The sequence below is a fragment of the Mycolicibacterium austroafricanum genome (genome assembly GCF_000612725.1).
Lineage (GTDB): Bacteria > Actinomycetota > Actinomycetes > Mycobacteriales > Mycobacteriaceae > Mycobacterium > Mycobacterium austroafricanum.
Genome location: NZ_HG964458.1, coordinates 1 through 114207, shown reverse-complemented (window position 1 = coordinate 114207; position 114207 = coordinate 1). Strand labels below are relative to the sequence as shown.

Here is a 114207-nt window from a genome sequence, read left to right as displayed (position 1 = left end):
GCGGAGGGCCGACTGGGTTGGCGAACCCTGGACTTCGAGCTTGAGGTGCTTCAAACCGGGGACTTTCAGGGCACTCCTGTCATGAACTACAACGACGCCGACGTGCCGTACACCCGCATCCACGAGTTCCGGCACTTCCATCCGGAGCGGGCCTATCCGACGGACAAGACGGTGATCATGCGCGAGTACTCGCGGTTCGCCGAGCACGACGACGAGCCCTACTATCCGATCAACACCGATGCCGACCGCGCGGTGCTCGCCGCCTACCGGGCGCGCGCCAAGGCCGAGACGGCGTCGTCGAAGGTCCTGTTCGGCGGTCGCCTCGGCACCTACCAATACCTGGACATGCACATGGCGATCGCCAGCGCGCTGAACATGTACGACAACACGCTCGCGCCGCATCTGCGCGACGGTGCGCCGCTGGCCGATCCCGAGACAGAAAGCAGTGGATCATGAGTGACATCCCGTCCGGCGCGCTCGACGCCGGGCAGTCACGGGCGGTGAGCCCCCTGGCCCGGATCATCCTGCCGCGGCCGGGCGAGCCGCTCGACGTGCGCAAGCTCTATATAGAGGAATCGGACACCAACGCCAGGCGCGCGCACGCCCCGACCCGTACCACCCTGGAGATCGGCGCCGAATCCGAGGTGTCCTTCGCCACGTACTTCAACGCGTTCCCGGCCAGCTACTGGCGGCGCTGGTCGATCCTGGAGGCGGTGGTACTGCGCGTCGAACTCACCGGCAGCGCCCGCGTCGACATCTACCGCTCCAAGGCCACCGGAGCCAGGATCACGGTCGGCGGCGCCCCGATCGCCAGCAGAAATGTCGAACCGGCGGCTGGGTCCGATGTCGGCGCAAGCGCCTCCGTCGAGTTCGAGATCGACCTCACCCCGTTCGAGGACGGCGGCTGGATCTGGTTCGACATCACCACCGACGCCAAGTCCACGCTGCACCACGCCGGGTGGTACGCCCCGATGCCCGCTCCGGGGCGCGCCAATGTCGCGGTCGGCATCCCCACGTTCAACCGGCCCTCGGACTGCGTCAACGCGCTCGCCGCGCTGACCTCCGACCCGCTGGTCGACGAGGTGATCAGCGCGGTGATCGTCTCCGATCAGGGCACCAACAAGGCCAAGGACCACCCGGGGTTCGAGGCGGCGGCCGCCGCGCTGGGCAGCCGGTTGTCCGTTCACAACCAGCCCAACCTGGGCGGCTCCGGCGGCTACAGCCGCGTCATGTACGAGGCGCTGAAGAACACCGACTGTGAGCAGATCCTGTTCATGGACGACGACATCCGCATCGAGCCCGACTCGATCCTGCGTGCGCTCGCGCTGAACCGGTTCGCCAAGGTCCCGACGCTCGTCGGCGGGCAGATGCTCAACCTGCAGGAGCCCAGCCACCTGCACGTGATGGGCGAGATGGTCGACTCGGCGAACTTCATGTGGACCGGGGCGGTCAACACCGAGTACGACCACAACTTCGCCAAGTATCCGCTCAACGACGAAGAGGAATACCGCAGCCGGCTGCTGCACCGCCGCATCGACGTCGACTACAACGGCTGGTGGATGTGCATGATCCCGCGGCAGGTCGCCGAGGAGCTCGGCCAGCCGCTGCCGCTGTTCATCAAGTGGGACGACGCGGACTACGGGCTGCGTGCCGGTGAGCACGGCTATCCCACCGTCACGCTGCCGGGCGCGGCCATCTGGCACATGGCGTGGAGCGACAAGGACGACGCCATCGACTGGCAGGCGTACTTCCACCTGCGCAACCGGCTGGTGGTGGCGGCTCTGCACTGGGACGGCAAGATCAGCGGGCTGTTGGCCAGCCACCTCAAGGCGACACTCAAACACCTTCTGTGCCTTGAGTATTCGACTGTGGCCATCCAGAACAAGGCGATGGACGACTTCCTGGCCGGCCCCGAGCACATCTTCTCGATTCTGGAATCCGCGCTGCCCGACGTGCGCAGAATGCGCCAGGAGTACCCCGACGCGATGGTGCTGCCGAGCGCGACGGCGCTGCCGGCACCATCGGACAAGCGGTGGCGCAAGAAGGTGAGCATCCCGACGAACCCGGTGTCGATCTCGGCGCGCCTGGCACGCGGTGTGGTGCACCAGCTCAAGCCGCACGACCCGGAGCACCATCGCCGTCCGCAGATCAACGTGGCGACGCAGGACGCCCGGTGGTTCTCGCTGTGCAACGTCGATGGGGTGACGGTGACCACCGCCGACGGCCGCGGTGTCGTCTACCGGCAGCGGGACCGGGAGAAGATGTTCACGCTGCTGCGCGAGTCGGTGAAGCGCCAGGTCCAGTTGGCCCGCAAGTTCAACCGGATGCGCAAGGTGTACCGCGCGGCCCTGCCGACGATGACCAGCACGCAGAAGTGGGAGACCGTGCTCCTCGACGAGTCCAGCCATGGCTGACGCGCCGCGCGGCGAGGACGCCGTGCTGGTGGCCGTGCAGCGCGCGCTGGCCGACCGGCCCGGGGTGCTGGCGGCGGCCAGGGGGCTCTCCCATTTCGGCGAGCACAGCCTCGGGTGGCTGGCGGTCGCCGCGCTCGGCGCAGTCCTGTCCCCGCGCAGGCGCCGTGACTACGTCACCGCGGGCGCGGGCGCGTTGCTGGCCCATGCCGCCGCCGTCGTCATCAAGCGCGTGGTCCGCAGACAGCGGCCGCATCATCCCGCCATCGCCGTCAACGTGGGGACGCCGAGCCGGTTGAGTTTCCCGTCCGCACATGCCACGTCGACCACCGCGGCGGCGGTGCTGCTGGCGCGGCCCACGGGGCTGCCGCTGCCTGCGCTGCTGGTGCCGCCGATGGCGCTGTCGCGGTTGGTGCTCGGGGTGCACTATCCGAGCGACGTGCTCGCCGGTGTGGTGGTCGGGGCGGTCGTGGGGAAAGCAGTCGGCAGCCTGGGGGATACGCTCGCCGACCGGGCAGAAGGGGTGTCGTCCTCATGAGCACATCCGAAGTTCAGCAGGACACCGGGTCAACCGCGGGCCCACCGAAGAACCTCGCCAGCGGAATCATCAAGGCGATTCGCCCGCGCCAGTGGGTGAAGAACCTCCTGGTGCTCGCCGCCCCGATCGCGGCACTCGGCGGCGAGGTCCGGTACGACTACGACGAGATGGCGATCAACATTCTGATCGCGTTCGTCGCCTTCTCGCTGGCTGCCTCGTGCATCTACCTTGTGAACGACTCGCGTGACGTCGAGGCCGACCGTCAGCACCCGACGAAGCGATTCCGGCCGATCGCCGCGGGCGTGGTGCCGGAGTGGCTCGCCTACACGCTCGCGGTGGTTCTGGGTGTCGCCGCGCTGGGCATCTCGCTTCTCGCATCGCCGAGCCTGACCGTGGTCATCGCTGTGTACATCGCCATGCAGCTGGCCTACTGCTTCGGCCTCAAACATCAAGCGGTGCTTGATATCTGCATCGTCTCATCGGCTTACCTGATCCGCGCCATCGCGGGCGGTGCGGCCGCCGGTATCCCGCTGTCGCAGTGGTTCCTGTTGGTGATGACCTTCGGCTCGCTGTTCATGGTCGCCGGAAAGCGGTACGCAGAACTGCAACTCGCCGAGCGCACCGGTGCCAAGATCCGCAAGTCGCTGGAAAGCTACACGGCGTCCTATCTGCGGTTCGTGTGGACGGTGGCCGCCACCGCGATGGTCGTCTGCTACAGCCTGTGGGCCTTTGAACGCGACGGCGCCAACGCCTCCTGGTATGCGGTCACGATCATTCCCATCACCATCGCGATCCTGCGCTACGCCGTCGACGTCGACGGCGGGTTGGCGGGTGAGCCCGAGGAGATCGCGCTGAAGGACCGCGTGCTGCAACTGCTGCTGCTGGCGTGGATCGGGACCATCGGTGCCGCAGTCTTCTTCGGCTGACACGCTCAGCGCGGCGCCGGGCCGGGTGACCGCCGCGAAGGCGGGCCGGCTCGCCCGCTGGCCCGCCATCCCGCACGACATCTCGGTGCGGGTGAGCCTCTGGCTCGGCGTCGCGGTGGTGGCGGGACTGTTCGGGTGGGGCGCGTGGCAGCGCCGCTGGATCGCCGACGACGGCCTGATCGTGCTGCGGACGACCCGGAACATGTTGGCGGGCAACGGTCCCGTCTTCAACGCCGGCGAGCGCGTGGAAGCCAATACGTCCACGGTGTGGTCGTACCTGATGTATCTGGGCGGCCTGGTGGCCGGCCCGGCCCGACTCGAGTACGTGGCGCTGACGCTGGCGCTGGTGCTCAGCGTGCTCGGAGTCGTGCTGGTCATGCTCGGCACCGCCCGGCTCTACGAGCCGACCCTGAAGGGGCGCCGCGCGCTGCTGCTGCCCGCGGGCGCGCTCGTCTACATCGCGGTGCCGCCGGCCCGCGACTTCGCCACTTCCGGACTCGAGAACGGTTTGGTGCTGGCCTACCTGGGTCTGCTGTGGTGGATGATGGTGCGCTGGTCGCAGGGCCTGCGCGGCCGGCCCACGTCACGGTCATTCGACGTGACGTTGGCCGTCGTCGCCGGTCTGTCCGTGTTGGTGCGCCCCGAGCTCGCGCTGATCGGTGGTCTCGCGCTGGTGATGATGCTGATCGCCGTCGACCAGTGGCGCACGCGGGCGCTGATCGTGGTGGCGGGCGGTCTGCTCCCGGTCGGGTACCAGATCTTCCGGATGGGTTACTACGGGCTGCTTTTCCCCGGCACGGCGCTGGCCAAGGACGCCACGGGCGCCAAGTGGGAGCAGGGCCTGGTCTATCTCGCCAACTTCAATCAGCCCTATCTGCTGTGGGCGCCCGCGGTGCTGCTGATCGGGCTGGCCATCATGGTGAGGCTGCTGTGCGGCAGGCCGGCAGGGGTGGACCGCCGTGCCTCCGCAGGCTCCGGCTGGCTGGCCCGCACGGTGCGCAGCCCTTCCGCCGTGGTGCTTTTCATGCTTGTCAGCGGCGCGCTGCAGGCCATCTACTGGATTCGGCAGGGCGGCGACTTCATGCACGGCCGAGTGCTGCTGACGCCGTTGTTCTGCCTGCTGGCACCTGTGTCGGTGGTTCCGCTGATGCTGCCCGACAGCCGCCGGATGGCCCGCGGCGCAGGCTATCTCTACGCGGGTGCCACCAGCGTGCTGTGGCTGGCGGTGGCGGGTTGGGCGCTGTGGGCCGCGAATTCACCGGGCATGGGTGCCGATGCCACCCGGGTGACGTACACCGGCATCGTCGACGAGCGCCGCTTCTACTCCCAGGCCACCGGCCACGCCCACCCCCTGACCGCGGCCGACTACCTGGACTACCCGCGGATGCGCGCGGTGCTCACCGCCATCGAGAACACCCCCGACGGCGCGCTGCTCCTGCCCTCCGGCAACTACGACATGTGGGATGTGGTGCCCGCCTACCCGCCGCCACCGGACGCGCCGCGGGGCTTCGGCAGCGAGTACAACGGGCCGCACACGGTGTTCTTCACCAACCTGGGGATGCTCGGGATGAACGTGGGCCTCGACGTCCGGGTGATCGACCAGATCGGTCTGGCGAATCCGCTTGCGGCACATACGGCCCGGATCGAGGACGGCCGCATCGGCCACGACAAGAACCTCTTTCCGGACTGGGCGGTGGCCGAGGGTCCGTTCTTCAAGGAACCGCCCTACATCCCGACGTATCTCGACGAGGACTGGATCAGGCAGGCTGAGGCCGCGCTGAAATGCCCGGAAACCGAGGCCGTGCTGAACGCGATCCGTGCACCGATGGGGCCGCGGCGTTTTCTGTCCAACCTGCTGAACGCCGCCGAGTTCACCCGATACCGCATCGACAGGGTGCCGATGTACGAGTTGGAGCGGTGCGGGCTGCCGCTGCCCGAGCCGGTGAACCCGCCGTACACCGGTCTTCCTCCGACCGGACCCTGAGCGGCGGGCGGATTTCGTCGGGCCGGCCGCTGGCGATTTGTTGACAGCACCGGTTTTCTGCTTTCGTAACGCTGCAGCCATGTCGGTCAGATAAGGCATGTGAAGGGGTCTGTGAGGGCCTCACACGTCCGCGGCGCCCGCGCTCGCGGAAGAGAGATCACCACAAAGGTGTGGTTGACTACACGGGCAAAGTGGCCGGTTTTCGGGGGCCGCCCCTCAGGGCGGGTGGCCCGCTGCTGCTTTACGACAGATGGGAAATACACAAGCATGAAGCTCGTTGGGGCGCTGCCCAGAGTGATTCGTAGCATGGGCCGTCGGCTCACGGTGGCCGCGCTCGCGGCGATCGTGCTGCCCGGCCTGATCAGCGCGGTGGGTGGCTCGGCGACCGCCGGTGCGTTCTCGCGTCCGGGTCTGCCGGTGGAGTACCTGATGGTGCCCTCCGCCGGGATGGGCCGCGACATCAAAGTCCAGTTCCAGAGCGGTGGCCCGAACGCCCCCGGCGTGTACCTGCTCGACGGTCTGCGCGCGCAGGATGACTTCAGCGGCTGGGACATCAACACGCAGGCGTTCGAGTGGTACCTCGACTCCGGTCTCGCGGTGGTCATGCCCGTCGGCGGCCAGTCCAGCTTCTACAGCGACTGGTACGCCCCGGCGTGCGGCAAGGCGGGTTGCAGCACCTACAAGTGGGAGACCTTCCTGACCCAGGAGCTGCCCGCCTACCTGGCAGCCAACAAGGGCGTGGACCCCAACCGCAACGCGGCCGTCGGGCTGTCGATGGCCGGCTCCGCCGCGCTGACGCTGGCGATCTACCACCCCCAGCAGTTCCAGTACGCCGGCTCGCTGTCCGGCTACCTGAACCTGTCCGAGGGCTGGTGGCCGATGCTGGTCAACATCTCGATGGGTGACGCGGGGGGCTACGACGCCAACGACATGTGGGGTCGCACCGAGGACCCGGACAGCGCCTGGAAGCGCAACGACCCGATGGTGAACATCGCCAAGCTGGTCGCCAACAACACCCGCATCTGGGTGTTCTGCGGCAACGGCAAGCCTGCCGAGGTCAACGGCAACGTTGCGGGCAACAACCTGCCCGCGAAGTTCCTCGAGGGCTTCACGCTGCGCACCAACAAGACCTTCCAGGAGGAGTACCTCGCCGCGGGCGGGAAGAACGGTGTGTTCAACTTCCCCTCGGGCGGCACGCACGACTGGCCTTATTGGGGTCAGCAGCTGCAGCAGATGAAGCCCGACATCCAGCGGGTGCTCGGCGCGGTGCCGCAGCCTTCGGCTCCGGCAGCCCCTGTTGACGCGGTCGCGCCGACCTCGGGCGGCTAGACCCCGGTTCCGACAACGACGAAAAGAATTGACGGCGGTGATCCTCGCGGAGGGTCACCGCCGTCAGTCGTTTTGCCGCCCGGTCGCGTGGGGTGATGTGATTCACTACTGCGGGGGCGGCCCCCGGACCGTGGCGAACAGCGCGAAAGAAGAGGTGGGCAGATGCACGCGATGCTTCGAGCGATCGCAGCTTTGACGGTGGCCGTGGCGGCGGTTCTCGCCCCTGTGACGGCTCCCACCGCCGGCGCCCAGGGCGTCGAGATGCTGATGGTCCCGTCCGCGGCCATGGGTCGGTCGATCCCCGTCGCGTTCCAGGGAGGCGGCCCGCACGCCGTCGTCCTGCTGGATGCGTTCAATGCCGCTCCCGACGTCAGCAACTGGGTGACCGCAGGCAACGCCATGGGGACGCTGTCCGGGCGGGGCATCTCGGTTGCCGCACCGGCCGGCGGCGCGTGGAGCATGTACACCAACTGGGAGCAGGACGGCAGTAAGCAGTGGGAGACGTTCCTGGCCGACGAGCTGCCCAACTGGCTGGCCGCCAACAAGGGTCTGGCCCCCAACGGGCACGCGATCGTCGGTGCCGCGCAGGGCGGCACCGGGGCGCTGACGATGGCGACCTTCCACCCCGACCGTTATCGCTTCGCCGGGTCGCTGTCCGGATTCCTCACCCCGTCGGCGACGGCACTCAACGGCGCGATCACCGCCGGACTTGCCCGCTTCGGCGGCGTCGACACCCGCAACATGTGGGGCCTGCCACAGTTGGGTCGCTGGAAGTGGCACGACCCCGACGTGCACGCCCAGCTGCTGGTGAACAACAACACCCGGCTGTGGATCTACAGTCCGGCGACCACCACGTGCACCGACGTGCCCGCGATGATCGGCTACTGCGATCAGGCGCAGGGCAGCAACCGCACGTTCTACCAGCACTACCGTGGAATCGGCGGGGGCAACGGCCACTTCGACTTCCCGACCTCCGGCAACCACGACTGGGGTTCCTGGAGCGGTCAGCTCGCCGCGATGAGCGGTGAGCTGGTGGCAACGATCGGATAGCGGAGAGCAAGCCCCGCGCCCGGTACCTTGGAGTCGTGCAACACGGTTCACGTTCGGCGATGGCGGGGATGGCGGGGCTGTGTGCGCTGGTCGCCCTCCCGGCCGCCTGGCTGACCGGGTGCTCAGACGGGGACATGCTCGGGGGTATGGGCTCCGAGGTCGAGCCCGCACACGGCCGCCCGACCGCTGCACTGCCCGGCCCGGGCACCGCGGAATCCACGTCCAACGCCCTCGTCGTCAGCCCGCGCCAGCAGGACTATCTCGACGCGCTGCACACCGCCGGTGTCACGCCGTCCAGCGACCTGTCGGCGCTGAGCATCGGCTCCTACGTCTGTCAGGCCCGCGCGGCCCGGCAGACCGACCAGGCGGTGTGGGCGTTCGTCGCGCCGCTGGTGCGTAACGACGTCAGCGGCACCGACGACAGCGAGAGCGCCGATACGCCGTCGGCGGTAGACGTCGACACCGCGACCGCCGACTACATTCGGATCGCGACCGAGCGACTCTGCTGAGCACGAGCAGCACCCACACACGCATGGAGTACAGGAGTACCTGAGCATGGCCAAGACCAACCGGCGGAAACGCCACCGCCTCCTGGCGTTGTTCGCCGCCGGAGCTGTGGGCCTCGTCGTGGTGCTCATCGTTGCGATCGTGGTCGTGGTGCTGCGCAGACCGGATGCGCCGCCGACCGCGGTACCGCCCACCGCGGCACCGCCCACGGGAACGTCCGGGGTGCCGCCCACGTCGAAGCCCCGCCCGGAATTCCAGGATGCGAGCTGCCCCGACGTGCAGCTGATCTCGATCCCCGGCACGTGGGAGTCCTCGGTGCACCTGGACCCGTTCAACCCGGTGCAGTTTCCGATCGCGCTGCTGCTCAACGTCACCAATCCGATCCGGGCCGAGTTCGGCACCGACCGGCTCGAGGTGTTCACCGTCCCGTACACCGCACAGTTCCACAATCCGCTGTCAGCGGACCGGCAGATGTCCTACAACGACAGCCGCGCCGAAGGCACCCGCGCCACGATCAAGGCGATGACGGACATGAACAACCGCTGCCCGCTGACCAGCTATGTGCTGGTCGGGTTCTCGCAGGGCGCGGTGATCGCCGGCGACATCGCCTCCGACATCGGCAACGGCCGCGGCCCGGTGGACCAGGACCTGGTGCTGGGGGTCACGCTGATCGCCGACGGCCGCAGGGAGACCGGGGTCGGCCAGGAGGTCGGACCGAACGCCCCCGGTCAGGGCGCGGAGATCACGCTGCACGAGGTGCCGACGCTGTCGGCGCTCGGTCTCTCGATGACCGGCCCGAGGCCGGGCGGCTTCGGGGCGCTCAACGACCGCACCTACGAGATCTGTGCCCGGGGTGACCTGATCTGCGCGGCACCGGAGTCGGCGTTCAACATCACGGCGCTGCCCAAGACCCTCGAGGTGCTCGCCGGGGGCGCGGGCCAGCCCGTGCATGCGATGTACGCCACGCCGGACTTCTGGAATCTCGACGGTCTCCCTGCGACCGGGTGGACACTGAACTGGGCGCAGGGCCTGATCGAGGGTGCTCCGCAGCCGAAACATGGCTGACCTGTGACCTGATCGATTCGGCGCTTAATTTGGCCAGGGACGCGCAGGTCGCCTAGCATAACCACAGTTTAAGGAAAATCTAAGAGCGGAAGCTGGTGGCTGACGGGTGGGCAGCCTCTTCCCCAGTAGAATCTCCGGGGTTTCGGGACTAGAAATCCCGCTTGATTGGAGTGACGAATGGCCTTCCACAACCCGTTCATCAAGGACGGATTGATCAAATTCCCGGATAACGGGAGCCTGGTCAAGCACGTCGAGCGATGGGCGAAGGTGCGTGGCGACAAGGTGGCCTACCGCTTCCTCGACTTCTCCACCGAACGTGACGGGATCGCACGCGATCTGACGTGGGCAGACTTCGGCGCGCGCAACCGTGCGGTCGCGGCCCGCCTGCAACAGGTCACCGAGCCGGGCGACCGGGTCGCGATCCTGTGCCCGCAGAACCTCGAGTACCTGGTGGCGTTCTTCGGCACGCTCTACTCCGGCCGCATCGCGGTGCCGCTGTTCGACCCGAACGAGCCCGGTCACGTCGGCCGCCTGCACGCAGTGCTCGACAACTGCACCCCGTCGGCGATCCTGACCACCACCGAGGCCGCCGAGGGTGTGCGCAAGTTCTTCCGCACCCGCCCGGCCAACCAGCGTCCGCGTGTCATCGCCGTGGACGCGGTGCCGGTCGAGGTCGGCGCCACCTGGGAGCCGGTCGATGTCACGCACGACACCATCGCCTACCTGCAGTACACGTCCGGCTCCACGCGCATTCCGACAGGTGTGCAGATCACGCACCTGAACCTGGCCACCAACGTCGTCCAGGTGATCGAGGCGCTGCAGGGCGAAGAAGGCGACCGCGGGGTGTCGTGGCTGCCGTTCTTCCATGACATGGGGCTGATCACCGTTCTGCTGCCCACAGTGATCGGGCACTACGTGGAGTTCATGACGCCCGCGGCGTTCGTCCGCCGTCCGGGCCGGTGGATCCGGGCGATGGCGCGCAAGGAGGGTGACACCGGCGGCACCATCTCGGTGGCACCGAATTTCGCGTTCGACCATGCCGCCGCGCGCGGTGTGCCGAAGGACGGCGAGGAGCCGTTGGACCTGTCCAACGTCAAGGCCGTCCTCAACGGCAGCGAGCCGATCTCGGCGGCCACCGTGCGCCGCTTCAACGAGGCGTTCGGACCGTTCGGTTTCCAGCCGCAGGCCATCAAGCCGTCCTACGGGCTGGCCGAGGCCACGCTGTTCGTGTCGACGACCCCGTCCAACGAATCGCCGAAGATCATCTCCGTCGACCGCGACGAGCTCAACGCGCACCGCTTCGTCGAGGTGCCCGACGATTCGCCGAAGGCGGTCGCCCAGGCCGGCGCGGGCAAGGTCGGCGTCGCGGAGTGGGCGGTCATCGTCGACGCCGAGACGGCGTCGGAGCTGCCCGACGGCCAGATCGGTGAGATTTGGATCAGCGGCCAGAACATGGGTACCGGGTACTGGAACAAGCCCGAAGAAACCATCGCCACCTTTCACAACACGCTGAAGTCGCGCACCACGCCGTCGCACGCCCAGGGCGCGACCGACGACGCGACCTGGGTGCGCACCGGTGACTACGGCGCGTACCACGACGGCGAGCTCTACATCACCGGCCGCGTGAAGGACCTGGTGATCATCGACGGCCGTAACCACTATCCGCAGGATCTGGAGTACTCCGCGCAGGAGGCGACCAAGGCGCTGCGGACCGGCTACGTCGCGGCGTTCTCGGTGCCCGCCAACCAGCTTCCCGACGAGGTGTTCGACGACAGTCACGCCGGACTCAAGCGCGACCCCGACGACACCTCCGAGCAGTTGGTGATCGTCGGAGAGCGTGCCCCCGGTGCGCACAAGCTCGACATGGGGCCGATCGCCGACGACATCCGCGCCGCGATCGCGGTCCGCCACGGTGTGACCGTCCGCGATGTGCTGCTGACCCCGGCCGGTGCGATCCCGCGGACCTCCAGCGGCAAGATCGGCCGCCGTGCCTGCCGCTCGGCGTATCTCGACGGCAGCCTGCGCGCCGGCAAGGTGGCCAACGCATTCCCCGATGAAACGGACTAGCGCTCAAAGTTACGGCGGCCGTGCCGGTCGCAACGCGATCGTGAGGGTAAGTGAACATGGCTGAAGCACAAGACGGTTCGAGCAAGGCCGGTCCCGACATGACCGTCGCGGAGATGCGTGAATGGTTGCGAAACTGGGTCGGTAACGCCACCGGCCAGGCGCCGGACTCGATCAACGAGTCCGCACCGCTGGTCGAACTGGGCCTGTCGTCGCGTGACGCGGTCGCAATGGCCAGCGACATCGAGGATCTCACCGGGGTGACACTGACCGCCACGGTGGCATTCCGGCACCCGACCATCGAGTCGCTGGCGACGGTGATCATCGAGGGCGAGCCGGAAGCGGACATCTCGGCGCTCGACGACGAGGACTGGTCCCGTGAGGTCGACGAAGGTGTCGCGAACATCGCGATCGTCGGTGTGGGAACCCGGTTCCCGGGTGACATGAACACCCCGGACGAGATGTGGCAGGCCCTGCTGGAGGCCCGCGACGCGATCACCGATCTGCCCGAGGGCAGGTGGTCGGAATTCCTGAGCGAGCCGCGGATCGCCGAGCGGGTCGCCAAGGCGCGCACCCGGGGCGGGTACCTGTCCGACATCAAGGGCTTCGACGCCGAGTTCTTCGCGCTGTCGAAGATGGAAGCCGACAACATCGATCCGCAGCAGCGGATGGCGCTGGAGCTCACCTGGGAAGCGTTGGAAGACGCCAGGATTCCCGCGTCGAGCCTGCGCGGTGAGAACGTCGGCGTCTACGTCGGCAGCTCCACCAACGACTACAGCTTCCTCGGGGTCGCCGACCCGTCGACCGCGCATCCGTACGCCATCACCGGTACGGCGAGCTCGATCATCGCCAACCGGGTGTCCTACTTCTACGACTTCCGCGGCCCGTCCATGGCCATCGACACCGCCTGCTCGTCGTCGCTGGTGGCCGTGCACGAAGGCGTCAAGGCGCTGCGCTCCGGCGACGCCGACGTGGTGCTCGCCGGCGGCGTCAACGCTCTCGTCACGCCTTTGGTGACAGTCGGTTTCGACGAAGTCGGTGGGGTCCTGGCGCCGGACGGCCGGATCAAGTCGTTCTCCAAGGACGCCGACGGCTATGCCCGTTCCGAGGGCGGCGGCATGCTGGTGCTCAAGCGCCTCGCCGACGCGCGCCGCGACGGTGACCAGATCTACGCCGTGATCGCCGGTGCCGCGATCAACCACGACGGCCGCTCCAACGGCATGCTCGCGCCCAACCCCGACGCGCAGGAAGCAGTGCTGCGCAAGGCATACAAGGACGCCGGCATCAACCCGCGCACCGTCGACTACGTCGAGGCGCACGGCACCGGCACCATCCTCGGCGACCCGATCGAAGCCGACGCGCTGGGTCGCGTCATCGGCCGTGGCCGTGCCGCGGACCGGCCCGCGCTGCTGGGTGCGGTGAAATCCAATGTGGGGCATCTGGAGTCGGCGGCGGGTGCGGCGAGCCTGGCGAAGGTGGCGTTGTCGTTGCAGCGGAACAAGATTCCGCCGTCGATCAACTACAGCGGCCCCAACCCGTACATCGACTTCGACAAGGAACACCTGAAGGTGGCCGACACGGTCACCGACTGGCCCCGCTACAGCGGGCATGCCATCGCCGGTGTGTCCGGCTTCGGGTTCGGCGGCGCGAACGCGCACCTGGTGCTGCGCGAGGTGCTGCCCACCGATCTCGTCGAGCCGGCGCCGGAACCGGACGTCGCCGTGGTCACCCCCGCCAACGACGACGCCAAGGCCGTCTACGTCGGCGGGGTCCGGATGGACGAGTACGGCGAGTTCGTGAGCGATGAGCCGCTTGCGCGAAGAGAATCTGGCTTCGATGAGGACGATGATCGCGGCGACGACGAGTTCTACGGCCGCCTCCCCGAGGAGGAGCCCGAGCTTCCCGGTCTGACCGACGAGGCGCTGCGCCTGCTGGAGGTCGCGCGCGAAGAGCTGGCCGCGGCTGAAGCCGAGAACCCCACGACTCCGATTGTGCCCATTGCGGTTTCGGGGTTCCTGACCTCGCGCAAGCGCGCGACGGCCGCCGAGCTGGCGGACTGGATCGACAGTCCCGAAGGCCGCGCATCCTCGCTGGAGGCGATCGGCCGGTCGCTGTCGCGGCGCAACCACGGCCGCTCCCGCGCGGTGGTGCTTGCCCACGATCACGACGAGGCCGTCAAGGGTCTGCGCTCGATCGCCGAGGGCAAGCCGAACCCGATCGTGATCAGCGCCGACGGCCCGGTCACCAACGGCCCGGTCTGGGTGCTCGCCGGATTCGGTGCGCAGCACCGCAAGATGGCGAAGAGCCTTTATCTGCGCGACCAGACGTTCGCCGAGTGGATCAACAAGGTCGACAGCCTCATCCAGGACGAGCGCGGCCACTCGATCGTCGAGCTCATCCTCGACGACGCCATTGACTACACCGACGAGACCACCGAGCTCCCGATCGAGAAGGTGCAGCTGGTCATCTTCGCGATCCAGGTCGCGCTCGGCGAACTGCTCAAGGCGCACGGCGCGAAACCCGGTGCGCTGATCGGCCAGTCGCTCGGCGAGGCCGCGGCGGCGTACTTCTCCGGCGGTCTTTCGCTGGAGGACGCCACCCGCACCATCTGCTCGCGCTCGCACCTGATGGGCGAGGGCGAGGCGATGCTGTTCGGCGAGTACATCCGGCTGATGGCGCTGGTGGAGTACTCGGCGGAGGAGATCGTATCGGTCTTCGGGGAGGATGAAGCCTTCAACAACCTCGAGGTCTGCGTGTACGCCGCGCCGACCCAGTCGGTGATCGGCGGTCCGCCCGACCAGGTCGACGCGATCATCGCCCGCGCCGAATCGGAGGGCAAGTTCGCCCGCAAGTTCCAGACCAAGGGCGCCAGCCACACTTCGCAGATGGACCCGCTGCTCGGTGAGCTCGCCGCGGAACTGCAAGGCATCGAAGCGCATCCGGTGCAGGTGCCCTACTACTCGACGGTGCACGAGGGCAGCTTGATCCGGGCCGGCTCGGACCCGATCCACGACGTGGACTACTGGAAGAAGGGCCTGCGGCACAGCGTGTACTTCACGCACGGCATCCGCAACGCCGTCGACAACGGGCACACCACGTTCCTGGAACTGGCGCCGAACCCGGTCGCGCTCATGCAGGTCGGCCTGACCACCGCCGCGGCGGGTCTGCATGACGCACAGCTGATCCCGACGCTGGCGCGCAAGCAGGACGAGGTCGACTCGATGACCACGGCGATGGCGCACCTGTACGTGTACGGCCACGATCTGGACATGCGCACGCTGTTCCCGCTGCCGGCCGACCGGCCGGTGGACCCGGCCACCGACTACGCGGACATCCCGCCGACCCGGTTCAAGCGCAAGCCGCACTGGCTGGAGGCGCACTTCACCGGTGACAGCTCGGCCGTCATGCCCGGCAACCATGTCGCCACGCCTGACGGCAGGCACGTGTGGGAGTACCTGCCGAAGGGCGAGACCGATCTGGCGGCCCTGGTGAAAGCGGCTGCGGCCGTGGTTCTTCCGGACGCCAAGCTGACAGCCTCCGAGCAGCGCGCCGTCCCCGGCGAGGGGTCGCGCCTGGTGACCACGTTGACCCGCCATCCCGGCGGAGCCGGCGTGCAGGTGCACGCCCGCATCGAGGAGTCGTTCACGCTCGTCTACGACGCGATCGTCACCAGGGGCGGTCAGCTGACTGCGCTGCCGACCGCTGTCGGCGCGACCACGGTGGCAGAGGTGGCCACGGCTCCCGTCGCGGTCGAGGAGCCCTCGGGAGCCCCGGAATTCGAGGCCGACAACCTGACTGCGGGCGCCAACCTCGGTGCCAGCTTCGCGAAGTGGTCACCCGAGTCCGGCGAGACCATCGGTGAGCGCCTCGGCACCATCGTCGGCGCGGCCATGGGTTACGAGCCCGAGGACCTGCCGTGGGAGGTGCCGCTGATCGAGCTCGGCCTGGATTCACTGATGGCGGTGCGCATCAAGAACCGGGTCGAGTACGACTTCGACCTGCCGCCGATCCAGCTCACCGCCGTGCGCGACGCGAACCTGTACGCCGTCGAGAAGCTGATCGCGTACGCGGTGGAGAACCGCGATCAAGTCGAAGAGCTGGCCGAGACGCAGAAGGGGCAGACCGCCGAGGAGATCGCCGCGGCCCAGGCCGAGTTGATGGGCGGAGCCACGACGGTCGCCGAGCTGGAGGCCAAGCTGGCCGAGGCGGGCCACCCCATCGCGGCCGACAAATCCACCGACGAAGTGGTGACCGCCGCGGGAACCGAAGCGCCTCCGTCCGATGTCGCGGTCCCCGCTCCGCCGTCCGATGTCGCGGTCCCCGCCCCGCCGACCGACCCGTCGGGACCGTCGATTCCGGCCCCGCCGACCGACCCGTCGGGACCGTCAGCGCCCACAGCCGAGCGCTCGTCAGCCGCCGATGGTTCCTCGCGCGAGCGCTCGTCAGCAGCTGATGGCTCCTCGCGCGAGCGCTCGTCAGCAGCTGATGGTTCCTCGCGCGAGCGCTCGTCAGCAGCCGGCCTGGCCGCCAAGGTCCTCACCCAGGAGGCTGTCACCGAGGCGCTCGGCGCCGACGTGCCCCCGCGCGACGCGGCCGAGCGGGTCACGTTCGCCACCTGGGCCATCGTCACCGGCAAGTCGCCGGGTGGCATCTTCAACGAGCTGCCGTCGATCGCCGACGACGTCGCCGAGAAGATCGCCCAACGGCTCTCCGAACGCGCCGAGGGCACCATCACCGCCGAACAGGTCAAGGTCGCCCGCACGATCCAGGACCTGTCCTCGCACGTGCGCGACGAGATGGACGCCGGTGAGCTGGACGGGTTCGTCCGCATCCTGCGGGCCAGGCCGGAGGGCTCCACCCGCGTCCCCGTGTTCGTCTTCCACCCCGCGGGCGGAACCACGGTCGTCTACGAGCCGCTGATGAAGCGGCTGCCGGCCGACACCCCGGTCTACGGCATCGAGCGGGTCGAGGGCTCCATCGAGGAGCGGGCCCGCGAGTACGTACCGAAGCTGATGGAGATCCAGGGCAACGGGCCGTACATCCTCGCCGGCTGGTCACTCGGCGGGGCGCTGGCCTACGCGTGCGCGGTGGGGCTGAAGAGCCAGGGCGCGGACGTCAAGTTCGTCGGCCTGATCGACACCGTGCGCGCCGGCGAGGAGGTGCCGCAGACCAAGGAGGAGATCCGGGCCCGCTGGGACCGTTACGCCCTGTTCGCGCAGCGCACCTTCAACGTGGAGATCCCGGCCATCCCGTACGAGCAGCTCGAGGAACTCGACGACGAGGGCCAGGTGAAGTTCGTCCTCGACGCGGTCAAGGACAGCGGCGTCGACATCCCGGGCGGCATCATCGAGCACCAGCGCACGTCGTATCTGGACAACCGCGCGCTCGACACCGCGGTGATCGAGAACTACGACGGGCACGTCACCCTCTACATGGCCGACCGCTACCACGACGACGCGATCATGTTCGAGCCGCGTTATGCCACCCGCCAACCCGACGGCGGCTGGGGCCGGTTCGTCGCCGATCTGGAAGTGGTGCCGATCGGGGGCGAGCACATTCAGGCGATCGACGAGCCGTACATTGCGAAGGTCGGCGCCCATATGAGCGAGGCGATCAACGCAATTGAGGCGGAGAGCGAGGGCAAGTGACCGAACGGACTACCGCCGAGCTGCTGGCCGAGCTTCGCGAAAAGCTGGAGCTGGCCAAGGAACCCGGTGGCGAGAAGGCCGTTGCCAAGCGGGAGAAGAAGGGCATCCCGAGTGCCCGCGCCCGGATTCATGCGCTGCTCGACCCGGGCAGCTTCCTGGAGATCGGCGCGCTGGCCAAGACCCCCGGCGACCCCGACGCGCTCTACGGCGACGGCGTCGTCACCGGCCACGGCACCATCAACGGGCGGCCGGTCGGCGTGTTCAGCCACGACCAGACGGTGTTCCAGGGCTCGGTCGGGGAGATGTTCGGACGCAAGGTCGCCCGCCTGATGGAGTGGGTCGCCATGGTCGGCTGCCCGATCATCGGCATCAACGACTCCGCGGGCGCCCGCATCCAGGACACCGCGACATCGCTGGCCTGGTACGCCGAGCTGGGCCGCCGCCACGAACTGCTGCGCGGCCTGGTGCCCGAGATCTCGCTGATCTTCGGCAAGTGCGCGGGCGGCGCCGTGTACTCGCCGATCCAGACCGACCTCGTCGTCGCGGTGCGCGACCAGGGCTACATGTTCGTCACCGGTCCCGACGTCATCAAGGACGTCACCGGTGAGGACGTCACGCTCGACGAGCTCGGCGGCGCCGACGCCCAAGCCCGGTACGGCAACATCCACCAGGTCGTGGAATCCGAGGCCGCGGCGTTCCAGTACGTGCGGGACTACCTGAGCTTCCTGCCCGGCAATGCCTTCGACGACGCGCCGATCGTCAACCCGGGCCTGGAGCCCGAGGTGACGCCGCACGATCTCGAACTCGACGCGATCGTGCCGGACGCCGACAACCAGGCCTACGACATGATGGAGATCCTGCTGCGGATCTTCGACGACGGCGACGTGTTCCAGGTCGGTGAGCAGGCCGGTCCGGCGATCATCACCGCGTTCGCCCGCGTGGACGGCCGCCCCGTCGGCATCATCGCCAACCAGCCGATGTACATGTCGGGTGCCATCGACAACGAGGCCTCCGACAAGGCGGCCCGCTTCGTCCGGTTCTGCGACTCGTTCAACACCCCGCTGGTGTTCGTCGTCGACACCCCCGGCTTCATGCCGGGTGTGGAGCAGGAGAAGGGCGGCATCATCAAGCGCGGCGGCCGCTTCCTCAACGCGGTGGTGGAGGCCGACGTCCCCAAGGTGACGATCACGATCCGCAAGTCCTACGGCGGCGCCTACGCGGTGATGGGCTCCAAGCAGCTGACCGCTGACTTCAACTTCGCCTGGCCGACCGCCCGCATCGCGGTGATCGGCGCCGAAGGCGCGGCCCAGCTGCTGGTCAAGCGGTTCCCCGATCCCACCGCCCCCGAGGTGCAGAAGATCCGGGCCGACTTCATCGAGGGCTACAACGCCAACCTGGCCACGCCGTGGATCGCCGCCGAACGCGGCTTCATCGACGGTGTGGTCGAGCCCCACGAAACCAGGCTGCTGCTGCGCAAGTGCATGCACCTGCTGCGCGACAAGCAGATCAACCGTGTGCAGCGTAAGCACGGCCTGACACCGATCTAGGCCGTCAGGTGCGGTTGGATTTCCCGGTGCGGTTGGATGGAGCACGTGTCGACTGATTTCACGGGTTTGAGGAGGGATGCGCCGCTCGGCGATCCCCGGCTGGATTTGTGCGACCTGTACGTGTTCCCTTCGCCGAAGGATCCCGGGCGGACCGCGCTGATCCTGACCGCCAACCCGAACGCCGACGCGTTGCATCCCGACGCCGTCTACCGCATCGCCATCGACAACGACGGCGACCTGCGCAACGACATCGCGTTCAACTTCGTGTTCAGTGACCCATCTGCGGGCCCGTCCGGCCCACGACAGTGGGTGGACGTCTATCTGGCCCTGCAGGCCGAGGCCCGCGTCGACGCCGCGGCCGGGTCGCGGATCTTCGGTGACCGCGAGGTGTCGTTCGACGGGGGACCGCACATCTGGCAGTCGGGTTCGTTCACGTTCTTCGCCGGCGCGCGCAGCGATGCGTCGTTCGCCGACTCCAGGGTCATCGCGATGGCGGTGGAACTGCCGACGGCATACCTGGGCGCGGCTCCCGACGTGCGGATCTGGGCGCGGTGCAGTCTGCTCCGGGACGGCACCTGGGTGCATGCCGACCGGGTCGGCCATCCGTGGGTCAGCGGCTTTTTCGCCAGTGACGACGATCTTGCGGAGTACAGCGCGGGTGAGCCGAACCGCGACCGGGCCCGCTGGATGGGGCACCTCATCGACCTGCTGGCCGACACGGGGGACTACACCCGGGAAGAGGCGATCGAGGCGATCGAGGCGGAGGGCACGCTGCCCGATGTCCTGACGTACAACCCGTCCGCCCCGGTGAGGTATCCGAACGGGCGCACGCTCACCGACGATGTCGCCGACTACCGGTCGAAGTTCCTCACCAACGGGCAGCAGGGGTTGTCCGGCCTGAACACGCCCGACGACCTGCTCCCCGAATTCCCGTACCTTGGCACACCCCGCTGAGCCTGCGCCGTCCGTGCTGGTGGATGTCTACCAGCGTTGCGAAAGGCTACCGCTGGTCGGCGGGTTGTTCACGCGCGGCAGACTCGAAGCCAAGGCCGTACTGTCGCTGATCGTGGCCGCAGTCATCGACGAACTCGATCTCACCGAGATCGTGCGTGAGCGACTGACCGCCGAGGCCATCGAGGCGGTCCTCGCGCGGATCGACCTCGTCACGCTGGCCAACGGGGTGATCGACGGGGTCGACCTGCCGAGGATCATCCGGGAATCGACGACGAGCGTGACCGCGGACGTGATGACGGATGTGCGGTCGCAGGGCGAACGCGCCGACGACGCCGTGTCCGGCTTCGTCGACCGGATGATGGGTCGCAGGCGGGGATTCCGTGAGCGTCCCTGACGCGGCCGACACGCATCGCACCGCTGGAGTGGTCAGCCGCGGCACGGCGGCCGTGCTCGATCTGATCGTGGTCGGGGTGCTGCTGGGGTTGCTCTATGCCGGGCTGGTGTTGAGCAGGCTGGCGCTGAATCCCGGCTCGTTCCGTTTTCCGGCGCTCGACGCGGTGTTCTCCGGGATGGTCGGATTCGTCGCCGCGGTGGTCTACCTGAGCCTGTGCTGGTCGGTGTCGGGGTGCACCGCCGGGGCGGTGGCGATGGGGCTGAAGGTGGTGGGGCGGCGCACCACCCGGTTGAAACCCGTGACGGCGCTGCTGCGCGCCATCGCCTGCGTCGTCTTCCCGCTCGGGTTGGCGTGGGTCGCTGTCGACGCGCAGCGAAGGTCCTTGCAGGACATCGTGTTCGGCAGCCGGGTGGTGTACGTCCGCCCATGACCGCAATCACGGGGAGGTTGAGCGCATGCCGCTGAGCGACGGCGAGGTCATCGCGGGCTACACCATCGTGCGGATGTTGGGTTCGGGGGGCATGGGCGAGGTCTACCTGGCCAAGCACCCCCGGCTACCGCGCTACGACGCACTCAAGGTGCTCTCGACGACGGTGTGCGCCGACAGCGAGTACCGGGAGCGGTTTCACCGGGAGGCCGACATCGCCGCCACACTGTGGCACCCGCACATCGTTGCCGTCCACGACCGCGGCGAGTACGAGGGTCGGCTCTGGATATCGATGGATCACGTCGAGGGAACGGATGCCGCCCGGCTGCTGGCCGAGAGGTACCCCCACGGCATGCCGCCGGCGCTGGTGATCCGGATCGTCACCGCCGTCGGGGAGGCCCTCGACTATGCGCATCAGCGCGGCCTGCTGCACCGCGACGTCAAACCGGCGAACATCCTGATCGCCGATCCCGAGACCGAGAATGAACGGATCATGCTCGCGGACTTCGGGATTGCGCGCAGGGTCGGTGAGGTCAGCACGTTGACCGGCACCAGCATGACGGTCGGGACGGTGGCCTACTCGGCCCCCGAGCAGCTGACCGCCGACGAACACATCGACGGCCGGGCCGACCAGTACGCGCTGGCGGCGACGGCGTTTCAGCTGCTGACCGGGTCCCCGCCGTTCCAGCATTCCAACCCCGCGATCGTCATCAGCCAGCACCTGACCGCCCAGCCACCGTCCATTTCGGTGCACCGCCCCGAATTGTCCTCGCTGGGAATGGCTTTCGAGAAGGCGCTGGCCAAGTCGCCCGCCGACCGATTCGACCGGTGTGTCGATTTCGCGCGAGCGCTGGCCAATCGGAGTGGCACAGAGCTTCCCGGCTCGGCGTTCGACCCGGACGCGACGAGGCACGCCGCCGCACCGACCGGGCCGCGGCACGCCAAAACCGCTGCGGCGCCTAGATCGCGGCGACGCGTCGTGCTGGCGGGGGCCGGGCTGGTGCTGGCGCTGATCGCGGTCGCCGCGGCGGTGTTCCTGGCGCGTTTCGAGCGGGACGTGGGCCGCGGTGAGGCGCGGGCGACCGCTTCGACCACCGCGAGCACCGCGCCCACCGGGTCCGGCAGCGTCACGTTGCCGGTGGTCGTGGTCGGCGCTGACTGCGCCACCCTCGGCGCCGCAGGCGTCACCGAGGCTGGTGACCCGGCCTACTGCGCGCGGCTGGCATCGTCCGGGGCGCCGTTGTGGTCGCTGTATCCCGGTGAGATCCCGCACCCCACAGGAACTTCCGCGCCCGAAGGTGAATCCCAGGGCCCGGACACGCCGGTGCTGGTGTGTATGCAGCAGACCGGACAGAGTCAGGTCGACTGCCACGACGACATCCTGCAGGAGAACACCGACCCGGGCGCCAACGACACCCAGACGCCGGGCTGACGGTCAGTCGATGTCCCCGGCGGTGGCGGCGATGTCGTCGCCGAACCACTTCTCCTTGATCAGGTTGTAGGTGCCGTCCTCGCGCATCCGGAACAGCGCCTGGTTGATCGGCTTACGCAACGGGCTGCCGATGTTGAACACGAAACCCTGGTTCTCCTCCTGGAACACGGGTCCGGCCATGACGGCGACGCCTTCGCCCCGGTGCGCCACGTAGTACCGCAGCACGGGGGAGTCGAAAACCACTGCGTCGTAATTTTCCTCGCGCAGCAGGTGGTAGGACTCTTCGATCGTGTCGGTCTCCGTCGCGGCAATGCCCATCCCGCGCAGGAATTCGGCGGCCGTGGTGTCGGCGACGGTGGCGACCGACTTCTCGTAGAGGTCGGCCGGCCCGGTGATCTTCGCGTCGAGCTTTGCGACGGTGAGCGTGGCGCTGAGGTTGGCGGAGTAGAACGAGATGAACACGATGCCTGCAAAACCCCACAGGATCGCCAGGGACTGGGTGATGGTCTTCGTTGCGGCGGTGCTGTTCTTCCCGACGAGGGATCCGATGCCCCAACTGAAGGACTGGAAGATCCCGGGGAAATACGACCGGGACACGACGGGGTCCTCGTCGCGACGTTCGATCAGCCAGAACACGTGTGCCGGAATGACGCTGACCACGATCGCAGCGCTGAGCCAGATGAGCATGGTGCGGGAGAACAGCAGGTCCAGATAGCCGCCCAGCCCTGGCACCGCGGGCCGTGTGTCGTGCACCGGCACGATGATCTGCAGCCCGCCCTCGAGGGTGGGTTGGGAGAAGTCGAAGTGCTGCTCACGATCGGCGGTGAACGAGATCGCGCCCACCGCGACGTCGGCCCGGTTCTCGGCCACCGCCGCGAGTTGACCTGCCACGTTGTCGGTCCGGACGAACTCGGTGTCCCAGCCCAGTCGCTTTGCGATCTCGTTCCACAGCTCGACGGTGAAACCGGTCAGCTCGCCATTGGTGGTCTCCATGACGAACGGTTCGAGTGGATGGATGGCGACGGCCACCGATTCCGGGCCCGGGTCGGCGTCGGGTTGAGCGGCGGCCGGAGGGGCCAGCAACAACGCTCCGATCAAGACAGTCAGCGCCAGGACGTATCGGTGGACGCCCACGAAGTCCACTCCTCCTTCTTCGGGTGATCTTTTCGCACCCTACCGATTGCGGAGTGTCAGATCTCGGGGAAGCCGAGCCACTGGTCGACCAGGAACGTGTTACCGCGCGCGACGACGGTGGCGCCGCCGCGGCCGGGATAGTGCGCCGGGATCACCGCGGCACGCCGGCGCGAGGCCTCGGTGAAGATCCGGTGGCGAGAACGTGCGGCGGCCACGGGGTCCACATCGAACGCGCACGGATCGTCGGGCCGCGGGATCTGTATCGGACTGTGGGTGAGATCACCGACGAACACCGCGGGCACTCCGGCGTCGAGCCAGACCACCGTCGACCCCGGGGTGTGGCCGGGGGCGGGCCGCAGCCACAGCGAGTCGCTGACCCGGTGATCACCGGAGAACAGCTCCATCTGCGGCTCGACGGGTGAAACGCTGTCGGCGAACACGATTCGCATACCGTCGGCGACGTCGGGATTGTCGGGCGAGAAGTGCCGGTAGTCGAGCTCGGGCATCAGATAACGCGCATTCGGGAATGTCGGCGTCCAGGCTCCGCCCCCGGTGCCTGCGCCGCTCGCGGCGGAAAGCCGGGTGTTCCATCCGACGTGGTCGGTGTGCAGATGGGTGTTGACCACGACGTCGACGTCCTCGGGACTGACCCCGGCGTCGGTGAGGGCCTTCAGGTATGGGGTGTCCAGCTGGTGCAGGGGAGGCATGTGCGGGCGGTTCCGATGGTTGCCCACGCCGGTGTCCACCAGCACGGTCAGCCCGTCAACCCGGATCACCCATGTCTGAATGGCGATCTTCCATTCGTCGGCGCCGCGATCCCAGAACAGCGGTTCCAGCAGGTCAGCGTTGGCCGGCCACGCGGCGGCGGGCGTCTGCCCGAACAACGAGGTCCGCATCTGGGCCCGCACCTCCACCACACGCGACAACGTGGCGCGGCCCAGACGGACCTGACCCGTCACGGCTGGAAGCGCATCGGGCCGGGCGACCACAGCCCCGAATGCGTGGTGTCGCCGAGGTCGATCTCGGCCGGTTGCGCGTCGACGATGGTGTCGAAGCGGCGCAGCGAGCCCCAGTCCTGACCCCAGTCGTTGGACAGGTAGGTCGACATCACCGAGGCTCGCAACAGCAGGTCGGTGATGCCCAGCAGGCCGCCGTTGATGCCGTCCTGCCAGGTGTCGGTGCTCTGCAGCTTGGCGAAATAGTCCGGCGAGATGCGGAATTTCGGGATGTCGGTGACGCCGTTGGCGTGCAGCATGGGCTGCTGGCAGGGGAACGCCAGCCCGACCGCCCAGTCCATCAGCACCGGCTGCTCGGAACCGATGTACTCCTGCACCGATTTCACCTCGGGGACGCGCGGGGGCGTCACGGCGACCCAGTCGCCCCGGCCCAGCGACAGGTCCTCGGCGACCACCCGGACCGCGACCGCGTCGGCCGGGATCTGGGCGCGCGGATAGCGCAGGTTGCGCCAGGACGGCGTGGGGCCGATGTCGAACGGGCTGACCCGGCCCGCCGCGACGGGCGCGCCGTCCGGTCCGCGGGTGGCGTACTCGAGCTCGACGGTCTGGCCGGACGTGTCCGCCTCCGCGACGCTGGTGCCCGAGATCGTCCCCGCCGCGGTGATCACCACGAGGGGGTGCGCGGCGTCGGCGGGCGGCAGCTCGTACCAGGCCGAGGCGAGCCGGCTCTCCTGTTGCGGCCCGGTCGAGTACGTACCGGCGACCGGGACGCGGGCCGGGTCGAGGCCGTACGGCAGGGGCACCGTGGAGCCGTTGACGCCGGGGCGAGACAACTTGATCGGCCGGTTCCAGTCGTAGTCGGTACCGGGCTGTGGGTTGTTCAACCGGATCGCCTCGGCGATGATCCGGTCGGGAACTCCGTTGGGGGAGAAGCCCGCCGGGTCGGTGCCGCCGAGCGGGCCCAGCGGGCCGTACCGACCCGGGATCGGTTGCAGGAAGCCGGCGTTGGAGTCGGGTTCGACGAGCACGTCGTCGGCCAGCCCGCAGCCGCCGGCGAACGCGCGGATGTTGGCCCAGCCGTTGGAGTAGGTGGGGTACTGGCGCACCACGCCGATCGCCATCGACGCCACCATGAACAGCACCATGAATCCGGCGGCGACCGGGATCGGGGCGGCGGTGAGCGCATCGACCACGCGGGAGTCCTGCTTGTTGCGCAGGTGCAGCCAGAACGCCCACAGTGCGGCGACCCCGAACAGCGTGAAGAACACCGCGCTGGCGGTCACCCCGCCCAGTTGCGGCACCGAGTTGTTGTACGGGGCACCGAAGTTGGAGACGTACCACCAGCCGTTCGTCGAGGCGAAGCACAGCGCCAGGATGAACAGCACACCGGCCAGGAAGGCCATCCGGTTGCGTGCCGAGCGCAGCACCACCGGTGACACCAGCACCGTCGCCAGCGCCGCCATCGCGCCGCCCACCGCGGCGAACAGCCCGAAGTGGTGGATCCACTTGGTGGGGGTGAACATCAGGAAGAAGATGGTCGCGAAGATGACGCCCATCAACCGCCAGGCCGGGCCGCGGGCGACACCGGGAACGCGCTTGCGCCGCAACATGATGAACAGCGACGAGAACAGGCACAGCGCGGTGAACAGGAACGCCACCCGCCGGGCGATCGCACCGTCGGTGGTGGGCAGGACCAGGTAGTAGTACCGCAGGTTCTCGGTCCACCACTCCTGGCTGGGGCCGATCGCGGTGCGGATCTTGGTGGCTTCCAGAACCGTCGCCAACGTCTGGTCGGCGAACACCACCGCGAGCACGACGGTGCCCGCGGCCAGCAGCGGCGCGAGCAGCGGCCACAGCCCGACCAGTTGGCGTCGCCGCATCAGGATCCGCAGGATCGGACGGCCGCCGGCGACGAGCGCGGCCACCGCGATCAGCCCGGTCGGCTGGATGCCGAGGGTGAACGCCGCCGTCGTGATGGCCAGCGCCGCGGGGGTGAGCCGGCCCGATGTCACCGCACGCTCGATCAGCACATAGGTGATCAGCGCACCGGTGGCGATCTGGCCTTCGGGGCGCAGGCCGTTGTTGAACGGCATCCACGCCGCCAGCAGCACCAGCCCCGCGGCCCACAGCGCGGCGCGGCTCCCCGACACCGCCGGACCGAGCCGGGGCAGTACCTCGCGGGACAGCAGCAGCCAGCAGACCAGGGCGCAGACAAGGTCGGGGAGCCGCATCCAGATGCTTGCGGTGCTGACCTGCGTCATCAGCGCCAGCAGGTTGTAGTACCAGCCGAAGGGGTCCTCGGGGCTGCCGAACCAGCGGAAGTAGTTCGACATGTAGCCGGCGTGGTCGGCGACCCGCGCCATCTGCAGGATGTAGCCGTCGTCCGAGGAGTTCGCCCCGATGACGTACCAGAGTGCGAACCCGCCGACGACGACACCGTCGACTGCGGTCAGGGTGCGCCAGCGGGTCGGGATGACCCGGTGCATGCGCCGGCCGTCGAGCCGGTCCAGCCGCCACAGTGCCAGCAGTGCGATGACGGTGCTGACGATCGCGAGCAGGATCGCGGCGAGCTTGAGCGCCGTCGGATGGGTGGTGTAGCGGGTGTCGATCGTGGCCGAGAACGACAGGCCCGGCGGGGCGGGCCCGGTCAGGTCGGTGAACACACCCACGATGGCGGGCCGCAGGTTGGGATCGGGGTAGCCGGTGCGCTGCGGTTGTCCGGCGTTGTCGCCGGAAACCTGTGTCAGTCCGACGAATTCGGCGAACGTTCCGTCCAGGTTCGAGGTGATGTCGATGCGCTCACAGCCGGGCCCGGCGACCCGGTCCCGATCGACGCTGGCCACCACGACATTGCGCACGATCACGTCGACCCGGTCGTCGGAGACCGTGACCAGCATCGCGTTCAACGCGGCGTCCCGGCCCTCGGCCGGTGCGGTGCCGAGCAGCAGGCCGCCGTCGGCCGGCATCGACCGGACGACCTCGCACGGCACGGTCGCGGTCAGGCTCACCGGCGCCTGGGAGATCAACGGGGCAGTGACGTTGTCGAGGCGGTTCTGCTGCGGCCAGTTCAGCGTCGCCGTGGTCTGGGTGACCGGCAGCAGCGGGATCGAGACCGCCAGCACGAAGCCGAGCAGGCCGGCGATCGTGGCGACCCAGCGCGCGATCTTCACGTCTCTTGCGTCGATGTTCACGGCTCCTGCCGATGTACCGCTCACGGCTTCGCCCGATGTGCCGCTCACGGCAGTGCCCTGATCGGTCCGCCACGGCTCCAGCCGAACACTCGCGTCGACCCTTCCTCGATCAAGGCGTCGGGCGCCTCGTCTTTCGGCACCACCCGTAGGTACCGCTCCAGCGAACCCCAGTCGCGGTACCAGTCACCGCTGAGATACGTCGGGATCGACTCGGTGCGCAGCAACGCCTGGATGAACAGGAACGGCCCGCCGTCCTGGGCGGCCTGCCACTGGTTCGACGACACGACGATCTGCTTGAAGTTCGGCATGATCCGGTACTCGGGCAGTTCGGCGATCCCGAGGTGCTCGGTGAACGGCCGCTGGCACGGGAAGTTGGCCGCGGTGGCGATGTCCATCAGCACCGGGGTCTGCCTGCCGAGGAAGTCCTGTGCGGTCTGCAGCACCGGCACCCGCGGCGGTGTGAACGCGAACCACTGGTCCTCGGACAGGTTCGGGTCGTCGGCCACGATGCGGGCCACATTGGCCTCCGGCGGCGCCCACTCCAGCGGGAACCGCAGGTTGCGCCACGCCTTCTGGACGAAGATGTCGATCGGCTGCACCTCGCCGAGTTCCTGGTAGGAACCGTCGGGCCGGTGCACACCCCACTGCAGTTTGAGGGACTGGCCGTAGTTGAAGGAGCCGTCCTCGTTGTAGTACCAGATCGCGCCCGCCGCGGCGACGCTCACCAGCGGCCGGTCCGGGGTGCGGGGCGGTAGCTGATACCAGGCCGAGGTGGCCTTCGCGGCGAGGGTGTTCTCGTCGAAACTGCCCATCACCGGCGTGGTGGCCGGGTCGAGCCCGAACGGCAGGAACACTCGGGACCCGTTGACGCCTTCGGGTCCGTAGCCGCCGCCGGTGCCCGCCGCGTAACCGACGCCGATGTTCGGCTTGTCGACGGGGCCGTCGGAGTTGACGGTGCCCGGGTTGGCCGCCACCGGCTCGGCCGGCTCAAGGGTGTCGCTGACGCCGTTGGGGGTGAAGCCCACGGGGTCTTCGCCGCCGAGGGGCCCGTACTCGCCGAAGCGCTGGCCTGGCACCGGGGTCAGCATGCCCGCGTTGGTGTCGGCCTCGACGAGCACCGCGTCGGCCATCGAACAGGAGGCGTCCGACAGACCTGAGCGCAACGCGGAGATGTTCGCCGCGCCGGTGGTGTAGACGGGATAGCGGCCCGCGGTGGCCTTGAGCATCGACCCGAGTTCGAGCACCACCATGATCACGGCGACCACGAGCAGCGGGGTGGACGCCAGCGCCCGGTTGCGCCCGGTGTCGGCGACCTCGGTGTGCCCGGCGTAGTCCATCCGGAAGTGCAGCCAGCCGGCGAGCAGGCCGCACGCGATGGCGAGCACCAGGAAGATCGTGGTCACCGGGTAGCCCACGATGACGGGCTGCTTGTCGAACCACGGCACGCCGTAGTTGCCGACGTAGAACCAGCCGTTGATGCCCGAGGTAGCCCACGCCAGCACGAACAGCAGCGCGGTCACATACAGCGCCAGGTTGCGGCGGCTGTGCAGCCCGACCCGGGCGAACGCGAACGCGGTGATCGCGCCGAGAGCACCCGCGAGGCCGGCGAACACGCCGAACTGCACCGCCCACTTGGTCGGGGTCAGTGTCAGCAGCAGCAGCCCGATCGCGGTCGTGCCCGCCAGCCGCCACACGGGTCCGTTGACGGCGCCGGGCAGGCTGCCGCGGCGCAGCAGCACCATCAGCACGCCGAACAGGCACAGCAGCAGGATCAGCACCGAGAAACGCCGGGTCAGCGACCCGTCGACGCTCTCCTCGACGGTCAGGAAGTAGTACCGCAGGAACTCCTGATACCAGGGGATCGTCGGGCCGACGACGTATTTGATGCGGACCGACTCGGCGACGGTGGCCAGGGTCTGGTCGCGGAAGACGACGACGAACAGCAGCGACGCGGCCGCGGCGAGCGGGGCCAGCTGGGCCGCCAGGCCGTCGACGGGACGCCGCGCGGCGACGATCCGCGTCACCCCGCGGGCACCGACGAGCAGCGGTGCGAGCGCGACCAGGCCCTGCGGGGCCAGCGTCACCGAGAAGACCGCGACCACGATCGCCACGGCGTACGGCCACAGCCTGCGCGTCGCCAGCGCCCGCTCGGTCAAGATCCACGCCGCCACCACACCGAAGGCGATCAGGGGTTCGGGGCGCAGCCCGTTGTTGAACGGCAGCCACGCGGCCAGGAACACCGCCCCGCCGGTCAGCACCGCGACCCGGTTGTCCGCCACCCGCCTGCCCAGCCTCGGCAGCACGCAGCGGCTGACGATCAGCCAGGTCCCGATCGCGGCGGCAGTGGCGGGCAGGCGCAGCCACACACTCGCCGTGCTGATCGACGCCAGCTGGGCCAGCACACTCTGGTACCAGTCGAACGGGGCTTCCGACGCGCCGAAGTAGCGGTAGTAGTTGGTGATGTAGCCGGCTTCCCCGGACACCCGCGCGATGGTGGTGTTGTAGCCGTCGTCGGACGAAAGCGCCCCGACCAGGTGCCAGATCAGCAGGCTGCCGACGACGGCGGCGTCGGTCAACCAGGTCCACAGCCCGGTGCGGCGGCGGCGCCGCAGCTCCCGGGGCATCCGGCGACCCGAGGCCCGGTCCAGCACCGCGAGCGCGACGATCGCCGCGATCACGCACAGCACGCCCAGCACCATCACGGCGAGCTTGACCGTCGTCGGCGTCGTGATGAACCGGGTGTCGACGTCGATGCGGGCGCGCAGGCCGGAATCGGGGCCCGCTTCCAGGTCGGTGAAAACGCCCGCGACCTGCGGACGCTTCTCTGGCTCGAGGGTGCCCGCCGCGCCGGGGATACCGACGAAGTCCGCGCCGACCGCGCCGACACCGGCCCAGATACGCAGCTCGCTGCACGCGCCGGAGTCGACGGCCTCGCGCGGCGCGACCGCGGCGACGGTGTCGCGGAATGCGACGTAGACGACGTCGGCGTTGGCGCGCACGAACAGTCCGTTGCGGCCCGCGTCGATACCGTCGGCCGGGATCGTGGAGAACACCACCCCGTCGTCGCCGGGCAGTGTCGCCACCGCCGGGCACGGGATGGTGACGTCCAGCGCGTGCGGCGCACCCGACACGAGTGGGGCGGTGATGTCGCTGACGAAGCCTTCGGCGTTCACCGATTGCGGCCAGGTGATGGTGGCCGTGGACTGCTTCACCGGAAGCAGGGGCGCCAGCCCGCACAGGAGCATTCCGAGAAGCCCCGCGATGACGGCGACGAGGCGGGCGGACGGGGCAGGCACGAGGCTCGATGGTAGGCGACGTTCCTAGGACGGGAACTTCGGCGTGCCGCGGTGCGACCGAGCTGTTAGCTCAGCCGCAGTGGTGCCGGGCTCCACAACCCGCTGCGCTCCGCCGTGCCGAGATCCAGACGCGCCGGTTCGGCGTTCGGGTAGAACGGCAGCAGCCGCTGCAGCGCGCCCCAGTCGCGGTACCAGGCGTCCTTCAGATACGTCGGCACGGTGACGGGGCGCAGCAGCAGTTCGGTGATGCCGAGCGGACCGCCGCCGAGGTAGTCCATCACCGGGGAGTTGGCCTCGGCGCCGAACCGGTCGGGCAGGATCCGCCACTTCGGCACCTCGATGACGCCGTTGCGGTGGCCGAACGGGCGCTGGCACGGGAAGGCCAGACCGACCAGCCAGTCGAGCAGCACCGGGTCGCTGGACCCGACGACGTCCTGCAGCGTGCGCAGCTCGGGGATGCGGGGCGGCGTGACCGCGATCCAGTGCTCGGGGCTCAGATCGTCGTCGCTGGCGACCAACCGGATCTGGGTGGCCTCGGCAGGGATCGCCGACAGCGGGGTGCGCAGGTTGCGCCAGGCCGGGGCGGCGCCGACGTCGTCGAACCCGGTGCTGCCCGCCGGTTCACCGTCCGGGCCCGCCCACTGCACGAGGACCTCGCCCTGATCGAACCGGCCGGCGGCGGCGACGACGAGCAACGAATCGGAACGGTTCCTGTCGTTCCAGCCCGCGGGCAGCTGGTACCAGGCCGAACGCAGGAACGCAGGCTGCTGGGTTCCGCCGCGCCAGCTGCCGAGCACCGGGGTGCCTGCCGGGTCCAGACCGAACGGCAGCCGGGCGCGCGAGCCGTTGACACCGGCGGCGACGGTGGTGCCGCCCTCCGTCCCGGCTTCGCTGCCGGTGTCGCCGTTGTTGTCGGTGTCGGCGAAATTGTCCGAGCCGGGTTGCTCCATGACCGGGTCCGCCGACAGATCCGAAGGGATCCCGTTGGGGTTGAAGCCTTCTGAGGTCACCTCGCCGAGTGCGTCGCCGACCGGGACCCCGATCGGGGCGAGCATGCCCGCGTTGGTGTCCTGTTCGACCATGACGTCCTCGGCCAGGCCGCACGTCTTGCCGGTCAGGGCCTGCAGGTTGGACCGGCCCACGGTCCAGGCCGGGTACTGGCCGAGCATTGCGGTGGTCAGCGAGACCACCTCGAACACGACCAGCGCCCACGTGGCAATCGCCAACGGCGCCTGAAGGATTCGCTTCCATCGCGGCGGGGTGCCGTCGGGCGGTGGCACGTCACGTCCGGAGAAGTGGAGCCACGCTGCGATCAGCAGGGCCACCACGGACAGCCCGAGCAGCATGGTGGTGAATCCGAACTTCCACTCCGGGAACGAATTCGACCATGGCACGCCGAAGTTGGACACGTACCACCACCCGTTCACGGTGGCGAACGACAACGCCGTCAGGAACAGCACGGCGGCGGTGAAGATGGCGCGGTTGCGTGGTGAGCGCATCGCCGCGGCGGAGACGGCGACGGCGGCCAGCGCTCCGAGGGAACCGGCCAGGCCGGCGAACACCCCGAAGTGGTGGGTCCACTTGGTGGGAGTGAACATCATGGCCAGGAACGAGATGACGGTGATGCCGATGATGCGGCGGCTGGGCCCGGCGGCGGTGCCCGGAATCCGCCCTTTGCGCAGTGTCATCGCGATGGCGACGACGAGCGCGAGCAGCAGCGTGAGGACCGCGAACCGGCGGGCGACCGAGCCGTCGGGGCTGGTGGTGAACAGCCGTGAGTAGCGGATGTGTTCGTCGAACCAGGCCAGGCTGGGGCCGACCGCCGATTTGAAGCTGCTGGCCTGCAGCTCGGCGGCCAGGGTCTGGTCCCGGAAGATCAGGAAGATGGTGACCGTGCCCGCCGCGGCGATCGGGGCCAGCAGCGCCCAATAGCCGAACCGTGAGACATGGGCGGCCACAATGGTTTTCAGCGGGCCGACGGCGACCAGTAGGGCGCCGACGGCGGCGATGCCGGTCGGGCCGGAGAACAGGGTGAGCGCACCGATGATGATCGCGACGGCCACGGGCATCAGCCTGCTGGTCGCGACGCCGCGCTCCACCGAGCACCAGGTCAGCAGGATGCCCAGCGCGATGATCGGTTCGGGCCGCAGGCCGTTGTTCAGCGGCAGCCAGAAGGCCAGGAACAGGCCGGCGGCCGTCCAGGCGGCGGCCCTGCTGTGTTTGACCGCCGAGCCGAGGCGGGGGATGACCTCCCGGCTGATCACCCACCAGCAGGCCAGCCCCATCAGCAGGGTCGGCAGCCGCATCCACACGCTGGCGGTGCTGACCTGGGCCCACACGGCGAGCAGGTCGTAGTACCAGCCGAACGGGGCCTCGGGGGTGCCGAACCAGCGGTAGTAGTTGGCCATGTAGCCGGCGTTCTCGGAGACGCGGGCCATGGTCAGGATGTAGCCGTCGTCGGCGGTGTTCGCGCCGACGAAGTGCCACCAGACCAGGACGGCGGCCACCAGGCCGTCCAGCGCCGACACCGACCACCAGCGGTTGGGCAGGAAACGCTTGTGCCGTCGGCCGTCGGCGCGGTCCAGCACGTGCAGCGCGCACAGGGACACGAGCGTCATCGCGATGCCGACGATCATCGCGAGCAGCTTCGCCCATGTCGGGGACGTGCTGTAGCGGGTGTCGATGGTCGCCGAGAACTCCAGGCCGGGCGGGGCGGGGCCGGACAGGTCGGTGAAGACGCCGACGATCTGCGGGCGGAAGTCGTAGCCGCCGCGCTCACCGCGCAACGGCTCGGTCGGTTCGGTCGCGTCCGCCGGGCCGCCGTCGTCAGGCTGGGCCTGCAGGCCGACGAACTCGCCGGTCACCTTGTCGGCGTGCGCGGTGAACCGCAGCCGCTCGCACGCCGGGCTGAGCACCTGGTCGAGCGGGGCACTGACCACCGGGGTGTTGCGGACGATGACGAGCAGGTCGTTGTTGACGCGCTCGATGAGCAGGCCGCGGTCCACGGCGTTGGGCGCCTGCTTGGGGACCGTCGAAAGCAGCACTGTGCGGCCGGGCCGGTCCAGCCCCGCCGCGGCGCTGCACGGCACGGTGATTTCCAGATCCGTCGCGACGTAGCCGATGAGCGGGGCGTCGACGCTGCGCAGCACGCCGTTCTGCGGCCAGTTCAGTTGTGCGGTGGTCTGGTTGACGGGCAACAGCGGGGTGGCGACGGCCAGCATCGTGCCCAACAGCCCCGCGACGATCGCGATGAGCCGCGAGGTGCGGTGATTGCTGCCGTTCGGCGGCGGCGTCGGCTCCGCGGACCGAACTGGCTGTGGCACCACGGGGCTAGATGGTAGATGGCTTGCGGATGGCCAGCACGAACGGCCCGATGGTGGACACGTCGAAGCGCGGGTCGTCGAACAGCGCGTCGTCGAGGGCGACGTGGTACCGCCGCACGTTCGGCTGGTTCGGATAGACGTCCTCGGCCAGGCGCAGCGTGTAGGTGTCGTTGGCGCCGCGGCGCATCAGGAACACCGACGGCGGCTCCCATGGCATCGCGTCGAGCGCCTCGATGAACTGGTCGGCGTCGGTCAGCATCGACCAGCCCTCGATGGCGCCGGCCCGCTGGTCGAACTGTGCGAGCGGATTGGCGTAGTGCGAGGTGAGTCCCTGGAACCCGTAGTACGGGTAGTAGGACAGGAAGCTGTAGTCGGCGGTGAGCACGACGGTCTCGTTGCGGGGCCGGCCGGTCACCTCCCGGATGCGGGCGTCGACCTCCCGGTAGTACTGCTCGGCGCCGGGCGGTCGCCGGTCGGCGCGCTGGCCGTAGCCGTCGGTGTCGGTGTAGGCGACGACGATGTCGGAGCGCAGCACATCCGGGATGTCCTGGCTGAAGGTGACGGCGCCCAGCACGCCGACGGCGGTGGCCACGGCGACGACCTTGGGCGCGTTGGCCGGCCGGACCCGGGCCGCGGCCGCGCGGGTCACCTCGATGAACCCGAAGGCGCCCGCGGCGGCCAGCAGGATGGTCAGGGTCGGCTGTAGCCGGAACGACAGCAGCGTGGTGCCCACCAGGGTGGTCACCATGGACAGCAGCGACCACGCGTAGACGGCCAGCACGGCGACGGCCAGCGCGCCTGCCCGCGTGGAGCTGCGCGCGTAGATCACCAGCCAGGCGGTGCCGAGCAGACACAGCGCGCCCAGCAGCGTGAACTGCAGCATCGGGAAGGACAGCTCGGCGCCGTCTCTGGGCAGGTAGTGCTGTGCGGTGCCGGTCTCGGCGGGAGTGCCGCGGGCCGCGGCCAGAAGGTAGGGGCCCCAGCCGATCAGCGCGATCAGGCCGGAGATCACCGCGATGGTGAGCAGGCGCAGCAGCGGGTCCCAGTGCCTGCGTGCGGCGGCCAGTAGCACCGCCATCACGGTCAGCGTGAACGCGGCATACGCCAGCAGCAGCGTGTAGAACAGCCCGGTCACGCCCAGGAAGATCCCGGTGCCGACGATCGCCGCCCAACCGCCGCTGCGTCGAATGCCCGGCTCGCCGGGGCGCGTCCTGCCCTTCAGGCCGGACCAGGCCAGCACGAATACCGGCGGCAGCAGCACGGCGATGATCGCGGCGTACGGTTCGGCGGGGGAGTAGGCCAGTGTCGCCGCCGCGGTGGCGGTGGACACCACCAACGCGTACTCGAAGCGGATCATGGCGGCCCACAGCGCGTACGCCAGCACGATGGCGACCGCGATCGAGACGACCGACCAGGGCTTGAACATCTCCCAGGCGGGTGTGCCGGTCAGCGCCGCCAGCCGGCCACCGATCCAGAACCAGCCGGGCGGATAGAACGGCGGCAACCCGATGTAGGTCATGTCGTGCAGGCCGGGCTGGTCGGCGAAGCGCGTCATGTACTCGGTGCGGAACTGCTGGTCCACCGAGATGCCGAACAGATAGAGCTTGGTGGCGCCCAACGGCATCGCGAGCGTGACGACGGCGAACGCGGACAGGAACACCGGCGCACCGAGGCGGGCCAGGACGGTGCGGCCCCTGCGCCAGGCCAGGCCGCTGGCGAGCAGCCCGATCAGGCAGGCGACCTGCCCGACGGTGGTCAGCGCGTGCAGCTGGTTGGACGAGTTGTAGGCGGGCCACTCGACGCGGGCGATCGCGACCAGGCTGACCGTCGCGACCGCCACGGCCACCACCGTCGCAACGAGCATCTGGCCGGCCACTCTCACCGGCGCGGCCAGGGTGTCACCTGCCCTCAATTCCCGGGTCGCTCCGCTCCTGCCCACCGGACTCAGATAGGCAGCTTGCGGAAGATGGGGCGCGGGATGTGGCGCAGCACCATCATCACGAACCTGAACGCGCCGGGCGCCCAGATCAGGTCCTTGCCCTTGTTCGACGCCGTGACCGCAAGCTCCGCGACGTCTTCCTTGTCGACGGTGAAGGGTGCTTCCTTGGCGCCGGTGGCCTTCCAGTGCTCCATCGTCGTCGTCGTGCGCACCTGGCCTGGCCGGATGACCAGGACCCGAACACCGAACTCGCGCAACGCCTCTCCGAGGCCCAGGTAGAAGCCGTCGAGGCCGGCCTTGGTGGAGCCGTAGACGAAGTTGGAGCGACGGACCCGCTCCCCGGCCGCCGAGCTCATCGCGATGATGCGGCCCGAACCCTGCGCGCGCATCTTCTCGCCCAGCAGCACACCGACGGAAACCGCCGCGGTGTAGTTGATTCCGGCGATCTGCACGGCCTTGCGCTGGTTCTGCCAGAGCTCCTCGGCGTCACCGAGCAGGCCGAACGCGACGACCGCGACGTCGACATCGCCGTCACGCCACGCCGTGTCGATCACCTTGGGGTGGTTGTCGGTGTCGAGTGCGTCGAAGTCGATCCAGTCGACGGCCTTGGCGCCCGCGGCGCGCATCTGTTCGACGGCCGCGTCCTTGCGGGGGTGGTCGGGCAGATCGGCCAGCACGATCCGGGCTCGGGCGTTGCGCAGATAGCGCTCTGCGATCGCCAGGGCGATCTCCGAAGTGCCGCCGAGAAGCAGGATCGTCTGCGGGTTACCCGTCGCGTCGAACACCATCTAGAGAAGCTCCAGTCGTCGGGCCATGTCGGAGGCGAACACCCCGTCGGGATCGACCTTGCGGCGCAAGGCGATCCATTCGTCGATCCGCGGATACATGGCGTGGAAGGTCTCGGCGGTGGTGCGGGAATCCTTGGCGGTGTACAGCCGGCCGCCGAACTCGAGCACCCGCTTGTCGAGACCGTTGAGGAACTCGTTGAGCCCAGGGTTGATCTGGAAGTCCACGCAGACGTTCCAGCCGGGGATCGGGAAGCTCAGCGGCGCGTCGTTACCGGGGCCGAAGAGCTTGAACACGTTGAGGAACGAGTAGTGCCCGGAGCGCTGGATGTCGTACATGATGCGCTTGAACTCGTCGACGGCCTCGGTGGGCACCACGAACTGGTACTGGGCGAAACCCACTGAGCCGTAAGCGCGGTTCCAGTCGCCGACCATGTCGAGCGGGTGGTAGAACTGCGTCAGGTTCTGGGCCTTGCCGCGATAGGTCTTGCCCAGCCGGTACCAGACCTCGGTCATCGGGCCGAAGGTGTACTTGTTGCCCAGCCCGTTCGGGAAGATCTCGGGCGCGGTGAAGTATTGCGGCGCATCGAACTTCAACGGGTTCTTCTGCAGTTTCCTGGGCAGCTGGTCGACCGTGGCCAGCGAGCCGCGGGAGATGACCGCCCGGCCCAGTTTCGGTGGGGCGCTGATCGCGTCGAACCAGGCACTGGAATAGGTGTAGTTGTCCTCGGTGCCGTCGCTGTGGAAGGCGATGGTCTCCTCGAGGCCGCTGGTGACGTCGCCGTCGGCGATGAAGTACGCGGTCTCGGTGGGCGTCATCTCGATGGTGGCCCGCAGGATGATGCCGGTCAGCCCGTTGCCGCCGACGGTGGCCCAGAACAGGTCGGCGTCCGGACCGGACGGGGTCAGGGTGCGGACTTCGCCGTCGGCCGTGAGTAGATCCATCGAGCGCACGTGGTTGCCGAAGCTGCCGGCGCTGTGATGGTTCTTGCCGTGGATGTCGCAGGCGATGGCGCCGCCGACCGTGACCTGACGGGTCCCGGGCAGGACGGGCACCCACAGGCCGAGGGGCAGCGCTGCGCGCATCAGCTGGTCGAGGTTGACGCCGCCGTCAACATCGACGAGGTGGCTGTCGGAATCCATCGAGTGGATCCGGTTCAGCACGCTCATGTCGACGACGAGGCCGCCGCCGTTCTGGGCGTTGTCGCCGTACGAACGGCCCAGTCCCCGCGCAATGACACCTCGACCGTCGCCCTTTCCGCTCTCCGCGGCTCGGGCGACGGCCTTGACGATCACCTCGGGATCGGGGGTGGCCAGCACCTGGGCTACCGACGGGGCGGTGCGGCCCCAGCCGGTCAGCCGCCTGGCGGTGGTGGGAAACTCCGTGCTCAACATCGTCACAGAGGGTACCGCTTGAGGCGGAACGGTCAGCGCAGCCGGAAGATGACCGCGCGCTGAACGATGAAATTGATCACCGTCGCGGTGCCCTGCGCGATGACGAACGCCACCGGAACCCGCCACGGCTGGTCCTCGAACTCCATGTAGAAGACGTAGTTGATGCCCACCTGCACGGCGTAGGTGACGGCATAGAGCGCGACCACCGCGATGAACCGGGCCTTGCTCGGCGCTGCCTGGAACGTCCAGCGCCGGTTGATCAGGTAGGCGGTGGTGGTGCCCGCGACGAAGCTGAGGGTCTTGGCGATGTTCACGTGCAGCCCGGCGCCCAGCAGCGCCACGTACAGGCCGAAGTCCACGACCGCGGACAGCCCGCCGGTGACGACGAAACGCCAGATCTGCGTTGTCAGACTCAACTGCGGTGACATCGGGGGCTCGGCCACCCGCGCAGCTTACGAGACGGTGCCGAACCTGCATTCCACGCGGTGATTTCTCGGGCAGGGAGTCACAGACCACTGGCCCTGAGTACGTCGCACAGGGCCGCCACCGCCGCGGAGAACGCGTGTTCGGGCGGTGCGGCGAAGCCGACGATCAGGCCGTCGACGTCGGCGGGGCCGGCCATCGGGTGGCGCATGATCGACAACCCCGACACCGCAAGACCGGACTCCCCCGCCCGGCGCATGACTTCCGGTTCCGCGCCGTCCGGCAACGTAACGAGCAGGTTCACCCCGGCGGCGAGCCCGCCGATCCCGACGTCGAACGGTGACAGTGCGGAGACCAGCACATCCCGGCGCCGCCGGTACCTCATCCGCATGCGCCGGATGTGCCGGTCGTAATGGCCGCCGGCGATGAAGTCGGCCAGTGTCAGCTGGTTGATCGCGTCGACGTAGAACTGCTGGCCGCCCGCCGCGGCCAGCACGGCGTCGATGAGGTTGTCCGGCAACGCCATCCATCCCAGCCGCAGTGTCTGGGACAGGCTCTTGCTCGTCGAACCGAGGTAGGCGACCCGGTCGGGACGCAACGACTGTAGTGCGCCGACCGGTTGCCGGTCGTAGCGGAACTCGCCGTCGTAGTCGTCATCGAGGACGAATCCTCCTGTGCGCTGGGCCCATTCGATCACCGCGGTACGTCGCGAGGAGTGCAGGGGCATTCCCAGCGGGTTGTGGTGCGCCGGGGTGAGCAGTACCGCGGGAACGTCGAGGCCGTCGAGTTCGTCGACGACGGCTCCCCTGTCGTCGACACCGATGGGCACCGTCGACGCGCCCGCGGCCGCGATCGCGTCGCGAAAGACGAACAGCCCGTAACTCTCGACGGCGATCGGGCCTCCCAGCGCCCGGGTCAGAAGCTCCACGGCGTGCCGGACACCCGCGCAGATCACGATCGACTCGGGGGAGGTGCGCACCCCGCGCGCGCGGGCGAGGTATTCCGCCAGAGCCGAACGCAATTCGGGCCTGCCGCGGGGGTCACCCATCCGCAGTGCCTCGGTGGGCGCGCCGCCCAGCGCCCGGCGCGTACTGGCGAGCCACTGGCTTCGCGGGAACTCCGCGACGTCCGGTGAGCCGGGCATCAGGTTGTGCGTGGGGGCGACGCGGACGCCGTGGGGGCGCGGCGGCGTGTGGGCCGGGGTGGTGACGTCGGCGACCCACGTTCCCGCGCCCTGGCGTGAGGCCAGCCAGCCTTCGGCGACCAGTTCGGCGTACGCCTCGGCGACGGTGTTGCGGGCCAGCCCCAGATCCGTGGCAAGGGTGCGGGACGACGGCAGCATCGTGCCTGCGGTCAGCCGGCCCGACCGTGCCGCGTCACGCAGCGCCGAGATCAACGCGTCCTTGGTGCCGCGCGCACCTGGGACGAGGGCGTCGCGCAGGTCGAGATGCAGATCGCGAGTGGCCGAATTGGCCCATGAAGTCACGCAGGAATTGAACCATCTTCGCGGTCCAGTCGGCGCTAGCGTCGAAGACATGACACAGACTCTGACCACCCAGGACCGCCTCAAGATCTACAAGGCATCGCCCGAGCTCTACGACGCGATGATGACGCTCTCCACGGCCGCGGCCAAGGACGTCGACCCCGAGCTGGCGGAGCTCATCAAGATCCGTGCCTCGCAGCTCAACCACTGCGCGTTCTGCCTCGACATGCACACCCGCGACGCCCGCAAAGCCGGCGTCGGCGAACAGAAGCTCGACGTCCTGGCCGCGTGGACCGAGGCGGGGGAGCTGTTCGGCGAGCGGGAACGGGCCGCGCTGGCACTGACCGAGGCCGTCACCGAGCTCGGTCGCGACGGCGTCCCCGACGACGTGTACGCCCGGGCCGCAGCGGTGTTCTCCGACCGGGAACTCGGACAGGTCATCGCGATGGTGGTGACGATCAACGCCTGGAACCGCATCAACGTCGCGGTGCGGATGCCCATACCCCGCCGCTGAACCCCACTCACGCCGAAGCGCCCACGCGGTCGTCTCGGGGATTTCACCGTGCTCTGTGTGATCTCGGTGTGGAGGGGACCTACCGTCGACTCGTGCAGACCCGATCCGGTGCGGACATCGTCGTCGACGGCGACGTCGTCCACAAGCTGCACCGGATCGGGACGAATCCGCGGTACCTGGCGCAGCGCCTGCGCATCGCGCGGGAGTCACCGGCGCTGCTGTCGCCGCTTTCCGTCGTCCCCGAGGCGGTCGGGCCGCGCTGGCGGTCGTCGTGGCCGCGGGTGGACACCGTCGCCCCCGATCCGGAACATGCGCCGTGGGTGGAAGCGGGTGCGCTGCTGGCCGCGCTCCACACCGAACCGGTGACCGCCCGCGCACCCGGACACGGGTGGCCGCAACGGCTTCGGCGCACGGTCGAGCGACTCAGGTCGGAGCGTGGACCGATCCATGCGGCGGCCGTGGCCCTGCCCGCCGTCGTCTGGCGCACAGGGACGCCGGGACGACCGGTGACACTCGTGCACGGTGACTGGCATCTCGGGCAGCTCGGCCGCCGGGGTCCGGCCGCGGCGTGGCAACTCATCGACGTCGACGACGTCGGCGTCGGCGACCCGGCGTGGGACCTGGCGCGGCCCGCGGGATTCTGGGCGGCGGGCCTGATCCCGGACGTCGACTGGCAGACCTTCCTGGAGGCCTACCGTGCCCGTGGGCCGGGCCTGCCACCCGGAGACCCGTGGCGGGTGCTCGAACCGTTCGCGCGCGCAGCAGTCGTCCACGCGGCGGCGACCGGGCTGGCGCACGGCGACACCGACGACACCCAGCAGGCGCTGCTCGACGCGTGTGAGCGAATGCGCTAGCTGGAGAAGAACAGCCGGCCGAAGCCCTGTTTGCGGTAGTGCTTGCTCCCGCGGTGGCCCCAACCCGGCCCGTAGCCGTAGCCGGACTGCGGGGGTGGAGGCGCGGCGGCCTGCATGAACCGGTTCTCCATCTGCGTCAGTGCCTCCAACTCCCCGAAATCCAGGAAGATGCCGCGGCAGGAGTCGCACTGCTCCAGGTGGATACCGTTGCGGTCGTAGGTCTTCATCACGCCCGAGCATTTCGGGCACAACAGGGTGTTCCCCGCGGCCGACGGCGGGGTGGGTGGCTGGTAGGGCGGAATGCTCATACCTGCCCAACGGTCGGCGGGGCCGGGAAGTGCCATTGGACCCTAGGAGATGCACTCCGCGGTGACGACGATGAAAACCATGGATGCGACGACCTCATCTGACACACCGGTCACCGAGCTCACCGAGACCGAGAGCTGGCAACTACTGGGCAGCGTGGCGCTCGGAAGGCTGGTGACCACCGTGAACGGGTGGACCGAGATCTTCCCCGTCAACTTCGTCGTTCAGAACAACACGGTGCTCTTCCGCACCGCGGAGGGCACGAAGTTGCTGACCGCCGCGCTCAACGAGTACGTCCTGTTCGAGGCCGACGACCACAACGTCGCCGAGGGGTGGAGCGTGATACTGAGGGGCAAGGCCAGGCTGCTGGCGACCTCCAACGAGCTCGCCGAGGCCCGCCGTGCCGGGCTCTATCCGTGGATCGCCACCCAGAAGGAGCGCTTCGTGCGCATCACTCCGCAGTCGATGACGGGCCGCCGCTTCGTCTTTGGTCCCGAACCGGACAACGGCAGCGAGCTGGCCACCTGAAGGTCACACCCAGTACGGGACGCGCGCACGGTACTGCCGCATCGCCAGCGCGGCGAAGGTCCACCCGACGACGGTGAGCACCAGCACCACCACCCAGTGACGCAGTTCCTGGTCCGCTCCCAGCAGCGGGGCGCGGACGATGTCCAGGTAGTGCAGCAGCGGGTTGAGCTCGACGACCTTGGCCCAACCCCCGGCACCCTGGGCCTGCAGCGTGGACTCGTTCCAGATGATCGGGGTCATGAAGAACAACAGCTGGACGAGGCTGCCCAGCAGCGGCCCGATGTCGCGGTAGCGCGTGGCCAGGATGCCGAAACACAGTGCGACCCAGACACAGTTCGCCGCGATCAGCCCCAGTGCCGGGATGACCGCCAGGTCGGCCCAGTTCCACGGCTTCGGATAGACGATCGCGATGATCACGAAGATGATGATGTTGTGCGCGAACAGGATCATCTGCCGCCACACCAGCCGGTAGACGTGCACCGACAGCGGCGTCGGCAGCTGCTTGATCAGTCCCTCGTTGGCGATGAACACCTCGGCGCCTTCGAGGATCGAGGCGTTGATCAGGTTCCAGACGATGAGCCCCAGCGTCACGTACGGAAGATGCTCGGACAGTTCCAGTTTGAACAGCATCGAGTACAGGCCGCCCATCGCCACGGCGGTGGTCCCGGTGGCGATCGTGATCCAGAACGGTCCCAGCACCGATCGCCGGTACCGCTGCTTGATGTCCTGCCAACCCAGATGAAGCCACAGCTCGCGCTTGCCGAAGCCGGCGACCAGATCGCCCCACGCCCGTGCGAACGTCCTGGACTGCGCCGCGGCATCCATGATCGTCATCGTCGCCTACCCATCCCGTTGCTCCGCTCGGCCAAACCTCTCGCGTCGACCCAGGCGTCGTAACCGGATCCACTCGCCGAACCCTGCGGGGTCGCGCCGGGAGATCAGGAAGTACCAGCCGAAGCGCAGCCACTCCTGAAGCAGCAGCTTGCGCATGCCCGGCTGGGCCTGCAGGTAGCCGCGGTTGCGGTAGGTGAAGAACCGCTTGGACGCGTTGTCCGGGTACTGGGCGTGCATGCGGCCGCCCAGGATCGGCTTGAATTCCTCTGTGCCGCAGGGGTGCAGGTACACCGCCTGTAGACAGGTGCCGAACGGCAGCCCGGAGCGCAACAGTCGCCGGTGCAGTTCGGTCTCGTCGCCCCGGATGAACAGCCGAAGGTCCGGCACGCCGATCGCCTCGAGTGTCTCTGCACGGAACAGCGCGCCGTTGAACAGGTGCGAGATGCCGGGCATCAGATCCGGAAGTGCGGATTCGACCAGCAGCTCGTCGACCCGACGGCGCCAGGACAGGCCGCGTCGCAGCGGGAAGGCAAGCTTCTCGGGGTGGTCGAGGTTGCAGATCATTGGCGAGACCTCGGCCAGGTGGTGCCGCTCGGCGCACGCCAGCAGGGTCGCCAGCACCTCGGCGTCCCCGGGGCGCCCGTCGTCGTCGGCGAGCCAGATCCAGTCCGCGCCCTGGCTCAGCGCGTACAGCATGCCGAGCGCGAAACCGCCTGCACCGCCGAGGTTTCGGCGAGATCCGAGGTAGGTCGTCGGGATCGGTTGACCGTCGACGAGGTCACGCACCCGGTCGTCGTGATCGTTGTCGACGACGATCAGATGGTCCGGTCTGCGGCTCTGAGAGCAGACCGCATCCAGCGACTTGGCGAGTTCGTCGGGTCTGCGGTGGGTGACGACGATCGCGACGACCACCGCGCCACGGTCGTCGTGCGCACGCTCAGTGCTCATGCGTGTGTGCCGTCTCCTCGAGCACCTCGCGCACGTGCCGCGCGGCGTCCTCGCCTTCGTAGCCGCGCACCACCTCTTCGATGCCGCCCTCCATCTTGATGGTGCCGTGGTCGATCCACATCGCGGTGTTGCACAGGCGGGCCAGGAATTCGTTGGAATGGCTGGCGAACACCAGGATTCCGGAGCGTTCGACCAGGTCGGCCAGCCGGGTCTGCGCCTTCTTGAGGAACTCCGCGTCGACGGCGCCGATGCCCTCGTCGAGCAGCAGGATCTCGGGGTCGATGCTCGTGACCACGCCCATCGCCAGCCGGACCCGCATACCCGTCGAATAGGTGCGCAGCGGCATCGACAGGTAGTCGCCGAGCTCGGTGAACTCGGCGATCTCGTCGACCTTGCTCATCATCTGCTTGCGTGTCTGCCCCAGGAACAGGCCGCGGATGATGATGTTCTCGAAGCCCGAGATCTCGGGATCCATCCCCACGCCCAGGTCGAAGACCGGCGCCACCCGGCCACGGACGGTCGCCACGCCCCGTGTCGGTTCGTAGATGCCCGACAGCAGCCTCAGCAGCGTCGACTTGCCTGCGCCGTTGTGTCCCACGAGGCCGACCCGGTCACCCATCTTGAGCGACATCGTGATGTCGCGCAGGGCCTCGATGACGACGACGTTGGACTCGTTGCGTCCGATCGCGCCGCCGGCCTTGCCGAGGAAGGCCTTCTTCAGTGACCGCGTCTTGGCGTCGAAGATCGGAAACTCCACCCACGCGTTGCGGGTCTCGATATAGGGCTCGTCAGGACTCACACGACTCTCACAGGTATTGGCCGGTGCCGTGCCCCGGTCCGCCACGCTGGCCCGGGACCACCACACCGGGGGGCAGCGCCCCCTGCCGCATCTGCTCCAGCTGCTGGCGGGCCGCCATCTGCTGGGCGAACAGCGCGGTCTGAATTCCGTGGAACAGACCTTCGAGCCAGCCCACCAACTGGGCCTGCGCGATGCGCAACTCCGCATCCGACGGAACCGCGTCCTCGGTGAAAGGCAGCGTCAGCCGCTCCAGCTCGTCACGCAGCTCGGGGGCGAGCCCGTCCTCGAGCTCGCGGATGCTCGTGCGGTGGACGTCGCGCAGCCGTTCCCGGCTGGCGTCATCCAGCGGCGCCGCCCGCACCTCTTCGAGCAGCTGCTTGATCATCGTCCCGATCCGCATCACCTTGGCAGGCTGCTCGACGAGGTCGGTCAGCGACTTGCCGTCGGCCTCACGCTCGACGTCCACCTCGTCGCCGCCGATGATCTCGATGTTGTCGTCGTCGGAATTGGTAGCCATGTCCCTAAGAGTGCACCAGCTTTTCTCACTTATCGCGGGCGGGCTGCCCGTCCCCGGCGGAGGCGGGGCCGCGCCGTCGACGTAGATCTTCTCGCACGGGCGGGATTTGTCCAGCACGGCGGGTCGGCGGGGCCCCGGGGCAACCACCTTCGTGTCGGCGGCGTGCACGGTCGGCAAACCTCCGGCGGCACCGCGGGACGATCGGTCAGCTAACGGAGTCGGCCGTCGTCGCGATGCTCGTCGGGGGCGCGGATCTGGCAATGCCGTGTTCGTGGCTGCCTGCGGCGTGGCGACGGCCGCCGGCGGGCGAACTCCATCACGCATCGCCCGAATTGCCGTGGGCGTCACCAGCAACGAAGAGGCCACTAGCCCTCCGCATCCAGAGCCCACTCGACTAGTATGGCTGCCCAGACGGCCTGTGCCGGTTAAGGCATGGGCGCAAACAGCGAGGTCGGCAGCCGCCGAGACGCCTCGAATTCGGGCGGAACGGCGAAGTTCCAAGGCGCACTAAGGTGGTCTGGCATGGCATACGACGTCGCCCGGGTGCGTGGATTGCACCCTTCACTGGGCGATGGGTGGGTGCATATGGACGCCCAGAACGGCATGTTGCTGCCCGACTCCGTGGGCCGCGCCGTCTCGACCGCCTTCCGCGGTTCGATGCCTACCACGTCCAGCGCGCACCCGGCCGCCCGGCGCAGTGCGGCAGTCCTGGCCGCCGCCCGGCAGGCGGTGGCGGATCTCGTCAACGCCGACCCGGCAGGCGTCGTGCTCGGTGCCGACCGGGCGGTGTTGCTGACGTCGCTGGCCGATGCCGCGTCGGGCCGGGTGGGGCTGGGTTACGAACTCGTGGTGAGCCGCCTCGACGACGAGGCCAACATCGCGCCGTGGCTGCGCGCGGCGAACCGCTTCGGGGCCAAGGTGAAATGGGCCGAGGTCGACATCGAGACGGGCGAGCTGCCCACCTGGCAGTGGGAAGGTCTGGTGACCCGGCCCACCAGGCTGGTCGCAATCACCTCCGCCTCATCGACTTTGGGCACCGTGACGGAGCTTCGCGAGGTGACCAAGTTGGTGCACGAGGTCGGCGGGCTGGTGATCGTCGACCACTCGGCGGCAGCGCCGTACCGCCTCATCGACATCGACGAGATCGACGCCGACGTGGTGGCTCTCAACGCCCTGGCCTGGGGTGGACCGCCGATCGGGGCACTGGTCTTCCGTGACCCGGCGGTCATCGACGCGTTCGGGTCGGTGTCGCTGGACCCGCACGCCTCCGGTGCGGCCCGCCTTGAGCTCGGCTCACACCAGTTCGGGATGCTCGCCGGAGTGGTGGCCAGCGTCGAATACCTTGCCGGCCTTGATGATTCGGCCCAGGGCACGCGGCGGGAGCGGTTGTCGATCTCCATGCGGTCGGCCTCGGCGTACATGAACGCGCTGTTCGACTACCTGTTGGTGTCACTGCGGTCGCTACCGACGGTCACGGTGATCGGTGGCCCCGAGGTCCGGATCCCGGTGCTGAGTTTCGCGATCGACAACGTGCCCGCCGAGCGGGTCGTGCAGCGCCTCGCCGACAACGGCATCCTGGCCATCGCGAATGCGAGCTCGCGGGTCCTCGACGTGATCGGGGTCAACGACGTGGGTGGCGCGGTGACCGTCGGGCTGGCGCACTACAGCACGTCCGCCGAGGTCGATCAGCTGGTGCGGGCGCTGGCCTCGTTGGGCTGAGGTCCGCTAAACATCAACGCGCAGAAGCACTTTTCCGGATACGTCGCCGGACGCCAGTAGTTCGTGGGCGGCTTGCGCCTCGGCGATCGGAAACTCCGCTCCGATCACCGGGCGGACCTGTCCGTCGGCGACCAGCGGCCAGAGTTCGGCACCGACCCTGGCGACGATGTCGGCCTTGCCGCCGCGTCCGTGGACGGGCCGCGAACGCAGCGCGGTCGCGATGACACTGCCGCGCTTGGTGAGCAGCTTGCCGATGTTGAGCTCGGCCTTTGCGCCACCCTGCATGCCGATGATCACCAGGCGCCCGCCGTCGGCAAGTGTCTCGATGTTGCGGTCCAGGTAGGCCGCCCCCATGATGTCGAGGATCACGTCGGCGCCGCCGGCGTCGCGGACCACGCCGACGAAGTCCTCGTTGTGGTAGTCGATGGTGATGTCGGCGCCCAGTTCGGCGCACAGGTCGAGCTTGTTGCGCGAGCCGGCCGTGACCGCCACGCGGCAGTTCAACGCCTTGGCCACCTGGATGGCGTGGGTCCCGATCCCGCTGGCGCCGCCGTGCACGAGGAGGAGTTCGGGCGCGGTCAGGCCTGCGGCCATCACCACGTTCGACCAGACCGTGCACGCGACCTCCGGCAGCCCGGCGGCGTGGGGCACCGGCACACCGTCGGGAATCGGCAGCACCTGACCCGCCGGAACGGCGACGAACTCGGCGTAACCACCGCCGGCCAGCAAAGCGCAAACCGGTTGCCCCTGCGACCACTTCGTGACGCCTTCGCCGATCGCGGCGATCGTCCCCGACACCTCAAGACCGAGGATGTCGCTCGCGCCGGGAGGGGGCGGGTACTTTCCGGCGGCCTGCAGCAGGTCGGCCCGGTTCACTCCGGCGGCCGCGACGCGGATGAGCACCTCGCCGGGAGCAGGGGCGATATCTGGAACAGACTGCCAGGTCAGCCCCTCCGAGGACGGTTGCGCCACGATCGCATGCATTGGCCCCACGCTACTACGCTGGGGAAACTCCGAGAGTTTCGATCTCCGGCAACCCTTTCGGGTCCTAGTATGTGCCCATGGAGGGGATCATCGGGGGGCGCACGGCGAGCGATACGCCAGGCCTGGATATTGCTGAGCAAAGGGCATGGCAGAACTTTCTGGATGCTGCGCTGAGGTTGTACGCGACCATGAACCGGTCGCTGTCAGACGAGCATAGGCTGACATTGAATGATGTGCGACTGCTCGACCTGTTGGCGAAATCGCCGACCGGATCGGCCCGGATGGGTGATGTGGCGGAATCGCTGATGTCGTTGCCCAGCCGGGTGACCCGGCAGATCCACCGTCTGGAGGTGCAGGGGTTGGTCAGCCGTATCGCCAGCCCCGACGACGGACGCGGTGTGCTGGCGAGCATCACGCCGGAGGGGCGATCGGCGCTGGCCACCGCGATGCAGACCTATGGGGTCGCGGTGCGCAGCCACTTCCTGGACCGGTTGAGCCGGCCGCAGGTCACCGCGATGGGGGAGAACTGCCGCCGGATCAGCGTCGCCCTGAAGAACGGCGGGCCGTCGGCCAAGATCGGCCGCGTCTAGACTGTCCCGCGGTGGCGTGGCAGAGCGGCCTAATGCACTCGCCTTGAAAGCGAGAGACGGCTAACACCGTCCGGGGGTTCAAATCCCTCCGCCACCGCTCATGCGCTGCTGCGTGATCGGCTACTCGCCGGTGAAGCTCGGCGGCCGCTTCTCGAACATCGCCTTGATGCCCTCGGTGAGGTCCTTCGACGGCAGGAACGCCGAGTTCCACGCCGCGACGTAGCGCAGGCTCGCCGACACCTGGGCGGTGCGCTGCTCGTCGAGCACATCCTTGATGCCGTGCACCGTGTGCGGCGGGTTGGCGGCGATCTCGGCGGCAGTGGCCCGCGCGGCCGCCAGCGACGCCTCGGCATCGGGGTAGACGTCGTTGACCAGGCCGATCTTCTCGGCGCGCGCGGCGTCGATGTCCTTGCCGGTGAGCGCAAGCTCGCGCAGATGCCCGTCGGACAGGATCATCGGCAGGCGCGCCAGGGAGCCGACGTCGGCGACGATCGCGAGCTTGACCTCGCGTACCGAGAACTTCGCGTCGCTGCTCGCGTAGCGGATGTCGACCGCGGAGATCAGGTCCACCCCGCCGCCGATGCACCAGCCGTGCACCGATGCGATGGTCGGGGTGCGGCAGTCGGCGACCGCCGTGATCGCCGATTGCATGGTCTTCAGGCGGGCGTGGAAGTCTGCGCGCGGCTTGGACGTCGAAGCGTCGGCCATCATCGAGCCCAGCGTGTCACCCATCGCGATCAGATCCAGGCCGTAGCTGAAGTTCTTTCCCGAACCGGTCAGCACGATCGCGCGCACCTCGGGGTCGGCGTCGAGTTCGTGGAACACCACCGGCAGCTCGGCCCAGAACGCCGGGCCCATCGCGTTGCCCTTGCCGGGTCCGATCAGCATCACCTGTGCGATGTGATCGGCGATGTCGACGGTCACCGATTCGTACGAGTTACCCATGGGTAGAGAGGTTAGCCCCCGCCCAGAAGCACGTCGGCGACGACCGCGCTGGGCAGGAACTGGCAGGCGGCGTCGGCCAGGATCTGCCCGACGAACTCGCCGTCGGGCCCCAGCGGGTTGCCCTCCTGGGACAGGATCTCGCGGACCACGGCGACACGGGTGGGCTCGTCCAGGTCGGTGAACTCTTCGCAGGTCATCGTCATCGCGTTGGCCGGGGCCGGCACCTCGGGGACGTCGGTGTTGCGGGTCGGCAGAGGCAGGTTCGGGATCTGGATGTCGGGTATGCCCGGGATGCCCGGCGCGCGGCTGGAGGTGGTGGGAGCCGACGTCAGCGGCGGACCCGGCTGGGTGGTCTGCGCGACGGCGCCCTCGGTGGTGCGCTGGCACGCCGTGGTCAGGCCGAGTACGACGCCGAGGGCGACCATCGTCGCGGCCGTGAACCGCGCGTGCGTCTTCATCCTGGCCACGATATGCGGCTGGGCCAGTTCGAGGTAGAAGTGCAGGTGGCGGTCACCGCAGCCCGTCCCAGCCTCGCGCGAATCCGAGGAACGCGTCGTTCTCGTGGGGTGCGGCGATGGTGACCCGGACGCCGTCCTCGCCGTAGGGCCGCACGATGACGCGGCTGTTGGCGGCATCGGCGGCGAACTGCTGCGCGCGACCGACCAGGGGCAGCCACACGAAGTTGGCCTGCGACGGCGGCAGGTCGTAGCCGGCCTCGCGCAGCGCGGCGCTGACCCGGGTTCGTTCGGCGACGACGGCGTCGGTGCGCTCCAGCAGCTCGTCGGCGGCGTCCAGGCACGCGATCGCGGCGGCCTGGGACACGCTGGTGGCCGTGAACGGGACGTAGACCTTGGACAGCGCGGCGATGATGTCGGGGTCGGCGACGGCGTAGCCGATCCGCAGTCCGGCCAGCCCGTATGCCTTTGAAAAGGTGCGCAGCACAACGACATTGCTGTGGGCGCGGACCAACCCGAAGCTGTCGGGCGCCAGCCCGTCGCGGATGTACTCCACGTACGCCTCGTCGACCACCACCATGATGTGCGGCGGCACCGCCTCGACGAACCGGGCCAGCGCGTCGGGGTCGACGACGGTGCTGGTCGGATTGTTCGGGTTGCACACGAAGATCAGCCGGGTGCGGTCGGTGATCGCGGCGAGCATCGCGTCGAGGTCGAAGGTGTGGTCGGTCAGCGGCACCTGCACCGGGGTGGCGCCGGCGGTGCGGACCTGCAGCGGGTAGATCTCGAAACTGCGCCAGCCGAACAACACCTCGTCGCCCACGGTGGAGGTGATCTGGATCAACTGCTGGCACAGGCTGACCGACCCGCAGCCGACGGAGATGTACTCCGGGGCGAAGTTCACGTGCTTGGCCAACCGCTCCCTGAGTTCGACATAGCCGTTGTCGGGGTAGCGGTTGATTCCGTCGATCGCCTTCTCGATCGCGGCCCGCACGCTGGGCAGCGGGCCGTGGACGGTTTCGTTGCTGGCGATCTTGATGGCCCCGGGCACCGTCTTACCTGGCGCGTAGGCGGGCAGATCGGCGAGTTCGGGGCGCAGGCGGGCGGACACCTGGACAGTTTATGGCCCGGCTCTGGCTGCTTTGCTTCCCGCGGTGGGGCCTGTGTACTCTGTCGCAGCGGCGGTAAACGTCGGGAGGCGTGCCAGAGCGGCCGAATGGGACTCACTGCTAATGAGTTGTCCCCCTTACAGGGGACCGGAGGTTCAAATCCTCTCGCCTCCGCGCACGAGGCCGGCTCGCCGGCGTCACAACTGAATATGCAGTACACCCATGCGCCCGTAGCTCAACGGATAGAGCATCTGACTACGGATCAGAAGGTTAGGGGTTCGAATCCCTTCGGGCGCACTTTCATATCGAATTGCCTACTTTCGGCCCTATTCTCCGGAGCGATCGGCGGATTGACTGCCGCTGTGGCCAATCGCTCATTACAGTCGACACCATCTGAGTCAGAATCTCTGTGGGGGGTGTCATGACTGCAGAATCCACCGTCGAGAAGCCAACGACACTGGTGCCGAAACGGCCCTTTCCGGCGCGCCTGGGTCCCAAGGGCAACCTGATCTACAAACTGATCACCACCACCGATCACAAGCTGATCGGCATCATGTACGTCGTCACCTGCTTCGTGTTCTTCCTGATCGGCGGCATCATGGCGCTGTTCATCAGGACCGAACTGGCGGTGCCCGGCCTGCAGTTCCTGTCCAACGAGCAGTACAACCAGCTGTTCACCATGCACGGCACGGCGATGTTGCTGTTCTACGCCACGCCCATCGTGTTCGGGTTCGCCAACCTGGTGCTGCCGCTGCAGATCGGCGCTCCCGATGTCGCGTTCCCGCGGCTGAACGCCTTCTCGTTCTGGCTGTTCCTGTTCGGCGCGCTGATTGCGCTGTCGGGATTCATCACCCCCGGGGGTGCCGCGGACTTCGGCTGGACGGCCTACACGCCGCTGTCCGACGCGATGTACTCCCCCGGCGCGGGTGGGGACCTGTGGATCTTCGGCCTCGGGGTGGGCGGCCTCGGCACCATCCTGGGTGCGGTGAACATGATCACCACCGTGGTGTGCATGCGCGCGCCCGGCATGACGATGTTCCGGATGCCGATCTTCACCTGGAACATCCTGGTGACCTCGATCCTGGTGCTGCTCATCTTCCCGCTGCTGACCGCGGCGCTGTTCGGCCTTGCCGCCGACCGCCACCTCGGCGCGCACGTCTACGACCCCGCCAACGGTGGCGTGCTGCTGTGGCAGCACCTGTTCTGGTATTTCGGTCACCCCGAGGTGTACGTCATCGCGCTGCCGTTCTTCGGGATCATCAGCGAGGTGATTCCGGTCTTCTCCCGCAAACCGATCTTCGGCTACACCACGCTGATCTATGCCACGTTCAGCATCGGGGCGTTGTCGATGGCGGTGTGGGCGCACCACATGTTCGCCACCGGTGCCGTGCTCTATCCGTTCTTCTCGTTCATGACGTTCCTCATCGCCGTCCCGACCGGCATCAAGTTCTTCAACTGGCTCGGCACGATGTGGAAGGGCCAGTTGACGTTCGAGACACCGATGTTGTTCTCGGTCGGGTTCATCGCGACGTTCCTGCTCGGTGGCCTGTCCGGCGTGCTGCTGGCCAGCCCGCCGCTGGACTTCCACGTGCACGACAGCTATTTCGTGGTGGCGCACTTCCACTATGTGCTGTTCGGCACCATCGTGTTCGCCACCTACGCGGGCATCTACTTCTGGTTCCCGAAGATGACCGGCCGCCTGCTCGACGAGCGGCTCGGCAAGCTGCATTTCTGGTTGACGTTCATCGGCTTCCACACCACGTTCCTGGTGCAGCACTGGCTCGGCGACGAGGGCATGCCGCGCCGCTACGCCGACTACCTGCCGACCGACGATTTCACGACGCTGAACGTCATCTCGACGATCGGTGCGTTCATCCTCGGGGCTTCGATGTTGCCGTTCGTGTGGAATGTGTTCAAGAGCTGGCGTTACGGCGAGGTCGTGACGGTCGACGATCCGTGGGGTTACGGCAACTCGCTGGAGTGGGCCACCAGTTGCCCGCCGCCGCGGCACAACTTCACCGAGCTGCCCCGGATCCGTTCGGAGCGGCCCGCTTTCGAGCTGCATTACCCGCACATGGTGGAGCGGATGCGCGCCGAGGCGCACGCCGGCCGTAAACATGGCGGCCCCGCGGGCGGCGACGTGACCCGGCTCGACGACGAGAACGTCCGTACCTGACCCGGCCTCACCGAACGTGCCCCATCGCAGAGCGGACCCTATGTTGGAGTGGTGCGCCTTCTGCTGATCGCTGACACGCACCTTCCGAAGCGGGCCCGCGACCTGCCGCCTGCGGTCTGGGATGCCGTCGACGCCGTCGACGTGGTGATCCATGCCGGGGACTGGGTCGAGCCGGATCTGCTGGACGCGCTGGAGGGTCGCGCCCGCCGGCTGGTGGCGTGCTGGGGTAACAACGACGGAGCCGAGTTGCGCCGCAGGTTGCCCGAGCGCGCCGACGTCGTCCTCGAGGGGGTTAAGTTCACCGTCGTCCACGAAACCGGCGCCGCCACCGGCCGCGAAGCGCGGATGGCCAGGGAGTATCCCGACACCGACGTGCTGGTCTTCGGCCACAGTCACATCCCGTGGGACACGACGGCGAAAACCGGTCTGCGCCTTCTCAATCCGGGATCTCCGACCGACCGCCGCCGGCAGCCGTACTGCACCTTCATGACGGCGGCGGTGCATGCGGGAGCGCTGCGCGACGTCGAACTGCACCAGCTGGACCGCAATGGGTGACCGGCCCGCGACCGTCGACGACGTCCACGAGATCGCCACGGCGATGCCGCACGTCACCCGGGTGGAGGGTCCCAAGGCGGGCAACCCGATCTATCAGGTGGGTGGCAAGTCGTTCGTGTTCTTCCGCACCCCCCGACCCGACGCGCTCGACCCGGACACCGGTGAGCGCTACCCGGACGTCATCGTCATCTGGGTGGAGTCCGAGGACGACAAGTTGGCGCTCACCCAGGACCCCGATTCGCCGTTCTTCACCACCGACCATTTCGACGGCCACCCGTCGGTACTGGTGCGGGCGAGCCGGCTGGGCGAGGTGGGTGTGACGGAGCTGCGTGAGCTGATCCAGGATGCGTGGCTGTCCCGCGCGTCGAAGCGGCGGGCTCAGCAGTGGCTTGCCGAACGGGGCGGTTAGTCGCGCGTGACGTTGGCGTGCTCGGCCCCGACGACGAACAGCGCCAGCCGGGCCGGCACGTCGCCGGGGTTGCGCCAGCGGTGCCGGGTGCCGTTCTGCACCACGGTGTCACCCGGGTGCAGCGTCACCTCGGCGCCGTCGTCGAGCTCGAGGATGACGGTGCCCTCCAGAACCACCTCGAAGTCGATGGTGTCGGTGGTGTGCATGCCCGCGTCGCTGGGATCCATGTAGGCGAGCAGTCCGGGCAGCTTCTCCTCGGCGTCGGCCAGCGCCGCCTCGGCATCGATCTCTTCCGGTTCACTCGCTGCCGCGGCTCCCGGCGGCAGCGTGAACATCGAGAACCGGAACCCGCCGATCGGCGGAAAGTAGGTGTGCCAACTCGGCATTGAGCCGTCGTCGGGAAACTGCGGCGTGGTGTCACCGCCCCACAGCAGGGTGAACTCGGATCCGGGCAGCAATACCGGCACCCGGGGTGCGACCTTCTCGTCGCTGACGAACACTGACTTGCCGGACGCATCATGTCCGGTGACCACACGGCGTACATCCATCGGGTCAGTCAAGCACTACGGGGATGGCTCGCGTGGCACTCTTTCGGATATGGACAGCAAGCCGCCCACAGCCACGATCGAAGCCGCGCACCGGGAACATCTCGCCACCCTCCCGTTCGACGACACCAGGGATTTCGCCGACGCCGACCGGGGATTCATCGCCGCGCAGCAGCCGTGCGTCATCAAGGCCGCCGACGGACGCGTGGTGTGGGACAACGACGTCTACGCGTTCCTCACGGGAGACGCCCCGACGACGGTGCACCCGAGCCTGTGGCGGCAGTCGACGCTGGCGGCCAAGCAGGGTCTCTACCAAGTGGTCGAAGGCATCTACCAGGTACGCGGGTTCGACCTGTCCAACATCACCTTCGTCGAGGGTGACACCGGCATCATCGTGATCGACCCGCTGGTGTCCACCGAGGTCGCCGCCGCCGCGCTGGCGCTGTACCGCGAACACCGCGGCGATCGCGAGGTCCGGGCGGTGATTTACACCCACAGCCATGTGGACCACTTCGGCGGGGTGCTGGGCGTGACCTCGCAGGCCGACGTCGACGCCGGCAGGGTGGCGGTGCTGGCGCCCGAGGGGTTCACCGCGCACGCGGTGCAAGAGAACGTCTACGCCGGCACGGCGATGACCCGCCGGGCCGCCTACATGTACGGCACGGTGCTCGAGCGGGGACCACAGGGGCAGGTCGGCTGCGGGCTGGGGCAGACCCCGTCGACGGGCGAGGTGGCGATCATCGTGCCGACGGTCGACATCCGCCAGACCGGCGAGACGCACACCATCGACGGTGTCGAGATCGAGTTCCAGATGGCGCCGGGCACCGAGGCCCCGGCCGAGATGCACTTCTACTTCCCGCGCTTCCGTGCGCTGTGCATGGCCGAGAACGCGACGCACAACCTGCACAATCTGCTGACGCTGCGCGGCGCTCTGGTTCGGGATCCGCACGGCTGGGCGGGCTATCTCACCGAGGCGATCGACACGTTCGCCGACCGTGCCGACGTGGTGTTCGCCTCGCACCACTGGCCGACCTGGGGTAAGGACCGGATCGTCGAATTCCTGTCCCTGCAACGGGATCTGTACGCGTATCTGCACGACCAGACGCTGCGGCAACTCAATCAGGGTTTCACCGGCATCGAGATCGCCGAAGCCTTCGCGATGCCGCCGGCGCTGGAGCGGGCGTGGCATGCGCGCGGGTACTACGGGTCGGTGAGCCACAACGTCAAGGCCGTCTACCAGCGCTACATGGGGTGGTTCGACGGCAATCCCGCCCGGCTGTGGCCCCATCCGCCGGAGGCCATCGGCCCACGCTATGTCGCGGCCATGGGCGGTATCGACCGCGTCGTCGAGCTGGCCAAGGGCGCCTTCGACGAGGGTGATTTCCGTTGGGCGGCAACACTTCTTGATCACGCTATGTTCACCGACGAGAACCATGCCGGCGCCCGGGCGCTCTACGCCGACACCCTGGAGCAGCTGGCCTACGGTGCCGAGACGGCGACCTGGCGCAACTTCTTCCTCGGCGGTGCCACCGAGCTGCGGGTGGGCAATTTCGGCACGCCGACGCAGACCACGTCGACGTCGATGGTCGCCCAGCTGACGCCGGAGCAGATGTTCGACGTGCTGGCGATCAGCGTGAACGGGCCCCGCGCGTGGGATCTCGACCTGGCCGTCGACGTGACGTTCCTCACCGCGGCGAGCCGCGAATCGGGTACCGCGGCGAGCCGCGAATCGGGTACCGCCGCAACCAATTACCGGCTGACGCTGCGCAACGGCGTGCTGGTCTACCGCGCGGCGGCCGCCGACGAGGCGTCGGCCCATGTGACGATCCGGTTGGCGAACAAGCTGCGGCTGCTCACCCTGGCGGCGGGAGACACTACCTCGCCGGGGCTGGAGATCGCCGGGGACGCCGAGGTTCTCACCGCGCTGGTGTCGGTGCTCGACAAGCCGGACCCGAGCTTCAACATCATCACGCCCTAGTGCGTCGAGACTGAACTTTTGGTCGACTTCTCGCGCCGGACGCGGCCAGAACTTCAGATTCGGCAGGGTCGATGGCTCAGGGGATGCCGCCGTCCGCTCGGACGATCGAGCCGGTGGTGAAACTCGACGCGTCCGACATCAGGAACAGCGCGGCGCCGACGATCTCGGCCGGCTGGCCCGCGCGTTGAAGGGCGCTGTGCCCGAACGGGTTTGTGTCGCCGTCGGTGAAGGTCCAGGCATCGCTGATGTCGGTGAGAAACGGTCCGGGCATCAACGTGTTGACCCGAACGGCCGGCCCGTACGCCAGCGCCAGCGCCTCTGTCATCGCGTTCAGTCCGGCCTTGGACGCCGCGTAGGGGACGAACGACGGATCCGGGCGAATCGAGCCGTGGGTGCTGACGTTGATGATCGAGCCGCCGCCGTCGGCGACCATGCGATCGCCGACCAGTACCGACAACCGGAACGGGCCTTTGAGGTTGAGGTTCACCACCGAGTCGAACAGCTTCTCGGTGACCGACGACAAGGATTCGTACAGCGGCGACATGCCCGCGTTGTTGACCAGCACGTCGACCTTGCCGAACCGGTCATAGACGGCGTCGACCAACCCGTCGAGCTCGTCCCACCGTCCCACGTGCACCTGGTACGGGAACGCGGCCCGTCCCGTCTCGGCCGCGATCTCGTCGGCGGTGGCCACACACGCGTCGTACTTGCGGCTGGCGATGACCACGTCGGCCCCGCAGCGCGCCGCCGCGAACGCCATCTCGCGTCCCAGGCCGCGGCTGCCGCCGGTGACCAGCACCACCCGGTCGGTCAGATCGAACAGCCGATCGGCGAATCCACCCGAAGCAGTCACGGGCCATATGGTGTCACGGTGCAACTGCTTCTGGTCCGACATGCGCTGCCCCTGCGGAGCGAGCCCGGGCAGGGCTCCGACCCGAGCCTGTCCGCCGAGGGGCTCGAACAAGCCAAACGGCTGCCCGACGCGCTGGCCCGCTTCCCGATCACGCGTCTGGTGAGCAGCCCGCAGGTGCGTGCGATCGAGACGGGGCAGCCGGTGGCCGACGCGCTGGGTCTGCCGATCGAGGTCGACGACCGCCTCGCCGAATACGACCGCGACCTGGCGCACTACATCCCCATCGAGCAGATTGCCGCCGAGAGGCCGGAGGAACTGCAGCGACTCATCGACGGCCATCTGCCCAGCGCCGTCGACGAGGCCGAGTTCCTGGCCCGCGTCACCGCAGGTATCGAGGACCTCGTGGCCGGCGCGGGCCACGACGACACCGTCGCGGTGTTCAGCCACGGCGGCGTCATCAACGTGCTGCTGCATCACGTACTGCGCACCGAACGGTTGCTGTCCTTCCACGTCGATTACGCCTCGGTGACGCGGCTGCTGTCGTCGCGCACCGGCCGGTTTGCGGTGGCCGGCGTCAACGGCACCGAACACGTATGGGACTTACTGCCTCGAAACCAGCGGTGGTAAACAGTTCCCGTGACTGAGCTCGAAGGCCTCGACCTTGCCGCCCTGGACCTACACCTGCGCGACGTCGGCGTGCCCCGCAGCGGTGAGTTGCGCGCCGAGTTCATCTCCGGTGGTCGCTCCAACCTGACGTTCCTGGTCTTCGACGACGCATCCAAGTGGGTGCTGCGGCGTCCGCCACTGCACGGTCTGACCCCGTCGGCGCACGACATGGCCCGCGAGTACCGGGTGGTCGCCGCGCTGGCCGATACCGCGGTGCCGGTCGCGCGCGCCGTCACGATGCGCAACGACGACTCGGTGCTGGGCGCACCGTTCCAGATGGTGGAGTACGTGGCGGGCCGGGTGGTGCGCCACACCGACCAGCTGGCCGCGCTCGGCGACCAGGCCACGATCGAGAAGTGCGTCGACGCGCTGATCAAGGTGCTGGCCGACCTCCACTCGGTGGATCCCGACGCTGTCGGGCTGTCCGACTTCGGCAAGCCCAGCGGCTACCTCGAGCGCCAGGTGCGGCGGTGGGGTTCGCAGTGGGATCTGGTCAGGCGTGCCGACGACCCCTGCGACGCGGACGTCAGGAGGCTGCACGAACGTCTCGGCGAGGCACTGCCACCGCAGAGCCGGTCGTCGATCGTGCACGGCGACTACCGCATCGACAACACCATCCTCGACGCCGAGGACCCCACCAAGGTCGTCGCCGTGCTGGACTGGGAGATGTCCACGCTCGGCGACCCGCTCAGCGACGCCGCGCTGATGTGCGTGTACCGCCATCCGATGTTCAACCTGGTGCACGCCGACGCCGCGTGGGCCAGCGAGCTGATCCCGGACGCCGACGCGCTGGCCGACAAGTACTCGCGCGCGGCCGGCCAACCGTTGGACCACTGGGATTTCTACATGGCGCTGGCGTACTTCAAGCTCGCCATCATCGGGGCGGGCATCGCCTATCGCGCGCGCGAAGCCGGTGTCGTCGACGACACCGACAAGGTGGGCGAGGCGGTCGCCCCGCTCATCTCGGCCGGGCTGTCGCAGCTCGCCTGAGCGTTATACGCCGCCTTTCAGGTTCCTCTTCGCCGCGCGGCGGAGCTGGAACATGCGCACCGCGCCCACGGCGACCGTCAGCAGCCCGCCTGCCACCGCCGCGAACAGGATCGCGACGCCCAGCGGGAGGCTCCAGTGCCAGCCGAGGAACGCGAACTCCGCGGATTCGGTGTTCTGCGCGATGAAGATGAGCAGCACGATCAAGATCAGGAAGCCCAGTGTCAACGCTGTCCACAGTGCGGCGGCGCGGGTGAGATGCACCGCGGACTTCGGCGGCGGTGGCGGGGTCCCCATGGGCGGCGTGGCCGGAGCGTCGGCAGCCGGCTGGTCGGGCGACGCGAACGGATCGCTGGTCATGGCTCCATCTTTGCCCTAATGCGCTTTGAATGAAACCACCACGCCGGTGACGTAAGGTCGGCCCAGCCCTTCTCGCAGGCACGGCGAGATTGAAAGGACGTTCGGATGATCTGCTCCCGACGAACCAGGCGCGCAGCTGTGGCGGTTGCCATCGCGCTTCTCGCAGCGGTGCTCAGCGCCTGCGGCAGCTCCAATCCACTCGGCGGCGGCGAGATCTCCGGCGACCTCAAGTCGATCAAGGTGGGCTCGGCGGACTTCACCGAATCGAAGATCATCGCCGAGATCTACGCCCAGGCGCTGGAGGCCAACGGGTTCACGATCTCCCGCCAGTTCGGTATCGGCAGCCGCGAGACATACATCCCCGCGGTGCGGGACCACTCGATCGACCTGATCCCGGAGTACACCGGCAACCTGCTGCAGTACTTCGACCCCGAGAGCGCAGCCACGACACCGGATTCGGTGCTGCTCGGCCTGCTGAAGGCGCTGCCGGGCGACCTGTCGATCCTGTATCCGTCGCCCGCGGAGGACAAGGACACTCTCGCGGTGTCGGCGGAGACCGCGCAGCGCTGGAACCTGAAGTCGATCGCAGACCTGGCTGCACATTCCGCTGAGGTGAAAGTCGGTGCGCCGTCGGAGTTTCAGACCCGGCAGACCGGCCTGGTGGGGCTCAAGGAGAAGTACGGCCTGGACATCGCGCCGGCGAACTTCGTCGCGATCAGCGACGGCGGCGGTCCCGCGACGGTCAAGGCGCTGACCGACGGAACGGTCACCGCGGCCAACATCTTCAGCACGTCTCCGGCGATCGAACGCAGCGCGCTGGTGGTGCTGGAGGATCCGAAGAACGTGTTCCTGGCCGCGAACGTGGTGCCGCTGGTGGCCTCGCAGAAGATGTCGAACGAACTCAAGACCGTGCTGGACGCCGTCAGTGCCGAGCTGAACACCGAGGCCCTGATCGAGTTGAACACCTCGGTCGAGGGCAATCAGGGAGTCGACCCCGACGAGGCGGCGCGGAAGTGGATCTCCGACAACGGCTTCGACACGCCTATCGGGAAGTAGGGATGTCGTGATCAACTTCGAGCACGTCACGAAGAGATACCCGGACGGCACCGTCGCAGTCGACGATCTGACGCTGGAGGTTCCGGAGGGCACCCTGGCCGTGTTCGTGGGCCCCTCGGGCTGCGGCAAGACCACCTCGATGCGGATGATCAACCGGATGATCGAGCCGACCTCGGGCACGCTGACCGTGGACGGCAGGGACGTCACCAAGGTCGACCCGGTGAAACTGCGGCTCGGAATCGGCTACGTGATCCAGAGTGCGGGCCTGATGCCTCATCTGCGCGTCGTCGACAACGTCGCGACGGTACCTGTGCTGCGCGGCGAATCACGGCGCAGCGCACGCAGATCCGCGCTCGGGGTGCTGGAACGGGTCGGGCTCGATCCCAAGCTCGCCGACCGGTACCCGGCCCAGCTCTCCGGCGGGCAGCAGCAGCGCGTCGGGGTGGCACGGGCACTGGCCGCTGACCCCCCGATCCTGTTGATGGACGAGCCGTTCAGTGCCGTCGATCCGGTGGTGCGCGAGGATCTGCAGACCGAGATCCTGCGCCTGCAGAGCGAACTGCGCAAGACCATCGTGTTCGTCACCCACGACATCGACGAGGCGATCAAGCTGGGCGACAGGGTGGCGGTCTTCGGCCGCGGCGGAGTCCTTCAGCAGTACGACGCCCCGGCGCGGCTGCTGTCCAACCCGGCCAACGATGAGGTGGCCGAATTCGTCGGCGCCGACCGCGGTTACCGGGGGCTGCAGTTCTTTCATGCCACCGGCTTGCCGCTGCACGACATCCGCCACGTCGCCGAACCCGAGATCAACGCCCTGGCACTGAGTCCCGGGGACTGGGTGCTGGTGACCCGGCCCGACGGCACCCCGTACGCGTGGATCAACGCCGCCGGCGTCGAACTGCATCGCAATGGAAGTTCGCTCTACGACAGCACCATTGCCGGCGGCTCGCTGTTCCCGCCGGACGGCACGCTGCGGCTGGCGCTGGACGCGGCGCTGTCCTCGCCGGCCGGGCTCGGGGTGGCCGTCGACGGTGCCGGTCAGGTGATCGGCGGGGTGAAAGCCGACGACGTGCTCGCGGCCCTGGACAAGCAGCGCACCGCCAGGCAGGTAGAGGGGTGATCCGATGCGTTACCTGGTGACCCACCTCGACGCGCTGTGGACGCTGACGCTGATCCACCTGCGGCTGTCGCTGATCCCGATCCTGTTGGGACTGCTGATCGCTGTCCCGCTGGGCGCCCTGGTGCAGCGCACGACGGTGCTGCGGCGGCTGACGACGGTCACGGCGAGCATCGTGTTCACCATCCCGTCGCTGGCGCTGTTCGTGGTGCTGCCGCTGATCATCCCCACCCGAATCCTCGACGAGGCCAACGTCATCGTCGCACTGACGCTCTACACGGTGGCGCTGCTGGTGCGGGCGGTGCCCGAAGCGCTGGACGCGGTGTCGCCGGCGGTGCTCGACGCCGCCACCGCGGTCGGGTACCGGCCACTCACCCGGATGTTGAAAATCGAACTGCCGCTGGCACTTCCGGTGCTCGTCGCCAGCCTGCGGGTGGTCGCCGTCACCAACATCTCGATGGTCGCGGTCGGATCGGTCATCGGCATCGGGGGCCTCGGCACGTGGTTCACCGAGGGTTACCAGGCGAACAAGAGCGATCAGATCATCGCAGGCATCGTCGCGATCTTCGTGCTGGCCATCGTCATCGACACGCTGATCATGTTGGCGGGCAAGGCGCTCACGCCTTGGACCAGAGCCCAGCCACGGGCGACGCGGGCACCCAGGGCCGAGGCGGGAGCGCCGACGTGAACTTCCTGCAGGAGGCGCTGTCGTTTATCTTCACGGCGGCGAACTGGGGCGGCCCCGCGGGTCTGAGCGCACGCATCCTGGAGCACCTGCAGTACACCGTCATCGCGGTGTTCTTCTCGGCCGTCATCGCGGTCCCGCTCGGAATGCTGATCGGGCACACCGGCCGCGGCACGTTCGTCGTCGTCACCGGCGTCAACGCGTTGCGGGCGCTGCCCACGCTCGGGGTGCTGTTGCTGGGTGTCCTTCTGTGGGGGCTGGGTCTGATCCCGCCCACGGTGGCACTGATGCTGCTCGGCATCCCCCCGCTGCTGGCAGGCACCTACTCCGGCATCGCGAACGTGGACCGGGACGTGGTCGACGCCGCCAGGGCGATGGGGATGACGGAGTCACGGATCCTGCTGCGGGTGGAGACGCCGATCGCGATGCCGTTGATCCTGGGCGGGCTGCGCACCGCCACGTTGCAGATCGTGGCCACCGCCACCGTCGCGGCGTACGCCAGCCTGGGCGGGTTGGGCCGATACCTGATCGACGGCATCAAGGTGCGGGAGTTCTACCTCGCGCTGGTGGGGGCCCTGATGGTCACCGCGCTGGCGCTGATCCTCGATGCGGCACTCGCGTTCGCGGTGTGGGCTTCGGTCCCGGGGTCGGGCAGACTGCGCCGGTCGGGCTCGATGCCGCAGCCGTTGCTCGGCGACGAGGTGGCGCTGGAATCGCGGTCGCGGGCCGGTCGACGGCCCGATTCGGAAGCCCGCCACGAGCGAGGCAACCCGTCGCCTACGGTAGAGGCATGAGTGAAGCCGATAGCTCGGACGCGAGTACCTGGCGGGCCGTTCTGACATGGCGCGCACACGATGTGTCACGCATGGAGTCGGCGCGCGTACAGGTCTCGGGTGACCGCATCAAGGCATATGGCCGCATCGTGGCTGCCGCCACATCCGCGCACCCCGCGTTCAGCGCGTCCTACGACCTTGTCACCGACGAGGCCGGGGCGACCAAGCGGCTGTCGCTGACCGTCACACTGGCCGAACGTGAGCGTCAGCTCTCGATCGCGCGTGACGAGGAGAACATGTGGCTGGTCCAGGAGCATTCGGGGCAGACCAGCAGGTCGGCCTATGACGGTGCGCTCGATGTGGACGTGATCTTCAGCCCGTTCTTCAACGCGCTGCCGATCCGCCGTACCGGCGTGTACAAGGACGGCGGCTCGGTGACCGTGCCGGTCGTCTACGTGCGGGTGCCGGATCTGGCGGTGGACGTCGAGACGATCAGTTACGCCGCGGTCGACGGTGGGATCAGGCTGCACTCGCCGGTCGCCGAAACCGTGGTCACGGTCGATTCGGACGGTTTCATCCTCGACTATCCCGGACTGGCAGAGCGGATCTGATCACACCGCCCGCGCGCCCGGCCGCGGCGAGTTCGTCGCGCCATTCCTCGGCGCCGATGACGGTGGTGACGATCTGCGGTCGGCTGAAGCTGTCGTAGCGGATCCGCGCGGCGTGGCCGCCCTCGACGAGTTCCGATACCGGCTGATGCTGGGCCAACTGATTGCGGGCGTCGATCAGCAGGCGCAGTGCGTGGTCGAGGACGGGCAGCAGGTGGGTGGCGTTCGCCTCGCACATGGCCCGCACCAGGTCGGGCGCGGTCGCGGCGACCCGGGTGCCGTCGCGGAAGGAGCCGGCGGCCAGGGCGAACGCCAGCGGAACCTCACCGGCGGTGGCGGCCAGCGCCTCGGCGAGCAGGTGCGGCAGGTGCGAGATGGTCGCGGCCGCGGCGTCATGTTCGTCGGATCGGGCGGGGACGACGAACGAACCGCAGTCCAGTGCCAGGTGCATCACCGTGGCCCACACCCCGGGGTCGACGTGGTCGTCGACGCTGAGCACCCAGGGTGCGCCCACGAACAGCCGGGCGTCGCCGGCCGCCCACCCCGAGTGCGCGGTGCCGGTCATCGGGTGCCCGCCGACGAACCGCGCCAGCAGCCCGGCTTTGGCGACCTCCTCGTGCACGGCACCTTTGACGCTGGTGACGTCGGTGAGGGCACAGTCGGCGGCGCTCTCTCGGACGTGGCGCAGCATCAGTGGTAGCGCGGGCATCGGGACGGCGAGCACGATCAGCGCGTCGACGGCCGCGGCACGGGCCAGCGTCTCGTCGAGGTTGACGCTGGCGTCGAACCCGTCGAGCCGGGCCGCGTCGACACCTTCGACGGAGCGGTTGTACCCGAACACCTCACGTCCGGCGGCCTTTGCGGCCCGCATCAGCGAACCGCCGATCAGGCCGAGACCGATCACGCACACCGGTGTCTTCGTCACGTGCCTAGGTTGACACACCCGATCAAGCTCACGGTGCCGGGAGGGCACGGACTTGCTGGTCAAGGCACTGCCGGGGGACTACCCTCAGGCCTCATGGGAGCGCAGAGTGCACAGAAGCAGGAGCGGGTGACCGACGTTCCGGACGGCTTCGCTGTGGCCGTCGTCCGGGAGGACGGCAAGTGGCGGTGCACCCCGATGCGGCCCGCCACACTGACCAGCCTGACCGCCGCGGAGACCGAACTGCGTGAACTGCGCAGTGCCGGAGCGGTTTTCGGGATTCTCGACATCGACGACGAGTTCTTCGTGATCGTGCGGCCTGCCCCGTCGGGCACCAGGCTGCTGCTCTCGGATGCGACCGCGGCGCTTGACTATGACATCGCCGCCGAGGTGCTGGAGAAGCTCGACGCCGACATCGACGACGAGGAACTCGAGCGGTGCGACCCGTTCGAGGAGGGGGACCTCGGCCTGCTGTCCGACATCGGCCTGCCGGAGGCGGTGCTGGGAGTGATCCTCGACGAGAGCGACGACCTGTACGCCGACGAGCAGGTCGGCCGTATCGCCCGGGAGATGGGGTTCGCCGACGAGCTGTCGGCGGTGCTGGACCGCCTGGGCCGGTGAACCGGCAATTCAGCTCGGCCGGTGAACCGGCAATTCAGTCGAAGCAGGTGACCGACGAGGAACTGATCCGCGCCGCGCTCGACGCCGCCCGGCTGGCCGGGCCGCGCGACGTGCCGATCGGCGCGGTCGTCTTCGCCCCCGACGGCAGGGAGCTGGCCAGGGCGGCGAACGCGCGCGAGGAGTTCGGCGATCCGACAGCGCACGCGGAGATCCTGGCGTTGCGCGCGGCGGCGCGGGAGCTGGGCGACGGGTGGCGGCTGGAGGGCGCGACGCTGGCGGTCACGGTGGAGCCCTGCACGATGTGCGCGGGCGCGCTGGTCATGGCCCGGGTGGCGCGGGTTGTGTTCGGGGCGTGGGAGCCCAAGACCGGCGCGGTCGGTTCGCTGTGGGACGTGGTGCGTGACCGCCGGCTGACACATCGGCCGCAGGTGCGCGGCGGGGTGCTGGAGGCCGAGTGCGCGGCCCCCCTGGAGGAGTTCTTCGCCGGCCAGCGGTGAGACCCGGCGGGCGAGCCCGGGACGTTTTGGTCGATGAGCTGTCCATCGGTAAGCTGCCACACGGTGGCGTGTCCGAGCGGCCTAAGGAGCACGCCTCGAAAGCGTGTGACGGGTAACCCCCGTCCGAGGGTTCAAATCCCTCCGCCACCGCCATAGTCATCCTCTCGTTTGTGCAATCGAGAGGACTTCTTGAGTTACTGCTGTTCCGTCGATAATCGATCAGCGAGATCGACCAGGCCCGCGCCGAACTTCTCAGTGGCGACTGCGGATCCACGCAAGCCTGCACCCCACGAGATCTTCAAGGGGACGAGACGACTCGGTCGCGCCCGCCGGACTTGGCCTCGTACATGGCGGCGTCGATGCGCTCGACGAACGCTGCGACGCTCTCGCCGGGTCGCCACTGGCCCACACCGAAGGACATCGTCACCGAGTCGGATGCGATCTGTGGGGTGGTCGCGACGTGGTTTCGGATCCGCTCGGTGAGCGGCACTGCATCGTCGAGCGGGGTGTTCGGGAGGAAGACGAGGAACTCCTCACCACCCCAGCGAATGGCGACGTCGTTGCGTCGCAAACCGTCGCGCAGCGACCCTGCCACCGATCGCAGGACGTCATCGCCGACTGCGTGCCCAAGGCGGTCGTTGATCCGCTTGAAGTGGTCGATGTCGCCCATGGCCACACTGATCGGCGCGCCCGACTCGGCAGCCTTCTGGAGTTCGATCTCCAGGGCGATCTGCCCCGAGCGTCGGTTCAGCAGTCCGGTCAGTGCATCGATATTGGCCATTTCCTGTAGGACCATCTGCTGCTCGACCATGTGGGTGATGTTCGGCGCGATCGCCACATAGTGACCGTTCGGATCGTGATAGCCGATGAGGCTGGAGATGCTGAGGTCGACGTGCAGCCGTTTGCCGGTCGGAGCTTCGAAGGACACCACCCCGTGATAGGGGCTGCCCTCGGCAAGGACTCGCCGGATCTGCGGTTCGGCCAAGCCCTCGGCGGTTCGCGGCCTCAACTCGAACGCTGAATGCCCGAGAATGTCGTCCACAGGTCGCCCAACCTCACGACCAAAGGCATTGTTGGCGAAGACAATAATGAAGTTCTTGTCCATGACGATCACCGGATCGGTCGCGGCGTTGAGGGCCTCGGCGAGCAGGCTGCGCTCGCGCTCGGCGGCAAGGCGCGCCGTGATGTCCTGTTGGATCGAGACGTAGGCCACAATCGCGCCGTCGGCATCGCGCACCGGTGAGATGTTCCACTGAACGACGTAGGACAAGCCGTCCTTGCGGTAGTTGATGGTGCTGCCCTCGAAGAACTCTCCGGCCCGGATCTTGCGCTCCAGCTCATCAATGACCTTTCGATCGGTCTCGGGACCCTGCAGGATGCGTGGGGACTGGCCTATCAACTCCTCTTCCGTATAGCCGGTCATCGCGCAGAAGGCCGGGTTGCAGCGCTGGAAAAAGGGGCCGCCGTCGAAGTCGGCGTCGGTGATGACCATGGCGTTGTAGAGGTGCTCGAAGACGGCGTCAAGCATCGCCTCGCCGTGGAGGTTCAGCCCCGCCGCTTCTCGCCCCATCACACCCCCTGCCCCGAGGTTAGGCGGAGCCCTGCCGTCGGCGTAGCGGATCCGCGGCAGCACCAACAACTGCACTGACGCCTGGCATGGTCTCCGCCGCCGCTCATCGCCGCTCCCGGGGATGTCGCAGATGGTCGGCCGAGGTTACGACTCGCCGCCGAGTTCGGTTTGGTCGCGCTCATTCTCGGCGGTGTCCTGGGTCATCACCGACTCGTCGAGCCACTTCTGCACATCGCCGCCGAGCCGGTCCGCCGACAGTTGGGCGAAGTCGAGGGCCTGTACCGCCATCGCTGCCAGGACCTTCATAGCCCGTCCGCCGCGATGGATCTCCATCATCAACGCACTCAGCGATTCATTGTCGCCGGCGCACAACATCGACAGGTACCGACGGGCATCCGCGAACTCCCGGTCGAGGTGGGCCATCTTCCGTCGGAACTCGTCAGGCGAGGGCAGGTCACCAGGCGTGTGGGTCAAGGGTTTCCTCTTTCGATGGTGCGCTGATACCCACGTTTCAAGGCGGCGTGAGGTCCTTCCGCTGCTGTCCAACCATTAGAACGCGCTCTGCCCATTGAGAGTTGGCTTTGAAGACATGGCGAACACACGAAGTTCCCGCATGGCAGGGTTACCGCCATGCCGCAGGAGTTGACCGCCGAAGAGGCCGCCGCCCGGCTCGCGCCCGCCGACAGTCTCGGGATACCGCTGGGCCCCGGTCAGCCGCCGGCGTTCCTGCGCGCCCTCGGCGCCCGCACCGACTGGACCGACCTTCGGGTCTACGGGGCGCTGCTCGCCGTCGGGACCGAGCTGTTCTCCCGGCCCGGCGTGCACTATCTGTCCGGGTTCTACGGCCCGCTGGAACGGGCGTTGCGCGACGCCGGCGCCGACGTCGACTTCACCCCCGCGGACTTCCGCCGCTTCGGCCCGCTGATGGAACATCAGTCACCGCGTGTGATGACCACGGTCGCAACGCCACCCGACGCCGACGGCTGGTGCTCGCTGTCGCTGCATGCCGGCGGCACGGTCGGCGAGTTGCGTCGCGCCGGCGCGGACCCGGACCGGCTTCTCGTGGTCGAGGTTTCCGACGCCTACCCGCGGACGTTCGGTCACGGCGAACACCGGCACGCGCTGCACGTCGACGAGATCGACGTCCTGGTGCGCTCGACGGACGCCCCGCTCGCGCTTCCCGGACCGCCGCCGACCGACACCGACACCGCGATCGCCCGCCACGCCGTCGCGTTCATCCCGTCCGGCGCGACGCTGCAGACCGGGATCGGCTCGATCCCCAGCCAGATCGCCACGCTGCTGGCCGAGGGTGACGGCGGCGGCTACGGGCTGCACAGCGAGATGTTCACCGACGGCTGTATGCAGCTGCACCGCGCGGGCAAGGTGACCAACACTGCGAAGGGGCGGTTCGACGGGGTGAGCGTGACGACGTTCGCGTTCGGCTCGACCGAGCTGTACGCGTGGCTGGACGGCAACGAAGATGTTGCGTTCCTGCCGGTCGAGATCGTCAACTCGCCGGAGGTGATCGGCGCCAACCACAACATGATCTCGATCAACGGCGCGCTCGCCGTCGACATCCACGGTCAGGTGGTCGCCGACACGATCGCCGGCGACCAGTTCAGCGGGATCGGCGGCGCCGAGGATTTCGTCGCCGGCGTCGGCATCGAGCTGACGGACCGCTCGCTGATCTGCCTGCCGTCGACGTTCCAGAAGGACGGCCGCCTGCAGTCGCGGATCGTTCCGCAGTTCGCGGCCGGCGCGATCATCACCACGCCGCGCCATCACGTCGACGTCATCGTCACCGAGTACGGCGCCGCCGAACTGGAGGGCAAGACGGTGCAGCAGCGGGGCCACGCCCTCGCCGCCATCGCCCACCCGCTGTTCCGGGACGAGCTGCTGGCCGCGGCGGACCGGGCCGCCCCGCGCCGAACCTGAAGTTGTTGGCGCGGATCCGTCCGGACGTCGCCAACAACTTCGGATTCGCGGCTAAGGGGCTGGCTCCACCGTCACCTTGATCGCCTCGCCGTTCTTGACGATCTGGAACGCGTCGAGCACGTCGTCGAGCGGGATGTGGCGGGTGATGAGGTCTTTGACCGGCACCTGTCCGGTCGAGATGTACTGCAGCGCACGCTTGTTGTGCTCCGGCGCAGAACCGTTGGCGCCGTGGATGTGCAGCTGACGGTAGTGCACGACGTTCGAATCGCAGGTGATCGTCGGATTGGTCTTGGGCAGCCCGCCGAAGAACGAGATGCGCCCGTTGCGCGCCGCCATCGCGATCGCCTGCTCCTGGGCGACGTTGGCCGCCGTCGCGGTGATCACCACGTCGGCACCGCGGCCCCCGGTCAGCTCCATGACCTTCTCGACGACGTCCACCTCGGCGCCGTTGATGATCTCGTCCGGTGACACCGCGTCGGCCGACATCTGCAGCCGGGCGGCGTTGACGTCCACCAGATACACCGGCCCGCAGTTGTGCACACCGCGCGCGATACGGATGTGCATGCAGCCGATCGGACCAGCGCCGAACACCACGACCGTGTCGCCCTCTTCGATACCGAGCAGTTCCTGCGCGTTGATCGCACACGCGAACGGTTCGGCCGCCGACGCCTCGTCGAACCCCACATTGTCCGGAATCCGGTTCAGCCCATCGACTTTGAGCACCTGCCGCGGCACGATCATGAACTCGGCGAACCCGCCGTCGTACTGGTATCCCATCGAGGTCTGGTTCTGGCACACCGCCATCCAGCCCTTGCGGCATTCGTGGCACTCGCCGCACGGCACCGCGGCGATCACCTGCACGCGGTCACCGACCTGCCAGCTGCTGCCGTACGTGGAATTCACGTCGGCGCCGACCTCGACGATCTCGCCGGCGATCTCATGGCCGATGGTGCGTGGCGGGGTCAGGTTCTGGTGGCCGTTGTAGAAGATCTTGACGTCGGTGCCGCAGGTCGAACAGTTGCGCACGCGCAGCTTCACCTCGTCGGGCGCGCAGGTCGGCTCAGGCACGTCTTCGAGCCGGACATCTTCGGGGGCGTAGAAGCGCAGAGCCTTCATGGTGCAGTCCTCTCAACGGTGTGCTCTTCCGCACTCTAACGGTCAATCGGGCATAAAACCACTGAAATGACTGACCGATTTTGACCGAATGCTTGCAAACATGCCCGGTTGTGCGGTCTACTGGGCTTCAGAGTCGAATGTGACCGGCATCACCACTGCGGCCGGCGCCCATCTGGATCGGAGGACTTCCATGTCGCAAGCCACCATCGAGGACGCGCCACCCCGGACCGGGGTACGGGTGCGCGTGCAGAAGTTGGGCACCGCGCTGTCGAACATGGTCATGCCCAACATCGGCGCGTTCATCGCCTGGGGTCTGATCACCGCACTGTTCATCGAGCAGGGCTGGCTGCAGGGCATCTTCGCGGAGCTGAAGAACCCGGACGGCTGGGTCGCCAAGATCGGCGGCTGGGGCGCCTACGACGGCGCAGGCATCGTCGGCCCGATGATCACCTACCTGCTGCCGGTCCTGATCGGCTACACCGGTGGCCGGATGGTGCACGGCAACCGCGGCGCCGTCGTCGGCGCGATCGCCACCATGGGCGTGGTCACCGGCGCCGACGTCCCGATGTTCCTCGGCGCGATGATCATGGGCCCGCTGGGCGGCTGGTGCATGAAGAAGCTGGACGCGCTGTGGGAAGGCAAGATCCGACCCGGCTTCGAGATGCTGGTCGACAACTTCTCCGCAGGCATCCTCGGCCTGATCCTCGCGGTGTTCGGATTCTTCGGCATCGGTCCGATCGTGTCGTCGTTCACCCGCGCCGCCGGCAACGCCGTGGACTTCCTGGTCGAGAACGACCTGCTACCGCTGACCTCGATACTGATCGAACCGGCTAAGGTGCTGTTCCTCAACAATGCGATCAACCACGGGGTGCTGACGCCGCTGGGCACCACACAGGCGCTGGAGACCGGCAAGTCGATCCTGTTCCTGCTGGAGGCCAACCCGGGCCCCGGTCTGGGACTTCTGTTGGCCTACATGGCGTTTGGTCGCGGCCTCGCGCGCGCCTCGGCGCCGGGTGCGGCGATCATCCAGTTCTTCGGTGGTATCCACGAGATCTATTTCCCGTACGTGCTGATGAAGCCCAAGCTGATCGTCGCCACCATCCTCGGCGGTATGACGGGCGTGTTCATCAACGTGCTCTTCGGCTCCGGCCTGCGTGCCCCCGCCGCGCCGGGTTCGATCATCGCCGTCTACGCCCAGACCGCCAGCGGCAGCTTCCTCGGCGTCACGCTGTCGGTGTTCGGGTCGGCGGCGGTGTCCTTCGCGGTCGCGGCGCTGCTGCTCAAGACCGACAGAGCCACCGACGAGTCGGACCTGGCCGCGGCCACCGCGGAGATGGAGTCGCTGAAGGGCAAGAAGTCCAGCGTGGCAGGCGCGCTGGTCGCAACCTCGACCGGACCCATCAGGAGCATCGTGTTCGCCTGTGACGCCGGCATGGGATCCTCGGCGATGGGAGCGTCGGTGCTGCGCAGGAAGATTCAGCAGGCCGGCTTCGGCGACGTCAAGGTGACCAACTCGGCGATCTCGAATCTCAGCGACACCTACGACCTGGTGATCTCCCATCGTGACCTGACCGCCCGCGCCCGCCAGCGCACCGGCTCGGCCGTGCACGTCTCGGTCGACGACTTCATGGGCAGCCCGCGCTACGACGAGATCGTCGAGAGGCTCAAGCAGACCAACACCGGAGGCGGCGACGGGGCCCCGGCAGCTGTCGAGGAACCCGCCGAGGCTCCGGCCGATGACGTGCTGCCGCTGTCGTCGATCGTGCTCGACGGTGCGGCGACGACGGCCGCCGACGCGATCACCGAGGCCGGTCGGCTGCTGGTCACCGCCGGCGCGGTCGAACCGGCCTACATCGACGCGATGCACCAGCGGGAGTCTTCGATCTCCACGTACATGGGTAACGGGCTGGCCATTCCGCACGGCACCAACGAGGCCAAGGACACCATCCGCCGCACCGGCCTGTCCTTCGTGCGCTACGCCGAACCGATCGACTGGAACGGCAAGCCCGCCGAGTTCGTCGTCGGGATCGCCGGTGCCGGTAAGGACCACATGGCCCTGCTGACCAAGATCGCGCAGGTCTTCCTCAAGGCCGACGACGTTGCCCGGCTCCGGGAAGCCACCACAACGGAGGAGGTCAAGGCGATCCTGATGGCGGCCGACAAGTAGCGTGACCCTGGTGGATTCCGATACCCGCCAGAGCCGGATCGTCGAATTCGCCCGTACCCGCGGGCGGGTGGACGTCGCCTCGCTCGCGACCGAACTCGACGTCGCGAGCGAGACGATCCGCCGCGATCTGAAGGTTCTGGCGGGTCGTCGGCTGCTCAAACGGGTGCACGGCGGGGCGGTGCCGCTGGAGACGGCCGCTTTCGAGTCGGGCGTCGAGTACCGCAGCCAGGTGGACCTGGCCCAGAAGCACAGGATCGCGGCCGCGGCCACCGGGCTGCTGCACGGTGCCGAAACCGTCTACCTGGACGAAGGTTTCACGCCGCGGCTGATCGCCGAACGCATCGCCGAGCAGGAGCTGACGGTGGTCACGTCGTCACTGCTGGCCGCCGAGGCGCTCGCCCACAGCCGGACCGTGACGGTGCTGTTGCTCGGCGGACGGATGCGGGGCAGGACGCTGGCGACCGTGGATCACTGGGCGGTCGACATGCTGAGCAGTCTGGTGATCGACGTGGCTTTCCTTGGCACCAACGGGATCTCGCTCGAGCACGGGCTGACCACCCCCGACCCCGCCGTCGCCGCGGTGAAGGGCACCGCGGTCCGGGTCGCCCGCAGGCCCGTCCTGGTCGCCGCGCACTCGAAGTTCGGCGAGAGCAGCTTCTGCCGGTTCGCCCGGATCGAGGACTTCGAGGCGATCGTCACCGGCCAGGAGCTCGGCGCTGAGGAGGCGCGACGCTACGAGGAGCTCGGACCCGTCGTCATACGGGTCTGACCACCTGCTCGTGCGTCAGTCCTCGATGATGCGGTCGGCCTCGTCGTCCCCGGACACCCGCTGCTTCTCGTCGTCGTCGACGACGTTGTAGAACGAGTCCCCGTCCTCGGGGGCGCCGTCGACCTGCCCGCCCGTGCGCCGGGTGGGCCGGCTGTCCGGGGGCGCTCCGCCGGGCGCCACATCCGGAACCTCGGCGGCCAGCTTCTCGTCGAGCGTGCGGTCCTCCTGCGCGTCGAGCCACCGGTCGGGCGGATCGACGACGATGTCGCCGTCGTCGTTGCGGACCTCGTCGGAGTCCAGCGATTCACTCGGGCTGAGGGTGTCGTCCGGCCCCGGGTCGTCGTAGTCACCATCCATACCGTCGAGGGTGCCCGATCGCGGCGGCGCTCAATCGAGCCGCGTGCGCGCGCTGTCGAGCACCGATTCGATGCCGCGCCACGTCTGCCGCACTATTTCGGCGACCGGCCGCAGCTCGGTGATCCGCGACGACACCTGACCGGTGTTGGCGACGCTGGCCTCCATGTCGCCCCCGAAGTACAGGTCGGTGATCCGCCCGAGCAGCTGCGCGTCGGCGGGGTGCTCGTCGATCCGCGCCGCCAACCCGGTACGCAGCACCCGCATCGTCGGGTTGCCCGGGACGTCCAGCAGCACCGTCCCGGAGTCGTCGGCCGCGACGATCGCATCCTTGAAATTGGTGTGCACCGCGGCCTCGACGCTGGCCAGCATGCGGGTGCCCATCTGCACGCCCTCCGCGCCCAGCACCACCGCCGCCGCCCCCGAGCGGGCGTCGCACACGCCGCCCGCGCAGATGATCGGCAGGTCCACCCGGTCGGCGATCAGCGGAAGCAGCACCATCGTCGACGCACCCAGCGCGGACTTGAACCCGCCGCCCTCGACCCCTTCCACCACCAGTGCGTCGACCCCGGCGTCGGCGGCCTTCAGCGCGCCCTTGAGCGATCCGACGACGTGCACGACCGTCATCCCGGCGTCGTGCAGCCGCGCGGTGAACAGGGCAGGGTCGCCGGCGGAGGTGAACACGTGCCGCACCCCGGCGGCCGCCAGGGTGTCGACGATCGACGGGTCACGCTTCCAGCCCTGGATCATCAGGTTCGCCGCCACCGGCCGGTCGGTGAGGTCGCGGACCCGCAGCAGGTCTTCGCGTCCCTCGGGGGTCAGCGTCTCGACCATGCCGAGGCCACCGCCCTCGGACACCGCGGCCGCCAGTTCGGCGCGCGCGATGTAGGTCATGGGCGCCTGCACGACGGGGAACTCGACGCCGAGCAGCTCCTGAACACGATTGGTCACGGCGCCAATCCTGCTACGGTCCGGCTGTGTATCGGGTGATTCAGTGGGGCACAGGCGCTGTCGGGTCGGAAATGATGACCGCCATCCTCGACGACCGCGACGACTTGCGCCTCGTCGGCGCCCGGGTGTACTCCGACGACAAGGACGGCACCGACCTCGGTGAGTTGCTCGGCCGGGATCCGATCGGCGTGGTCGCCACCACCGACGTCGATGCCATCCTGGGGCTGGACGCCGACTGCGTGCTCTACACGCCGCGCACCGCGCACGTCGACGACGTGTGCGCGCTGCTGGCCAGCGGGAAGAACGTGGCCACCACGGCGTTCATGTTCCATCCCCGGCGCATGGACCAGGCCGACCGCGACCGTGTGCTCGCCGCGTGCGAGAAGGGCCGAAGCTCGGTGCACGGGAGCGGCATCAATCCCGGCAACCTGTCCGGGGTGCTCCCGTTGGCCTTGTCGGGCATGAGCCGCACGATCGACAAGATCACCCTGCAGGAGCGGGCCGACTGGTCGGTGTACGAGAGCACCGGGATCACGTTCGACAACATGGCCTTCGGGGAGCCGGTCGACTCGATCAGCCCGACCGCCACCGACTTCCTGGCATTCAACAGCTCGATCTTCACCGAACAGGTCTGGTTCCTCGGTGACGCGCTGAACGCCGACCTCGACGAGGTCACCGCGACCGTGGAAGCGGTTGCCGCACAACAGGACCACCAGATCTTCGAACACCTGCTGCAGGCCGGGACCACGGCGGGTCAGCGCTGGAACTGGAGGGGGCTGCGCGACGGGGAGACCCTGGTCGAGATCGAGACGCTGTGGACGGTGGGCAATGAGTATCCCGGCCACTGGCCCAAGCCCAGGCACGGGTGGACGCTGACGATCGAGGGGGATCCGTCGATGCAGACGCACTTCGTCTCGCTGGCGAGCTTCAGCCGGGCGGCCAGCATGGAGGAGCACGTGCGGTCGGCGAACGTGGCGACCGCGATGCAGGTGCTCAACGCCGTACCCGCGGTGTGCGAGGCGCCACCGGGTTTCGCGACGAGCGCGACGCTACCGCTGATCCGCAGCGGCAGCGGCTTCACGCGACGTCAGCCGTAGAACATCGTCCAGTAGTCGGCGCTCCACGCACCGCCGTCACACTTGAGCGGGACCCCGTCGGGGCTCTGCGCCACCCCGGTCGCGTCCCCGCACGGCGAGCGCAGTGTGCGGACTCCGACCAGCGGCGGGGAGGCCACCCACATGCTCTTCGAGTTGCAGGCCAGGGTGTTGCCCGAACCGTCGAGCCCGAAGTTGTAGCGCGTGCTCTGGTTGCAGTACGCACCGGGCTGGGCGTCGCGGTTCACGGACGGGACGCAGCCCGCGCCGTCACAGGTGCTGGGCGTCGCGGACGCGGTGCCGGACAACGCCAGGGGCGCGCCGAGGACAGCACCGGCAATTGCCATCGCAGCCATCAGCTTCATGGGCTACACCCTAGGTCGAGGCCGGGCCGCCGCGGGCGGGCTTGCCGGCATTGCCACCAGTTGCCGCCGAGAGGCGTAAGGTCATGGTCCATGAAATCGCTGGTAGGAGTGTTGTCGGCGGGCCTGCTTTGCTCAGCTTCACTGATCGCGGCGCCGGCGGCGAACGCCGACGTCGTCGCCTATCTGGTCAACGTGCACGTCCGCCCTGGGTACAACTTCCCCAACGCCGACGCCGCGATCGGATACGGACGCACCATCTGCGACCGGGTGGCCGCCAAGATGAGCTATGCCGAACTGGTGAACCAGGTGAAAGCCGACTTCCGCACCACCGACTACTACCAGGCGGGCTACCTGATCAACCAGGCCGTCAACGAACTCTGCCCCGCGCAGATCTGGCAGTTGCGGCAATCGGCCGCCGGCTACACCGGGATCTGAGCTACGGGCAGGTCACCTCGATCTCGAACGGCTTGTTCACCGGCGCCATCGGGTTGGCCATGTCGACGCCGGTCGCCGTGCCCGAGATCTTGTAGGTCTTGCCGTCCTTCTCGGCCTTCGCCTCGCCCTGGCCCGCACCGCTCTGGTAGCCGAGCGTGACGCCGTTGACGTTGCCCAGACCGACCGAGACGACTGCGGGTTCGTCGCCGGTGCTCACCACGACGCCGATACCGGTGGTGGCATCGCCGATGGCGATGTTGGTATTACCGCCCATGTCAGAGCAGACGACGGTGCCCTGGACCTCCTGGTCGGCACCGTCGATGGTGACGGTGCTCTTGCCCTCGGCCGCCGCCGCCTGCGACGTCTCGCCCGAGGTCTCGGACTTGTCCGATCCGCAGCCCGACAGACCGGCCATGACGATCGCTGCGCCGCCCACGGCGACGAGGATTTCGCGCTTCATCACGGTTCTCCTTTGGGTCGTGTGATTCGCCGACCGGCGGATCATCTCGAGAAGTATGAACACAAAAGTCGGCTCGACAGGTCTCTTTTGAATTGCGAGATCAGCACGTCTCTTTTGGATTGCGCGCTCAGCACGCCTCTTCTGGATTGCGCGCTCAGCACGCCTCTTTTGAATTGCGTGCTCAGCACGCGATCTTTATCTGGAAGGTTCCCGTCGTGCGGAAGCTCGGGTTGCCGGTGTCGAAGCCGTCCGCGGTCCCCGCGATGTCGTAGGTGCGCCCGGTCATCGTCACCGTCGCCTCGCCGCCCAGGCCGTCGTTGTAGCTGCCGGTGAAGCCGCCGAGGTCGCGGATCCCGACCTCGTGGACGACGAGTTCCTCGCCGCTGGCCACCATGGCCGAGATCCCGGGGGCCTGGGGGTCGTCCGGGTCACCGGTGCGCATCATCATCAGCGAACCCGCCGGGTCACACTGCACCGATTCGGTGGTTCCGGCGTCCTGGCCGTTGATCGTGACCTGCGCGGTGCCCGCGACCAGCGCACCGGGCGGCGGCTGGTACTCGGGCGGCTGCGACGAGCATCCGGCGAGCACCGGTGCGGCAAGGACGGTGCAGGCGAGCAGAGCGCCGAGCGGCCAGCGTGTGTACACAGTGCAGAATCTACGGCGTGAGCGGCCCCTTCAGTCCTGATCCCTTCTTTTCGGTGGATGTCGAACTTCCCGGCCGGCTCGGCCGCACCGGCACCATCCGGACGCCGCACGGCGACATCCAGACCCCGGCCTTCATCGCCGTCGGCACTCAGGCCACCGTCAAGGCCGTCCTGCCCGAGACGATGAAAGAGATTGGCGCGCAGGCAGTCCTGGCCAACGCCTACCATCTGTACCTGCAGCCCGGTGCGGACGTCGTCGACGAAGCCGGCGGGCTGGGCGCCTTCATGAACTGGCCGGGGCCGACGTTCACGGACAGCGGCGGCTTCCAGGTGATGTCGCTGGGGGTGGGATTCAAGAAGGTGCTCGCGATGGACACGTCGAGGGTGCAGGCCGACGACATCATCGCCGAGGGCAAGTCGCGGCTCGCGCACGTCGACGACGACGGGGTGACGTTCCGGTCGCACCTGAACGGATCCAGCCACCGGTTCACCCCGGAGGTGTCGATCGGGATCCAGCATCAACTCGGCGCCGACATCATCTTCGCGTTCGACGAACTGACCACGCTCGTCAACACCCGCGGTTACCAGGAGCGCTCCGTGCAGCGCACCCACGACTGGGCGGTGCGCTGCCTGGCCGAGCACCGCCGGCTGTCCCGGGTCCGCTCGCACACGCCGCCGCAGGCGTTGTTCGGTGTGGTGCAGGGTGCGCAGTATGAGGACCTGCGGCGGCAGGCGGCCCGCGGCCTGACGCAGATCGTCGACGAGGAGGGTCGGGGGTTCGACGGTTACGGCATCGGGGGAGCGCTGGAGAAGCAGAACCTCGCCACCATCGTCGGCTGGGTGAGCAGCGAGCTGCCCGACGACAAGCCGCGACACCTGCTGGGCATCAGCGAGCCCGACGATCTGTTCGCCGCCATCGAGGCGGGCGCCGACACGTTCGACTGCGTGTCGCCGTCGCGGGTGGCCCGCAACGCCGCGGTGTACTCGGCCGACGGCCGGTTCAACATCACCGGATCGCGGTACCGGCGCGATTTCACCCCCATCGACGCCGAGTGCGACTGCTACACCTGCACGCACTACACCCGCGCGTATCTGCACCACTTGTTCAAGGCCAAGGAGATGCTGTCCGCGACGCTGTGCACGATCCACAACGAGCGGTTCGTCATCCGCCTCGTCGACGACATCCGCGTCGCCATCCGCGAGGGCCGGTTCGACGAGCTGCGCGAGCACGTCCTCGGCCGGTACTACGCCAAGGCATAGCGAGCCCCGGCGTTCTTGACCTGCACCCTTTTAGACTTGTGCACAATAAGAGCATGACGACCGCCGCGGAACCGCAGTCGCTTCTCCTGCAGATGCTGGCGCCGGAGGTCCGCGCCGATCCGTATCCGGTCTACGCCCAGATCCTGGCCCACGGGCCGATGCAGCTGCCCGGGAACAACCTGACGGTGTTCTCCTCCTACGCCGACTGCGACGAGGTGCTGCGCCACCCGGATGCGTCCAGTGACCGGCTGAAGTCGACCGCCGCGCAGCGCGCCATCGCCGACGGTGCCGAGGCGAGGCCGTTCGGACCGCCGGGATTCCTGTTCCTCGACCCGCCCGACCACACCCGGTTGCGCCGGCTGGTGAGCAAGGCGTTCGTGCCGAAGGTCGTCAAGGCGCTCGAGCCCGACATCGTCACGATGGTCGACGGGCTGTTACGTGAGGCAGAGGCCGGGGCAACCTTTGAGGCCATCGGAGGCCTGGCGTATCCGCTTCCGGTCGCGGTGATCTGCCGCCTGCTCGGCGTTCCGCTGGAGGACGAGCCGCAGTTCAGCGCAGCCTCGGCGCTGCTGGCGCAGTCGCTCGATCCGTTCATCTCGGTGACCGGTTCGGCGGGCAGCGGATTCGAGGAGCGCATGCAGGCCGCACGCTGGCTGCGCGCCTACCTGCGCGAGCTGATCGCACGACGTCGCCGTGACCCGGGGGAGGACCTGATGTCGGGGCTGATCCACGTCGAAGAATCCGGCGATCAGCTCACCGAGGACGAGATCGTCGCGACCTGCAACCTGCTGCTGGTCGCCGGCCACGAGACGACGGTCAACCTGATCGCCAACGCGATCCTGGCGCTGCTGCGCAACGACGGGCAGTGGGCGGCGCTGGCCGCCGATCCCGGACGGGCCGCCGCGGTGATCGAGGAGACGCTGCGCCACGACCCGCCGGTACAACTGGTCGGCCGGATCGCGGGGCAGGACATGACGATCGGGGGCGAGCGAAGCGACGGGGGAAATGTCGCAGGCGGTGTGACCGTGCCGAAGGGCGACAACATCCTGCTGCTGACCGCCGCCGCGCACCGCGACCCCGACCATGTCGACCGGCCCGACGAGTTCGACCCGGACCGGCCGGTGATCCGGCACCTCGGCTTCGGCAAGGGCGCGCACTTCTGCCTCGGTGCGCCGCTGGCCCGGTTGGAAGCCACTCTCGCGCTGACCGCGCTGACGTCGCGATTCCCGGATGCGAAGCTGGCCGCCGAGCCGGTCTACAAGCCGAACGTGACACTGCGCGGGATGTCGGAGCTGTCGATCACGCTGGCCTAGAAACTATTTCGTCAGCGCTTCGATGACCTCGGCGGCCGCGCGCTCACCCGCCTGCACCGCGCCCTCCATGTAGGCGCTCCATTCGGTGGCGGTGTCGGTGGAGGCCCAGTGGATCGGCCCGATCGGCTCGGCCAGCGCGGCACCGTAAGTGGTCCACACCAGCGGCCCGCAGTTGGCGTTGTAGCAGCCGCGGGTCCACTGGCGGCTGCCCCACTCGCCGTCGACGTAGAGCTGCGGGTGCGCGGCCCGTTCGCCGAAATGGCGCACCAGCTCGGCGGTCAACGCCGCGCGGCGCTCCTCCTCCGACCAGTGCCCGTGGGTGCGGGCCTGCTCGCCTTCCAGGAACAGCAGGATCACCCCGCGGTCGTCGCCCCGGATGCAGGTGTCGTTGGACATCCGGGCCGGCCCGACGTCGGAGATCAGCTGGCCGTTGAGCCCGTCGGCGCGCCAGAACGGCTCGTCGTAGACGAAGAACGCCTTCATCGCCGCCGAGTTCGGCATGCGCTGGGTCAACTGGTCCCGGTAACCGGACAGCGGTGGGTCGTACATGATCCGGCCGGCCAGCATCGGGGAGACCGCGACGATGATCCGGCGGCCCCGGGCCGTCCGCCCGCCTCGGCAGTGCACCGTGACGCTGTCGGAACCATGCTCGATCAACTGGACCGGGGCGTCGAGGACGAGGTGCTCGGTCAGCATGGCCGCCAACCGTTTCGGGATCTCGGCGGTGCCACCGACGAACCGGGTGGTCTGCGCGCCACCCTCGGATTCGGCGAACAGCTCCGAGGTGACCCCGCACGTCTGAATGGTGAAGAGCAGGTGCAGGAACGACACCTCGACGGTCGGGACCGCCAGGATGCCGACGGTGCAGATCTCCAGCAGCGTGCGGGCCACCGGCGACAACCCCTGGGCGTCGTACCAGGCGCCGGCGGTGATGGCGTCCCACTCGGCCGCGTGCGGCGCCGTCCACGGCGTCGCGGGGTCGACCTCTGTGGCCAGCCCGTCGAGCCGGCGCAGCACCTTCTCCAGTTCGGCGAGCTCGCCGGCGAAGCGGTCGTGAAACTCGTTGCCGCGCAGCACTCCTGTGCCGGCGAGCTCGTAGGTCGTCTCGCCGTCGTCGAACTGCGGGTAGGTCTCCACTCCGAGTTCGGCGGCCAGCGCGAACATCCGGTGGTGGGTGTCGCCGATCCACTGGGCCCCGAGTTCCATCGGCAGCCCGCCCAGGTCCTCGGTGAGGATCCGCCCGCCGACCCGGGTGTCGGCCTCCAGGATCAGCGGTGTGAGACCCGCGCCGAGCAGGGTGCGGGCGGCGATCAGTCCCGATAGTCCGGCTCCGACGACGAGGACGTCGGCTTCGTGGCCTGTCATGCCCGACACTGTCTCACGGTGGCCCCTAGAGCGGGTTGAGGATGCGCTGCAAGAACTGGCGCGTCCGCTCCTCCTTCGGATCGCCGAGCACCGCCGCGGGTGCGCCCCGCTCCAGGATCACGCCCTGGTCCAGGAACAGCACCTGGTCGGAAACCTGTCGGGCGAACTGGATCTCGTGGGTGACGACCACCAGGGTCCAGCCCTCGACGGCAAGGTCACGGATCACCCCGAGCACCTCGCCGACGAGTTCGGGATCCAGCGCCGAGGTGGGTTCGTCGAAGAGCACCACCTTCGGTTTCAGCGCGAGCGCGCGGGCGATGCCGACGCGCTGCTGCTGACCGCCGGAGAGCTGGAACGGGTACTGGTCGCGCTTGTCCTTCAGGCCCACCTGGTCGAGAAGTTCCACCGCTTCGGCCTCGACCTGCTCGCGGGGCCGCTTCTGCGCGACGAGCGGGCCTTCGGTGACGTTCTGCAGAACGGTCTTGTGCGGGAACAGGTTGTGTGACTGGAACACGAAGCCGCTCTGGGCGCGGTAACGCCGGAGTTGGTCCCTGGGGACGGGTTTGCCGAAGTCGATTTCGATGTCGCCGACCCGGATCACGCCGGCGTCGGGGACGTCGAGCGCGTTGAGCGCACGCAGCAGCGTGGTCTTGCCCGAGCCCGACGGCCCGATGATCGCGGTCGCGGTCCCGCGCGGCACCGTGAACGAAACACCTTTGAGGACTTGGAGTTCGTCGAAGGATTTGCGCACGTCCTCGGCGATCACCCGGTTCTCGGTCTCAGGTGTGCTCATTTGGCCACGTACCTTTCCAGTCGGCGTTCGAACCGGGCCTGGCCGAACGACAGCACCAGGCAGATCACCCAGTAGTAGACGGCGGCGGTGCCGTAGAGCGCGAAGAACTCGAATGTGGGGGCGGCGATGATCTGTGCCTGACGCAGCAGTTCGGTCACCAGGATCGTCGACGCGAGGGAAGTGTCTTTGACCAACGAGATCAGCGTGTTCGACAGCGGCGGCACCGCGACCCGGGTGGCCTGCGGCAGGATGATCCGCCGCAGGGTGCCCGCATAGTTCAGGCCGATCGTCTCGGCCGCTTCCCACTGCCCCTTCGGGATGCTCTGGATCGCCGAGCGGATGATCTCGGCCGCGTACCCGCCGACGTTGAGGCTGAACGCGATCACCGCCGCCGGGAACGGGTCGATCCGGACGCCGAATTCGGGCAGCGCGAAGAACACGATGAACAGCTGCACCAGCAGCGGCGTACCACGGATCACCGAGATGTAGAAGCGGGCGAGGTTGGTCAACACGACGTTGGACGACAGCCGGGCCAGCGCGACCCCGAGTGCGATCACCAGACCGATGACGAAGCTGATGATCGTCAACGGGATCGTCATCGTCAGCGCGGCTCTGGCCAGCGGCCACAGGTTGTCGAGCACGAGTCGCAGCGCCGACCGGGGCTGGGTCTGCGGCGCGTCCTGACCACCGGAGGCGTTGGTCTTCAGGTATTTCTGCGAGATCTCGGCCAGTGTGCCGTCGGCCTTCAGCTCCTCGAGCGCCGTGTTGAGGTCCGGCAGCAGACCGCTGTTCTTGCGCGCGGCGAAGCCCTGTTCGCTCTTTTCACCTGTGGCGCCTGCGATCTTGACCGCGGTGTCGTTCGTCTCGGCGAGGTAGGCGTAGATGGAGAGGCTGTCGTTGACCACCACGTCGACCCGGCCCTGGCTGAGCAGGGCCATCGCCTGGGTGAGCCCTTCCACCGATTCGATCTGCGCGCCGGCGTCGCGCGCGACGCCGGCCCAGTTGCTGGTGGTGCTCTGCGCGGCCCGCTTGCCTCTCAGGTCGGCCAGCGAGGTGATCGAGTCGTCGTCGGCGCGGGTGACGATCACGCCCTCGCCGATCGAGTACGGCTCGGACAGGTCGTACTTCTGCTGCCGCTCCGGGGTGATCGTCACCTGGTTGGCGACGACGTCGAACCGGTTGGCCTCCAGCGCGGCGAAGATCGAATCCCACGGCGTCTCCACGAATTCGACGTTGACGCCCAGTTTCTCGCCGACGGCGCGTGCGACGTCGACGTCGTAGCCGGTGAGCTGACCGGTGGCCGGGTCGTGGTAGCTGAACGGGGCGTACACGCCTTCGGTGCCGACGCGCAGCACTCCGCTGGACTCCACCGGGTTCCCTGAACCGGACGAGCCGCACGCCGTCAGCAGCACGGCGATCGCGGCCAGCACCGCAAGCAGGACTGTACGGGGATAGCGCATCGCCGGACCGTAGCAACCCGGAGGCGTCAGCTGAAGGGTTCTGCTCACCCGGGCCGGTATACCCACGGCACGCGCGGCAACCGTCGCGGATCGAACTCGTCGAGCATGCCCCCGACCGCGTGCGCCTCGTACCCGAGCGAGTCGGCGATCTGCCTGAGCGCCTGCGCGACACCGATCTCGGCCAGCGTCACCGCACCGTCGCGCTTCGCCAGCCTGGCACCGTCGCCGTTGAGGACCAACGGCACGTGGGCGTACACCGGTTCGGGATGGCCGAGCAGCCTGGCCAGGTAGGCCTGCCGCGGCGAGGACGACAACAGGTCGTCACCGCGCACCACCTGGTCGACGCCCGTCGCGGCGTCGTCGACGACCACCGCCAGGTTGTAGGCCGGCACCCCGTCGCCGCGGCGCACGACGAAGTCGTCGACCAGGCCGGTGTAGTCGCCGTGCAGCACGTCGTGCACGGTGTACTCCGTGGTGTCGGTGCGCAAACGCAATGCCGGTGGCCGCCCGGTCTCGCGTCTGCGGCGTTCGCGGTCGGCGTTGTCCAGGTTCCGGCAGGTGCCCGGATAGGCGCCCTCGGGAGCGTGGGGAGCCCGCGGTGCCTGGGCGATATCCCTTCTGGTGCAATAGCATTCGAACAGCAGTCCGCGTTCGTCGAGGGTGTCGACGACGGCGTCGTAGCGCTCGGGGTGTTCGGACTGCCAGATGGCGGGCCCGTCCCACGTGACGCCGAGCGCGGCCAGGTCGGCGAGCTGGCGGTCGGCGATGTCGGTGTGGGTGCGGTCGTCGAGGTCCTCGACGCGCATCAGGAACCGGCGGCCGGTCGAGCGGGCGAACAGCCACGCCAGCACGGCGGTGCGGAGGTTGCCGATGTGCAGGTCCGCCGACGGGCTCGGCGCGAACCGACCTGCGCCGGGGGAGTTGGTCACGGGTACCACCTTGCCCGTGAGCGTGCACTCACGGTAGCCGCCGCGCATGAACCACTACGGGGAGTGCACGTTCGCGAGGGGGTTCCGCTCAGATCGGCGGACTTTGCAGCGCGACCGACGCGGCCGCCACCGAGGGCTGCACGCCGACCCCGCGGCCCTGAGCGGTGACCGCGAGCCGGGTGCGGTCACCCCGGAACAGGTCGCGGGAGAACTCGCAGGGGGTGTCGTGCTGGTCGTAGGTGATGCGGGTGATCAGCAGCAGCGCCGACTTGGCCTTGATGCCGAGCAGGTTGGCTTCCTCGGGGGTCGCGTTGACCGCCTCGATGCGTTCGTCGGCCCTGGCGGTGACCAGACCGTACTGACTCTCCAGGATCTCGTAGAGGGAGCCACCCAGCTGCTGCTCCAGCAGGCCGGGGAACGCGTCGGCGGGGAACTGGGCGAGTTCCAGCGAAATCGGGGATCCGTCCGCGAGCCGCAGCCGCTGGATCTCGATGACGAAGTCGTCGGCGCCGATCTTCAGCGCCTGCTGGGTGGCGCTGTCGGGCGCACAGATCTTGGTCGACAGCACCCGGGTGCCCGCGACGTATCCCTGGCTGGCCAGAAACGCCGGAACCCCGACGACGTCGGTCAGGCTGCGCTGCACCTGGGCGTGGCTGATGAAGATCCCGCCGGCGCGGCCGATCACCCGGTCGACGAGCCCGGCTTCCTCCAGCGCGGCGAGCACCTGGCGCAGGCTGGACCGGCTGGTCCGGTAGCGCTCGGCGAGCTCGCGCTCGCTGCCCAGCTTGGTTCCCGGCACGCCGGCGTTGATGTCTGACACGATCCGGCGCCGCAGATCCTCGGTTTGGGTGGGCACCGGACCTCCTCGCCTACTGAATTGGTATGACCAAATCTAGGCTACGTGCTGTCAGAGATCGGCGAGCGCCTCCGGCGATTCGGGCAGGATCTGTCCGCCGTCGACCACCAGCGACTGTCCGGTGATGTAGGACGCCTCGTCGGTGGCGAAAAACAGGGCGGCGTTGCCGATGTCGGCCACCTCGCCCAGCTTGCCCGCCGGCACCGAGGCCGCCATCTGGTCCATGTAGGTCTGGCCCATCTCGACCAGGCCCTCGGTGATGATGTTGCCCGGAAGCACGGCGTTGACGGTGATCTTCTTGGGCGCCAGTTCGATTGCGGCGGTGCGCAGGAAGCCCATCTGCGCGGCCTTGCTCGCGCCGTAGTGCGACCAGCCGGGGAAACCGGTGATCGGACCGGTGATCGACGAGGTGATGATCACCCGGCCGTGGCCGCTGGCGGTCAGCGCGTCAAGCGCGGCCTGCACGATGTACACGGTGCCTTTGAAGTTCACGCCGAGGACCTGCTCGATGTCCTCGGGGGTGAGGTCCTGCAGCCGACCGGACGGGAAGATCCCGGCGTTGGCGCACACGATGTCCAGGCCGCCGTTGCGTTCGGTCGCGGTCGCGACGACGCGACGGCAGTCCTCGGGGCTGGTGACGTCGGCCGCGACACCGGTCACCGTGCCGGGAAGGCCGGCCAGCCCGGCGACGGTGCCGTCGATGTCGGCCTGCGTGCGGCCGGTGATGACGACGTTGACGCCGGCACGCGCGAACGTCTCGGCGATGCCGCGCCCGATGCCCTTGCTGCCACCGGTGACGATGGCCGAACGGCCCTGCAACGAGTTGAACATGGGGATAAGCCTTTCGGAACGAGGATCAGAAAAGTCGGTGGCCGTCGGAGGACAGGTACTGCTCGGCGAGCTTGCAGCTGCCTGCGGCGTAGGTGACCGAAATGGCCTGGGATTCCTTGGAATGGCTGTGCGTTCCCATCCACGCCAGCAGCAGCAGACGGCGCAGCAGGATGAACGAGGCGAGCATGTCCTCGTCGGACGCGGCCAGTGTCCGGCGGGTGCGGTAGCCGCTGACCCAGGCCTCCTGCCACTCCGGGACCGACGGGTGATCTTCGAAGAAGGACACCGCGGTGCCGAAATCGTAGAAGTACCAGCCGAACCCGCAGTCGTCGAAGTCGATGACGGTGATGGTGTCACCGTCGACGAGGAGGTTGGCCAGCCGCAGGTCGGCATGGACGAGGCCGAATGTGTCGGGCCCCGTGCCGTATTCGGCGAGCCGGCGGTGCAGCAGCCGTTGGGCCCGCTCCAGCACCTCGGCCTCCTGTGCGCCGACGCCGATCGCGTCGCGCCAGCGACCCCAGCGGGGGCTGCCGCCCAGACTGTTCTCCCAGTCCCAGGCGAAGCGGCTGAAGGCGGCGGGGCGTTCCCAGCTGCGGGCGTGATCGTGCAACGCCGCCGTGATACGGCCGAGCGTGTGGAAATCGGTACTGGTCAACGCGTTTTCGTCCGGCTCGGCTCCGGGGACCATCTCGAAATGCACCACATGGCGGTCGGCTCCGTCGTGCGCGACGGTGACCACCCGGCGCCCGTCGTGCGCCGGGAGGACGGTGGGCACGGTGACGTCGCTGTCCCGGCGCAGTGCGTCCAGCCACAGCAGCTCGGACTCGATCTGGTCGACGCGGTGGTAATCCTGGCGGTGCACCCGCAGGATCGACCGGTGTCCGCAACCGGGCTCTTCGACCGCATAGGTGGCGTTCTCCGACAGGTTGAGCAGCCGCAGCGTGGAACCCTGCGGCAGGTCGAACGCCTCCAGCGCCTTCTCGGCGACGGCCCTGTCGTCGTTGACGTCATCGCCGCTCAATGGTCCCGCCCTTCGATCGCTCCCAACACCGCGGTGATGCGGTCCCGTGCCACCACCACGTCCTTGGTGCTTCCGCTGATGTAGAGCCGGCCCGCGGCACCGATCATCTGCACGTCGACCAGGGTCAGACCGGGTGCCGCCCGCTCGGCTTCGTTGGCCGCCACCGCCGCGAACAACGCAGGCGTCATCTCGTACACCAGCAGCGACTGCCCGGGCAGCACCATCGACGCCTGCCGGTTGCGGTTGAGAATCACCGCGTGCTGATCGGTGATGTCCTCGATCACGTCGTGGTAGAGGACCCGCGGCCGCAGCTGATCGGTTGCCGAACTCTGCGTGCCGCTCAGGATGGCCTCGCCGGCGCGCCGCACGTCGGCGAGATTGCCGGAGTGGATCTCGAGCACACCGAACTGCCGTTCGACGTACAGGATTCCCGGCTGGATGCCGGGTACCTCCCGCAGCGCGAGGTCGATGACGCGCTCGATGGCCAGCGCCGGGGACACCTCCACAATGAGCGCGTGCTCACCGGCATACGGCGGGTAGCCGCGCGCCCGGGTCGGGGTGCCGAGATAGGCGGCGAACTGCTGCTGCAGATCCTCGACGAGGAGGTAGACGCGGATGTCGGTCCGCGTCGGTGCCGAAGACACAGCGCTGGTGCCAGCGTTGGACAAAGCCATCTTCAGCAGACTACTGGGCGGCGACGGAGAAGTGCGCGCCGAGTTCGCTGTGCGGCCGCGGGATCACGTGCACGCTGACGAGTTCGCCGACCTGGGAGGCGGATTCGGCACCGGCCTCGGTGGCTGCCTTGACGGCCCCGACCTCACCGGTGACGATGACGGCCACCAGCCCGTCGCCCACCTGCTGGCGGTCGGTGATGGTGACGTTGGCCGCCTTGACCATCGCGTCGGCAGCTGCGAGCGCAGCGACGTAACCTTTGGTCTCGATCATTCCGATCGCATTGCTGGCCATGGTTTTTCTCCTTCGTGTCGGATTATCTGACGTTGTCGGGCCGGGTGCCGGATGGCTACCCGGTGGGGTCGATGGAGCCGATGATCAGTGCGTCGACCGGCGGTGGGGTGCCGGTGAACCAGCTCGCGGCCACCGAGCCCTGGGTGACGAGCACGTGTTCACCGACCCCGCTGCCGAGCACGTCGAACGCGACCAGCCGGGAGCCGGAGCCGTCGACCTCGACCTCGAGGAAGGCGCCGGCCGGGATGCCGTCGATACGGCGGGTCGACCAGACCTGGCCGACGACCGTGCCACTGATCATGTTCGCTCCTTGTGGATCGGCACGCCCAGTGCGCGGGCGCGTTCGCGGGCCAACGGGGTCAGAACAGCGCGGGGGCCCAGGACCAGGGATGCGCCGGACGCGGCGATATCGGAGATCTGGCGTTCGGTGACCGCGCCACGCTCGATGCGTTTGGTGCTGCCGGGGCCGCCACGCTCGGTGCCTGCGAGCCGGAACGACAGCCGACCGTGCCGCAGATCCGCGCGCGTCTTCGGATTCTCGAAGAGCCGCAGCAGGTTTCGCACGAAGACATCGAGGTCGCGATCGTTGGCGATGCGTACGGTGTCGGTGCGCGAGCGCTCGTCGGCGGCCAGCGGTCCGGTGGCGACGGGTCCGTCCGGGGTGCGGGCCGGCTGCACCGCGGTGGGCGGTGCGGCCGGTGGCGGCGCCGGGGTGGCGGTCACGAGATCGCCGACGGCCTCGCGGACCACCTCGCGGACGAGCTGCCGCAACACGTCGCGGTCGACACTCACGGCACGCTCCGGGCGAGGGCCTCCTCGGCCGCGGATGCGGCCTGACGCACGTCGGACTCGCTGCCGGACAGATAGACCCGCCCGGTCGCACCGATCATCCGGAAGTCGACGACCTTCACGTCGGCGGCCTTCTCGGCTTCGTTGGTGGCCAGGATGGCATAGGAGGCGGGCGACACTTCCAACACGTAGAGGCTCTCGCCGGCGAGCACCATCGACCCGATCTTGTTGCGGTTGATCAGGAATGCGTGCTGCTGGTCGATGCTGGAGATGATGCGCGAGGCCAGGATCTTGGGCGGGGTGGCCGAGGCGGCGTCCTGGCCCAGTTCGTCGAGCGCGGCATCGGCGGCGGCTTCGACGTTGGCGGTGTCACCGTGGAACTCCAGGTACCCGAACTGCCGCTCCACCACGAGAACGCCTGCCTGCACCTCGGCGTGCTTGAGCGCGACGTCGGTGACGCCCTCGATGTCCAGACCCGGGGCCACCTCGATGATCTGCGCGGCGACACCGGCCCGCGGCAGCGCCCCCTTGATCCAGGTGCCCAGATACGACATCGTCTGCGGCTGAAGCCGGTCGATGAAGATGAACGAACGCAGTTCAGCCACGGGTCACCTCTTGATCAGTTGGGCGAGTTCTTCGGCCACCAGCGCGCGCAGTTCGGCGCGCAGTGCCTCGATGCCGGGTTCGCCGGTGCGGCGAGCGGAGGGCCTGCTGACGGGCGCGGCCGGTGCGGCGGCGGCGGCAGACGGGTCGTTGGACGCGCGCGGATACGCGGGCACCGGGCCGGCCGGTGAGCGCCACGGGGACAGTCCGGCGAAGTTCGGCATCGTCACGGCGGCATCGGAGTTGTAGGCGATGCGCGCCCAGTTCATCAGGTTCTCGGGTTGCAGGTTCTCACCGATCGAGCTGCGTCCGACGAACCCGGTGCCGATCGTCATCGACGGGGCCAGGTTGGTGTCCAGCCCCGAGCTCCCGGTGCTGTTGCCCACGTTCACCGAGACCCGCAGTACCGGTACCTGTGCGGCGAAGTCGGTGATGACGGTGGCGTCCTCGCTGTGGATCGCGGCCGAATGCCCCGCGCCGGCGATGCGCACGACGGCGCGGGCGGCACGGATGCCGCGCTGCGCGTCGGCGACCGTGGTCATGCCGAGCACCGGGCACAACTTCTCGTGGGTCAGCACCTCCTCACCGATGACATCGGTGAACGGGGCGATCAGGACCCGGGTCTTGGGGGTGACCCGCAGACCGATGCGGTCGGCGATCCACGCCGCGTCGCGGCCCACGACCTCGGTGTTGAGCGCGCCGTCGGGGAACATGTACTCCCGCAGCCGGATCGCTGCGTCCGCGTCGAGGATGTGGGCGCCGTGGCGGGTGAGCGCCGTGCTGAGCCTGGCGGCGATGGCGTCCTCGGCGATCAGCACCGACTCGTTGGTGCACAGCACCGAGTTGTCGAAGGCCTTGCTGTCGACGATGCGCCGTGCGGCGGCATCGACGTCGGCGGTCGCGTCGACGAACACGGGGACATTGCCGGGGCCGACACCGAGCGCCGGGTTGCCCGAGGAGTAGGCGGCCCGCACGACGCCGGTGCCGCCGGTGGCGACGATGACGTCGGTGCGTTCGTCCGACATCAGCGCTTCCACCAGCGGGAGGGACGGTTCGTCGATGACCTGCACGATGCCGTCCGGGGCCCCCGCGGCAGTTGCCGCCTCGGCCAGCAGACGCGCCGCCTCGGCGGAGCACTGCCTGGCCCTGGGGTGGGGCGCGACGACAACGGCGTTGCGCGTCATCAGCGCGAGAATCACCTTGAAGTACACGGTCGCAACGGGATTGGTGGTGGGGGTCAGCGCCAACACCACCCCCGCGGGGCGCGGGATCTCGACGATCTTGCGGGCGGTGTCCACCCGGGGCGTCACGTAGTCCTGGTCCCGGTAGAACTCGACGATGCCCCGCGAGCAGGCGCGGTTCTTGACCACCTTGTCCTCGACCACGCCCATCTGCGTCTCGGCGACCGCGGCCGCGGCGAAGCGTTCGGCGTTGCGGTAGCCGGCCTCGGCGACGGCTTCGACGATCCGCGCCACCGCCGCCTGGTCGTAGTCGGCGTAGGCGGCCGCGGCGAAGCGCGCCCGCTCGAGCAGTTGACCCGCGTGGGGTACTGCGCTTTCACCGGTCACGGCTTCCTCCGTCCGGTCGCGGCCAGCTTCGCCCGCCCGACAGCGACCTCGACGCGGTCGAGCACGTCCTCGCAGAGGTCACGGTTGAGCAGCAGGCCCGGTTTGAATTGCAGGACACGGGGATCCAGTGTGGAGAAGATCGCCCACACCCCGTTCTGGTACAGCTCACGCATCACGAACTTGGCACCCTCGGGGTGGTCGAACTCCAGCCCGATCACCACGCCGTTCTGCCGGATGCCGACGAACCAGCCGGGGTAGTCGGCCTGGATGCGCGAAAGCCCCTTGGCGAAGATGTCGGCGATGTAGTGCACCGAGGAGCGGACCTCGGGTCGACTGCTGATCTCCAGGGTCTTGAGGGCGGCCACGCAACCCAGCTCGGCACCGCCGAACGTGGAGATGTGGCCGAAGCCGTCCTGGTCCAGCCACTGCGCCGCCCGGTCGCTGAGCAGGGCCGCGGTGATCGGGTACATCCCGCCCGAGAGTCCCTTGCCGGTGACCATGATGTCGGGCTCGATGCCGTGCTTGCTGATGCACCACATCTCACCGGTGCGCATCAGCCCGGTCTGCACCTCGTCGGCGATGTAGAGCGCGTCGTAACGCACGCACAGATCCTTGACCGCCTCCAGGTAACCGATTGGGGGCAAAGGGAATCCGTACGTGGCCGGGATCGTCTCCATGATGACGGCGGCGACGTCGCGGCCACGGAGCGCCTGCTCCATCGCGTCGGTGTCGCCGAACGGAACCTGGACGAACTCGTCGGGCCGGTCGGCCAGGAACAGCTTGGCGAACCGGTCGTCGCCGGTGGCGACGGCCAGCCCGGTGTGACCGTGGTAGGCCTTGACGATCGAGACGATCTTGCGCCGCTGGGTGGCGTGCCGGGCGCTCTTGAGCGCGATGTCGATGGCTTCTCCGCCGCCGGACCCGAACGCCACCTTGCTCAGCGAGGCGGGCGCGGACTCGATGAGCTTCTGCGCCAGAGCGGTGCGGGCCACCGACGGGAAGTGGTGGTTGCCGACGTCGAAGTACTGCATGCCGTCGGTGATCGCTTGCATCACTTCGGGATTGCGGTGGCCCAGGTTGTAGGTGCCGCCGTTGAGGTGCATGTCGATCAGGCGCCGGCCGCTCATGTCCCACAGGAAGTAGTCCTGCCTGCGGTCGATCACCAGATCGACGCCGGAGTCGGTCCAGAACTGTGTCTTGTCCGGGTTCCAGAACTCCTTCGCACGTTCCAGCACCTGGGCTTTGGAATCGAACGAGAACGTGCCGTAGTCGTACACGGGACTCCCTGTCGTGCGGTCAGCCGGGGGTGTGACCAAAAAGTTAAACGGTAGGACCATTTATGTCAACAGGACCGAGTTAGCGGTTGCGTAACCGATTTGGTAGTGCCAATATGGCTGAGGTTCAACAGTGTGGTCTAGGCCACATCGCGTCCGAACGCGAGGTGAACTGAGTTCACTCCTTCGCCCCTGGAAGGTTATCTGTACATGACAGAAGACGTCGTACCACGCCAAACAGCCCCCACCGATTCAGTCCAGCGACTCAAGCGAAACGCCGTAGGAACTTTCGGTGTCATCTTCATGGCGGTGGCCACCGCGGCACCGATCACCGCGATGGTCGGCAACGTTCCGATCGCCGTCGGGTTCGGAAATGGTTCACACGCGCCGGCCGGATACCTGGTCGCCACCGTAGTCCTCGGCCTGTTCGCGATCGGCTACGCGACCATGGCCAAGCACATCACCGCCACCGGAGCCTTCTACGGTTACATCTCGCACGGCCTGGGCCGCGTGATGGGGATGGCCAGCGGTGGGATCATCACCATGGCCTACGTGGTGTTCGAGGCCTCGCTGATCGGCATCTTCGCGTTCTTCTTCCAGAACTTCCTGTCGTCACAGTTCGGCTTCGACATCCACTGGCTCATCCCGGCCCTCTTGATGTTGGCGCTGAACTGCATCCTCACGTACTTCGACGTGAACCTGACGGCCAAGGTCCTCGGGGTGTTTCTGGTGACCGAGATTGTCATGCTGTCGCTCGGCGCCATCGCCGTCGCCGTCAAGGGTGGCGGCCCCGACGGCTTCGCGGTCGGCGAGATCCTCAACCCGGTCGGCGCGTTCCAGCCCGCGGCAATCGCCGGCGCCAGCGCCGGGCTCGGCCTGTTCTTCGCGTTCTGGTCCTGGGTGGGCTTCGAGTCGACGGCGATGTACGGCGAGGAGTCCAAGGATCCCAAGCGGATCATCCCGCGCGCCACCATGATCGCCGTCCTCGGCGTCGGCCTCTTCTACGTCTTCGTGTCCTGGATGGCGATCGCAGGCACCGGGCCGAAGCAGGCCGTCGAGCTGGCTCAGAGCGCGGACACGTCCTCGGAGATCTTCTTCGCACCGGTCCGCACCACCTACGGCGAGTGGGCGATCACGCTGTTCAACATCCTGCTGGTGTCGGGATCGTTCGCCTGCGGCATGGCGTTCCACAACTGCGCGTCGCGCTACCTGTACGCGCTGGGCCGTGAGGGTCTGTCCACCCGGTTGCAGGACACGCTGGGCGCCACCCACAAGACGCACGGCTCGCCGCACATCGCGTCATTCGTGCAGACCGGGATCACGTTGGTGTTGATCCTTGCGTTCTTCGCCGCGGGAATGGATCCCTACATCCACATGTACACACTGCTGGCGATCCTCGGCACCATGGCGATCCTGATCGTGCAGTCGCTGTGCGCGTTCTCGGTCATCGCGTACTTCCACTTCCACAAGAACCACCCGTCCAGCGCGCACTGGTTCAAGACGTTCCTGGCGCCGCTGCTCGGCGGCATCGGCATGCTGTACGTGGTGTATCTGCTGTGGGAGCACAAAGAGTCCGCGGCCGGCGCCGCGTCGGGCACGTTGCTGTTCAAGCTGACACCATGGATCGTGGTCGGACTGTTCGCCCTCGGCGCGGCCATGGCGTTGTACTTCAAGTTCAACGACAAGCGGCGGTATGAGCTGATCGGCCGGATCGTGTACGACGACAGCGAGATTCGCGACTAGGGAGGTCCTCCTTGGCAGACGAGTTGGGCCGGTTTCGGGTACTGAACTCGAAACCGGTCAACCTCGACGGGTTCAGCGTCCCCGACGCCGGGCTCGGGCTGGTCGCGATGAGCAGTCCCCATGACCCCGCACCCTCTCTGAAGATCCGGGGGGGTGAGGTAGTCGAACTCGACGGCAAAGGCGCCGGCGAGTTCGACGTCATCGACGAGTTCATCGCCCGCTACGGCATCGACCTCACGGTCGCCGAAGAGGCGATGGCCCTCGGTGACGAGACGCTCGCGCGCATGGTGGTCGACATCAACGTGCCGAGGGCGGAGGTGGTGCGGTTGATCGGCGGCACCACCCCCGCCAAGCTGGCCCGCGTCGTGGCGCTGCTGTCCCCGGTGGAGATGCAGATGGCGATGGCCAAGATGCGGGCCCGCCGCACCCCGAGCAACCAGGCACACGTCACCAACCAACTCGACGACCCGTTGCTGATTGCGGCGGACGCCGCATCGGCGGTGGCCTACGGCTTCCGCGAGGTGGAGACGACGGTGCCGGTGCTCGGTGACGCACCGTCGAATGCGGTGGCGCTGTTGATCGGCAGTCAGGTCGGCTCCCCCGGTGCGATGGCCCAGTGCTCGATCGAAGAGGCGCTGGAATTGCGGCTGGGGCTACGCGGGCTCACCAGCTACGCCGAGACGATCTCGATCTACGGCACCGAGCAGGTGTTCGTCGACGGTGACGACACCCCGTTCAGCAAGGCGATCCTGACGTCGGCGTACGCGTCACGCGGGCTCAAGATGCGGGTCACCAGCGGCGGCGGAGCCGAGGTTCTGATGGGCGCCGCCGAGAAGTGCTCGATCCTGTACCTGGAGTCGCGTTGCGTGTCGCTGGCCCGTGCGCTCGGGTCCCAGGGCGTGCAGAACGGCGGCATCGACGGTGTCGGGGTGGTCGCGTCGGTGCCCGAGGGCATGAAGGAACTGCTCGCCGAGAACCTGATGGTGATGATGCGCGACCTGGAATCGTGTGCGGGCAACGACAACCTGATCTCCGAGTCGGACATCCGGCGCAGTGCGCACACCCTGCCGGTGCTGCTGGCCGGGGCCGACTTCGTCTTCTCCGGCTTCGGTTCGATCCCGCGCTACGACAACGCGTTCGCACTGTCGAACTTCAACTCCGACGACATGGACGACTTCCTGGTGCTGCAGCGGGACTGGGGTGCCGACGGCGGTCTGCGCACCGTGTCGCCGGAGCATCTGGAGGCCGTGCGTCGCCGCGCGGCCAAGGCCGTCCAGGCGGTGTACCGCGATCTCGGGCTGGCCGACTACGAGGATGCGCGCGTCGAGGAGGTGGTGGCCGCCAACGGGTCCCGCGACCTGCCCGCCGGCCACCCGAAGATGGTGGCCGAAGCGGCGGCGTCGATCGAGGCGAGACAGCTGACGGTGTTCGACGTCATCGCGTCGCTGCACCGCACCGGTTTCACCGACGAGGCCGAGGCGATCACCACCCTGACGCGGGAACGACTGCGCGGTGACCAACTGCAGACCTCGGCGATCTTCGACGAGAAGTTCCGGGTGCTGTCCAAGCTCACCGATCCCAACGACTACACGGGTCCGGCAACGGGTTACGCCCTCACCGACCGGCGGCGGGCCGAGATCGACGCGATCCGGCAGGCCCGCAGCAGCGCCGAGTTGACTGCCGACCAGGAGTCGTACCGCGGACATGTCCTGGTCACCGACGTCGAACCGGCGCAGCAGGGCAGCGATCCGCGCGAGGTCTGTATCGGGCTGTCGCCCGCCTGGGGGCGCAGCGTGTGGCTGACGCTGTGCGGGCTGACCATCGGGGAGGTGCTACGTCAGATCTCGGCGGGCCTGGAGGAGGAGGGCTGCATTGCCCGCCCGGTGCGGGTGCGCTCCACCATCGATGTCGGGCTGATCGGTCTGACCGCCGCGCGGCTGTCGGGCTCCGGCATCGGAATCGGGTTGCAGGGCAAAGGGACCGCGTTGATCCACCGCCGGGACCTGGCGCCGCTGGCCAACCTGGAACTGTTCAGCGTGGCGCCGCTGCTGACGGCCAAGATGTACCGCGAGCTCGGCAAGAACGCCGCGCGGCACGCCAAGGGGATGGCGCCGGTGCCGATCTTCACCGGCGGCACCGACGAGTCGATCTCCGCGCGCTACCACGCCAGAGCGGTCGCGCTGGTAGCGCTGGAGCGCGAGTCCTGCGAACCGGGTCAGCCGCCGGTCACGGTGAAGGTGGAATGGCCATGAGTGAGATTTCCGCGGCGAGCCGCGAGAACATCACTGTCGGCAACGCCGTCGACGGGAAACTCGGTCTGGGTGACCTGCGGATGGACCCGGCCACGCTCGCGCACCAGGCTGCCGTCGCCGAAGCGGGCGGCAACCCGCAGCTGGCCGAGAACTTCCGGCGCGCAGCCGAATTGGCGACCATCGAGGATGAGCAGGTGATGGCGCTGTACGAGGCACTGCGACCGCACCGGTCCACGGCGGCCGAGCTCGAGGAGCTGCGGGCATCGCTGCTCGCGCGCGGCGCTCCGCGGTGTGCTGCGCTCGTCGAGCAGGCTGCAGCGGTGTACGCGCGTCGCGGCCTGCTGCGGTGACCACACCGGCGGGCCGGTCATCGGGCACAGTGGTCGCCGGTATCGACGTCGGCAACCACACCACCGAGATCGTGCTGGCGCGGGTGCGCGACGGCGCCGTCACCACCCTTGCGCACGGTCAGGCGCCGACGCGGGGACGCAAGGGCAGCGCCGAATCGCTGCAGGGCGCGGCGGCACTGCTGCACCGGATCGAGGTCGACGCGGGCTGTCGCGCCGAGGAACTGCTGTTGTCGGCGTTGCGGCCGGTCGACACCGCCACGGCGCCGATACCACCGGCCTACTCGCCGACATCACCGGTACGAAGCCTGCGCCGCCCGGACGCGTCCACCCCGGCCGGTACGGGATACGGTGTCGGACAACATGTCCGGCTGTGTGATCTGAACGCCGGGGTGGTGGACGAACCGGTCGTCATCTCGGTCGACGAAACCACCGACTTCGAGGTGGCGGCCCGAGAGATCAGCTTGGCGGTCGCACGCGGATGGCAGGTGGTGGGTGTCGTGGCCGCCCAGGACGACGCCGTGCTGATCCGCAACCGGATCCCGATCGACGTGCCCGTCGTCGACGAGGCCGACCTCACCGGCCTGGAGCCGGGTGCCCTGGTGGCCGTCGAGGTGGTGGAGGAGGGCCGGGCCTACCGTGCGATGGCCGATCCGATCGCACTGTCGGCGGCGCTGCACCTGCCCGCAGGCAGTCTGGTCGAGGTGGCCGAATTCTGCCGGGAGCTGGCTGATTCCGCGGCCATCGCGGTGACACCGCGCACCGAGGCGCCGCTGCCGCCCGCTCCCGACGACGACTACGTCGACGTCAGGGTGGACGGGGCGCTCGTGCGGTACACGCCTGCGGAGGCGCACGGGGTGTTGCGGCGATCGGTACCGGGATGCGTCAACGCGATCCGGTTGCGGTCGGTGCCGACGGCGGCGAGCGGTCTTTCCGTGCACGACGCGTTCTTCACCGACCTGGGTTCGATCGACAACGGCGCGTGGTTGCGACGCGGCGTCGCCGACGCGCAGGGCACGGTCGTGGCACTGCTGGCCGCCGAAGAGGCCGACGACGCGGCGGCTTCCCTGAGCGAGCTGACGGGCCGGCCCGCCCGCACACTGAGCTCCGAACCGGAGGCCGCCGCCTGGGGCGCCCGCACCACCCCGGGGCTGCCGCCCGGGTCGATGGTGTGCGATATAGGCGGCGGCACAGTCGATCTGATCGGCGCCGACGGAACAGTGGTTGCCGCTGGCGCGGGGGAGTCGATCACCGTCGCGGTCGCCCGCGTGCTCGGCATCCCCCACGCGCTGGCCGAGACGGTCAAACGCACCCCCGCCGTCCGGGTCGAGGGGCCGCACGTCGCCCACGAGGAGGACGGTAGGCGCGTCTTCCTCGACTCGCCGGCATCCTCGGATGCCATCGGACGGCTGTGCACCCGCGGCAGCGCCGGTCTGGTGCCGTTCTCCGACCGGCTCGCCGCCGAGGAATGGCGCAGCCTGCGGCTGGCGATCAAGCAGGAGACCGTCGCCGCCAACATCGCCCGCTGCCTCACCGCGTTCGGGGAATCGCCGACCGCGCTGGTGCTGGCGGGCGGCGGTGCGCTCGACGACGAACTGATGCGCACGGTCGGCGAGGCGCTGCGCAGCGTGCCGATCGTGGTCGGTCGGGCCGATGTCGACGGTGTGCACGGGCCGCGGTTCGCGGTGGCCCGCGGCCTGATCGCTATGTACGCGGCAGATCAGTTGTCGGGCGACGACAGCGCGGACTGACCCGGCGCGGCTCCGAGCACCCGCTGGATGTCCGGCTTCATCGATTGGAGTTGTTCGGCCCAGTAGCCCCAGCTGTGGGTACCACTGTCAGGGAAGTTGAACACTCCGTTGCGCCCGCCGCCGGCTAGGTACTGCTCCTGGAAGGTCCGGTTGGTCCGCAGCGTGAAACCTTCCAGGAATTTCGCGGGCACGTTGTCCCCTTCGGGTTCCCCGGTACCGAGGTCGGCCGGCTTGCCGTTGCCCGCGAAGACCCAGACCCGGGTGTTGTTGGCGATCAGTTGACCGATGTTGACCATGGGGTCATTGCGCTGCCAGGCGGGGTCGGACGACGGACCCCACATGTCGTCGGACCGGTACCCGCCGGCGTCCTTCATCGATATGCCCACCAACATGGGCCACCATCCCTCGGATAGATTCAGGAACCCGGAAAGTGATGCAGCATAACGAAATTGCTCTGGGTGGTGGATCGCCAGGGTCAGCGCCGCCGAACCCGCCATGGAGAGGCCCACCACGGCGCTTCCTGTCGGCCTGACCTGTCTCTCGACAGCCAGATACGCAGGAAGCTCCTGGGTGAGGAAGGTCTCCCACTTGTAGGTTGAGCAACCGGCGTTGCCGCACGCCTGCCGGTACCAGTCGGTATAGAAGCTCGACTGTCCTCCCACCGGCATCACCACGGACAGTCCGGAGCCGTGGTACATCTCAAAGGCGTTGGTCTCGATGTCCCAGCCGTTGAAGTCATCTCGGGCCCGCAGGCCGTCGAGAAGGTAAACCGCCGGTGCCCCGGGTCCGCCGCTCTGGAACTGCACCTTGATGTCTCGACCCATCGCCGTCGACGGCACCATCAGGTACTCCACCGGCAGGCCCGGGCGCGAGAACGCGTGCGCGGCCGCCGCTGGGCTCATCAGGGCAGACACAGCCACGGCGAACAGGACGCACAGGCGACTCGCGATGAACACGAGTCGGCGTCTGGTAACAGGCACAAATCGTCCTTCCGTTGCATCGGTTTCCGATGACTGCGCTGCAGTGCGCCAAGCCACTGTAACCTACATACGTAGCTACGCCGTAGATACGTATGTAGTTGGAACGTTGATTGGCCGTCGTGCGGCGGCCGTCGAGCAGCCGGAGGAATTCCCGTGGAACTAGGACGATGGCGGGGGACGGCGCGCCTGGCGACAGCGTTGGCACACCTTGCACTCCTTGGTGCAGCGGTCGTCGGCGTCCTGTCGATCGACGGGGGCGCAGAGTCGGCTCCACCGGGGCCGGGTTCGTCAGCCGCCACCGCGGCTGCCCGGCCCGCGGGGCTGGCGATCTCACCGACCCCCGGGGCGGTGAACGTCGAACCCGTCGGGTCTGTTGAAGTGTCGGCCCTCGGCGGGCACCTCGGCGAGGTGTCCCTGGTGAACGAGGATATGGAGGCGGTGCCCGGCGAGATGTCGGCCGACGGCACGACATGGCGTCCCAAGGTCCCGCTCGGTTATGGACGCACCTACACGCTCGAGGCGGTCGGTGGTGGCGATGCGGCGCCGGTGCGTGCGGCAACCACTTTCACGACTGTGGTGCCGCGTCAGCAGGCCGCGGTTTCGCTCACGACGACCTCCGGGGCGATGCTGCGTGACGGCGCTGTATACGGGGTTGGCGTGGTGGTGGTTGCGTCTTTCGATCGAGATGTTCCCGACCGCGCACCGGCCGAACGTGCCCTGACCGTCGACACCGACCCGCGAGTGGAGGGTTCGTGGTACTGGCTCGACGATCACACGGCGCATTGGCGGCCACGCCAGTACCACGCGCCCGGCACGACCGTGAAAGTGTCGGCCGACGTCTACGGAATTCCGTTGGGTGACGGCGTATACGGCGCCGAGGATCAACACGTCCGATTCCGGATCGGTGATTCCCATGTTTCGATCGCCGACGACGACACCAAGCAGATCCAGGTCTACGAAAACGGGCGGCTGGTGCGTACCATGCCCACGTCGATGGGCAAGGGGGGAACGCAGACCATCGGCGGAACCACACTGGCGTTCTGGACGCAGCGGGGCGTGTACACCGTGATGGACAAGTCGGACCAGGTCGTCATGGACTCGTCGACGTATGGACTGCCGCTGGACGTCGGATACCGGCTGACGGTGAATAACGCAGTACGGCTGAGCCATAACGGCATCTACCTGCACCAGCTCGACAGCACGGTCTGGGCTCAGGGCAACACCAACGTCTCGCACGGCTGTCTCAACCTGAATGCCGACCACGCTCGATGGTTCTACGAGTTCTCCCGGCCGGGCGACGTCGTCGAGGTGCGGAACACCGGTGGTGATCCGCTTCCGCTGTGGCAGAACGGCGACTGGAGCGTGTCCTGGGATCGATGGCTGCAAGGAAGCGCCCTCTCCTGATCGTCGGTGGTGTGCTACACAGGGTCTACGTACCTACTACGTAGAACAGTAGAGTCTAGGACCAAGGAGATGGCGGGTGTCTGGTTCCCGGCGGGAAAGTGTCGTAAAGGATCTCGTCTTCATCGGCGGGCTTCTGATCCTTGCGGTGGCGCTGATCGTCTATCTGGTTATGGGGTCGGAAGAGGTCAGCGACGCGGCGTCCCAACCGATGTCGCCGCAGGTGTCGGCGCCGGAATCGAACGCCCCTGGCGGGCAGGTCGACGCCGTCACCGCGTTGTCGGTGGAGCGGCGAACGACCGGAGACCCGCTGGCACAGGGTGATCCGGCTGCGCCTGTGGTGATGGTGATGTTCGCCGACTATCGGTGCCCGTTCTGTGCGAAGTTCAGTCGCGACACCGAGCCCGATCTCGTCGAGCGGTTCGTCGACCAGGGCGTGCTGCGTCTGGAGTGGCGAGATATGCCGATCTTCGGGGAACAGTCGATGCGAGCGGCGCGCGCGGGACGGGCTGCGGCCGAACAGGGCAAGTTCTGGGAGTTCAACCACGAGGTGTTCGCGATGTCACCGGACCGGGGTCATGCCGACCTCAACGAGGACGCCTTGGTCGGTTTTGCCGAGAAGGCGGGCGTGCCCGACATCGACAAGTTCGCAGCGAGCATGCGGGGCAACGAGTTCGACGCGGCCATCGATGCCGACCTTGCGCAGGGCAGCAGTATCGGGGTGCCCAGTACCCCGGCCTTCGTGATCAACGGTGAGCCCGTGCTTGGTGCGCAGCCCACCGAGGAGTTCGTCCGGGTCATCGACGAGGCTAAGGACCGGACGTGACCGGTGTCGGGATCTTCGGCGCCTTCCTCGGCGGCCTGGCGTCGCTGTTGAGTCCGTGCTCGGCGCTACTGTTGCCGTCGTTCTTCGCCTATGCCTTCGATCGCGTCCAACGTCTGGTGCAACGCACGACCGCGTTCTGGGTGGGCCTTTGTGTCGTGTTGGTTCCGCTGGGGGCAGGGGTGTCAGCTCTTGGCGGTGCGCTGACCCGCTATCGCGGTGAGGTGACGATGATCGGCGGCGTTGTCATCATCGGGATGGGATTGATGACTGTGCTGGGAAGAGGTTTCGCGTTGTCGTCAGCGCAGCGCCTGTTCGCGCGGATCAGGATCTCGACGACGATGTCGGTGATAGCGCTGGGAGCGCTCTACGGATTGGCGGGATTCTGCGCCGGACCGCTGCTCGGCGGTGTGCTGACGGTGTCGGCGATGGGTGGTGACCCGGTACTGGGCGGAACGCTGATGGCCGTCTACGCCCTCGGTATGGCGGCGCCGTTGTTCGTCCTGGCGTTGTTGTGGAAGCGCTTCGATCTCTCCCGCCGCGGTTGGCTGCGGGGCAAGTCGGTGAAGTGGGGGCCGGTGCACACCCATTCCACGTCACTGGTCTCTGGCGTGATCCTCGTCGTCATCGGGACGGTCTTCCTGGTGACCGACGGGACCGCCAACCTTGGTGGTGTGCTCGGCGTCGATGAACAGTTCGACCTGCAGGTCTGGCTGCGAGTGATGGGAACGAGCGCCGCCGACCCGATCGTGTTGCTCGGTGTCGTCGGGGCATCGCTGGCATGGCGCGGTCACCGTCTCTGGCGCCGCAGGTCTGAGTCGGATGAGTCGGTGACCGTGAGCGGCGGCGGTGGTTCGTGAACATGCCCGCTACTATCGGGCTACGTAGGTTGATTCGGATCTGGGTGAAGCAGGTGGCTGGGTGGGTTTGAGGCAGTTCGGCGAACTCGAGGCAGTCGTGATGGACCTGCTGTGGTCGCGCGAGGGAGCCTCGACCGTTCGCAGCGTGTATGACGAGCTCAGGGGCAGCCGCCAGATCGCGTACACGACTGTGATGTCGACGATGGACAACCTGTTTCGCAAGGGGTGGCTGGAACGGGACAAGGTCGGCCTTGCGTATCACTATCGGCCGGCGATGACCCGTGAGGAGCATTCGGCGAACCTCATGCGCACCGTCTTCGAGTCGGGAGGTGACGGTGAGCTGATCCTGAACTTCTTCCTCGAACAGATCGGTGAGGACGACTCCGCCAAGTTGCGGCAGGCGATCCGCCGATCGACCCGAAAGGGTTCCCGATGAACGCGGTGACTGTGCTGCTGGCGTATGCGGTAGCGCTCAGCTGGTTCGCGCCTGCATTGCTGACAGCTTCCGCTTCTGCGGGCGCGCATCCCCGGCTCGCGGTCGCGGGCTGGATTGCCGCCGTCGGGTCCGCGTTGTCGGCCTGGGCCGGCGCGGTGGTGATTCTTGTCGTCGGTGCCGTGCACGCGGTCGTGACGAGATCGGCGTTGACATTCTGCGTGGAGACCCTGGGTCTCACCAGCGCCGTGCACCTGCCGTCCTCGACTGCGACGGCGTTGGTGGTCGTGCTGCTGATCGCCACCTCGGCGGTTGCGCTGTACACGGTGCGGCGGGTGGTCATGGCCTTGATCCGGGGTCGCCGCCGCAACGTCGAGCACGCAGAAGCGGTCAGTATCGTCGGCCGGCCCACGGAACACCCGGGGGTCGTCGAGATCAGCGCACGCCAGCCGACGGCATACTGCGTTTCAGGCGGTGGCCGAAGCGTCATCGTGATGACCACTGCGGTCCGGGACCTGCTCGATGAGGACGGTATGGCGGCGGTGCTGGCCCACGAGCGGGCACACCTGCGCGGTCGTCACCATCATGTGATCGCCGTCCTGAACGCGTTGGCGGCCGCATTGCCGCGGCTGCCGTTGATGCGTAGGGCAGCGCGCGAGGTAGCGGCGCTGCTGGAGATGTGCGCGGACGACGCTGCTTCCCGTGAACACGGACGAACGCACCTGTTGAACAGCCTGGCCCTGTTGAGCACGGGTGACCGTCTGCCCGAAGGAGCATTGGCCGCTGCCGGCACCGCAGTCCTCGATCGCCTGCTGCGGCTGGCTCAACCTCCGGCGACGTCGTGGTGGCGCCCCCACGTTGCGGTGTTCGCCGTCATGGCCGCCTGTGGCGTGCCGATCGCGGCGCTGTCACTCTGCGTGTACTGAACCGCACTGCCCGGCGGCGCACGGGCGCTGCCGCCACCGCCACGCGACGGCGGCGGTCATCAACGTCACCGACACTGTGGCCAGGATGGGTTGCACCGGCGCCCAGAGGCCGAGTGCCCCAGTGGTGCCCACGGCGGCCAGGACGAGTTTGTTACACACCGGACATCCGATCGCGAAGGTGGCCAGAGTGACGCCGCTGACCGCGGTGCCTGCGCCGCGCCGCGAGGTGGCGATGCCCATCCACACGGTGGTGAGGATGCCCATCGCGATCAACGTCGGGTACTCCCACCATCGGACCGGGACCTCGCGGGAGAACCACGGCGTGTTGATCACGTCGGTCGGCACGGCCATCAACAGCATCGCGGTCAGCCCCACCGCGCCTGCGCGCAGCCAGCGGATCAGCGTTGCGCGCCTGGCCGACTCGTAGGCGGGCGAGATGCGCTGAGTCGCCGATCGAAGAACCATGCCTACGTATCTACTACGTAGAATCGTGGCTGTCGAGTCAGCTACCGGCGCGCAGACGTAGGAAGACCCGCGATCGCGTGGGCGATGTGTCCGCGCCACAGGTCGGGCTCGACCCGGTGCACCGCCGAATTGCCCTGGAATGCACTGGAGATCACGAAGTCCGGCGACACCTCGGCAAGCGTGCGCAGGCTCTCGGCGATGGTGTCGGCGTCGCCCGGCTGGTGGAAGCCCTCGATATAGCCGGCCCACCAGTGCCCGTCGGGATTGCGGAACAGCGTGTCCCCGGTGAACAGGTAGCGGCCGTCGGCGCCGGACACCAGGTAGCTGACGCTGCCGGGGGAGTGGCCCGGCGTCGGGATGATCTCGACGCCGTTGTAGTCGACATAGCGGCCCTTCAGTGGGACATCGACGTGGGCGTGCTTGCCGATATCGGCGAGGTCGGCCGCCGGCGCGTGCAGCGTCGAGCCGAAGCGTTCGGCGATGCGGGCGAGCATCGGGCCGGCTTCGTCGCGGTGCGACAGGTACTGGTCGTTGACGCCGCCGAGCTCAGTGAGTTCATTGAACTGCGCATCGGTGGCCGGCGAGTAGAACAGGATGTTCGCCGGCGTCCACAGGTAGGCGTGGGTGGTCAGTCCGGGAAACGGTGAGTCGGTGCGGGTTTCCCACAGATCACGGAGTACTTGTTTCATGCATTCCAGGCTGCAACCTCAACTATTGTTCAGGTCAAGGGGTTCCATCGGTAGGCATGACGATCGCCATGTCGCCGCCGAGCGCCGTCAAGAGGTCAGTGCCGCCGCTATGGCAAGGCTAGGTTTGCTGGCGGAGCACACGCATCCTCGTTACGGTGATGCCGTGAAAAGCCAGTCTCATCCAGCCGAGCCGCATCTGGGTTCCGTGGCGTCCAAGCTGAACTGGTTGCGCGCCGGTGTACTCGGGGCGAACGACGGCATTGTGTCCACGGCGGGCATCGTTGTCGGCGTGGCCGCCGCGACCGCCGAGCGCGGCCCGATCCTCACTGCCGGAATTGCCGGCCTGGCTGCCGGCGCAGTTTCGATGGCCCTCGGTGAGTATGTGTCGGTCAGCACCCAACGCGATACCGAGAAGGCGCTGCTCGGCAAGGAGCGGCAGGAGTTGCGTGACGACCCCGCCGCCGAACTGGAGGAACTGGTGGCGCTCTACGAGGCAAAGGGAATCTCCGCCGCCACCGCACGCACGGTCGCCGAAGAACTTACCGAACACGACGCGTTCGCCGCGCACGCCGAGATCGAACTCGGCATCACCCCAGGCGAATTGACCAACCCTTGGCAGGCCGCGCTGTCTTCGGCGCTGTCCTTCACGGTGGGTGCGCTCCTGCCGCTGATCGCCATCCTCTTACCGCCGACGACCTGGCGCGTCCCGGTGACCGTCATCTCCGTGCTGATCGCCCTCGTCATCACCGGTGCCGTGTCGGCCGGGCTGGGCGGGGCGCCGAAGCAACGCGCGGTCCTGCGCAATCTCATCGGCGGTGGACTCGCACTGATGATCACCTACGGAATCGGACATCTCGTCGGCGCGGCGGTGACCTGACGACGCGCCCTACGAGCCCAGCTCGGCGAGCTGCTTCACCGCGGGGGCGATGCTGTCGATCCACAGGGCCGGCGAGCCGGTGGGCGGAAAGACGATCACCTCGTCGATGCCGAGCTTTGCGTAATCGCCCATGGTGTGTACGAATTCGTCTCTCGTGTCCGGTGCCGGGCTGAGATCGTTGACCATGATCGTCTTGCGTATGGCGTCGTAGTCGCGGCCGACCTTGTCACAGTGGTCGCGCAGAACCCGCAACTTGTGGGCGACCTCGTCCGGCGAGGTGCCGAACAGATTGCACGCGTCGCCGTACTGGGCGACCAGACGCAGCGTCTTGCGTTCGCCGCTTCCGGCCGATCAGCACCTTCGGCCGGTTGATCGGCTGTGGGTTGCACAGCGTCTCCCGGAGTCGGTAGTGCTTGCCTTCGAAGGCGCCGTTGTTGTCCGGGTCCCACATCTGGTTGCAGATCTGCAGTGCTTCCTCGAGCCGTTCGAACCGCTCGGCGAGAGGCGGGTAGGGAACGCCGAGCCCGACGTGCTCGCGTTCGAACCACGCCGCGCCGATGCCCAGTACCGCACGGCCTCCCGACAGCACATCCACCGTCGTCACGGTCTTGGCGAGCAGGCCGGGGTGCCGATATGTGACGCCGGTGACGAGAAGTCCGAGGCTGATCCGCGAGGTGTGCCCGGCCAGGTAACCGAGCAATGTGTAGCCCTCCAACATGTTGGCTTCCGCGGGCAGCCCCGTGGGCTCGATCTGGAAGAAGTGGTCCATGAACCACAGTGAGTTCGCGCCTGCCGCCTCCGCAGCCGTGCCGACTCTGGCGAGTTCGGGACCGATCGCCGTCGCGCCGCCGTCGATGTCGAGAATGGGGATGCTGAGTCCGAGATCCATGCCAGCTACAAGTCGCTATCCGGGGCGGCGATTCCGGTTTGGCAGCAACTTAGCCCCGGGGCCGGGTACCGCCAAGGCCCGGCACGATGTCGTCGAGGCTGAACGTCAGTGGGCGGTCGAGTTGGTCGAACGTGCAGGAAAGCGGGTCGCGGTCGGGTCGCCAGCGGTTGAATTGCGCTGTGTGCCGGAACCTTTGCCCCTCCATGTGGTCATAGCGCACCTCGACGACGCGTTCGGGACGCAGTGGGACGAACGAAAGGTCCTTGCCGGCGTTCCACCGCGAGCCGCCCCCGTAGCGGCGCACCGTGTCCGGGTCGACCTGCGCGGCCCAGTTCCACGGGTGCCCGTCGAACGTGGTCACCAGCGGCTGCAATTCGGTGACGAGCTCACGACGCCGCGCCATCGGGAACGCGCCGACGACGCCCACCGACGCCAGCGAACCGTCGTCGTCGTAGAGCCCCAGCAGCAGTGAACCCACCGCATCGGGGCCCGACTTGTGCAGGCGGTAGCCGGCCACCACACAGTCCGCGGTGCGCTGGTGCTTGATCTTGAACATCACCCGCTTGTCCGGCAGGTAGTGCCCGTCGAGCGGCTTGGCGATCACTCCGTCGAGCCCGGCGCCTTCGAACTCGTCGAACCACCGTCGCGCCGTCGCGACGTCCAGGGTGGCCGGTGTGACGTGGAACGTGGGGCCGCACCCGGCGAGCGCCCCGACCAGCGCCGCCCGCCGCTCGGCGAACGGCCGCGCGGTGTAGTCGGTGTCGTCGAGCGCGAGCAGGTCGAATGCGATGAACGACGCCGGCGTCTTCTCGGCCAGCATCCGCACCCGCGATGCGGCCGGGTGCAGCCGCAGTTGCAGCGCCTCGAAGTCGAGGCCGCCGCCGGTGGCGACGACGATCTCTCCGTCGACGACGCAGCGGGGCGGCAACTCGGCGCGGGCCGCCTCGACGAGCTCGGGAAAATACCGCGTCATCGGCCGCTCATTGCGGCTGCCGAGCTCCACCTCGTTGCCGTCCCGGAACAGAATCGACCGGAATCCGTCCCACTTGGGCTCGTAGGAGGCGCCGTCGGGGATGGTGTCGACCGACTTCGACAGCATCGGCGAGACCGGGGGCATCACGGGAAGTTGCATCCACGTCATTGTCACCCGATCGCCTTCGCGATCTCCTCCGGTTCGCCCAACCGTCCCATCGGGTGTGCCACGAGGAGCGGGCCTTCGCTGAAGGTTCGGTTGACGTGCTGGTGGCTCGGGACCCGCTGTTCATTCCGATGGACGACACCCGGATCACCGTGCTCTACGAGGAGCCGCGGGTGCTGGTGATGCCAGCTGAGCATCCGCTGGCGGGCCGCGAGTCGGTGTCGCCGGAGGATTTCGCACCCGGAGAGTCCCTCGTCTGCCCGCCTGGCGGAGCTGGTGCGATCTATCCGACCCCGTCGCACCGGCGGAGCTCGGTGCGCGCAGGTCTGGTCACCGTGCCCGTCGAGGGGGTACCGACCAGCAAGGTCGTTGTGGCGAGCCGGGCGGGTGAAACGAATCCGTTGGTGGCCGAGTTCATCCGGGTGTCTCCGCCCACCGGCGCACGGAGATAGAAGTGGGTTCTCGGCCAAAGCTGAATATCCCTAGGGGGTTACGGTGGATGTCGAAGCTGCCGGGTGTCGAAGTGGCGTTCGTCGCGCTTGTCGATGTCAGCTCTTGCCCCTGGGCCGGGCGCCGCGGCCGTAGGTGATGTCGGCGCGTTCGGGATCCCAGCGGTTGCGGAATACGACGTCGGTGAGGGGACGCCTGCGCACCGGGCCGTGGTGTCCGCGCGGCCAACCGACCACGATGTGACCCGCCAGAAACCACTCGTCCGGGATGCCGACGGCCTCGCGGAGAACCTGCCCGCCCCCGGCATAGGACGCCCAACTGGTCAGGCAGGCGCCCAGCCCCTGTGCTCGGGCGGCGAGGTAGAAGTTCTGAATCGCCGGATAGATGGACCCACCCTGCAGGAACTCCGAGGAGAATTCATTCTTGAACGCAGTAAACAGGACTGACGTGTATTCCTCTGCGCGGTCGTGCAATTCGTAGGTGGCGCGGTTGTTTCGCGCGGCACGGCTGGCATCGTCGTCGTCGGGGCGGGTCATCCCGTAGATCGCCTCGATCGACGTCAACGCGATCTGCGCAGCCTTGCCCACCGCGGCACGCTGCTCAGGACCGTCCAGCACGATGAACCGCCAGAGTTGTGCGTTCGCGCCGTTCGGGGCCCACGTCGCCGCCTCCAGGCAGCGGTCGATCACGGCGTCGGTCACGGGCTCGTCGGTGAACCGGCGGATGGAGCGGGCGGTGGACAGCACTTCCCAGACGTCGTCGGTCGGATGCGGCATGTCAATGGTGTATAGGACGCGCAAACAGATGTCGAGCATCTTTGCCATGCTGTGCAGCCCTACTGAACTCGATACCGACGGCGCGGATGATGAGCGCTCCGGCTGCGGTGTCGCCATCCTCGCCGAGATTGTCTCTGGTGCGGTGGATTTCGTGGATTCGGTGCCGTGGAAGCAATCTCGGCGATGGTTGTGGATGGTGCCGGATTTGTCGTACCCCGATCGGTAGTATCGAACGTATGTTCGGTTCGGTGTTCGCGGGTTTGGAGGAGTCCGCGTTGATCGCTGTGATCGAGCAGTGTGCGCGTGAGGAGGCCCAGGCGGGAGCGCATAAGTCGGCCGCGATCGCGCAGTTGGTGAGCTCCACGGTGAGCTGGGATGACGAGCATGACGACTGGGTGTATGACTGCTGGGCGCAGACCGCCTCTGAGCTGGGTGCGGTGCTCAGCCTGGGACAGAGGCGGGCCTCGGGGCAGATGCGGATCGCGATCGCGTTGCGCGACCGGTTGCCTCGGCTTGCCGAGCGGTATCTGCAGGGCCGGGTCAGTGCACAGGTGGTGTCGAAGATCTGTTGGCGCACCCGTCTGGTCGTCGATTCGCAGGTGTGGGCGCTGCTCGACGGGGAGTTGGCAACCCAAGCGCAGCGGTGGGGGTCGTTGTCGGAAGAAGCGCTAGTACGTGCCATTGATGCGCTGATCGAGCGCTATGACTCCGATGCGGTGATCCGGGCCCGTGAACACGTCAGCGGCCTGGACTTTAGGGTCGGGGCCAGCGACGACCCCGACGCACTGGTGATGGTGTGGGGCAAAATCCTGGGCTGCGATGCGGCGGTGCTGGCGGCCCGCATCGCCGAACTGCTCAAAGGGCTCTGCGACAACGACCCCCGCAGCGTCTGTGTGCGGCGCTCGCATGCGGTCGGGGCCATTGTCCGCGGCCAGGACCATCTGCGGTGCCGCTGCGGCTCCCCGGACTGTACCGCCTCCGCCGCACCAGCGCCGGGGTCGTCGAACGTGGTGATCTCGGTGCTCGCCGACCCCGCCGCCCTCGACGCCGTCCGCCAACTCATCGCCGCCGAAGACCGTGAACAACAAGACAAACTCGCCGATAAACAAGCGAAAGCGAAGGAGCAGGGGAAAGCAGAATCGCAGCCGCAGACAGAACCGATCCCGCAGGCCGAGGCCGAGGTCGAGGTCGAGGTCGAGGTCGAGCCCGAGCCCGAGCCCGAGCCGGCGATCGAATCTGAGCCCGCCCCCGTCAAGCCTGTTGCGCCGTCGAATCCTGCTGCGTGTGTGCGGGATTCAGGAGTGGCGTTGCTGCCCGGGGTGAAGGTCCTGCCGATCGTGGCACTGGCCGAGGCGATCCGGGCCGGCGCGGCGATCAAAACCCTGTGGCTGCCCGGCCCCGACCCGGAACCGCACTACCGCCCCTCGACCAAGCTGGCGGCGTTCGTGCGTGCCCGGGACCTGTTCTGCCGCTACCCCGGCTGTGACGTCCCCGCCGAACACTGCGACCTCGACCATGTCGTGCCCTATCCGTACGGGCCCACCCATCCGTCGAACCTGAACTGCAAATGCCGCACCCACCACCTCGGCAAGACCTTCGCCGAGGGCTGGCAGGAACAGCAACTCCCGGACGGGACGGTGCTGTGGACGACCCCGGCCGGGCAGCGCTGCACCACGGTGCCCGGTAGTTGGTTGTTCTTCCCCGGTTGGGACACCACCACCGCCGAACTCCCGCCGATGGCCCAGCCGCCACCGGATCCCGACCGGCTGGCCAAGATGCCGAAACGACGACGTACCCGCGCCGCCGAGGAGGCCGCCCGCATCAAAGCCGAACGCGAACACAACGCGCTCCAACGCGCCCTCGAACGAAAACAGGCCCTCGGCCAACAACCGAGAAGCGTAGCCGCGCAACGGATCCGACAAGATTACGGCGCCGAACCGCCACCCTTCTGACATGGGGCTCAGACGGCTGCCGCGTCGACGCCTACGGCGATGAGCCCAACAATGGTGCCAGATTCCTGACGACGATGGCGTTCCCGGGGTACACCGGTCTACGTGAGTATGGAAACCATGGTCCTGCCCGTTGGGCCGCTGAGTTGATCTCCGCAGCAGGCGAGTTCATGGCATACGGTCCATCGCACTGGTCGGTGATCGCAGTGTTCGCGGTGGGTGCGATGCTGCTGATCTGGCTGGGCCGCCGGCAGACCGAAACTGGGGCCAGACGGTTCGGGCGCATCGGTGGGGCGCTGACTGCCCTGATTTACCTGGGCGCCTCGGTCAACGCGCTGATTCCGCCCGGGATCGACTGGTCTGTCCCGCTGCACCTCACCGACCTGGCGACGCTGGTCGCCGCCTATGCGTTGTGGTCGCAGCGGCAGTGGGCGTTTGCGCTCACCTATTACTGGGGCCTGGTGCTCAGCCTGCAGGCGCTGATCTCGCCGGTCCTGACGGGTCCTGATTTTCCCCACTACCAGTTTCTCGGGTTCTGGGCGATTCATCTGCTCGTCGTGTGGGCGGCCATCTATCTGACCTGGGGGCGAAGGATGCGGCCGACGTGGCGCAGCTATCGGCTCGCGCTGACGGTGACCGCGGTGTGGGCGACGATCACCATCGCGTTCAACAGCATCGCTGGAACGAACTACGGCTTCCTCAACCGCAAGCCGGCCAACGCGTCGCTGCTGGACCTGATGGGGCCGTGGCCGGTCTATCTGCTGGTCGGCTTCACACTCGTCGCGGCCGTCTGGGCCCTGATGACCTGGCCGTGGTCACTGGTGAGACGACCGATGTAGGTTGTCGCCGTCGACGCAACTGGCTGGCCCGCGGCCGGTATCACCGCGTGGCCCCCGAAGAACACCTAGGGCGTGTGCGGTGGACCGAGATAAGGGAATTCGGTCAACGTGTCGGTATGCGGTGACAGGCCTGAAGGCGGGCATTCGCCTTGGGTCAGGAACGCTAACCGGTAGTCGATGACGTCGTCGGTGAAGACTCGGCCGTTCGGGTACTGCGCTGGCTTAGCCGGGTCGAAGGTCAGCATGTCAGGCAACGTGCCTTCCTTCTCGATTGCGGCGATTGCATCTTCCCGGGTGTAGTGACCGGTGTGGCCCAGCAGGTGGACGAACTGGTCAAGCCAGCGGTTCCAGTCGTTGGAAGGCTCGCTGGCGTTGTACTCCAGTTTGGTGTCGTCGGTGTTGAAGAAACTGCTCACCGATGGGTGCCCGGCCCGGTCTACATGAACAAGTGTGCCGTTCTCGCGCAGGCTGCATCGACCCCAGATCCGGATCGGCCCCTTCGCGTCAAGGGTGTTGGTCGGCAGCTCGATTGCTATCGAGAAGACATTGGCAGTGGTGTTCGAATCCAGCCCGGTCCACGGCGTTTTACCACCCAGTTCGGCCAGATGAGGAGCAGTGAAGTTGCGTTTGCCGCTGATGTCGAACAGGTTCTTGATGCCGTCGAAGTCGAAGAAGAAGGCATCGCTGCGGGAGCCGGCGGCGAACGTGATGTCGCCGGCAGTCACAACGTTGGGTTGCGATCCGAACGACACGTCGACATCGGTGAAGATCTGCTCGCCCACCGGTTCGGGGGAACGGGACTGTTCACCGCGGGCCAAGAACACATCGACTGTCTGCCGGCCGTCCACCGGGGTGGAGAATATGAAACTGAACGCGACGTCGTTGACCAAGTCACCGTCGGTATCGATTGCCAACCGATAGACGGCATCCGGGTGAAGCGCCTCGGCGGTCGGATTGGCGTTGAGGATCAGGACCGTTCGCGAGTTGTCGGTCGGTGATTGGAATGCGTACAGATCACACAAGTCAAGGCGCTGATCGCCCAGCGGCGGTCCGAGGCTCAAACCGGTGAAATGGTTGGACATTGGGAAGCACCCCTCGCCGTTGTTCGTCCTATCGGTAACTTATCTCGCCGGCGCGCTACGTGATGCCCAAGGGGGTTCGTGTCACCAGGTTGGCGTGACAGCGGTTCCTGGTCCGCGCGGGTGAGCACTCTGGGTCAGGACCTCGACGCGTAGCTGACCGCGCTCGTCGCCGCTGGTGTCGAATCCGGCCAGGTTTCGTTCTTGCGCGGCATGCAGTCTCCGACGGCATCACGGGCTACGCGGTGGCATTGCCGCCGCCGGCGACGCGATGACATTGTCGGGGTACCCGGGTCTACGTGACTATGGAACCCATGCCGTTGTCCGCAGACCTTCCGGTCATGCCCCCGCTGGAGCCGATGCTGGCCAAGGCCCAGACCAAGGTGCCCGACGAGCCCGGCATGTGGTCCTACGAGCCGAAGTGGGACGGCTTCCTTCACTGAACTTTGTCAAGGTAGCCCCCCGTCCTGGGGAGCTATACGTGCCAAACGAGAGCGCAGTGCACGCGGCATGCAGATCCAGCACCGCCGAGGGTGGTGG

At 68.1% G+C, this 114207-nt stretch carries 107 protein-coding genes, 4 tRNA genes and 1 pseudogene (1 of these 112 only partly in view); 60 read left to right on the top strand and 52 right to left on the bottom strand.

Features of this window, described 5'->3' with window-relative positions; all coding sequences use genetic code 11:
• From glf to BN976_RS27020, 16 genes are all read left to right on the top strand, one after another.
• On the top strand, window positions 1-456 hold the 3' portion of the coding sequence (gene glf, locus BN976_RS27095; protein ID WP_011782767.1) for a UDP-galactopyranose mutase. 786 nt of this gene lie to the left of the window's left edge; the window shows 456 of its 1242 coding nt (coding positions 787-1242); the start codon falls outside the window, past its left edge; it ends in the stop codon at window positions 454-456.
• Window positions 453-2414 carry a glycosyltransferase gene (locus tag BN976_RS27090; protein ID WP_036375696.1) on the top strand — a complete coding sequence of 654 codons (1962 nt, stop codon included), beginning with the start codon at window positions 453-455 and terminating at the stop codon, window positions 2412-2414. The genes glf and BN976_RS27090 overlap by 4 nt, the downstream gene beginning before the upstream one ends.
• Entirely contained in the window at window positions 2407-2949 is a 543-nt protein-coding gene (locus BN976_RS27085) for a phosphatase PAP2 family protein (protein WP_036375694.1), read from the top strand. Before BN976_RS27090 ends, BN976_RS27085 begins: the two co-directional genes overlap by 8 nt.
• Window positions 2946-3875: a decaprenyl-phosphate phosphoribosyltransferase gene (locus BN976_RS27080; RefSeq protein WP_011782764.1), complete on the top strand. Its 930-nt coding sequence runs from the start codon at window positions 2946-2948 to the stop codon at window positions 3873-3875. Before BN976_RS27085 ends, BN976_RS27080 begins: the two co-directional genes overlap by 4 nt.
• Window positions 3853-5859 carry a terminal beta-(1->2)-arabinofuranosyltransferase gene (gene zomB, locus BN976_RS27075; protein WP_011782763.1) on the top strand — a complete coding sequence of 669 codons (2007 nt, stop codon included), beginning with the start codon at window positions 3853-3855 and terminating at the stop codon, window positions 5857-5859. The genes BN976_RS27080 and zomB overlap by 23 nt, the downstream gene beginning before the upstream one ends.
• A gap of 267 nt (window positions 5860-6126) precedes the next feature.
• The gene (locus BN976_RS27070; protein WP_011782762.1) at window positions 6127-7188 is read left to right on the top strand and encodes an esterase family protein; all 1062 of its coding nucleotides are present in this window, start codon (window positions 6127-6129) and stop codon (window positions 7186-7188) included.
• Window positions 7189-7350: 162 nt separating this feature from the next.
• A complete protein-coding gene (locus BN976_RS27065) occupies window positions 7351-8238 on the top strand; it encodes an esterase family protein (protein ID WP_011782761.1) in 888 nt (295 codons plus the stop codon).
• 59 nt (window positions 8239-8297) lie between these two features.
• The gene (locus tag BN976_RS27060) at window positions 8298-8747 is read left to right on the top strand and encodes a DUF732 domain-containing protein (protein WP_011782760.1); all 450 of its coding nucleotides are present in this window, start codon (window positions 8298-8300) and stop codon (window positions 8745-8747) included.
• Between the two features lie 46 nt (window positions 8748-8793).
• Entirely contained in the window at window positions 8794-9810 is a 1017-nt protein-coding gene (gene culp6, locus BN976_RS27055; RefSeq protein WP_011782759.1) for a carboxylesterase Culp6, read from the top strand.
• 177 nt (window positions 9811-9987) lie between these two features.
• Window positions 9988-11877 (top strand): long-chain-fatty-acid--AMP ligase FadD32, encoded by a 1890-nt coding sequence (gene fadD32 / locus BN976_RS27050; RefSeq protein ID WP_011782758.1) that lies wholly within the window; start codon window positions 9988-9990, stop codon window positions 11875-11877.
• A 56-nt stretch (window positions 11878-11933) separates the two neighbouring features.
• On the top strand, window positions 11934-17522 hold the full coding sequence (pks13, locus tag BN976_RS27045) for a polyketide synthase Pks13 (RefSeq protein ID WP_036375690.1): 5589 nt from the start codon (window positions 11934-11936) through the stop codon (window positions 17520-17522).
• A complete protein-coding gene (locus BN976_RS27040) occupies window positions 17519-19069 on the top strand; it encodes an acyl-CoA carboxylase subunit beta (RefSeq protein ID WP_011782756.1) in 1551 nt (516 codons plus the stop codon). The genes pks13 and BN976_RS27040 overlap by 4 nt, the downstream gene beginning before the upstream one ends.
• A 45-nt stretch (window positions 19070-19114) precedes the next feature.
• Window positions 19115-20023 (top strand): DUF4331 family protein, encoded by a 909-nt coding sequence (locus BN976_RS27035; protein WP_036375970.1) that lies wholly within the window; start codon window positions 19115-19117, stop codon window positions 20021-20023.
• Between the two features lie 13 nt (window positions 20024-20036).
• Window positions 20037-20417, top strand: a complete 381-nt coding sequence (locus BN976_RS27030) for a hypothetical protein (protein WP_011782754.1) — start codon at window positions 20037-20039, stop codon at window positions 20415-20417.
• Entirely contained in the window at window positions 20404-20847 is a 444-nt protein-coding gene (locus BN976_RS27025) for an RDD family protein (RefSeq protein ID WP_011782753.1), read from the top strand. The genes BN976_RS27030 and BN976_RS27025 overlap by 14 nt, the downstream gene beginning before the upstream one ends.
• Before the next feature lie 25 nt (window positions 20848-20872).
• Window positions 20873-22276, top strand: a complete 1404-nt coding sequence (locus BN976_RS27020) for a serine/threonine-protein kinase (protein ID WP_036375687.1) — start codon at window positions 20873-20875, stop codon at window positions 22274-22276.
• Between the two features lie 3 nt (window positions 22277-22279).
• Here BN976_RS27020 and BN976_RS27015 read toward each other — a convergent pair whose 3' ends face one another.
• The 10 genes from BN976_RS27015 to pdxR all read right to left on the bottom strand — a co-directional run bounded on the left by BN976_RS27015 (window position 22280) and on the right by pdxR (window position 40204).
• Window positions 22280-23410: a transporter substrate-binding domain-containing protein gene (locus BN976_RS27015; protein ID WP_011782751.1), complete on the bottom strand. Its 1131-nt coding sequence runs from the start codon at window positions 23408-23410 to the stop codon at window positions 22280-22282.
• A 56-nt stretch (window positions 23411-23466) separates the two neighbouring features.
• Complete coding sequence (locus tag BN976_RS27010; protein WP_036375966.1) at window positions 23467-24369, bottom strand: MBL fold metallo-hydrolase; 903 nt, start codon at window positions 24367-24369, stop codon at window positions 23467-23469.
• Window positions 24366-27605 (bottom strand): arabinosyltransferase domain-containing protein, encoded by a 3240-nt coding sequence (locus tag BN976_RS27005; protein WP_109489671.1) that lies wholly within the window; start codon window positions 27603-27605, stop codon window positions 24366-24368. Before BN976_RS27005 ends, BN976_RS27010 begins: the two co-directional genes overlap by 4 nt.
• Window positions 27602-30802, bottom strand: a complete 3201-nt coding sequence (locus BN976_RS27000) for an arabinosyltransferase domain-containing protein (protein WP_158498046.1) — start codon at window positions 30800-30802, stop codon at window positions 27602-27604. The genes BN976_RS27005 and BN976_RS27000 overlap by 4 nt, the downstream gene beginning before the upstream one ends.
• A gap of 116 nt (window positions 30803-30918) precedes the next feature.
• Entirely contained in the window at window positions 30919-34179 is a 3261-nt protein-coding gene (locus BN976_RS26995) for an arabinosyltransferase domain-containing protein (protein WP_036375682.1), read from the bottom strand.
• A gap of 4 nt (window positions 34180-34183) precedes the next feature.
• On the bottom strand, window positions 34184-36040 hold the full coding sequence (locus BN976_RS26990; RefSeq protein WP_036375963.1) for a galactan 5-O-arabinofuranosyltransferase: 1857 nt from the start codon (window positions 36038-36040) through the stop codon (window positions 34184-34186).
• 80 nt (window positions 36041-36120) lie between these two features.
• Window positions 36121-36900: a decaprenylphospho-beta-D-erythro-pentofuranosid-2-ulose 2-reductase gene (locus BN976_RS26985; RefSeq protein ID WP_199559021.1), complete on the bottom strand. Its 780-nt coding sequence runs from the start codon at window positions 36898-36900 to the stop codon at window positions 36121-36123.
• Window positions 36901-36903: 3 nt separating this feature from the next.
• Window positions 36904-38295 carry a decaprenylphosphoryl-beta-D-ribose oxidase gene (locus BN976_RS26980; RefSeq protein WP_036375960.1) on the bottom strand — a complete coding sequence of 464 codons (1392 nt, stop codon included), beginning with the start codon at window positions 38293-38295 and terminating at the stop codon, window positions 36904-36906.
• Window positions 38296-38327: 32 nt separating this feature from the next.
• The gene (locus BN976_RS26975; RefSeq protein WP_036375957.1) at window positions 38328-38723 is read right to left on the bottom strand and encodes a GtrA family protein; all 396 of its coding nucleotides are present in this window, start codon (window positions 38721-38723) and stop codon (window positions 38328-38330) included.
• A gap of 77 nt (window positions 38724-38800) precedes the next feature.
• Window positions 38801-40204, bottom strand: coding sequence for a MocR-like pyridoxine biosynthesis transcription factor PdxR (gene pdxR, locus BN976_RS26970; protein ID WP_011782742.1), 1404 nt, complete (start codon window positions 40202-40204; stop codon window positions 38801-38803).
• 49 nt (window positions 40205-40253) lie between these two features.
• Here pdxR and BN976_RS26965 point away from each other — a divergent pair, with 49 nt between their 5' ends.
• Both BN976_RS26965 and BN976_RS26960 read left to right on the top strand, forming a co-directional pair.
• Window positions 40254-40715: a carboxymuconolactone decarboxylase family protein gene (locus BN976_RS26965; protein ID WP_036375680.1), complete on the top strand. Its 462-nt coding sequence runs from the start codon at window positions 40254-40256 to the stop codon at window positions 40713-40715.
• A gap of 92 nt (window positions 40716-40807) precedes the next feature.
• Window positions 40808-41569, top strand: coding sequence for a phosphotransferase family protein (locus tag BN976_RS26960; protein ID WP_036375679.1), 762 nt, complete (start codon window positions 40808-40810; stop codon window positions 41567-41569).
• Here BN976_RS26960 and BN976_RS26955 read toward each other — a convergent pair.
• A complete protein-coding gene (locus BN976_RS26955) occupies window positions 41566-41877 on the bottom strand; it encodes a TFIIB-type zinc ribbon-containing protein (protein ID WP_199559018.1) in 312 nt (103 codons plus the stop codon). The genes BN976_RS26960 and BN976_RS26955 overlap by 4 nt on opposite strands.
• A gap of 79 nt (window positions 41878-41956) precedes the next feature.
• Here BN976_RS26955 and BN976_RS26950 point away from each other — a divergent pair, with 79 nt between their 5' ends.
• A complete protein-coding gene (locus BN976_RS26950; protein ID WP_036375954.1) occupies window positions 41957-42403 on the top strand; it encodes a pyridoxamine 5'-phosphate oxidase family protein in 447 nt (148 codons plus the stop codon).
• A 3-nt stretch (window positions 42404-42406) separates the two neighbouring features.
• On the opposite strand, the gene wzm is transcribed toward BN976_RS26950, so the two are convergent.
• The 4 genes from wzm to BN976_RS26930 are packed head-to-tail and all read right to left on the bottom strand — an operon-like array spanning window position 42407 to window position 45501.
• A complete protein-coding gene (gene wzm / locus BN976_RS26945; protein WP_011782737.1) occupies window positions 42407-43237 on the bottom strand; it encodes a galactan export ABC transporter permease subunit Wzm/RfbD in 831 nt (276 codons plus the stop codon).
• A gap of 6 nt (window positions 43238-43243) precedes the next feature.
• Window positions 43244-44185, bottom strand: a complete 942-nt coding sequence (gene glfT1, locus BN976_RS26940) for a galactofuranosyltransferase GlfT1 (protein WP_011782736.1) — start codon at window positions 44183-44185, stop codon at window positions 43244-43246.
• On the bottom strand, window positions 44175-44984 hold the full coding sequence (wzt, locus tag BN976_RS26935) for a galactan export ABC transporter ATP-binding subunit Wzt/RfbE (protein WP_011782735.1): 810 nt from the start codon (window positions 44982-44984) through the stop codon (window positions 44175-44177). Before wzt ends, glfT1 begins: the two co-directional genes overlap by 11 nt.
• Before the next feature lie 7 nt (window positions 44985-44991).
• Window positions 44992-45501, bottom strand: coding sequence for a bacterial proteasome activator family protein (locus tag BN976_RS26930; protein WP_011782734.1), 510 nt, complete (start codon window positions 45499-45501; stop codon window positions 44992-44994).
• A 522-nt stretch (window positions 45502-46023) separates the two neighbouring features.
• On the opposite strand from BN976_RS26930, the gene BN976_RS26925 reads away from it, so the two are divergent.
• Complete coding sequence (locus tag BN976_RS26925) at window positions 46024-47220, top strand: cysteine desulfurase-like protein (RefSeq protein WP_036375677.1); 1197 nt, start codon at window positions 46024-46026, stop codon at window positions 47218-47220.
• A 6-nt stretch (window positions 47221-47226) separates the two neighbouring features.
• On the opposite strand, the gene BN976_RS26920 is transcribed toward BN976_RS26925, so the two are convergent.
• The gene (locus BN976_RS26920; protein WP_036375676.1) at window positions 47227-48204 is read right to left on the bottom strand and encodes an NAD(P)H-quinone oxidoreductase; all 978 of its coding nucleotides are present in this window, start codon (window positions 48202-48204) and stop codon (window positions 47227-47229) included.
• A gap of 77 nt (window positions 48205-48281) precedes the next feature.
• Here BN976_RS26920 and BN976_RS26915 point away from each other — a divergent pair, with 77 nt between their 5' ends.
• Window positions 48282-48794, top strand: coding sequence for a MarR family winged helix-turn-helix transcriptional regulator (locus BN976_RS26915; RefSeq protein WP_036375673.1), 513 nt, complete (start codon window positions 48282-48284; stop codon window positions 48792-48794).
• 10 nt (window positions 48795-48804) lie between these two features.
• Window positions 48805-48891, top strand: a tRNA-Ser gene (locus BN976_RS26910).
• Between the two features lie 23 nt (window positions 48892-48914).
• Here BN976_RS26910 and BN976_RS26905 read toward each other — a convergent pair.
• Genes BN976_RS26905 through hisC form a run of 3 tightly spaced genes read right to left on the bottom strand, consistent with a single transcriptional unit; the run spans window position 48915 to window position 51305 of the window.
• Window positions 48915-49739 carry a crotonase/enoyl-CoA hydratase family protein gene (locus tag BN976_RS26905; protein WP_011782730.1) on the bottom strand — a complete coding sequence of 275 codons (825 nt, stop codon included), beginning with the start codon at window positions 49737-49739 and terminating at the stop codon, window positions 48915-48917.
• Between the two features lie 11 nt (window positions 49740-49750).
• On the bottom strand, window positions 49751-50197 hold the full coding sequence (locus BN976_RS26900) for a hypothetical protein (RefSeq protein ID WP_049778166.1): 447 nt from the start codon (window positions 50195-50197) through the stop codon (window positions 49751-49753).
• Window positions 50198-50249: 52 nt separating this feature from the next.
• Window positions 50250-51305 (bottom strand): histidinol-phosphate transaminase, encoded by a 1056-nt coding sequence (hisC, locus tag BN976_RS26895; RefSeq protein WP_011782728.1) that lies wholly within the window; start codon window positions 51303-51305, stop codon window positions 50250-50252.
• Window positions 51306-51388: 83 nt separating this feature from the next.
• Here hisC and BN976_RS26890 point away from each other — a divergent pair.
• From BN976_RS26890 to BN976_RS26870, 5 genes are all read left to right on the top strand, one after another.
• Window positions 51389-51477 (top strand) — tRNA-Ser (locus BN976_RS26890).
• 50 nt (window positions 51478-51527) lie between these two features.
• Window positions 51528-51600, top strand: a tRNA-Arg gene (locus tag BN976_RS26885).
• A gap of 124 nt (window positions 51601-51724) precedes the next feature.
• Window positions 51725-53479: an aa3-type cytochrome oxidase subunit I gene (ctaD, locus tag BN976_RS26880; RefSeq protein ID WP_051558575.1), complete on the top strand. Its 1755-nt coding sequence runs from the start codon at window positions 51725-51727 to the stop codon at window positions 53477-53479.
• 51 nt (window positions 53480-53530) lie between these two features.
• On the top strand, window positions 53531-54034 hold the full coding sequence (locus BN976_RS26875; RefSeq protein WP_036375946.1) for a metallophosphoesterase family protein: 504 nt from the start codon (window positions 53531-53533) through the stop codon (window positions 54032-54034).
• On the top strand, window positions 54027-54443 hold the full coding sequence (locus BN976_RS26870; protein WP_011782725.1) for an MmcQ/YjbR family DNA-binding protein: 417 nt from the start codon (window positions 54027-54029) through the stop codon (window positions 54441-54443). The genes BN976_RS26875 and BN976_RS26870 overlap by 8 nt, the downstream gene beginning before the upstream one ends.
• On the opposite strand, the gene BN976_RS26865 is transcribed toward BN976_RS26870, so the two are convergent.
• Window positions 54440-54991 (bottom strand): cupin domain-containing protein, encoded by a 552-nt coding sequence (locus BN976_RS26865; protein ID WP_011782724.1) that lies wholly within the window; start codon window positions 54989-54991, stop codon window positions 54440-54442. The genes BN976_RS26870 and BN976_RS26865 overlap by 4 nt on opposite strands.
• A 49-nt stretch (window positions 54992-55040) precedes the next feature.
• Between BN976_RS26865 and BN976_RS26860 the strand changes: the two genes are divergently transcribed.
• A complete protein-coding gene (locus tag BN976_RS26860) occupies window positions 55041-56966 on the top strand; it encodes an alkyl/aryl-sulfatase (protein WP_036375670.1) in 1926 nt (641 codons plus the stop codon).
• A 76-nt stretch (window positions 56967-57042) separates the two neighbouring features.
• Here BN976_RS26860 and BN976_RS26855 read toward each other — a convergent pair whose 3' ends face one another.
• Entirely contained in the window at window positions 57043-57861 is an 819-nt protein-coding gene (locus BN976_RS26855; protein WP_051558583.1) for an SDR family NAD(P)-dependent oxidoreductase, read from the bottom strand.
• On the opposite strand from BN976_RS26855, the gene BN976_RS26850 reads away from it, so the two are divergent.
• Both BN976_RS26850 and BN976_RS26845 read left to right on the top strand, forming a co-directional pair.
• Complete coding sequence (locus BN976_RS26850; protein WP_036375665.1) at window positions 57838-58446, top strand: histidine phosphatase family protein; 609 nt, start codon at window positions 57838-57840, stop codon at window positions 58444-58446. The two genes, BN976_RS26855 and BN976_RS26850, sit on opposite strands and share 24 nt — an antisense overlap.
• Before the next feature lie 9 nt (window positions 58447-58455).
• Complete coding sequence (locus BN976_RS26845; RefSeq protein ID WP_036375662.1) at window positions 58456-59475, top strand: phosphotransferase family protein; 1020 nt, start codon at window positions 58456-58458, stop codon at window positions 59473-59475.
• Between the two features lie 3 nt (window positions 59476-59478).
• Here the strand turns inward: BN976_RS26845 and BN976_RS26840 are convergent, their stop codons facing one another.
• Complete coding sequence (locus tag BN976_RS26840) at window positions 59479-59832, bottom strand: LapA family protein (protein WP_036375659.1); 354 nt, start codon at window positions 59830-59832, stop codon at window positions 59479-59481.
• A gap of 105 nt (window positions 59833-59937) precedes the next feature.
• On the opposite strand from BN976_RS26840, the gene BN976_RS26835 reads away from it, so the two are divergent.
• The 5 genes from BN976_RS26835 to BN976_RS26815 are packed head-to-tail and all read left to right on the top strand — an operon-like array spanning window position 59938 to window position 64074.
• Window positions 59938-60888 carry an ABC transporter substrate-binding protein gene (locus BN976_RS26835; protein WP_036375657.1) on the top strand — a complete coding sequence of 317 codons (951 nt, stop codon included), beginning with the start codon at window positions 59938-59940 and terminating at the stop codon, window positions 60886-60888.
• 7 nt (window positions 60889-60895) lie between these two features.
• Complete coding sequence (locus BN976_RS26830; RefSeq protein WP_036375656.1) at window positions 60896-62008, top strand: ABC transporter ATP-binding protein; 1113 nt, start codon at window positions 60896-60898, stop codon at window positions 62006-62008.
• Between the two features lie 4 nt (window positions 62009-62012).
• Complete coding sequence (locus tag BN976_RS26825) at window positions 62013-62693, top strand: ABC transporter permease (RefSeq protein ID WP_036375654.1); 681 nt, start codon at window positions 62013-62015, stop codon at window positions 62691-62693.
• Window positions 62690-63484, top strand: coding sequence for an ABC transporter permease (locus BN976_RS26820; protein ID WP_036375652.1), 795 nt, complete (start codon window positions 62690-62692; stop codon window positions 63482-63484). Before BN976_RS26825 ends, BN976_RS26820 begins: the two co-directional genes overlap by 4 nt.
• Entirely contained in the window at window positions 63481-64074 is a 594-nt protein-coding gene (locus BN976_RS26815) for a putative glycolipid-binding domain-containing protein (RefSeq protein ID WP_011782714.1), read from the top strand. The genes BN976_RS26820 and BN976_RS26815 overlap by 4 nt, the downstream gene beginning before the upstream one ends.
• Here the strand turns inward: BN976_RS26815 and BN976_RS26810 are convergent.
• On the bottom strand, window positions 64037-65014 hold the full coding sequence (locus BN976_RS26810) for a prephenate dehydrogenase (protein WP_084182400.1): 978 nt from the start codon (window positions 65012-65014) through the stop codon (window positions 64037-64039). The two genes, BN976_RS26815 and BN976_RS26810, sit on opposite strands and share 38 nt — an antisense overlap.
• A gap of 75 nt (window positions 65015-65089) precedes the next feature.
• On the opposite strand from BN976_RS26810, the gene BN976_RS26805 reads away from it, so the two are divergent.
• From BN976_RS26805 to BN976_RS26795, 3 genes are all read left to right on the top strand, one after another.
• The gene (locus BN976_RS26805; RefSeq protein WP_011782712.1) at window positions 65090-65614 is read left to right on the top strand and encodes a tRNA adenosine deaminase-associated protein; all 525 of its coding nucleotides are present in this window, start codon (window positions 65090-65092) and stop codon (window positions 65612-65614) included.
• Between the two features lie 47 nt (window positions 65615-65661).
• Window positions 65662-66111 carry a nucleoside deaminase gene (locus BN976_RS26800; RefSeq protein ID WP_036375939.1) on the top strand — a complete coding sequence of 150 codons (450 nt, stop codon included), beginning with the start codon at window positions 65662-65664 and terminating at the stop codon, window positions 66109-66111.
• A 62-nt stretch (window positions 66112-66173) separates the two neighbouring features.
• Window positions 66174-66264, top strand: a tRNA-Ser gene (locus BN976_RS26795).
• 145 nt (window positions 66265-66409) lie between these two features.
• On the opposite strand, the gene BN976_RS26790 is transcribed toward BN976_RS26795, so the two are convergent.
• Entirely contained in the window at window positions 66410-67756 is a 1347-nt protein-coding gene (locus BN976_RS26790; protein WP_220096306.1) for a sensor domain-containing diguanylate cyclase, read from the bottom strand.
• Between the two features lie 69 nt (window positions 67757-67825).
• On the bottom strand, window positions 67826-68104 hold the full coding sequence (locus BN976_RS26785; RefSeq protein WP_409366022.1) for a hypothetical protein: 279 nt from the start codon (window positions 68102-68104) through the stop codon (window positions 67826-67828).
• 207 nt (window positions 68105-68311) lie between these two features.
• Here BN976_RS26785 and BN976_RS26780 point away from each other — a divergent pair, with 207 nt between their 5' ends.
• On the top strand, window positions 68312-69616 hold the full coding sequence (locus BN976_RS26780; RefSeq protein ID WP_011782708.1) for an acetyl-CoA hydrolase/transferase family protein: 1305 nt from the start codon (window positions 68312-68314) through the stop codon (window positions 69614-69616).
• Window positions 69617-69667: 51 nt separating this feature from the next.
• Here BN976_RS26780 and BN976_RS26775 read toward each other — a convergent pair whose 3' ends face one another.
• Window positions 69668-70732, bottom strand: coding sequence for a zinc-dependent dehydrogenase (locus BN976_RS26775; protein ID WP_011782707.1), 1065 nt, complete (start codon window positions 70730-70732; stop codon window positions 69668-69670).
• Window positions 70733-70922: 190 nt separating this feature from the next.
• On the opposite strand from BN976_RS26775, the gene BN976_RS26770 reads away from it, so the two are divergent.
• Together BN976_RS26770 and BN976_RS26765 are read left to right on the top strand one after the other, a co-directional pair.
• Window positions 70923-72899: a PTS mannitol transporter subunit IICBA gene (locus tag BN976_RS26770; RefSeq protein ID WP_011782706.1), complete on the top strand. Its 1977-nt coding sequence runs from the start codon at window positions 70923-70925 to the stop codon at window positions 72897-72899.
• A gap of 10 nt (window positions 72900-72909) precedes the next feature.
• Window positions 72910-73668 carry a DeoR/GlpR family DNA-binding transcription regulator gene (locus BN976_RS26765; protein ID WP_036375932.1) on the top strand — a complete coding sequence of 253 codons (759 nt, stop codon included), beginning with the start codon at window positions 72910-72912 and terminating at the stop codon, window positions 73666-73668.
• 15 nt (window positions 73669-73683) lie between these two features.
• On the opposite strand, the gene BN976_RS26760 is transcribed toward BN976_RS26765, so the two are convergent.
• Complete coding sequence (locus BN976_RS26760) at window positions 73684-74025, bottom strand: hypothetical protein (RefSeq protein WP_011782704.1); 342 nt, start codon at window positions 74023-74025, stop codon at window positions 73684-73686.
• A gap of 30 nt (window positions 74026-74055) precedes the next feature.
• The gene (locus tag BN976_RS26755) at window positions 74056-74973 is read right to left on the bottom strand and encodes an NAD(P)H-dependent flavin oxidoreductase (RefSeq protein WP_011782703.1); all 918 of its coding nucleotides are present in this window, start codon (window positions 74971-74973) and stop codon (window positions 74056-74058) included.
• Window positions 74974-75044: 71 nt separating this feature from the next.
• Between BN976_RS26755 and BN976_RS26750 the strand changes: the two genes are divergently transcribed.
• Entirely contained in the window at window positions 75045-76070 is a 1026-nt protein-coding gene (locus BN976_RS26750; RefSeq protein WP_011782702.1) for an NAD(P)H-dependent amine dehydrogenase family protein, read from the top strand.
• On the opposite strand, the gene BN976_RS26745 is transcribed toward BN976_RS26750, so the two are convergent.
• Window positions 76061-76432: a hypothetical protein gene (locus BN976_RS26745; RefSeq protein WP_011782701.1), complete on the bottom strand. Its 372-nt coding sequence runs from the start codon at window positions 76430-76432 to the stop codon at window positions 76061-76063. The two genes, BN976_RS26750 and BN976_RS26745, sit on opposite strands and share 10 nt — an antisense overlap.
• A gap of 90 nt (window positions 76433-76522) precedes the next feature.
• Between BN976_RS26745 and BN976_RS26740 the strand changes: the two genes are divergently transcribed.
• On the top strand, window positions 76523-76867 hold the full coding sequence (locus BN976_RS26740) for a DUF732 domain-containing protein (RefSeq protein ID WP_011782700.1): 345 nt from the start codon (window positions 76523-76525) through the stop codon (window positions 76865-76867).
• 1 nt (window position 76868) lies between these two features.
• Here BN976_RS26740 and BN976_RS26735 read toward each other — a convergent pair whose 3' ends face one another.
• Together BN976_RS26735 and BN976_RS26730 are read right to left on the bottom strand one after the other, a co-directional pair.
• Complete coding sequence (locus tag BN976_RS26735) at window positions 76869-77327, bottom strand: lipoprotein LpqH (protein ID WP_036375647.1); 459 nt, start codon at window positions 77325-77327, stop codon at window positions 76869-76871.
• Window positions 77328-77508: 181 nt separating this feature from the next.
• Window positions 77509-77973, bottom strand: a complete 465-nt coding sequence (locus BN976_RS26730; RefSeq protein WP_036375645.1) for a lipoprotein LpqH — start codon at window positions 77971-77973, stop codon at window positions 77509-77511.
• 53 nt (window positions 77974-78026) lie between these two features.
• Between BN976_RS26730 and tgt the strand changes: the two genes are divergently transcribed.
• A complete protein-coding gene (gene tgt / locus BN976_RS26725) occupies window positions 78027-79232 on the top strand; it encodes a tRNA guanosine(34) transglycosylase Tgt (RefSeq protein WP_011782697.1) in 1206 nt (401 codons plus the stop codon).
• A 53-nt stretch (window positions 79233-79285) separates the two neighbouring features.
• Window positions 79286-80545: a cytochrome P450 gene (locus BN976_RS26720; protein WP_036375643.1), complete on the top strand. Its 1260-nt coding sequence runs from the start codon at window positions 79286-79288 to the stop codon at window positions 80543-80545.
• 3 nt (window positions 80546-80548) lie between these two features.
• On the opposite strand, the gene BN976_RS26715 is transcribed toward BN976_RS26720, so the two are convergent.
• From BN976_RS26715 to BN976_RS26645, 14 genes are read right to left on the bottom strand one after another with little or no spacing between them, the layout of a single operon-like run.
• On the bottom strand, window positions 80549-81910 hold the full coding sequence (locus BN976_RS26715; RefSeq protein WP_036375642.1) for a flavin monoamine oxidase family protein: 1362 nt from the start codon (window positions 81908-81910) through the stop codon (window positions 80549-80551).
• A gap of 25 nt (window positions 81911-81935) precedes the next feature.
• Window positions 81936-82703: an amino acid ABC transporter ATP-binding protein gene (locus BN976_RS26710; protein WP_036375639.1), complete on the bottom strand. Its 768-nt coding sequence runs from the start codon at window positions 82701-82703 to the stop codon at window positions 81936-81938.
• Complete coding sequence (locus BN976_RS32945; RefSeq protein WP_083767305.1) at window positions 82700-84163, bottom strand: ABC transporter permease subunit; 1464 nt, start codon at window positions 84161-84163, stop codon at window positions 82700-82702. The genes BN976_RS26710 and BN976_RS32945 overlap by 4 nt, the downstream gene beginning before the upstream one ends.
• 44 nt (window positions 84164-84207) lie before the next feature.
• Window positions 84208-85140, bottom strand: coding sequence for a tRNA glutamyl-Q(34) synthetase GluQRS (gene gluQRS, locus BN976_RS26695; RefSeq protein ID WP_011782692.1), 933 nt, complete (start codon window positions 85138-85140; stop codon window positions 84208-84210).
• Window positions 85141-85180: 40 nt separating this feature from the next.
• The gene (locus tag BN976_RS26690) at window positions 85181-85948 is read right to left on the bottom strand and encodes a GntR family transcriptional regulator (protein ID WP_011782691.1); all 768 of its coding nucleotides are present in this window, start codon (window positions 85946-85948) and stop codon (window positions 85181-85183) included.
• 51 nt (window positions 85949-85999) lie between these two features.
• Entirely contained in the window at window positions 86000-86779 is a 780-nt protein-coding gene (gene fabG, locus BN976_RS26685; RefSeq protein WP_011782690.1) for a 3-oxoacyl-ACP reductase FabG, read from the bottom strand.
• A 25-nt stretch (window positions 86780-86804) separates the two neighbouring features.
• Window positions 86805-87800: a phosphotransferase enzyme family protein gene (locus BN976_RS26680; protein ID WP_036375637.1), complete on the bottom strand. Its 996-nt coding sequence runs from the start codon at window positions 87798-87800 to the stop codon at window positions 86805-86807.
• Complete coding sequence (locus BN976_RS26675; RefSeq protein ID WP_011782688.1) at window positions 87797-88474, bottom strand: microcompartment protein; 678 nt, start codon at window positions 88472-88474, stop codon at window positions 87797-87799. Before BN976_RS26675 ends, BN976_RS26680 begins: the two co-directional genes overlap by 4 nt.
• Window positions 88475-88484: 10 nt before the next feature.
• A complete protein-coding gene (locus BN976_RS26670) occupies window positions 88485-88766 on the bottom strand; it encodes a BMC domain-containing protein (protein ID WP_011782687.1) in 282 nt (93 codons plus the stop codon).
• Window positions 88767-88821: 55 nt separating this feature from the next.
• Window positions 88822-89067 carry a EutN/CcmL family microcompartment protein gene (locus BN976_RS26665; protein WP_011782686.1) on the bottom strand — a complete coding sequence of 82 codons (246 nt, stop codon included), beginning with the start codon at window positions 89065-89067 and terminating at the stop codon, window positions 88822-88824.
• Complete coding sequence (locus tag BN976_RS26660) at window positions 89064-89558, bottom strand: hypothetical protein (RefSeq protein WP_011782685.1); 495 nt, start codon at window positions 89556-89558, stop codon at window positions 89064-89066. The genes BN976_RS26665 and BN976_RS26660 overlap by 4 nt, the downstream gene beginning before the upstream one ends.
• Entirely contained in the window at window positions 89555-90160 is a 606-nt protein-coding gene (locus tag BN976_RS26655; RefSeq protein WP_011782684.1) for a BMC domain-containing protein, read from the bottom strand. The genes BN976_RS26660 and BN976_RS26655 overlap by 4 nt, the downstream gene beginning before the upstream one ends.
• Before the next feature lie 3 nt (window positions 90161-90163).
• A complete protein-coding gene (locus BN976_RS26650) occupies window positions 90164-91726 on the bottom strand; it encodes an aldehyde dehydrogenase family protein (RefSeq protein ID WP_011782683.1) in 1563 nt (520 codons plus the stop codon).
• Window positions 91723-93003, bottom strand: a complete 1281-nt coding sequence (locus tag BN976_RS26645; protein ID WP_011782682.1) for a class-III pyridoxal-phosphate-dependent aminotransferase — start codon at window positions 93001-93003, stop codon at window positions 91723-91725. Before BN976_RS26645 ends, BN976_RS26650 begins: the two co-directional genes overlap by 4 nt.
• 207 nt (window positions 93004-93210) lie before the next feature.
• Here BN976_RS26645 and BN976_RS26640 point away from each other — a divergent pair, with 207 nt between their 5' ends.
• The 4 genes from BN976_RS26640 to BN976_RS26625 are packed head-to-tail and all read left to right on the top strand — an operon-like array spanning window position 93211 to window position 99093.
• Window positions 93211-94743: an APC family permease gene (locus BN976_RS26640; protein ID WP_011782681.1), complete on the top strand. Its 1533-nt coding sequence runs from the start codon at window positions 93211-93213 to the stop codon at window positions 94741-94743.
• An 11-nt stretch (window positions 94744-94754) separates the two neighbouring features.
• Window positions 94755-96995, top strand: a complete 2241-nt coding sequence (locus BN976_RS26635; RefSeq protein WP_011782680.1) for a propanediol/glycerol family dehydratase large subunit — start codon at window positions 94755-94757, stop codon at window positions 96993-96995.
• Window positions 96986-97345: a diol dehydratase small subunit gene (locus tag BN976_RS26630; RefSeq protein ID WP_011782679.1), complete on the top strand. Its 360-nt coding sequence runs from the start codon at window positions 96986-96988 to the stop codon at window positions 97343-97345. The genes BN976_RS26635 and BN976_RS26630 overlap by 10 nt, the downstream gene beginning before the upstream one ends.
• Window positions 97342-99093 (top strand): diol dehydratase reactivase ATPase-like domain-containing protein, encoded by a 1752-nt coding sequence (locus tag BN976_RS26625; RefSeq protein WP_011782678.1) that lies wholly within the window; start codon window positions 97342-97344, stop codon window positions 99091-99093. Before BN976_RS26630 ends, BN976_RS26625 begins: the two co-directional genes overlap by 4 nt.
• Here BN976_RS26625 and BN976_RS26620 read toward each other — a convergent pair.
• Complete coding sequence (locus tag BN976_RS26620; RefSeq protein ID WP_083767373.1) at window positions 99063-99995, bottom strand: esterase family protein; 933 nt, start codon at window positions 99993-99995, stop codon at window positions 99063-99065. The genes BN976_RS26625 and BN976_RS26620 overlap by 31 nt on opposite strands.
• Window positions 99996-100226: 231 nt before the next feature.
• On the opposite strand from BN976_RS26620, the gene BN976_RS26615 reads away from it, so the two are divergent.
• From BN976_RS26615 to BN976_RS26595, 5 genes are all read left to right on the top strand, one after another.
• Window positions 100227-101477: a L,D-transpeptidase gene (locus BN976_RS26615; protein ID WP_011782676.1), complete on the top strand. Its 1251-nt coding sequence runs from the start codon at window positions 100227-100229 to the stop codon at window positions 101475-101477.
• Window positions 101478-101553: 76 nt separating this feature from the next.
• Window positions 101554-102300 (top strand): DsbA family protein, encoded by a 747-nt coding sequence (locus tag BN976_RS26610; RefSeq protein ID WP_011782675.1) that lies wholly within the window; start codon window positions 101554-101556, stop codon window positions 102298-102300.
• Complete coding sequence (locus BN976_RS26605) at window positions 102297-103157, top strand: cytochrome c biogenesis CcdA family protein (RefSeq protein WP_011782674.1); 861 nt, start codon at window positions 102297-102299, stop codon at window positions 103155-103157. The genes BN976_RS26610 and BN976_RS26605 overlap by 4 nt, the downstream gene beginning before the upstream one ends.
• A gap of 61 nt (window positions 103158-103218) precedes the next feature.
• The gene (locus tag BN976_RS26600; protein WP_011782673.1) at window positions 103219-103593 is read left to right on the top strand and encodes a BlaI/MecI/CopY family transcriptional regulator; all 375 of its coding nucleotides are present in this window, start codon (window positions 103219-103221) and stop codon (window positions 103591-103593) included.
• Window positions 103590-104516, top strand: coding sequence for a M56 family metallopeptidase (locus BN976_RS26595; RefSeq protein WP_011782672.1), 927 nt, complete (start codon window positions 103590-103592; stop codon window positions 104514-104516). Before BN976_RS26600 ends, BN976_RS26595 begins: the two co-directional genes overlap by 4 nt.
• Here the strand turns inward: BN976_RS26595 and BN976_RS33895 are convergent.
• Both BN976_RS33895 and BN976_RS26585 read right to left on the bottom strand, forming a co-directional pair.
• Window positions 104499-104981: a hypothetical protein gene (locus BN976_RS33895; RefSeq protein WP_011782671.1), complete on the bottom strand. Its 483-nt coding sequence runs from the start codon at window positions 104979-104981 to the stop codon at window positions 104499-104501. The two genes, BN976_RS26595 and BN976_RS33895, sit on opposite strands and share 18 nt — an antisense overlap.
• A 41-nt stretch (window positions 104982-105022) precedes the next feature.
• Window positions 105023-105670, bottom strand: a complete 648-nt coding sequence (locus tag BN976_RS26585) for an MBL fold metallo-hydrolase (RefSeq protein ID WP_011782670.1) — start codon at window positions 105668-105670, stop codon at window positions 105023-105025.
• Window positions 105671-105833: 163 nt separating this feature from the next.
• Here BN976_RS26585 and BN976_RS26580 point away from each other — a divergent pair, with 163 nt between their 5' ends.
• A complete protein-coding gene (locus tag BN976_RS26580; protein WP_011782669.1) occupies window positions 105834-106547 on the top strand; it encodes a VIT1/CCC1 transporter family protein in 714 nt (237 codons plus the stop codon).
• Between the two features lie 9 nt (window positions 106548-106556).
• Here the strand turns inward: BN976_RS26580 and BN976_RS26575 are convergent.
• Both BN976_RS26575 and BN976_RS26570 read right to left on the bottom strand, forming a co-directional pair.
• A pseudogene (locus tag BN976_RS26575) lies at window positions 106557-107436 on the bottom strand (LLM class F420-dependent oxidoreductase).
• Window positions 107437-107485: 49 nt separating this feature from the next.
• Window positions 107486-108568 (bottom strand): ATP-dependent DNA ligase, encoded by a 1083-nt coding sequence (locus tag BN976_RS26570; protein ID WP_011782668.1) that lies wholly within the window; start codon window positions 108566-108568, stop codon window positions 107486-107488.
• Between the two features lie 62 nt (window positions 108569-108630).
• Between BN976_RS26570 and BN976_RS34505 the strand changes: the two genes are divergently transcribed.
• The gene (locus BN976_RS34505) at window positions 108631-109026 is read left to right on the top strand and encodes a LysR substrate-binding domain-containing protein (RefSeq protein ID WP_051558573.1); all 396 of its coding nucleotides are present in this window, start codon (window positions 108631-108633) and stop codon (window positions 109024-109026) included.
• A 96-nt stretch (window positions 109027-109122) separates the two neighbouring features.
• Here BN976_RS34505 and BN976_RS26560 read toward each other — a convergent pair whose 3' ends face one another.
• On the bottom strand, window positions 109123-109800 hold the full coding sequence (locus BN976_RS26560; RefSeq protein WP_036375630.1) for a nitroreductase family protein: 678 nt from the start codon (window positions 109798-109800) through the stop codon (window positions 109123-109125).
• Window positions 109801-109828: 28 nt separating this feature from the next.
• Between BN976_RS26560 and BN976_RS33330 the strand changes: the two genes are divergently transcribed.
• The 3 genes from BN976_RS33330 to BN976_RS26545 all read left to right on the top strand — a co-directional run bounded on the left by BN976_RS33330 (window position 109829) and on the right by BN976_RS26545 (window position 112588).
• Entirely contained in the window at window positions 109829-110026 is a 198-nt protein-coding gene (locus BN976_RS33330; RefSeq protein ID WP_133167685.1) for a hypothetical protein, read from the top strand.
• A gap of 10 nt (window positions 110027-110036) precedes the next feature.
• Window positions 110037-111752: an HNH endonuclease signature motif containing protein gene (locus BN976_RS26550; protein WP_011782665.1), complete on the top strand. Its 1716-nt coding sequence runs from the start codon at window positions 110037-110039 to the stop codon at window positions 111750-111752.
• 167 nt (window positions 111753-111919) lie between these two features.
• On the top strand, window positions 111920-112588 hold the full coding sequence (locus BN976_RS26545; RefSeq protein WP_105386792.1) for a YwaF family protein: 669 nt from the start codon (window positions 111920-111922) through the stop codon (window positions 112586-112588).
• Between the two features lie 65 nt (window positions 112589-112653).
• Here the strand turns inward: BN976_RS26545 and BN976_RS26540 are convergent, their stop codons facing one another.
• Window positions 112654-113670, bottom strand: a complete 1017-nt coding sequence (locus BN976_RS26540) for a DUF4331 family protein (protein ID WP_011782663.1) — start codon at window positions 113668-113670, stop codon at window positions 112654-112656.
• Window positions 113671-113981: 311 nt separating this feature from the next.
• On the opposite strand from BN976_RS26540, the gene BN976_RS33325 reads away from it, so the two are divergent.
• Window positions 113982-114110, top strand: a complete 129-nt coding sequence (locus tag BN976_RS33325; protein WP_409366021.1) for a hypothetical protein — start codon at window positions 113982-113984, stop codon at window positions 114108-114110.
• Window positions 114111-114207 lie beyond the last annotated feature (97 nt).

Excerpts from the sequence above, each read along its gene's own strand:
- BN976_RS27090 (WP_036375696.1), top strand. The coding sequence starts at position 453 with ATGAGTGACATCCCGTCCGGCGCGCTCGACGCCGGGCAGTCACGGGCG.
- BN976_RS27085 (WP_036375694.1), top strand. The coding sequence starts at position 2,407 with ATGGCTGACGCGCCGCGCGGCGAGGACGCCGTGCTGGTGGCCGTGCAG.
- BN976_RS27080 (WP_011782764.1), top strand. The coding sequence starts at position 2,946 with ATGAGCACATCCGAAGTTCAGCAGGACACCGGGTCAACCGCGGGCCCA.
- BN976_RS27070 (WP_011782762.1), top strand. The coding sequence starts at position 6,127 with ATGAAGCTCGTTGGGGCGCTGCCCAGAGTGATTCGTAGCATGGGCCGT.
- BN976_RS27065 (WP_011782761.1), top strand. The coding sequence starts at position 7,351 with ATGCACGCGATGCTTCGAGCGATCGCAGCTTTGACGGTGGCCGTGGCG.
- BN976_RS27060 (WP_011782760.1), top strand. The coding sequence starts at position 8,298 with ATGGCGGGGATGGCGGGGCTGTGTGCGCTGGTCGCCCTCCCGGCCGCC.
- culp6 (WP_011782759.1), top strand. The coding sequence starts at position 8,794 with ATGGCCAAGACCAACCGGCGGAAACGCCACCGCCTCCTGGCGTTGTTC.
- fadD32 (WP_011782758.1), top strand. The coding sequence starts at position 9,988 with ATGGCCTTCCACAACCCGTTCATCAAGGACGGATTGATCAAATTCCCG.
- pks13 (WP_036375690.1), top strand. The coding sequence starts at position 11,934 with ATGGCTGAAGCACAAGACGGTTCGAGCAAGGCCGGTCCCGACATGACC.
- BN976_RS27020 (WP_036375687.1), top strand. The coding sequence starts at position 20,873 with ATGCCGCTGAGCGACGGCGAGGTCATCGCGGGCTACACCATCGTGCGG.
- BN976_RS27000 (WP_158498046.1), bottom strand. The coding sequence starts at position 30,802 with ATGCTCCTGTGCGGGCTGGCGCCCCTGCTTCCGGTGAAGCAGTCCACG.
- BN976_RS26990 (WP_036375963.1), bottom strand. The coding sequence starts at position 36,040 with ATGCTCGTTGCGACGGTGGTGGCCGTGGCGGTCGCGACGGTCAGCCTG.
- BN976_RS26980 (WP_036375960.1), bottom strand. The coding sequence starts at position 38,295 with ATGTTGAGCACGGAGTTTCCCACCACCGCCAGGCGGCTGACCGGCTGG.
- BN976_RS26975 (WP_036375957.1), bottom strand. The coding sequence starts at position 38,723 with ATGTCACCGCAGTTGAGTCTGACAACGCAGATCTGGCGTTTCGTCGTC.
- BN976_RS26965 (WP_036375680.1), top strand. The coding sequence starts at position 40,254 with ATGACACAGACTCTGACCACCCAGGACCGCCTCAAGATCTACAAGGCA.
- BN976_RS26955 (WP_199559018.1), bottom strand. The coding sequence starts at position 41,877 with ATGAGCATTCCGCCCTACCAGCCACCCACCCCGCCGTCGGCCGCGGGG.
- BN976_RS26950 (WP_036375954.1), top strand. The coding sequence starts at position 41,957 with ATGGATGCGACGACCTCATCTGACACACCGGTCACCGAGCTCACCGAG.
- wzm (WP_011782737.1), bottom strand. The coding sequence starts at position 43,237 with ATGACGATCATGGATGCCGCGGCGCAGTCCAGGACGTTCGCACGGGCG.
- glfT1 (WP_011782736.1), bottom strand. The coding sequence starts at position 44,185 with ATGAGCACTGAGCGTGCGCACGACGACCGTGGCGCGGTGGTCGTCGCG.
- BN976_RS26930 (WP_011782734.1), bottom strand. The coding sequence starts at position 45,501 with ATGGCTACCAATTCCGACGACGACAACATCGAGATCATCGGCGGCGAC.
- BN976_RS26925 (WP_036375677.1), top strand. The coding sequence starts at position 46,024 with ATGGCATACGACGTCGCCCGGGTGCGTGGATTGCACCCTTCACTGGGC.
- BN976_RS26920 (WP_036375676.1), bottom strand. The coding sequence starts at position 48,204 with ATGCATGCGATCGTGGCGCAACCGTCCTCGGAGGGGCTGACCTGGCAG.
- BN976_RS26915 (WP_036375673.1), top strand. The coding sequence starts at position 48,282 with ATGGAGGGGATCATCGGGGGGCGCACGGCGAGCGATACGCCAGGCCTG.
- BN976_RS26905 (WP_011782730.1), bottom strand. The coding sequence starts at position 49,739 with ATGGGTAACTCGTACGAATCGGTGACCGTCGACATCGCCGATCACATC.
- BN976_RS26900 (WP_049778166.1), bottom strand. The coding sequence starts at position 50,197 with ATGAAGACGCACGCGCGGTTCACGGCCGCGACGATGGTCGCCCTCGGC.
- ctaD (WP_051558575.1), top strand. The coding sequence starts at position 51,725 with ATGACTGCAGAATCCACCGTCGAGAAGCCAACGACACTGGTGCCGAAA.
- BN976_RS26870 (WP_011782725.1), top strand. The coding sequence starts at position 54,027 with ATGGGTGACCGGCCCGCGACCGTCGACGACGTCCACGAGATCGCCACG.
- BN976_RS26865 (WP_011782724.1), bottom strand. The coding sequence starts at position 54,991 with ATGGATGTACGCCGTGTGGTCACCGGACATGATGCGTCCGGCAAGTCA.
- BN976_RS26860 (WP_036375670.1), top strand. The coding sequence starts at position 55,041 with ATGGACAGCAAGCCGCCCACAGCCACGATCGAAGCCGCGCACCGGGAA.
- BN976_RS26855 (WP_051558583.1), bottom strand. The coding sequence starts at position 57,861 with ATGTCGGACCAGAAGCAGTTGCACCGTGACACCATATGGCCCGTGACT.
- BN976_RS26840 (WP_036375659.1), bottom strand. The coding sequence starts at position 59,832 with ATGACCAGCGATCCGTTCGCGTCGCCCGACCAGCCGGCTGCCGACGCT.
- BN976_RS26835 (WP_036375657.1), top strand. The coding sequence starts at position 59,938 with ATGATCTGCTCCCGACGAACCAGGCGCGCAGCTGTGGCGGTTGCCATC.
- BN976_RS26825 (WP_036375654.1), top strand. The coding sequence starts at position 62,013 with ATGCGTTACCTGGTGACCCACCTCGACGCGCTGTGGACGCTGACGCTG.
- BN976_RS26815 (WP_011782714.1), top strand. The coding sequence starts at position 63,481 with ATGAGTGAAGCCGATAGCTCGGACGCGAGTACCTGGCGGGCCGTTCTG.
- BN976_RS26805 (WP_011782712.1), top strand. The coding sequence starts at position 65,090 with ATGGGAGCGCAGAGTGCACAGAAGCAGGAGCGGGTGACCGACGTTCCG.
- BN976_RS26785 (WP_409366022.1), bottom strand. The coding sequence starts at position 68,104 with ATGGCCCACCTCGACCGGGAGTTCGCGGATGCCCGTCGGTACCTGTCG.
- BN976_RS26780 (WP_011782708.1), top strand. The coding sequence starts at position 68,312 with ATGCCGCAGGAGTTGACCGCCGAAGAGGCCGCCGCCCGGCTCGCGCCC.
- BN976_RS26775 (WP_011782707.1), bottom strand. The coding sequence starts at position 70,732 with ATGAAGGCTCTGCGCTTCTACGCCCCCGAAGATGTCCGGCTCGAAGAC.
- BN976_RS26770 (WP_011782706.1), top strand. The coding sequence starts at position 70,923 with ATGTCGCAAGCCACCATCGAGGACGCGCCACCCCGGACCGGGGTACGG.
- BN976_RS26760 (WP_011782704.1), bottom strand. The coding sequence starts at position 74,025 with ATGGATGGTGACTACGACGACCCGGGGCCGGACGACACCCTCAGCCCG.
- BN976_RS26750 (WP_011782702.1), top strand. The coding sequence starts at position 75,045 with ATGATGACCGCCATCCTCGACGACCGCGACGACTTGCGCCTCGTCGGC.
- BN976_RS26745 (WP_011782701.1), bottom strand. The coding sequence starts at position 76,432 with ATGAAGCTGATGGCTGCGATGGCAATTGCCGGTGCTGTCCTCGGCGCG.
- BN976_RS26740 (WP_011782700.1), top strand. The coding sequence starts at position 76,523 with ATGAAATCGCTGGTAGGAGTGTTGTCGGCGGGCCTGCTTTGCTCAGCT.
- BN976_RS26735 (WP_036375647.1), bottom strand. The coding sequence starts at position 77,327 with ATGAAGCGCGAAATCCTCGTCGCCGTGGGCGGCGCAGCGATCGTCATG.
- BN976_RS26720 (WP_036375643.1), top strand. The coding sequence starts at position 79,286 with ATGACGACCGCCGCGGAACCGCAGTCGCTTCTCCTGCAGATGCTGGCG.
- BN976_RS26715 (WP_036375642.1), bottom strand. The coding sequence starts at position 81,910 with ATGACAGGCCACGAAGCCGACGTCCTCGTCGTCGGAGCCGGACTATCG.
- BN976_RS26710 (WP_036375639.1), bottom strand. The coding sequence starts at position 82,703 with ATGAGCACACCTGAGACCGAGAACCGGGTGATCGCCGAGGACGTGCGC.
- BN976_RS32945 (WP_083767305.1), bottom strand. The coding sequence starts at position 84,163 with ATGCGCTATCCCCGTACAGTCCTGCTTGCGGTGCTGGCCGCGATCGCC.
- gluQRS (WP_011782692.1), bottom strand. The coding sequence starts at position 85,140 with ATGCGCGGCGGCTACCGTGAGTGCACGCTCACGGGCAAGGTGGTACCC.
- fabG (WP_011782690.1), bottom strand. The coding sequence starts at position 86,779 with ATGTTCAACTCGTTGCAGGGCCGTTCGGCCATCGTCACCGGTGGCAGC.
- BN976_RS26675 (WP_011782688.1), bottom strand. The coding sequence starts at position 88,474 with ATGGCTTTGTCCAACGCTGGCACCAGCGCTGTGTCTTCGGCACCGACG.
- BN976_RS26670 (WP_011782687.1), bottom strand. The coding sequence starts at position 88,766 with ATGGCCAGCAATGCGATCGGAATGATCGAGACCAAAGGTTACGTCGCT.
- BN976_RS26665 (WP_011782686.1), bottom strand. The coding sequence starts at position 89,067 with ATGATCAGTGGCACGGTCGTCGGCCAGGTCTGGTCGACCCGCCGTATC.
- BN976_RS26640 (WP_011782681.1), top strand. The coding sequence starts at position 93,211 with ATGACAGAAGACGTCGTACCACGCCAAACAGCCCCCACCGATTCAGTC.
- BN976_RS26630 (WP_011782679.1), top strand. The coding sequence starts at position 96,986 with ATGGCCATGAGTGAGATTTCCGCGGCGAGCCGCGAGAACATCACTGTC.
- BN976_RS26620 (WP_083767373.1), bottom strand. The coding sequence starts at position 99,995 with ATGAGCCCAGCGGCGGCCGCGCACGCGTTCTCGCGCCCGGGCCTGCCG.
- BN976_RS26595 (WP_011782672.1), top strand. The coding sequence starts at position 103,590 with ATGAACGCGGTGACTGTGCTGCTGGCGTATGCGGTAGCGCTCAGCTGG.
- BN976_RS33895 (WP_011782671.1), bottom strand. The coding sequence starts at position 104,981 with ATGGTTCTTCGATCGGCGACTCAGCGCATCTCGCCCGCCTACGAGTCG.
- BN976_RS26585 (WP_011782670.1), bottom strand. The coding sequence starts at position 105,670 with ATGAAACAAGTACTCCGTGATCTGTGGGAAACCCGCACCGACTCACCG.
- BN976_RS26570 (WP_011782668.1), bottom strand. The coding sequence starts at position 108,568 with ATGCAACTTCCCGTGATGCCCCCGGTCTCGCCGATGCTGTCGAAGTCG.
- BN976_RS26560 (WP_036375630.1), bottom strand. The coding sequence starts at position 109,800 with ATGCCGCATCCGACCGACGACGTCTGGGAAGTGCTGTCCACCGCCCGC.
- BN976_RS33330 (WP_133167685.1), top strand. The coding sequence starts at position 109,829 with ATGTCGAGCATCTTTGCCATGCTGTGCAGCCCTACTGAACTCGATACC.
- BN976_RS26550 (WP_011782665.1), top strand. The coding sequence starts at position 110,037 with ATGTTCGGTTCGGTGTTCGCGGGTTTGGAGGAGTCCGCGTTGATCGCT.
- BN976_RS26545 (WP_105386792.1), top strand. The coding sequence starts at position 111,920 with ATGGCATACGGTCCATCGCACTGGTCGGTGATCGCAGTGTTCGCGGTG.
- BN976_RS26540 (WP_011782663.1), bottom strand. The coding sequence starts at position 113,670 with ATGTCCAACCATTTCACCGGTTTGAGCCTCGGACCGCCGCTGGGCGAT.
- BN976_RS33325 (WP_409366021.1), top strand. The coding sequence starts at position 113,982 with ATGCCGTTGTCCGCAGACCTTCCGGTCATGCCCCCGCTGGAGCCGATG.